The 115,343-nt window shown below is 63.3% G+C and carries 98 protein-coding genes and 1 pseudogene (1 of these 99 cut by a window edge); 41 read left to right on the top strand and 58 right to left on the bottom strand.

What is annotated here, in order from left to right; all coding sequences use genetic code 11:
* Positions 1-132 precede the first annotated feature (132 nt).
* Positions 133-1,815, top strand: a complete 1,683-nt coding sequence (locus CAG18_RS08385) for a ShlB/FhaC/HecB family hemolysin secretion/activation protein (RefSeq protein WP_085720729.1) — start codon at positions 133-135, stop codon at positions 1,813-1,815.
* Between the two features lie 27 nt (positions 1,816-1,842).
* Positions 1,843-6,369 (top strand): hemagglutinin repeat-containing protein, encoded by a 4,527-nt coding sequence (locus tag CAG18_RS08390; protein WP_085720730.1) that lies wholly within the window; start codon positions 1,843-1,845, stop codon positions 6,367-6,369.
* Between the two features lie 247 nt (positions 6,370-6,616).
* On the opposite strand, the gene CAG18_RS08395 is transcribed toward CAG18_RS08390, so the two are convergent.
* The 12 genes from CAG18_RS08395 to CAG18_RS08450 form a co-directional block, all read right to left on the bottom strand.
* Positions 6,617-7,276 (bottom strand): general secretion pathway protein GspN, encoded by a 660-nt coding sequence (locus tag CAG18_RS08395; RefSeq protein ID WP_085720731.1) that lies wholly within the window; start codon positions 7,274-7,276, stop codon positions 6,617-6,619.
* Positions 7,273-7,659 (bottom strand): type II secretion system protein GspM, encoded by a 387-nt coding sequence (gene gspM, locus CAG18_RS08400; RefSeq protein ID WP_085720732.1) that lies wholly within the window; start codon positions 7,657-7,659, stop codon positions 7,273-7,275. Before gspM ends, CAG18_RS08395 begins: the two co-directional genes overlap by 4 nt.
* Positions 7,656-8,732 (bottom strand): type II secretion system protein GspL, encoded by a 1,077-nt coding sequence (gene gspL / locus CAG18_RS08405; RefSeq protein WP_085720733.1) that lies wholly within the window; start codon positions 8,730-8,732, stop codon positions 7,656-7,658. Before gspL ends, gspM begins: the two co-directional genes overlap by 4 nt.
* A complete protein-coding gene (locus CAG18_RS08410) occupies positions 8,729-9,400 on the bottom strand; it encodes a prepilin-type N-terminal cleavage/methylation domain-containing protein (protein WP_082810542.1) in 672 nt (223 codons plus the stop codon). The genes gspL and CAG18_RS08410 overlap by 4 nt, the downstream gene beginning before the upstream one ends.
* A 71-nt stretch (positions 9,401-9,471) precedes the next feature.
* Positions 9,472-9,840: a type II secretion system protein GspI gene (locus CAG18_RS08415; protein WP_003257989.1), complete on the bottom strand. Its 369-nt coding sequence runs from the start codon at positions 9,838-9,840 to the stop codon at positions 9,472-9,474.
* A complete protein-coding gene (gene gspH, locus CAG18_RS08420) occupies positions 9,837-10,274 on the bottom strand; it encodes a type II secretion system minor pseudopilin GspH (RefSeq protein WP_085720734.1) in 438 nt (145 codons plus the stop codon). The genes CAG18_RS08415 and gspH overlap by 4 nt, the downstream gene beginning before the upstream one ends.
* Positions 10,275-10,277: 3 nt before the next feature.
* Positions 10,278-10,712, bottom strand: coding sequence for a type II secretion system major pseudopilin GspG (gene gspG / locus CAG18_RS08425; RefSeq protein ID WP_013971171.1), 435 nt, complete (start codon positions 10,710-10,712; stop codon positions 10,278-10,280).
* Between the two features lie 17 nt (positions 10,713-10,729).
* Entirely contained in the window at positions 10,730-11,932 is a 1,203-nt protein-coding gene (gspF, locus tag CAG18_RS08430; RefSeq protein ID WP_015269124.1) for a type II secretion system inner membrane protein GspF, read from the bottom strand.
* A gap of 3 nt (positions 11,933-11,935) precedes the next feature.
* Positions 11,936-13,384: a GspE/PulE family protein gene (locus tag CAG18_RS08435; protein WP_085720735.1), complete on the bottom strand. Its 1,449-nt coding sequence runs from the start codon at positions 13,382-13,384 to the stop codon at positions 11,936-11,938.
* Positions 13,384-15,147, bottom strand: coding sequence for a type II secretion system secretin GspD (gspD, locus tag CAG18_RS08440; RefSeq protein WP_178075696.1), 1,764 nt, complete (start codon positions 15,145-15,147; stop codon positions 13,384-13,386). The genes CAG18_RS08435 and gspD overlap by 1 nt, the downstream gene beginning before the upstream one ends.
* Before the next feature lie 3 nt (positions 15,148-15,150).
* Positions 15,151-15,585: a pilus assembly protein PilZ gene (locus tag CAG18_RS08445; protein WP_178075698.1), complete on the bottom strand. Its 435-nt coding sequence runs from the start codon at positions 15,583-15,585 to the stop codon at positions 15,151-15,153.
* Positions 15,582-17,222, bottom strand: coding sequence for a lipoprotein UxpA (locus CAG18_RS08450; protein ID WP_085720738.1), 1,641 nt, complete (start codon positions 17,220-17,222; stop codon positions 15,582-15,584). Before CAG18_RS08450 ends, CAG18_RS08445 begins: the two co-directional genes overlap by 4 nt.
* Before the next feature lie 223 nt (positions 17,223-17,445).
* Between CAG18_RS08450 and CAG18_RS08455 the strand changes: the two genes are divergently transcribed.
* Positions 17,446-19,506, top strand: coding sequence for a PhoX family phosphatase (locus CAG18_RS08455; RefSeq protein ID WP_085720739.1), 2,061 nt, complete (start codon positions 17,446-17,448; stop codon positions 19,504-19,506).
* A gap of 258 nt (positions 19,507-19,764) precedes the next feature.
* Positions 19,765-20,664, top strand: coding sequence for an RHS repeat-associated core domain-containing protein (locus CAG18_RS08460; RefSeq protein ID WP_139657443.1), 900 nt, complete (start codon positions 19,765-19,767; stop codon positions 20,662-20,664).
* Positions 20,665-20,922: 258 nt separating this feature from the next.
* On the opposite strand, the gene gspK is transcribed toward CAG18_RS08460, so the two are convergent.
* The gene (gene gspK / locus CAG18_RS08465; protein WP_015269118.1) at positions 20,923-21,888 is read right to left on the bottom strand and encodes a type II secretion system minor pseudopilin GspK; all 966 of its coding nucleotides are present in this window, start codon (positions 21,886-21,888) and stop codon (positions 20,923-20,925) included.
* A 145-nt stretch (positions 21,889-22,033) separates the two neighbouring features.
* On the opposite strand from gspK, the gene tatA reads away from it, so the two are divergent.
* From tatA to tatC, 3 genes are read left to right on the top strand one after another with little or no spacing between them, the layout of a single operon-like run.
* Positions 22,034-22,267 carry a twin-arginine translocase TatA/TatE family subunit gene (gene tatA / locus CAG18_RS08470; protein WP_015269117.1) on the top strand — a complete coding sequence of 78 codons (234 nt, stop codon included), beginning with the start codon at positions 22,034-22,036 and terminating at the stop codon, positions 22,265-22,267.
* Positions 22,267-22,572: a Sec-independent protein translocase protein TatB gene (gene tatB / locus CAG18_RS08475; RefSeq protein ID WP_085720740.1), complete on the top strand. Its 306-nt coding sequence runs from the start codon at positions 22,267-22,269 to the stop codon at positions 22,570-22,572. The genes tatA and tatB overlap by 1 nt, the downstream gene beginning before the upstream one ends.
* The gene (tatC, locus tag CAG18_RS08480) at positions 22,569-23,330 is read left to right on the top strand and encodes a twin-arginine translocase subunit TatC (RefSeq protein WP_085720741.1); all 762 of its coding nucleotides are present in this window, start codon (positions 22,569-22,571) and stop codon (positions 23,328-23,330) included. Before tatB ends, tatC begins: the two co-directional genes overlap by 4 nt.
* Positions 23,331-23,432: 102 nt before the next feature.
* Here the strand turns inward: tatC and CAG18_RS08485 are convergent, their stop codons facing one another.
* Entirely contained in the window at positions 23,433-23,744 is a 312-nt protein-coding gene (locus CAG18_RS08485; protein ID WP_015269114.1) for a hypothetical protein, read from the bottom strand.
* Positions 23,745-23,747: 3 nt separating this feature from the next.
* Positions 23,748-27,647 carry a phosphoribosylformylglycinamidine synthase gene (gene purL / locus CAG18_RS08490; protein WP_085720742.1) on the bottom strand — a complete coding sequence of 1,300 codons (3,900 nt, stop codon included), beginning with the start codon at positions 27,645-27,647 and terminating at the stop codon, positions 23,748-23,750.
* A 493-nt stretch (positions 27,648-28,140) separates the two neighbouring features.
* On the opposite strand from purL, the gene mltF reads away from it, so the two are divergent.
* The gene (gene mltF, locus CAG18_RS08495) at positions 28,141-29,598 is read left to right on the top strand and encodes a membrane-bound lytic murein transglycosylase MltF (protein ID WP_015269112.1); all 1,458 of its coding nucleotides are present in this window, start codon (positions 28,141-28,143) and stop codon (positions 29,596-29,598) included.
* A gap of 110 nt (positions 29,599-29,708) precedes the next feature.
* Here mltF and tadA read toward each other — a convergent pair whose 3' ends face one another.
* Positions 29,709-30,188 carry a tRNA adenosine(34) deaminase TadA gene (tadA, locus tag CAG18_RS08500; RefSeq protein WP_085720743.1) on the bottom strand — a complete coding sequence of 160 codons (480 nt, stop codon included), beginning with the start codon at positions 30,186-30,188 and terminating at the stop codon, positions 29,709-29,711.
* Complete coding sequence (locus CAG18_RS08505; protein WP_085720744.1) at positions 30,188-31,570, bottom strand: multicopper oxidase family protein; 1,383 nt, start codon at positions 31,568-31,570, stop codon at positions 30,188-30,190. Before CAG18_RS08505 ends, tadA begins: the two co-directional genes overlap by 1 nt.
* A 337-nt stretch (positions 31,571-31,907) precedes the next feature.
* Between CAG18_RS08505 and CAG18_RS08510 the strand changes: the two genes are divergently transcribed.
* Together CAG18_RS08510 and tri1 are read left to right on the top strand one after the other, a co-directional pair.
* Positions 31,908-33,383: a DUF6861 domain-containing protein gene (locus CAG18_RS08510; protein ID WP_015269109.1), complete on the top strand. Its 1,476-nt coding sequence runs from the start codon at positions 31,908-31,910 to the stop codon at positions 33,381-33,383.
* Positions 33,380-34,447 carry an ADP-ribosylarginine hydrolase Tri1 gene (gene tri1, locus CAG18_RS08515; protein WP_015269108.1) on the top strand — a complete coding sequence of 356 codons (1,068 nt, stop codon included), beginning with the start codon at positions 33,380-33,382 and terminating at the stop codon, positions 34,445-34,447. The genes CAG18_RS08510 and tri1 overlap by 4 nt, the downstream gene beginning before the upstream one ends.
* A 33-nt stretch (positions 34,448-34,480) precedes the next feature.
* Here tri1 and CAG18_RS08520 read toward each other — a convergent pair.
* Positions 34,481-34,672 (bottom strand): annotated as a pseudogene (locus tag CAG18_RS08520) (multicopper oxidase family protein); the annotation flags it as partial.
* A gap of 300 nt (positions 34,673-34,972) precedes the next feature.
* Between CAG18_RS08520 and CAG18_RS08525 the strand changes: the two are divergent.
* Positions 34,973-36,853, top strand: coding sequence for an LTA synthase family protein (locus CAG18_RS08525; RefSeq protein ID WP_085720745.1), 1,881 nt, complete (start codon positions 34,973-34,975; stop codon positions 36,851-36,853).
* 95 nt (positions 36,854-36,948) lie between these two features.
* Here CAG18_RS08525 and guaA read toward each other — a convergent pair whose 3' ends face one another.
* From guaA to CAG18_RS08545, 4 genes are all read right to left on the bottom strand, one after another.
* Positions 36,949-38,526 carry a glutamine-hydrolyzing GMP synthase gene (gene guaA, locus CAG18_RS08530; RefSeq protein WP_015269106.1) on the bottom strand — a complete coding sequence of 526 codons (1,578 nt, stop codon included), beginning with the start codon at positions 38,524-38,526 and terminating at the stop codon, positions 36,949-36,951.
* A gap of 78 nt (positions 38,527-38,604) precedes the next feature.
* On the bottom strand, positions 38,605-40,074 hold the full coding sequence (guaB, locus tag CAG18_RS08535) for an IMP dehydrogenase (protein WP_013971138.1): 1,470 nt from the start codon (positions 40,072-40,074) through the stop codon (positions 38,605-38,607).
* An 86-nt stretch (positions 40,075-40,160) separates the two neighbouring features.
* Complete coding sequence (locus CAG18_RS08540; protein ID WP_003257977.1) at positions 40,161-40,718, bottom strand: hypothetical protein; 558 nt, start codon at positions 40,716-40,718, stop codon at positions 40,161-40,163.
* 51 nt (positions 40,719-40,769) lie between these two features.
* Positions 40,770-41,525, bottom strand: coding sequence for a sulfite exporter TauE/SafE family protein (locus tag CAG18_RS08545; protein ID WP_013971137.1), 756 nt, complete (start codon positions 41,523-41,525; stop codon positions 40,770-40,772).
* A 97-nt stretch (positions 41,526-41,622) separates the two neighbouring features.
* On the opposite strand from CAG18_RS08545, the gene CAG18_RS08550 reads away from it, so the two are divergent.
* From CAG18_RS08550 to leuA, 4 genes are all read left to right on the top strand, one after another.
* On the top strand, positions 41,623-42,501 hold the full coding sequence (locus CAG18_RS08550; protein ID WP_085720746.1) for a LysR family transcriptional regulator: 879 nt from the start codon (positions 41,623-41,625) through the stop codon (positions 42,499-42,501).
* A gap of 136 nt (positions 42,502-42,637) precedes the next feature.
* Complete coding sequence (xseA, locus tag CAG18_RS08555; RefSeq protein ID WP_085720855.1) at positions 42,638-44,017, top strand: exodeoxyribonuclease VII large subunit; 1,380 nt, start codon at positions 42,638-42,640, stop codon at positions 44,015-44,017.
* Positions 44,018-44,020: 3 nt separating this feature from the next.
* Positions 44,021-44,848 carry a M23 family metallopeptidase gene (locus tag CAG18_RS08560; RefSeq protein WP_015269103.1) on the top strand — a complete coding sequence of 276 codons (828 nt, stop codon included), beginning with the start codon at positions 44,021-44,023 and terminating at the stop codon, positions 44,846-44,848.
* A gap of 423 nt (positions 44,849-45,271) precedes the next feature.
* Complete coding sequence (gene leuA / locus CAG18_RS08565) at positions 45,272-46,945, top strand: 2-isopropylmalate synthase (RefSeq protein WP_013971133.1); 1,674 nt, start codon at positions 45,272-45,274, stop codon at positions 46,943-46,945.
* 242 nt (positions 46,946-47,187) lie between these two features.
* Here the strand turns inward: leuA and CAG18_RS08570 are convergent, their stop codons facing one another.
* From CAG18_RS08570 to zwf, 3 genes are read right to left on the bottom strand one after another with little or no spacing between them, the layout of a single operon-like run.
* A complete protein-coding gene (locus tag CAG18_RS08570) occupies positions 47,188-47,868 on the bottom strand; it encodes a bifunctional 4-hydroxy-2-oxoglutarate aldolase/2-dehydro-3-deoxy-phosphogluconate aldolase (protein ID WP_015269102.1) in 681 nt (226 codons plus the stop codon).
* 17 nt (positions 47,869-47,885) lie between these two features.
* Entirely contained in the window at positions 47,886-48,599 is a 714-nt protein-coding gene (gene pgl / locus CAG18_RS08575) for a 6-phosphogluconolactonase (RefSeq protein WP_085720747.1), read from the bottom strand.
* Complete coding sequence (gene zwf / locus CAG18_RS08580; protein WP_085720748.1) at positions 48,586-50,055, bottom strand: glucose-6-phosphate dehydrogenase; 1,470 nt, start codon at positions 50,053-50,055, stop codon at positions 48,586-48,588. Before zwf ends, pgl begins: the two co-directional genes overlap by 14 nt.
* Before the next feature lie 211 nt (positions 50,056-50,266).
* Here zwf and hexR point away from each other — a divergent pair, with 211 nt between their 5' ends.
* Positions 50,267-51,130, top strand: a complete 864-nt coding sequence (gene hexR / locus CAG18_RS08585; protein WP_169774905.1) for a DNA-binding transcriptional regulator HexR — start codon at positions 50,267-50,269, stop codon at positions 51,128-51,130.
* Here hexR and CAG18_RS08590 read toward each other — a convergent pair.
* The 11 genes from CAG18_RS08590 to edd all read right to left on the bottom strand — a co-directional run bounded on the left by CAG18_RS08590 (position 51,123) and on the right by edd (position 64,469).
* Positions 51,123-51,977 (bottom strand): D-hexose-6-phosphate mutarotase, encoded by an 855-nt coding sequence (locus CAG18_RS08590; protein ID WP_013971129.1) that lies wholly within the window; start codon positions 51,975-51,977, stop codon positions 51,123-51,125. The two genes, hexR and CAG18_RS08590, sit on opposite strands and share 8 nt — an antisense overlap.
* Positions 51,978-52,093: 116 nt before the next feature.
* On the bottom strand, positions 52,094-53,386 hold the full coding sequence (locus tag CAG18_RS08595) for a carbohydrate porin (RefSeq protein ID WP_230397116.1): 1,293 nt from the start codon (positions 53,384-53,386) through the stop codon (positions 52,094-52,096).
* Between the two features lie 101 nt (positions 53,387-53,487).
* Positions 53,488-54,642 (bottom strand): ABC transporter ATP-binding protein, encoded by a 1,155-nt coding sequence (locus CAG18_RS08600; protein WP_013971127.1) that lies wholly within the window; start codon positions 54,640-54,642, stop codon positions 53,488-53,490.
* A 3-nt stretch (positions 54,643-54,645) separates the two neighbouring features.
* Complete coding sequence (locus CAG18_RS08605; RefSeq protein ID WP_085720749.1) at positions 54,646-55,491, bottom strand: carbohydrate ABC transporter permease; 846 nt, start codon at positions 55,489-55,491, stop codon at positions 54,646-54,648.
* Positions 55,484-56,392: a carbohydrate ABC transporter permease gene (locus CAG18_RS08610; RefSeq protein ID WP_013971125.1), complete on the bottom strand. Its 909-nt coding sequence runs from the start codon at positions 56,390-56,392 to the stop codon at positions 55,484-55,486. Before CAG18_RS08610 ends, CAG18_RS08605 begins: the two co-directional genes overlap by 8 nt.
* A gap of 181 nt (positions 56,393-56,573) precedes the next feature.
* Positions 56,574-57,860 (bottom strand): ABC transporter substrate-binding protein, encoded by a 1,287-nt coding sequence (locus CAG18_RS08615; RefSeq protein ID WP_085720750.1) that lies wholly within the window; start codon positions 57,858-57,860, stop codon positions 56,574-56,576.
* Between the two features lie 104 nt (positions 57,861-57,964).
* Positions 57,965-59,215: an AGE family epimerase/isomerase gene (locus CAG18_RS08620; protein ID WP_085720751.1), complete on the bottom strand. Its 1,251-nt coding sequence runs from the start codon at positions 59,213-59,215 to the stop codon at positions 57,965-57,967.
* Positions 59,216-59,455: 240 nt separating this feature from the next.
* Positions 59,456-60,910, bottom strand: a complete 1,455-nt coding sequence (locus CAG18_RS08625; protein WP_043935373.1) for an ATP-binding protein — start codon at positions 60,908-60,910, stop codon at positions 59,456-59,458.
* Entirely contained in the window at positions 60,891-61,616 is a 726-nt protein-coding gene (gltR, locus tag CAG18_RS08630; RefSeq protein WP_003257963.1) for a two-component system response regulator GltR, read from the bottom strand. Before gltR ends, CAG18_RS08625 begins: the two co-directional genes overlap by 20 nt.
* Before the next feature lie 70 nt (positions 61,617-61,686).
* The gene (locus CAG18_RS08635) at positions 61,687-62,646 is read right to left on the bottom strand and encodes a glucokinase (RefSeq protein WP_085720752.1); all 960 of its coding nucleotides are present in this window, start codon (positions 62,644-62,646) and stop codon (positions 61,687-61,689) included.
* Positions 62,643-64,469, bottom strand: a complete 1,827-nt coding sequence (gene edd / locus CAG18_RS08640) for a phosphogluconate dehydratase (protein WP_013971120.1) — start codon at positions 64,467-64,469, stop codon at positions 62,643-62,645. The genes CAG18_RS08635 and edd overlap by 4 nt, the downstream gene beginning before the upstream one ends.
* A 265-nt stretch (positions 64,470-64,734) precedes the next feature.
* On the opposite strand from edd, the gene gap reads away from it, so the two are divergent.
* The 6 genes from gap (at position 64,735) to CAG18_RS08670 (ending at position 72,025) form a co-directional block, all read left to right on the top strand.
* Complete coding sequence (gene gap, locus CAG18_RS08645; protein ID WP_003257961.1) at positions 64,735-65,736, top strand: type I glyceraldehyde-3-phosphate dehydrogenase; 1,002 nt, start codon at positions 64,735-64,737, stop codon at positions 65,734-65,736.
* A 389-nt stretch (positions 65,737-66,125) separates the two neighbouring features.
* Complete coding sequence (locus CAG18_RS08650; protein WP_085720753.1) at positions 66,126-66,638, top strand: RNA polymerase sigma factor; 513 nt, start codon at positions 66,126-66,128, stop codon at positions 66,636-66,638.
* 71 nt (positions 66,639-66,709) lie between these two features.
* The gene (locus CAG18_RS08655; RefSeq protein ID WP_085720754.1) at positions 66,710-67,672 is read left to right on the top strand and encodes a FecR domain-containing protein; all 963 of its coding nucleotides are present in this window, start codon (positions 66,710-66,712) and stop codon (positions 67,670-67,672) included.
* 461 nt (positions 67,673-68,133) lie between these two features.
* A complete protein-coding gene (locus CAG18_RS08660; protein ID WP_085720755.1) occupies positions 68,134-70,737 on the top strand; it encodes a TonB-dependent receptor in 2,604 nt (867 codons plus the stop codon).
* A 221-nt stretch (positions 70,738-70,958) separates the two neighbouring features.
* Positions 70,959-71,552, top strand: a complete 594-nt coding sequence (locus CAG18_RS08665) for a biliverdin-producing heme oxygenase (RefSeq protein ID WP_015269088.1) — start codon at positions 70,959-70,961, stop codon at positions 71,550-71,552.
* Positions 71,553-71,608: 56 nt separating this feature from the next.
* Positions 71,609-72,025, top strand: coding sequence for a YbaN family protein (locus CAG18_RS08670; RefSeq protein WP_013971115.1), 417 nt, complete (start codon positions 71,609-71,611; stop codon positions 72,023-72,025).
* On the opposite strand, the gene arcD (CAG18_RS08675) is transcribed toward CAG18_RS08670, so the two are convergent.
* Positions 72,005-73,432 (bottom strand): arginine-ornithine antiporter, encoded by a 1,428-nt coding sequence (arcD, locus tag CAG18_RS08675; RefSeq protein WP_013971114.1) that lies wholly within the window; start codon positions 73,430-73,432, stop codon positions 72,005-72,007. The two genes, CAG18_RS08670 and arcD (CAG18_RS08675), sit on opposite strands and share 21 nt — an antisense overlap.
* Positions 73,433-73,867: 435 nt before the next feature.
* Between arcD (CAG18_RS08675) and arcD (CAG18_RS08680) the strand changes: the two genes are divergently transcribed.
* From arcD (CAG18_RS08680) to gltS, 7 genes are all read left to right on the top strand, one after another.
* Entirely contained in the window at positions 73,868-75,295 is a 1,428-nt protein-coding gene (gene arcD / locus CAG18_RS08680; RefSeq protein ID WP_015269087.1) for an arginine-ornithine antiporter, read from the top strand.
* Between the two features lie 33 nt (positions 75,296-75,328).
* Positions 75,329-76,582 carry an arginine deiminase gene (arcA, locus tag CAG18_RS08685; protein ID WP_003257954.1) on the top strand — a complete coding sequence of 418 codons (1,254 nt, stop codon included), beginning with the start codon at positions 75,329-75,331 and terminating at the stop codon, positions 76,580-76,582.
* A 70-nt stretch (positions 76,583-76,652) separates the two neighbouring features.
* Positions 76,653-77,663 (top strand): ornithine carbamoyltransferase, encoded by a 1,011-nt coding sequence (locus tag CAG18_RS08690; RefSeq protein WP_013971112.1) that lies wholly within the window; start codon positions 76,653-76,655, stop codon positions 77,661-77,663.
* A 143-nt stretch (positions 77,664-77,806) separates the two neighbouring features.
* Entirely contained in the window at positions 77,807-78,736 is a 930-nt protein-coding gene (gene arcC, locus CAG18_RS08695; RefSeq protein WP_003257953.1) for a carbamate kinase, read from the top strand.
* A 55-nt stretch (positions 78,737-78,791) separates the two neighbouring features.
* Entirely contained in the window at positions 78,792-79,160 is a 369-nt protein-coding gene (locus tag CAG18_RS08700) for a DUF5064 family protein (protein WP_013971111.1), read from the top strand.
* A gap of 168 nt (positions 79,161-79,328) precedes the next feature.
* Complete coding sequence (locus tag CAG18_RS08705; RefSeq protein ID WP_015269086.1) at positions 79,329-80,837, top strand: sigma-54-dependent transcriptional regulator; 1,509 nt, start codon at positions 79,329-79,331, stop codon at positions 80,835-80,837.
* Positions 80,838-81,349: 512 nt separating this feature from the next.
* The gene (gene gltS / locus CAG18_RS08710; RefSeq protein ID WP_039612756.1) at positions 81,350-82,549 is read left to right on the top strand and encodes a sodium/glutamate symporter; all 1,200 of its coding nucleotides are present in this window, start codon (positions 81,350-81,352) and stop codon (positions 82,547-82,549) included.
* Here the strand turns inward: gltS and CAG18_RS08715 are convergent.
* The 4 genes from CAG18_RS08715 to CAG18_RS08730 all read right to left on the bottom strand — a co-directional run bounded on the left by CAG18_RS08715 (position 82,546) and on the right by CAG18_RS08730 (position 86,939).
* A complete protein-coding gene (locus CAG18_RS08715) occupies positions 82,546-83,178 on the bottom strand; it encodes a response regulator transcription factor (protein ID WP_024086354.1) in 633 nt (210 codons plus the stop codon). The two genes, gltS and CAG18_RS08715, sit on opposite strands and share 4 nt — an antisense overlap.
* A gap of 32 nt (positions 83,179-83,210) precedes the next feature.
* Positions 83,211-84,557: a cache domain-containing protein gene (locus tag CAG18_RS08720; RefSeq protein ID WP_024086353.1), complete on the bottom strand. Its 1,347-nt coding sequence runs from the start codon at positions 84,555-84,557 to the stop codon at positions 83,211-83,213.
* Positions 84,558-84,665: 108 nt separating this feature from the next.
* Complete coding sequence (locus CAG18_RS08725) at positions 84,666-84,869, bottom strand: YbdD/YjiX family protein (protein WP_003257949.1); 204 nt, start codon at positions 84,867-84,869, stop codon at positions 84,666-84,668.
* 12 nt (positions 84,870-84,881) lie between these two features.
* Positions 84,882-86,939, bottom strand: coding sequence for a carbon starvation CstA family protein (locus tag CAG18_RS08730; protein ID WP_085720756.1), 2,058 nt, complete (start codon positions 86,937-86,939; stop codon positions 84,882-84,884).
* 473 nt (positions 86,940-87,412) lie between these two features.
* On the opposite strand from CAG18_RS08730, the gene gcvH reads away from it, so the two are divergent.
* From gcvH to CAG18_RS08760, 6 genes are all read left to right on the top strand, one after another.
* Positions 87,413-87,796, top strand: coding sequence for a glycine cleavage system protein GcvH (gene gcvH, locus CAG18_RS08735; RefSeq protein ID WP_015269081.1), 384 nt, complete (start codon positions 87,413-87,415; stop codon positions 87,794-87,796).
* A gap of 11 nt (positions 87,797-87,807) precedes the next feature.
* Positions 87,808-90,663, top strand: coding sequence for an aminomethyl-transferring glycine dehydrogenase (gcvP, locus tag CAG18_RS08740; protein ID WP_015269080.1), 2,856 nt, complete (start codon positions 87,808-87,810; stop codon positions 90,661-90,663).
* 202 nt (positions 90,664-90,865) lie between these two features.
* Entirely contained in the window at positions 90,866-92,242 is a 1,377-nt protein-coding gene (locus tag CAG18_RS08745) for an L-serine ammonia-lyase (protein WP_015269079.1), read from the top strand.
* A gap of 27 nt (positions 92,243-92,269) precedes the next feature.
* Positions 92,270-93,391, top strand: coding sequence for a glycine cleavage system aminomethyltransferase GcvT (gcvT, locus tag CAG18_RS08750; RefSeq protein WP_015269078.1), 1,122 nt, complete (start codon positions 92,270-92,272; stop codon positions 93,389-93,391).
* A 356-nt stretch (positions 93,392-93,747) separates the two neighbouring features.
* Positions 93,748-93,960 (top strand): cold-shock protein, encoded by a 213-nt coding sequence (locus tag CAG18_RS08755; RefSeq protein ID WP_003257941.1) that lies wholly within the window; start codon positions 93,748-93,750, stop codon positions 93,958-93,960.
* A gap of 91 nt (positions 93,961-94,051) precedes the next feature.
* Positions 94,052-94,540: an RDD family protein gene (locus CAG18_RS08760; RefSeq protein WP_015269077.1), complete on the top strand. Its 489-nt coding sequence runs from the start codon at positions 94,052-94,054 to the stop codon at positions 94,538-94,540.
* Positions 94,541-94,742: 202 nt separating this feature from the next.
* On the opposite strand, the gene lptG is transcribed toward CAG18_RS08760, so the two are convergent.
* The 3 genes from lptG to CAG18_RS08775 are packed head-to-tail and all read right to left on the bottom strand — an operon-like array spanning position 94,743 to position 97,199.
* Entirely contained in the window at positions 94,743-95,804 is a 1,062-nt protein-coding gene (gene lptG / locus CAG18_RS08765; protein ID WP_015269076.1) for an LPS export ABC transporter permease LptG, read from the bottom strand.
* Complete coding sequence (lptF, locus tag CAG18_RS08770; RefSeq protein WP_015269075.1) at positions 95,797-96,912, bottom strand: LPS export ABC transporter permease LptF; 1,116 nt, start codon at positions 96,910-96,912, stop codon at positions 95,797-95,799. The genes lptG and lptF overlap by 8 nt, the downstream gene beginning before the upstream one ends.
* Positions 96,909-97,199, bottom strand: a complete 291-nt coding sequence (locus tag CAG18_RS08775; RefSeq protein ID WP_015269074.1) for a hypothetical protein — start codon at positions 97,197-97,199, stop codon at positions 96,909-96,911. The genes lptF and CAG18_RS08775 overlap by 4 nt, the downstream gene beginning before the upstream one ends.
* 14 nt (positions 97,200-97,213) lie before the next feature.
* Between CAG18_RS08775 and CAG18_RS08780 the strand changes: the two genes are divergently transcribed.
* From CAG18_RS08780 to rlmF, 5 genes are all read left to right on the top strand, one after another.
* The gene (locus tag CAG18_RS08780; RefSeq protein ID WP_015269073.1) at positions 97,214-98,707 is read left to right on the top strand and encodes a leucyl aminopeptidase; all 1,494 of its coding nucleotides are present in this window, start codon (positions 97,214-97,216) and stop codon (positions 98,705-98,707) included.
* A gap of 49 nt (positions 98,708-98,756) precedes the next feature.
* The gene (locus tag CAG18_RS08785) at positions 98,757-99,188 is read left to right on the top strand and encodes a DNA polymerase III subunit chi (RefSeq protein WP_015269072.1); all 432 of its coding nucleotides are present in this window, start codon (positions 98,757-98,759) and stop codon (positions 99,186-99,188) included.
* Between the two features lie 5 nt (positions 99,189-99,193).
* The gene (locus CAG18_RS08790) at positions 99,194-99,559 is read left to right on the top strand and encodes a hypothetical protein (protein WP_015269071.1); all 366 of its coding nucleotides are present in this window, start codon (positions 99,194-99,196) and stop codon (positions 99,557-99,559) included.
* Between the two features lie 147 nt (positions 99,560-99,706).
* Entirely contained in the window at positions 99,707-102,553 is a 2,847-nt protein-coding gene (locus CAG18_RS08795) for a valine--tRNA ligase (protein WP_013971095.1), read from the top strand.
* A gap of 178 nt (positions 102,554-102,731) precedes the next feature.
* Positions 102,732-103,685, top strand: a complete 954-nt coding sequence (rlmF, locus tag CAG18_RS08800) for a 23S rRNA (adenine(1618)-N(6))-methyltransferase RlmF (RefSeq protein WP_085720757.1) — start codon at positions 102,732-102,734, stop codon at positions 103,683-103,685.
* A 50-nt stretch (positions 103,686-103,735) separates the two neighbouring features.
* On the opposite strand, the gene CAG18_RS08805 is transcribed toward rlmF, so the two are convergent.
* Complete coding sequence (locus CAG18_RS08805; RefSeq protein ID WP_003257928.1) at positions 103,736-104,017, bottom strand: HU family DNA-binding protein; 282 nt, start codon at positions 104,015-104,017, stop codon at positions 103,736-103,738.
* A 370-nt stretch (positions 104,018-104,387) separates the two neighbouring features.
* Here CAG18_RS08805 and yejK point away from each other — a divergent pair, with 370 nt between their 5' ends.
* On the top strand, positions 104,388-105,395 hold the full coding sequence (yejK, locus tag CAG18_RS08810) for a nucleoid-associated protein YejK (protein ID WP_013971093.1): 1,008 nt from the start codon (positions 104,388-104,390) through the stop codon (positions 105,393-105,395).
* 121 nt (positions 105,396-105,516) lie between these two features.
* Here the strand turns inward: yejK and CAG18_RS08815 are convergent, their stop codons facing one another.
* From CAG18_RS08815 to mlaE, 13 genes are all read right to left on the bottom strand, one after another.
* Entirely contained in the window at positions 105,517-105,813 is a 297-nt protein-coding gene (locus CAG18_RS08815) for a GIY-YIG nuclease family protein (RefSeq protein ID WP_054573144.1), read from the bottom strand.
* Positions 105,806-106,282 carry a nuclear transport factor 2 family protein gene (locus tag CAG18_RS08820; protein WP_015269068.1) on the bottom strand — a complete coding sequence of 159 codons (477 nt, stop codon included), beginning with the start codon at positions 106,280-106,282 and terminating at the stop codon, positions 105,806-105,808. Before CAG18_RS08820 ends, CAG18_RS08815 begins: the two co-directional genes overlap by 8 nt.
* A gap of 179 nt (positions 106,283-106,461) precedes the next feature.
* Complete coding sequence (locus CAG18_RS08825) at positions 106,462-107,742, bottom strand: MFS transporter (protein WP_085720758.1); 1,281 nt, start codon at positions 107,740-107,742, stop codon at positions 106,462-106,464.
* 13 nt (positions 107,743-107,755) lie between these two features.
* The gene (locus CAG18_RS08830; RefSeq protein ID WP_013971088.1) at positions 107,756-108,406 is read right to left on the bottom strand and encodes a FadR/GntR family transcriptional regulator; all 651 of its coding nucleotides are present in this window, start codon (positions 108,404-108,406) and stop codon (positions 107,756-107,758) included.
* Positions 108,407-108,647: 241 nt separating this feature from the next.
* Entirely contained in the window at positions 108,648-109,694 is a 1,047-nt protein-coding gene (gene hisC, locus CAG18_RS08835; RefSeq protein ID WP_015269066.1) for a histidinol-phosphate transaminase, read from the bottom strand.
* Between the two features lie 2 nt (positions 109,695-109,696).
* A complete protein-coding gene (gene hisD, locus CAG18_RS08840; RefSeq protein ID WP_085720759.1) occupies positions 109,697-111,022 on the bottom strand; it encodes a histidinol dehydrogenase in 1,326 nt (441 codons plus the stop codon).
* A gap of 134 nt (positions 111,023-111,156) precedes the next feature.
* Positions 111,157-111,792 (bottom strand): ATP phosphoribosyltransferase, encoded by a 636-nt coding sequence (gene hisG / locus CAG18_RS08845; protein WP_003257924.1) that lies wholly within the window; start codon positions 111,790-111,792, stop codon positions 111,157-111,159.
* Between the two features lie 122 nt (positions 111,793-111,914).
* Positions 111,915-113,180 carry a UDP-N-acetylglucosamine 1-carboxyvinyltransferase gene (gene murA, locus CAG18_RS08850; RefSeq protein WP_013971085.1) on the bottom strand — a complete coding sequence of 422 codons (1,266 nt, stop codon included), beginning with the start codon at positions 113,178-113,180 and terminating at the stop codon, positions 111,915-111,917.
* Positions 113,181-113,203: 23 nt separating this feature from the next.
* Positions 113,204-113,443 (bottom strand): BolA family protein, encoded by a 240-nt coding sequence (locus CAG18_RS08855; RefSeq protein WP_003255121.1) that lies wholly within the window; start codon positions 113,441-113,443, stop codon positions 113,204-113,206.
* 117 nt (positions 113,444-113,560) lie between these two features.
* Complete coding sequence (locus CAG18_RS08860; RefSeq protein WP_015269065.1) at positions 113,561-113,863, bottom strand: lipid asymmetry maintenance protein MlaB; 303 nt, start codon at positions 113,861-113,863, stop codon at positions 113,561-113,563.
* Positions 113,860-114,507 carry a phospholipid-binding protein MlaC gene (locus CAG18_RS08865; RefSeq protein WP_003257922.1) on the bottom strand — a complete coding sequence of 216 codons (648 nt, stop codon included), beginning with the start codon at positions 114,505-114,507 and terminating at the stop codon, positions 113,860-113,862. The genes CAG18_RS08860 and CAG18_RS08865 overlap by 4 nt, the downstream gene beginning before the upstream one ends.
* A gap of 9 nt (positions 114,508-114,516) precedes the next feature.
* Positions 114,517-115,002, bottom strand: coding sequence for an outer membrane lipid asymmetry maintenance protein MlaD (gene mlaD / locus CAG18_RS08870; protein WP_003257921.1), 486 nt, complete (start codon positions 115,000-115,002; stop codon positions 114,517-114,519).
* Positions 115,002-115,343 carry the 3' end of a lipid asymmetry maintenance ABC transporter permease subunit MlaE gene (mlaE, locus tag CAG18_RS08875; RefSeq protein WP_013971083.1) on the bottom strand. The gene runs 456 nt beyond the window's last position, so the window shows 342 of its 798 coding nt (coding positions 457-798); its start codon lies beyond the right edge, outside the window — the gene reads right to left on this strand; the stop codon is at positions 115,002-115,004. The genes mlaD and mlaE overlap by 1 nt, the downstream gene beginning before the upstream one ends.

Here is a 115,343-nt window from a genome sequence, read left to right on the forward strand (position 1 = left end):
AAGCTTCCCACCATCAGGCAAGAACGCGCCCTACAAGCGCTTAGGCCGGGTACTGCATCCAGGCGAACCCCTTAATTTTTAGCATCCACGCAGACGAGTACGAAATCCGTACATCATTTGCGGGGTGCTTCAATGCCGTTCCACATTCATCGCGCCACCTGCTGGGCGCTCACCTGCTGCCTGTCAGGTTTGCTGGCCGCACCACAGGCGTTGGCAGACGACCCGGCCAGCCAGCAACTGCGCGATCAGCAGCGCGGGCTGCGGCAGCTGGAACAGCAACAGCGGCTGGAACGCTGGCAGCGCCAGCCCGCCCCTGCCGAAAGCCACAACGCCACCGCCCCCCTCCCCCACGACCAGCGCTGCTGGGCCATCACCGGCGTACGCGTGGCCGGCAACCGCGAGCTTTCCGACTCGGCGCTAACGCCAACCCTCCGCAGGTTCATTACCCCGTGCATGGGTATCGCGGAAATCAACGGGCTGCTGAAAGCCATCACCCAGCGCTATGTGCAAGCCGGATACCCGACCAGCCGGCCCTACCTGCAGCAACCTCCACAAGACGGCGCACCGCTGAACCTGGTCATCGTCGAGGGGTTCGTCGAGTCCATCGAAATGGCCGGCCCCGAGTTGCCTCTGTCGCTCCCCGGCGCCTTTCCCGGACTACTCGGGCAGCCACTGTTCCTGCCAGCCCTGGAGCAAGGCCTCGACCAGCTCAACCGGCTGCGCGCTTATGACCTGTCCGCAGAGTTGCTGCCCGGCGAACTGCAGGGCGGCACCCGGGTTGTCGTGCAGCCGCGCAAGGTGGCCTCGCGCGGGCACCTGGACAGCCGCTTCGACAACCGCGGCAGCGACCTGACCGGGCGTCATCGCCTGAACTTAGGCTTCGGCCTGGACAGCCCGCTGGGCCTCAATGATGACCTGCGCCTGTCGCTAAACGGCACGGTGCTCGATGCGCCCGGGCAAAGCCAAGGCATCTCGCTGTACTACAGCATCCCCTACGGCGCCTGGACCTTCGCGCTCAGCGCCAGCGAGCTGCGCTACGAGGCGCCGCTCCCCCACAGCCGCCAGGTAGCCGACGGCAGCAGCAGCTACCAGGGCCTGAGCGTCGAGCGGGTGCTGTGGCGCAACCAGCAAGGCATGCTCAGCGCCAGCACCCGGCTGGACCGCAAGCAAATGGTCAACCGCAGCGCGGGCGCGGTGATCGTCCAGCAGAGCCCCACCCTGGTCTCCTTGGAAGCGGGTATCAACCTGCTGTGGCTCCAGGGCGGCCTGTGGAATGGCTACCTCGGTGTCGCCCAGGGCGTCGATGCCTTCGGCGCCGACCGCTCACCGCTGGGAGCGGAACGCCTGCGCCCGGATTTTCACAAGTACCGCGCCAACCTGCTGCACCTGCGCCAGGGCCCGGCCAGCCACCCATGGCGCTGGCAGAGCGAACTGGCTCTGCAATACAGCAGTGACCCGCTACCCGCCGTCGAGCAGTTGCTGGCCAGCGACGATTCGGCCGTGCGCGGGTTTCGCCTGCGTACCTACTCCGGTGCCAGCAGCGCCGTCTGGCGCAACACCGTCAGCCAGCCGCTGCCGGGGGGCTGGGCCGCTCCCCTGCAAGTACGCCCCTACATCGGCCTGGACCTGGGCTGGACCCGCACTGCCGAAGGCAAACCTTCACAACGCCTTGCCGGGGCAACCGCCGGTGCCGAACTGAGCCTGCCCGGCAGCCACCTGCGCCTGGGTTACCAACGGGCGCTGTATGCCAGCGACCTGCCCCGCCCGCTGCTGGAACCCGGCTTCTGGGTAGTGGAACTGGCCCTGACCATCTGATTCACCCACAACAAAGAGAACGAGAACATGCAAACACTCTCGCAGTCACCGTATTCCCGCCCGGATATCTTGCGCTGGGCCATCTTCCTCGGCCTGCTCGGGCCCGGCGCCGCACTGGCCCAGGGCGGCCTGGCAGCAACCAGCGGCCCCGGCGGTACACCGGTCATCAACGACGGCCACGGCGTCCCGGTCATCGATATTGTCGCGCCAAACGCCAACGGGCTGTCACACAACCAGTTCCTCGACTACAACGTCGACCGTTCAGGGCTGGTGCTGAACAATGCCACCCAGGCCGGGCAGTCGGAACTGGCCGGTGCCCTGGCGGCCAACCCGCAATTTCAGGGCCAGGCCGCCTCGACCATCCTCAACGAGGTGGTCAGCCGCAACGCCTCGCTGATCGAAGGGCCACAGGAAATCTTCGGCCGCCCGGCCGACTACATACTGGCCAACCCCAATGGCATCACCCTCAACGGCGGCAGCTTCATCAACACCACGCGCGCCGGCTTCGTGGTGGGTACCCCCGAGTTCGAGGGCCAGCAACTGAAGTATCTCGACACGCTGAACGCCAGCGGTACCCTGCAAGTGCTCGAGGGCGGCCAGCGAAACCCCAACGGCGCCCTCGAGCTGATTGCCCCGCGCGTGGACAGCAAAGGGCTGCTGATGGCGCGCAACTCCATCGATATCACCGTGGGTCGCAACCGCATCGACAGTACCAGCGGCGAAATTGTCGAGCACCTGCCCGGTACCCCTTCCAGCATCGATGCCAGCCTGTTCGGTGCCATGCGCGCCGGGCGCATTCGCGTGGTGAGCACCGCAGAAGGTGCTGGTGTGCGTGTGGGGGCATCGCAACTGCTTGGCATCGACGGGGTCGACATCCAGTCGGCCGGCGCCCTGCAGGTCAGCGGCAAGGCCGACAGCCCCGTCGAACTGCACAGCGAACAGGGCGATCTGCGGCTGACCGCTGCCGATGACCTGACACTCGAAACCGTCGATGGGCAGGCTCGGCGAATCGAGGCCAAGGCGGGCAAGAAGCTCACGCTGGATGCCACAACCCGCGAGAACATCGAGCGCGACAGCGACAGTTGGAACAAGAAGTTCCTGTTCGTCACCCGCGAAACCTACAACCGCGAAACTACCACCACCCAGCAGCAGCAACAGGGCAGCCGCTTGCAAGGCAAGGACAGCGTGCTGCTGCAATCCGCTGACGACATTCGCCTGGTGGCTGCCAAGGTGGATGCTGGCAATGAGCTGACCCTCGACAGCGGCGCCAGCCTAGCCATCGCTGCCGGCATCGACAGCCAGCACACCGAAGAGCAGGTTCGCCACCGCAAGGACTTGTGGCGCGGTGACAGTGATACCGACCAGTACAAGGAAACCGCACAAGGCAGTGCGCTCCAGGCCCAGCGCATGACGCTCAAGGCCAAGAATACTGTCGATGTGAAGGGGAGCAGCCTGCACAGCCGCGGCGACATGGCGATAGAAGCCAAGGAGGCAAACATCGCTACCACCGCCCTGCAGCAGCGCGGTACCCGGCGCGACTATCGCGGCGACCTGGTATCCGGCACCTTCTTTGGCGACCGCAAGGGTAACGACAGCGAAGGCCAGGCCGTTGCCGGCAGCAGTGTCACGGCGGATGGCAAGCTTACCGTGACAGCTGACCAGGTAGCCATCAAGGGCAGTACCGTGTTCGGCAAGGAGGACTCGGTGCTCTACAGCACAAAAGGTGCACTGGCCATCGAAGCCGACCATGGTCGAACCACCTCTACCGACCGTACCAGCGACAGCAAGCTGTTCGGCCTGATTGGCAGCGACCGCGAGAACACCGAGCGTACGCAACAGGTGCTTACCAGCGACGTCAGCTCGGCCACCAATTTGCGCCTGGCCAGCGCCGAGGAAATGCGCATCCAGGGCGCCAAGGTCGTAGCGGGCGAGCACCTGCAGGTAGAGGCCAAGGGCGACCTGCTGATTACCAGCGCGCAAGCGGTTGACGAGCGCGAAACCCGTAACCAGCAACGTGGGTTCACTGCCAGCGCCAAGCAGACCCAGGAGGCCGAGGATGGCAAGCCCGAGTCCCGCCAGTATTCGGCCGGCATTGCCTATGACGTCGCCACCACCAGCAGCAGGCAGCGCACCACCAGCCAGGTCGCCAGTGAGCTCGAGGGCGCCTCGGTGAGCCTTGGCAGCAGGGCCCACCTGCAAGTCAACGGTTCCACGGTGAAAGCCGCCGCAGGCGACCTCGATGTGCAGGCCCAAAAGGTGACCCTGGGGGCAACCCGCAATGACCACGACACCACCACCAGCACCACCCAGAGTGGCGGCGGCTTGACGGTGACCGGCGGCATCGATCGGCTGGGCAGCTTGTTCGAAGGCCATCACAACCGCCAGGTGCAGACTGAACGCGACAGCAATGCGCAACGCAGCACATTGCAGGCCAGCGGCGACCTGAAGCTCAAAGGCGATGAACTGGTCACCGAGGCCGCACGCGTCAAGGCTGGCAACACTCTGCAGGTAACGGCCAAACGCATCGACAACCGCGCGGTGCAGGATATCGAGGAACGTGAACAAAGCCGTGACGACTGGTCGGGCAGCCTCGGCGCCAGTGTCGAGTATCGCGACCTTACCCGCCCCATCGAACGCCTGGTGCTGGGCGAAGAAGCCGCACGCTTCCAGCAAGCCTCCCCCGAAGACGCCATGGCGCCACCCAGCGTTGGCGCCGACATGACCGTGGAGCACATCAAGCGCCTGGAAAACCAGCGCCGCGGCTTTGCCCAGGTGAGCGAGTTGTCCGGGGCCAAGGTCGAAGTCAAGGCCGACAACATCACCGACCAGGGCACCGCCTGGCGCGCCAACGACGGCAAGCTGCAGATCGGGGCCCGACAACACCAGATGCAGGCGGCCGAGAACACCCAGGAAAATACCGTGCAACGCCTGGCCTACGGCGGCGATGTTCGCCTGGACACCAGCACCGGCGAAGACCTCAATGTACGCGCCGCCGGCAAAGGCGGCTCGCTGGACAAAAAGGACAGCACCAGCAGCGCCGTACCCGGCAGCCTGTATGGGCAACAGGGCATCCAGGTGCAACTGGGCAGCTCAGGGCATTATGAAGGGACGCGCATCGATGGCGGTGAAGGCAGCGTGGTCATGAGCAGTGCCGGTTCGCTGACATTGCCCCAGGCAACCGACCAGGTCGAACAGCAGTCACGCCAGCTCGACGGCAATGCCTGGGCCAAGGTCGGCAACCGCCCGGGCAGCACCGGCGTCGATGGCCGGGGCTACCTCGACCATGGCCAGAACCAGAGCACACAGCGCAAGGCCCAGGTGGCGCAGATCGACGCCAAGGGCCAGGTACAGCTGAGCAGTGGCGGCGACCTGTTGCTCGAAGGCACCCGCATTGGCAGCCGTGAGGCCAAGACTGGCGACATACAACTGCAAAGCGGCGGCCGGCTACAGGTCAAGGCAGCCAGCGATACCCAGAACGCTACCGGCGCCAAGTTGGGCGGGGGCGTGGAGCTGGCGGTCAAGGCTGGCAACACCAAGGGCGGCGCCATCGGCGGCCACTTCAGCCACGGCAAGCAGGACGAAGCGGCACGCCAGGCGGTGAATGCCCTGTTCGCAAGCAACGGCACAGTGACCTTGGGCAGCAGCGCCCGCGAGAATGTCGCCCTGCACCTTGAGGGCCTGCAGGCTTCGGCCGAACAAATAACCCTCGACGCATCGAATGGGGGCATGCTGGTGGAAGCGTCATCCAGCCAGGAGCGACGTGACAACCTCGACATCACCGCCGGTGCCGGCTTCGACATGGCCAAGGGCGCGCTCGATACTCGCGGCCTGCATGGCCGCGTCAAAGTGGAGCTCGACAAGCGCGACAACCTCACCTGGAATGCCAGCGACCTGCGCGCCGAGCGCATCGACTTGCAAAGCCGCGGCGATACCCGCCTCGAAGGCGCCACCGTGGAGGCTGGGCATATCAAGGGAATGATCGATGGCGACCTGCGTATCGCCAGCCGCAAGGACAGCGTCGATACCCTGAGCGTGAAAGGTGATGCCCGCCTGAGCCAGGAGAAAAACCCGCGGGGCTACGTCAACGCGGCCACTTCGGTGGCAGGGCCGCTGGGGAGCAAGGTGAATGAAAAAGCTGGCTCCGCCCTGAGCAAGGCAGACCCGGGGCTCTCGCCCACTTTCAGCCTCGACGTGTCGCACGCGCAGCGCGACAGCGTAGGCCAGCAGGCCACGCTCAAAGGTAGCGACGGCATCGACCTGCAGGTTGGTGGCAACGCTCACCTGGTGGGGGCACGCTTGCAGTCGGCCAAAGGCGATGTGGCACTCGACGCCAACTCGGTTAGCCGAGAAACACTGAGCGGTAACGACTATCGCCGGGATGTGTCGATCGATGCGTCCAACTCACCGGTGGACCTGGGCACGGCGGTGGCCGAGCTGGCCAAGGGCAAGGGTGCGGCGGATGGGGAAAATGCACTGGACCTTGGGTTGTTGAGGACCAGTGGGCACAATCGCAGTGAGCAGTGGGCTTCGAGTGTGCAGGGCAAGAAAAACTGAGGCAGGCGCCGCGCTGGAGGGCACGGGCTTCGCCCGTGTTCGCGGGTAAACCCGCTCTCATGGAACTCATTGGTTCAGTGAGTTTTTGTAGGAGCAGCCTTGTGCTGCGAAGAGGTTGGTACTGACAAAGCCTGATTATTGCTCGTACCGGCCTCTTCGCAGCACAAGGCTGCTCCTACAAAGGACGGGTCGGAGTCGATTGGATAAGTTGTAGGAGCCGAGCCAGCTTGCCGGCGATAACACCTGTCTACCAGCGCAAATCCCGCTGCCCTGCCAGCGCCTGCGGCCCAAGCCACTGCACGCCTCGCAGCAAAGGCGTCAGCGCCGCTTCTGGCTGCAACTCCACCACCACTTGCGCCCGTCGCGCTGGCAGGTCAGCATCCACGGCCAACAGATGCTGCCCCGGCTGCGCCAACTGCCCGCGCACGTGCCAGCCGCTGCGGCAGTCCATTTCCAGCCAGCCCTGCCCCAGGCCCAGTGACCAGGGCTCGCTCAAGGCAAGGTCGGTTATCGCGATGCGGCCTTCGCTGGCACGGCATTGCCGCCCTGCTCCCTGCACCCGCAACGCGCCTTGCCACTGGCCGGCCAAGCGGAAATCCGTCGTCACCGTCGCCTGGGCGCCCATGGCCGTCGCCCCCAACCGCCAGCGCCATGGCCAGCCTTCGGCGCGCAACTGCCAGGCCTGGCCTTGGAAGCCCAGCTGTGCATCCGCCTGCAAGCGCCAGGGCTGCACCGCCCAACGCAATGGCCCGACCGGCCCCAGTTGCTGCGCCTGGCCTTGCCACAGGCTGCCGCTGACCTCACGCGCTGGCAGGCCTATCCCGCGCACCACCCAGCTGGCCGGCAGTTCCACCAGCAATGTCACGGTGAATACCAACAGCACCCACACCACACTTCTTCGGCTCATGGCCGCACCACCAGGTCGAAGCGCAATCTCTTTTCATGCTGTTCCAGCCCCCACTGCAATGGCTGTACGCCTTCTGCACGCAGGGTCTGCAACCAGCCTTGCAGCACTCGCTCGTCGGCCACCTGCCCACGCAGTTGCCAGGTCTTGCCCTGCGCATCGACCTCGGCCAGTTCGATCTGCCGCGCCTGGGCCGACTGGCGTAGCCGCTCCAGGCTCAACCCCGGGCCGCCTTGAAGGCTGGCGGCCTGTTCGGCCAGCCCGCGCCACTGGCTGAGCTCGCGCCATTGCGCAAGGCCTGCGCGCAGGGCCAGGAAGGCCAACAACAGGGCAATCAGTGCCCAGGCGAACTTCAAACGATGACGCTGTATCCAGTCCCGGTTCATGAGGCTGCTCCCAGGTCGAACACCACTTGGCCGTCCTGCACTTGCACAGAGGCCCCGGCGGCTGTCGCCATGTCGCTCCATGGCGGCGCACCGCCCTCGCCTTTCAGCCGCAAGTGCCAGCGCTGGCCATCGAAGCGCACCGCTTGCAGGCGCCAGCCGGGGTGGTCACGCAGCCAGGTCTGCAACGCAGCCTGCAGGTCTTCGAGCTGGCGCGTGCGCAGCTGCTGTTGCAATTCACTTTCGCGCAGGCGTTTGAGGGCCTGCGCGGCGTGCCGGGGGCTGGCCTGCTCACCGGTCACGGCGATGACCTGGCTGCGCCAGAGTTGCGCCTGGGCCCACTGCTTGTTCAACCACAGCCCGCCCCAGACGGCAGCCAGTACCAGGCAGGCCGCGAGCAGCCGTTGCTGTGGCCGGGAAACCACCGGCAGCGAACGCACCTTGCGGGTACGCTCGAACAGGTCGGGCAATAAATCGAGCGGTGCCAGCGTACTGGGCCAGTCTCCGCTCAGCGAAACCTTTTGCAGCTCCGCCCACGGTTGCCGTGGCACCTCGCCCAGTGCATCCGGCCAGGCCAGCCAGTGCTCCTGCCTGTCTTCGGCCAGCCCTTTGTACAAATACATGCCGGGTGTGCGCTGCCATTGCCAGGCATGTCCCGCCTCGGGGGGCGGCAGCAGCTGTAGTTCTGCCCAGCAACGTGCCACCTGCAAGCCCCATTCGGCGCACTGCCCGCGCCAGTCCTCCAGTTGCTGACGAGCCACTACCAGTAACCGAAGATGGCCGGGCTCGCGGGCCAGGCAGGCGCATGTCACCTCGTCGACTGCCTGCAGCAAGCGGTCTTCGAGCAACAGCGGCCATTCTTCACGCTTGAGCCCCGGCGGTGCCGGCACGCGGAAGTAGCTGCAGGTCTCGGCAGGCAGGATCAACGCCACACGGGCTTGCAGGTTCGCCAGGGGCTCGCCCTGCCCATGGCGTTGCACAAGGCCGCCCTCGGCCAGCGCCCAGTGCCAGACAACGCCCGGTCGCAGCAACAGCCACGACTGGGCCGGGCTGCGCCGCCGCCATTCAAACTTCATGAGCGCCCCCAAGGGAGGGCGAAAGTGCAGACATAGGGTGCTCCGTCACGCTGCAGTTCCAGACGCACGCCACGGCCGGGGTGCGCAGGTTGGTCGGAAGGCCAGGCCAGCCAGCGGCCGCCCTGGTAATAAAGAACATTCATGGCGCTGACCCGGTCGAGCCGCTCGCGCTGGACCCAGCGTGGGGCGGCGGCGGCATAGAGATCGGCCGAGCTTTCCAGCAGCAGGCGCTGCTCACGCGCCTCGAAGCGCAGGCGCTGGCGCTGCAGGCGCGAGCCGCCTTCGGCTTCCGGCATGCCGGTGATGGCGACCCAGAGCAACTGGTTGCTTGCCGGTTGCCAGTCCAGCCAGCGGCTGGCCAAGGGCAGGCGCTGGTCGTAGACACGGCGCATTACCGGGCTGTCGAAGCGACGCTCCAGGGCCAGGCAGAAATCCAATACCGAGGTTTCCTGGTTGGTGACCTGCAGGCGTTCGCGAACCTTGAGCCAGCCGTTGACCAGGGCGGCGAGCATGATGCCGAGCACGGCGGTAAGTGCCAGGGCTACCATCAGCTCGATCAGGGTAAGGCCGGCCTGGCGGTGCCTCGTGGGTAGACATCTGCGCGGGGGGTTGAACTGGGCATCTGTGGGAGCGGGTTCACCCGCGAACACCGGCGAAGCCGGTGCCATGCACCGCGGTGCCTGCTTCGCGGGTAAACCCGCTCCTACAGGGACCGCGCACGCTTCACGATCTCTGTAACTCATGGCCGCTCCAGAAACACGGTGTACTGGCCTAGCGGCAGGCGCTGGTCGCGGTCGGCGAACAACAGCAGCTCGCCACGGCGCAGGTCGCGTACGCCGGTGCGGCGCAGTTGCAGTTGCCAGTGGCAGCGCTGGCCGCCTTGGCTCAGTTCACCGCCAACCTGGTTTTCCGCCGGCCAGTACTGCTCGACGGCAAAGCGGGTTTGCAGTTCTCGCACGCATAGCAGGCCAAGGCGGTGTTGCTGCAGGTTGTCCTGCACCGCCAGGCGCTGGCGCAAAACCTGGCTGGTGATCACCGCCAGCACCGCGGCAATCGCCAGGGCCACGGTCACCTCCAGCAGGGTGAAGCCACGCTGATGCCGCTTCATGGGGTGACCACCACCTGCAAGCGGCCATCGCGGCTCCAGGCCCATTGCTGGCTGCCATCGGCCCAACGCCAGCGCACCTTGCCTGGGTGCGCCCAGCCATGTGGGGTGAACAACAGGCGCGGCTGCGGGCTGGCCGGCCAGTCCGGGCGCAGCCCCTTGGGCCAGTCACCAAGGGCGACTGCCTCGACCACCCAGCCATTACCCTCGCGCCGGACGAACTCCGGACGCTGGCCATTCCAGCGCAGCCCGCGCAGCTGCCCGGCATGCCGGGCCAGCGCGGCCTGCGACCGGGCCTCGCTCGCCAGCCGTTGCAGCGCCTGGTCGACACTGGCCTGGCTGTTGCCGAACCCGGCCACCGCCAATCCGGTCATCAGCCCGGCGATGGCCAGCACCACCAGCAACTCGATCAGGCTGAAGCCCCGCTGACGACGCACCCGTTACAGTTCCCAGTTACCCAGGTCGGCATCCTGGCCTTCGCCGCCCGGCAGCCCGTCGGCACCCAGCGAGTACACGTCGACACGGCCATGTTCGCCGGGCATGCGGTACTGGTAAGGGGTGCCCCACGGGTCTTCCGGCAGGCGGCGCACGTAGCCGTCGCTGCGCCAGGCCCGTGGCAGCGGCTCCTGGGCCGGCTTTTTCACCAGCGCGGCCAGGCCCTGCTCGCTACTGGGGAAGCGCAGGTTGTCCAGGCGGTACATGTCCAGCGCTTGCTCCAGGGTGGCCAGGTCGGCCATCACCTTCTGCTTCATGGCCTTGTCCTGGTTGCCCAGCACGCTGGGCGCAACCACGGCGATGAGCAGGCCGATGATGAAGATCACCACCATGATTTCCATGAGGGTGAAACCGCGCTGGCGGTTACGTCGATGCTGCATGGCAGTACTCCTTGTCGTCACAGTTGCAGGCCCTGGTTGAGTTGCATGATCGGCAACAGCACCGCCAGCACGATGAACAGCACCACGGCGCCCATCACCAGGATCATCAGGGGTTCGAACAGCGCCATGGCGGTATCGACCTGGCGGGCGAAGCCGCGCTCCTGGTCATCGGCCACGCGCTCGAGCATGTCGGCCAGGGTGCCGCTGGCCTCGCCGCTGCCGACCATGTTCACCAGCAGCGGCGGGAACTGCTGGCAGGCATCCAGCGCGCGATGCAGGCTGGTGCCGCCCTGAACTTGCTGGCGCACCTGCTCCATGGCCAGGCGGATACGGCGGTTGCCGACGGTTTCGGTGGCCACTTGCAGGGCTTCGAGCAGGGCCACGCCACTGCCGCTGAGGATTGCCAGGCTGCGTGCCAGGCGCGCGCTTTCCAGCACCTGCAGCAGGTTGCCTATATGTGGCAGGCGTAGCAGCAGCTGGTCGCGGCGCAGGCACCAGTGCGGCTTGCGCAGCAACCAGCCGCCGAGCGCGCCAAGCAACAGGGCCAGCGCCAAAAGCCAGGGCCCGGCCTGCACCAGCCCTTGGCTCAGGCCGATCAGCAACGAGGTAATGAGCGGCAGGCTTTGCCCGGCATGGGCGAATTGTTCGGTGAGCTTGGGTACGACGAAGGTCATCAGGCCTACCACCACGGCAAGCGACACCCCCATCAACACGGTGGGGTAGATCAGCGCGGTACGTGCCTTGTGCTGCTGTCGTTGAACCTGCTCCAGGTGGTCAGCGAGGCGGGTCAGCACCTGGGCCAGGCGACCGGACCGCTCGCCGGCCTCGACCAGCGCGCAGTACAGGCCGGTAAACGGTGCCCCCTGACGTGCCAGGCTGCGAGCCAGGCCCAGGCCTTCGGCCAACGAGCCGCGCAAGGCCACCAGCACACTGTGCAAGGCGGGCTGGCGCAGTTGCCGTTCCAGGGTAGCCAGGGCGTCGACCAGAGGGATACCGGCACCGGTCAGGGTGGCCAGCTGACGAGTCAGTTCGCATAGCTGGGCGCGGCTCAGGCGCTGGCGCCGGGGTTGCCGGGTGCCGGCTTCGTGACGCTGCAAGCGGCGGGCGAACAGGCCCTGCTCACGCAACAACTGGCGGGCATGACGTTCGCTGTCGGCCTGCAAGCTGGCCTTGTGGGTCTTGCCGGCGAGGTCGACGGCCTGGTAGCGATAGGTCGGCATGGCTCAGCCCTGCACCACGCGTAGTACTTCGGCCAGGCTGGTCTCGCCACGGGCCAGGCAGTCACTGGCCATCGCCACCAGGCTCTGCCGGCGCTCGGCCAGGTAGTCCTGCATGGCCAGTTCGCTGGCGCCGTCGTACAACAGGCCGATCAGCCCGGCATCCAGCTCGATGAATTCATACAGGCCCAGGCGCCCGACATACCCGCTGCCCTGGCACTGCTCGCAGCCCACCGCGTGGTAGCTGCTGCCCAGCGCCGCCAGCTCGGGCCACAGGTCGCGTTCCGCCGGCTGCAGCGGGTGCGCCACGGCGCAACTGCACAAGCGCCGCACCAGGCGCTGGGCCAGTACGCCGCGCAGGCACGAGGCAATCAGGAACGGTTCGATGCCCATGTCGCGCAGGCGGGTCACCGCGCCCACCGCACTGTTGGTGTGCAGCGTGGACAACACCAGGTGGCCGGTGAGGCTGGCCTGCACGGCGATCTGCGCGGTCTCCTGGTCACGGATTTCGCCAAGCATGATCACGTCCGGGTCCTGGCGCAGGATGGCGCGCAGGCCGCTGGCAAAGGTCAGCCCGGCACGCGGGTTGATGGCGGTCTGGCCGATGCCTGCGATAGCGTATTCCACCGGGTCCTCGACCGTGAGGATGTTGCGGCTGCCGTCGTTGAGGCTGTTGAGGCTGGCATACAGGGTAGTGGTCTTGCCCGAACCGGTCGGCCCCGTGGACAGCACGATGCCGTTGGGCCGCGCCAGGCAACTGCGCAGGCCGTGCAATACCGCTGCCGGCATGCCCAGGTTGCCCAGCGCCAGCAGGCTGGCTTGCTTGTCGAGCACACGCATCACCACCCGTTCACCATGGATGCCGGGCAGGGTCGAGACCCGCACATCCACTTCGCGCCCCGCCGCACGCAGGGTGATACGGCCATCCTGGGGCTGGCGCTTTTCGGCGATGTCCAGACGGGCCATGACCTTGATCCGCGACACCAGCATGGCCGACAACGCACGCGGTGGGCGCAACACTTCGCGCAGGTGGCCATCGACGCGCAAGCGCACCACCAGGCTCTGCTCGAAGGTTTCTATGTGAATGTCCGAGGCACGCAGGCGCAGGGCCTGGCCGAACAGGCCGTTGATCAGGCGGATTACGGGGGCTTCGTCGTCGCTTTCCAGCAGGTCCTCGATGCGCGGCATTTCGCTCATCAGGCTGTCCAGGTCGACCTGGTCGCCGATGCCTTCGATCAGCGCCTCGGTGGCGGCATCGCCGGCCTGGTACAGCTGGCCGAGGCGTTCGTCGAACAGTGCAGGCTCCAGGTATTCGAGCAGGCTGGGCTGGCCGTGCACGCGCAGCAGCTCCTGCAATTGGGCGCTGTCGGCGTCATGCCGCAACCATAGCTGCCAGCCCTGCTCCGCAGGGGCCATGGCCACCCCGCTCTGCCGTGCCTGGCGATAAGGCAGCATCACCAGTCACCGCCTTCCAGCCGTGCGCGGCTGGAGGGGAACACCTGCAACAGCGGCGTAGCGTTTTGGGCATCCGCCAGGTCGGGCAACTGCAGCGGCGTGGTCTGCTGCAAGCTGCGGTACTTGTCTTCGCTGAGCCCGGCCAGGCTCGGCCCGTCACGCAGGATGCGCGGGCGGATGAACACCATCAGGTTCTGCTTGGTGTTCTTCGTGGCGTCGGAGCGGAACAGCCGGCCCAGGTAAGGGATATCGCCAAGCAGCGGCACACGCTGGTCGCTGGTGCTCAGTTCGTCGCTGATCAGGCCGCCGAGGATCACCAGGCCGTTGTCCTCGACCATGACCTTGGTCTTGATCTCGCGCTTGTTGGTGATCACGTCGCTGGCAGCCGTGGTGTCGGCAATCGACGACACTTCCTGGACGATGTCCAGGCGCACGCTGTTGTCGATGTTGATCTGCGGCTTGATGCGCAGCTTCACCCCGACTTCCTTGCGCTCGATGGTCTGGTACGGGTTGGCGTTGTTCTGCGTCACCGATCCGGTGACGAAGGGCACTTCCTGGCCGACCAGGATCGACGCCTCGGCGTTGTCCAGGGTCAGCAGGGTGGGCGTGGACAGCAGGTTGAAGCCGCTCTTGCCCTTCAGCGCGTTGACCAGCATGGCGAAGTTGAAGCCGCCGCCGAAATGGCCGATACCCGCCATGGCGCCGGTGGTGCTGGACAGCAAATCGCCAAGGGCCTCGTTGTCGCCGCTGGCAGCGGCCCCTGCGATGCTGGCGATGTTTACCCCGTTGCTACCGAAGTTGACGATGCCGGCACCGAACTTCTCGTCAGCGAACAGCCACTGCACGCCCAGTTCCTGGGCGCTGCTGTCGGACACCTCGGCGATGATCGCTTCCACCACTACCTGGGCACGGCGGATGTCCAGCTGCTCGACGATGGCGCGGTAAGCGGCCAGCTCGCTGTCGGGGCCGACCATGACCACGGCGTTGGTGCCTTCTTCGTATTCCAGGCGGATGCCCGCCCCCCCGGCGACAGGCACTACGGGCCTTTCCTTGCCCTCTGCTTCGCCCGCACCTTCAGAGGGCGCCATGCCTTCCTGGCTGAGCCCACGCAACACCTTGACCACTTCGCCAGCATTGGCATGGCGCAGGTAGATGACCTGGGTACTGCCGCTGCCTGGTGCGTCCTGGGGGCGGTCGAGCTGGCGCAGCAAGCTGGCGATACGTTCCAGGTTGCTGCGCCAGTCGGTAACTACCAACTGGTGCGCCGCCGGATAAGGTGTGATCACACCGACCCGTGGGTCGATCAGGGGCTTGAGAATGCCCAGCACCTGCTCGCTGGCGGCGTTACGCACATTGAATACCCGCGTAGCCACACTGTCGCTGCCTTCCCCCTGCTGCCCTCCCGCCTCCACCGGCACAGGCTCCAGGCGGGCGGCCTGGTCGGGAACGATCTTCACGCTGCCGTTGGGCAGGTCGACAGTGGCGTAGCCCTGGGCGCGCAGCTGGGCCAGAAAGATGTCGTAGATGGCATCGGCGTCGTGCAGGTCGACGGTGCGCACGGTGACCTTGCCCTTGACCCGGGGGTCGACGATGAAGGTGGTGCCGGTGATGCGCGACACGCTGTCGATGAACTCGCCCAGCTCGGTGTCGACGAAGTTCACCTCGTACATCGGCGTACCGTTGTCGTCGAACACCGGCTCTTCAGCACAAGCCATGGACAGGGCCAGGCTCAGTGCGGCCGCCACGCAATATCTAACAGGCATCGTTCATCCTTGCCGCTTGAAGCCGGTCACGACGGGGCGTGGCGGCCAGGGCAGGCGTTCACGCCGCCCCTGGTTGTTGAAAATCAGGCCATCGCTGTCGATGTCCTGCAGCACGATCCCTGGCGCCAGGCGCTGGCCGCGGGCCAAGGTGCGCACCTGCTCGCCATAGCGCAGCACCACCACACTGGAGGCCAGCGGCTGGGCCTTGAGGCCACCCAGGTATTGCAACGGCAGGCGGGTGATGGCGATGGCACCGTCGTCGACGGGTACCTTCCAATAGCCAACCATCAAGCCAGGCAGCGGCTTGTCGGGCGCGGCGGGCGCGGCGGGCGCAGTGGCCGGTTGCGGCTGGCGGCCCAGTTGCAGCACGCACTGGGCCGCCAGCCAGCCGACCAGGGTCAGGCCAGCGCCAGTCAGCAGGCGCGAGGCGAGCATCACGAGGCCAGTTGCCTTGGGTGCCAGCCCGGATGCCCCTGCACGTAGCGCACTTCGGGCAGTTGCAGCGGCGCCAGTTGCCAGTCGCTTGCCTGGCGGGCGAGCCAGGCTTCGACCCGTTGCCACAGCGGCTCGCCGGCCTGGGTTTCGAATTGCAGGCCAAAGGTGCGGCACAGGCCCTGCACCGGCTCCAGGCCACTGATGCGCTTGCCTTGCGGGCTGTAGCTGACACGCCAGGCCTGGCCCTGCCAGCGCGGCAGGTCCTGGCTGTTGTCCAGCAGCAGCGGGTCGCCGAACAGTTGCTCCGCGGCGTTTTCCAGAACTTGTTCGACCTGCCGGGCCGGCGCTTCGACCACCGGTGCCGGGTAGCCACCGGTGAGGCTGATCAGGTGTTCGCGGGTAATGGCCGCCCCGGCGGGCAGCGGATAGTCGTAACGCAGGCCCGGCAGCAACACCGGCATGCTGCTGTCGTCGGCCAGGGCCTGATGCAGCAGGCGGTCCCAGCTGCCGCCTCGGGTATCGCGGCGCCACAGCGCCTGGGGCGCGCGGGCTAGCGGTTGGTCGAGCCAGGCCGCGTGGCCGGCGCGCTGCTGGCGCAGTTCTGCCTGCAATGCCCCGATACGCTGCTGCGCGGCGGGTGCCAGCTGGTGCTCAAAGGCTGGGAAGAAACGCCCGTCGAACTGCCACAGCCCGGCCACGCGCTGGCAGCGCAGGCGGAAGGCGCCGCTGCCCCGGCAACCGGCGAACAGCACCGGCACGCGGCGGCCGCTGGCCTGGCTAACCTCGACCGGCGCCGGCCACAGGTCCTGGCCGCGGGCGCACAGCAGCACGTCGATCTGCGGCACTCGCTCGGCCAGCCACAGGCCCGGCCCGGTACCGACATCGGCCATGGCCACCACCAGGTCGGCCTCGCTCCGGGCTTGTTCGAACACCGGCTGCAATGACTGGTACCACTGTTTAAGAGAGGCTTTCTGGTCCTGGGCGTAGGGGTCGGTCACGCCGACCACAGCAATACGTGCACCGCCACGTTCAAAGACGTGCAAGGCTTCCAGGCCCAAAGCCCGGCGTTGTGTGTCTGCCAGCCCGGCGCCCAGGCTAACGGTGCCAGCCTGGCGATACAGCGCCGGGCTGCGCTGTGGCCACAGCACGCGCTCGTCGCTGCTGACCCGCGCTTCGCTGCCCAGCAGCTGGCTGCCCTGCAGGCCGCTTTCGCCCTGGGTCAGGTAGGCCAGGCCACTGCCATTCCAGCCCTGGCCGTTTTCCAGGGTCAGGCTGTTGCCCGCCCCAGCCTCGCCGCGCAGTTGCTCGAGCAACGCCGCCAGCACCGCATAGCCGCCCAGCTGGGCAGATGCAGCCTGGCTGGCATCGAGCAATGGCGCCAGTTGCGGGTAGGCGATGCTGGCACTGCTGCCGGTCATCCATGGTGCGCGGCCCAGGTGGCTGACCGGCCCCAGGCGGGTGGCCGGCACCACGGCCTGGCCAGGCTGGCGGGCATCGAGGGTGTCGGCCACGTACAGCAGGTCGAAGCTGGCATTGCCGCCCTGCTGCCCAGGAAGGGCGGAGCAGGCGCCGAGCAACGGTGCCAAGGCACCGATACCCATCCAGCTGATCACTTCGCGCCTGTGCACACTGCTTGCCATCGAACCCGCCATCCTTATCCATGTTCATTCAGGGCCCCGGATGTTGCGGCGTTGGCATTACAGTTTGATGGCAGAAATCCGACAGCCATTCCAAATTGATCTGTAGAGCACGCTTCTAAGAGCGAGTTGTTTTAAAACCCCTTTAACATTTCTGCCAATGAATCATCATATTTGCGCACTAAAGTCGCGGTTCCTCCAACTCAGCCAACATAAGGACACCCTGATGAGTCGAGATACCGGCGACAACCTGGACCGGAACCAAAGCGGCAACCTGCCGATGGCCAGCGTTATGGACGCCTACCTGAGCCGCCGCAGCGTGATGCGTGGCAGCCTGGGCGCCGCCATCGCCATGATTGCCGGTACCGGCCTGACAGGCTGCTTCGACGGTGGTGGTTCCGATCACGATGATCCGGTCACCGAGCCACCCGTGACTGAGCCGGAAGTGCCGAAACTGGCACTGGGCTTCCAGTCCATTCCGGGCTCGCGCACCGACGCCTGCGTGGTAGCCGCCGGTTACAGCGCCTATGTGCTGGCGCCCTGGGGCACGCCGATCAACAGCAACGGCAACCCGTGGAAATCCGACGGCAGCAACACCTCGACCGACCAGGCCAACGCCATGGGCATGCACCATGACGGCATGCACTTCTTCCCCATCAACGGCAGCTCCGAAGACGGCCTGCTGGCGATCAACTTCGAGTACATCGACACCGCCGCCCTGCACCCGGCCGGCCCGACCACCGATGTGAACGGCAAGCGCCCGGTCGAGGAAGTGCGCAAGGAAATCAACGCCCATGGTGCCGGCGTGGTGCGCCTGCAGAAAATCGGCGGCCGCTGGCAGGTGGTCGACAACGACCCGCTCAACCGCCGTTTCACTACCGCCTCGCGCATGGAAATAACCGGCCCCCTGCGCGGCACTGATCACGTGAAGACCAAGTATTCGCCGGACGGCACCCACTGCCGCGGCACCAACAACAACTGCGGCAACGGCTACACCCCCTGGGGTACCTACTTGACCTGTGAAGAGAACTGGCCAGGCATCTTCGTCAACAAAGGTACCCGCCCTGAAGACCAGCGCCGCATTGGCGTGGGCACCTCCAGCGGCCAGTACAAGTGGGAAACCGCAGCCGGTGACAGCAGCGAAGTGGCCGACGAATTCGCTCGTTTCGACGTCACCGTCAAAGGCGCCAGCGCCACCGACGACTACCGCAACGAAGCCAGCACCTACGGCTACATCGTCGAGATCGATCCGTACAACAGCGCCACACTGGCCACCAAGCGCACCGCGCTGGGCCGTTTCCGCCACGAAGGTTGCTGCCCGGGCCTGGCGGTCACGGGCAAACCGCTGGTGTGGTACATGGGCGACGATTCGAACAACGAGTACCTGTACAAGTGGGTGTCCACCGCTGTGTGGGACGCCGCCGACGCCAACCCCGCCGACCGCCTGGCCACCGGCACCAAGTACCTCGACCAGGGCAAGCTGTACGTGGCCCGCTTCAATGCCGACGGCACTGGCGTTTGGCTGCTGCTGGACGTGGGCACTGCGACCACTGGCGGCAGCACCTTGGGTGCGCTGTATGGCGACCTGCCGGGCATCATCCTCAACACCCGTGGTGCTGGCGATGCGGTGGGCGCAACGCCGATGGACCGCCCGGAATGGACCACGGTCAACCCGCTGAACGGCGACGTGTACCTGACCCTGACCAACAACAGCGCGCGCACCCCGGAGAAGGTCGATGCAGCCAACCCGCGCGGCCCGAACCGTCACGGCCACATCATCCGCTGGCACGACAGCGACGACCAGCTGAGCTTCACCTGGGACATCTTCGTGTTCGGCGCCAACGCTGCCGGTACGGCCGACATCAACCGCTCCGGCCTGACCGAACTGAACCAGTTCGCCAGCCCGGACGGCATGAGTTTCGATAGCCGTGGCGTGTTGTGGTTCGAGACCGACAACGGCGAGAGCACCGTGACCGACTACACCAACGACCAGCTGCTGGCAGTGATCCCCACCAATCTGGTGGATGCCAGTGGCAAGCAGGTGCCGGTGAACGCGCAGAACCAGGTGGACCTGCGCCGCTTCTTCGTCGGGCCGAATGGCTGCGAGGTGACCGGCATTACCTTTACCCCGGACAACAAGACGCTGTTCGTCAACATCCAGCACCCGGAGAACTGGCCGTATACCGACAAGGCCACCGATGCCACCCCGGCAGGTGCCACGGTAAGGCCGCGGGCTGCGACCGTGGTGATCCAGCGTATCGATGGCGGGGAGATCGGCACCGCCTGATTGATCTGCGCACGGGGGCCGCTTTTGCGGCCCTATCGCGACACAAGGCCGCTCCTACAAGGGATCGCATTCCCCTGTAGGAGCGGCCTTGTGTCGCGATGGGCTGCAAAGCAGCCCCGGAAAAATCATCCGTTACATTTCTACTCGGGACCGCATGCCCAGTAGCAGTGTATTCAAACCACCTGATAAATCTGCCAGTAGACATCCGCAAGCTTGTGAAAAATACTTTTACCACTTGTAACCCTTTGGAACACACACATGCGTTCAGCAACGCCCCAATCAAAACGGAAAAAATTCTTTTTCCAAGATAACCAATTGACTTGTGAAGCAAGTGACAGCCCACGTCGCCTATTGTGGGCCAATGGCATTACACTAGCGGAACTAGACATCTCGAAAAAAGCCAGCCAAATTCTGCAATCCGACAATGCAAACACTGCTTTGCGCAGTATTCCAGAAGGTTTGCCACAAAACTATTCGCCCTATGGATTTCTCCAAACAACTCCATTAGCACATCTTGTCGCATTCAGCGGGCAGCGACTCGATACAATGCTGCAATGTTATGCACTTGGCAATGGACGCCGATTCTATAGTCCCAGATCAAGACGATTTCTCCAGAGTGATAATCAATCTCCGTTCCGTAAAGGTGGACCTAATGGATACAGCTATTGCCAGAACGACCCCATCAATCGGCATGACCCAAATGGACAATGGTGGCAATGGTTGAAGCGGGGAGTAAATTGGCTGGCCGGTAAGCTTCCAACATATTCTGTAGATAGACCACAGTTACGCACCGGAAACCAAACCTTACAAAGCCCCAACGTTAATATAAGAATTCATACCACTGAACAAGCACCATCACCGGATTCATTTCACGTTTCACTAAATATCCGTGACATCGAGTTTGCCGCGAGAATAGGAAACAGAGTCATTAATAGTGCCACAGTACTAGAACCATTGTCTAATGCGGCCGTCAGACAGTTAAACCATGCAGCCGCTGGACTTGCAGTGGCCTATACTACCGACCGTGTAACGAATAGTATTTTTGGCGAACCCAATACGGCTCTCGCCGTAACCGCCGAGCTCGGAACTCTAGCTTATCTCGATAGACGCCTAATCAGTGATACTGCATCAGCCATTCGAAATGTATATTTCCGATAGCACCATAATGCTTCAACCGCCATTGAATTAGCTTTTGCAATCCAAGGGTGCTGTCGAGCAAATTGGAGCAGCGCCGTGGTCTTGTGACGCGCCTCTTCCAAGGATGTATTGCTCAGCGAAAAATAGTTCCGCGACATGGGCCACGGAAAGGCTTCAGGCTGTGACTGTGGTGATCCAGCGTACTGATGGCGGCGAGATTGGGACTGTCTGACCGTTCTGGGCATAGGGGCCGCAAAGCAGCCCCGGCAATCTCAAGCCCTACCACACCATCGGCTCGCGGCTGCGCACCCGCACCTGCTGCGCCGGTACCCGGGCATGCCATTGCACCACCCCCAGCGCCTCCACCTGGAACTCACTGCGTATCACCCGCCCCTCCTCCGCGAACGACAGCTGCAACAGGAAATACCCGCTGTTCAGCAGCAGCCCTTCGCTCAAGCGCTCGAAGGTTTCGTCATCCACCGCCCCCAGGGCCTGGCGTAGCGCAGTTGCATCCACATACCCCGACGCCGGCCGGCCGCTGATGATGCGGCTGAGCAACGAGCGTGGATAACGCCCTTCATACAGCGCCTCCAGCAACGGCAGATGCTCCAGCCCCAGGGCATTGGCATTCAGCCGCCAGCCGGTGGTCTGCGGCAAGGCGCACAGCATCGGGTAACGGCCCTGGCGGCTGGCGTCCGGCTCCAGTAGCAGATTCAGCTCGCTGGTATCGAGCATCGGCTGGTTGGCAGCCAGGCGTGGTGGTTGCTGGCGCAGGTACTGGGCGCTCTCGGCGCCCTGCAGACGGGCATCGCTGTCGGCATCCAGCCAGTCGGCCAGGGCATCGACCAGGCGCTCGGCAGCCATGTCGTCGCCCAGCAGGTAGCGCAACTGGCGCGCAGCACGCTCGCCGTCAGCACCGAGCAACGCATTGACGTTGAAACAGGTGTGCTGGTCGCGCACCCGCAACTGCGCCTGGCCGGCGCCAAAATCGTAGTTCAACGGCTGCCCGCGCAAGGCCTGCCAGAACAGTGGGCTAAGCCGCCAGCTGGGGTCACGCAGGGCCTGCTCGGCATAGGCCAGGCCGGCCTGCTCCATCGCGCGCGCCTGCACCCGCTGGTGCAACAGACGCACATCATCGACCTGGCGTCGGCCATCTTCCACCAGCCAGGCCATGCCCGCCGCCAGCATCGCCAGCACAACCATCACCATCAGCAGGGCCGCGCCCTGCTGTTGCCTGCCACCCATCCTTGCCTGCCCCTGTCGCCGAATAAAGACGCCAGTCAACACGCCCGGTGTTGCAGGTAGATGGCAGTGACCGTTCGTCATGTGTACGTCATCTGCGCGAGGCAGGATTGTCTTTCCTTTTCATGACCTTACAGGAGTGGTCGCAATGGGTGGCATTGGAATCTGGCAACTGGTGATCGTACTGCTGATCGTATTCCTGCTGTTTGGTACCAAGCGCCTCAAGGGCCTGGGCAGCGATATGGGCGAGGCGATCCAGGGTTTTCGCAAGTCCATGGGCGGTGACACTGACGCCACTCCCCCAGCGCAAACGCAGGTGCAGCAACAGTGCCCGTTGACCGGTCAGGGTACGCAGCAACCGCAAGCGGACCGTCAGCCCTGATGTTCGAGGTAGGCTTCAGCGAGTTGCTGCTGGTCGGCATCGTCGCGCTATTGGTTTTAGGCCCGGAGCGCCTGCCGGTGGCTGCACGCACCCTCGGGCGCGGCCTGGGCCAGGCGCGCAGGGCCATGCACACCTTGCGCAGGCAGGTGGAGCGGGAGATCGAACTGCCCGCTGTCGAGCTACCCACTCTCGACAGTGCGCCTTTGCAGCGCCTGGAACAGGAGATCCGCCAAGGCATCAGCCTGAAAGCGGAGCCGGCCAATGATGCGGCCACGGTCGCTCCCCCCAAGGAAAACCTTTCATGAGCATTGCCATGGACCCGGCGGCGAGCATGCCGCTGACCGAACACCTGCGCGACCTGCGCAAACGCCTGATGCGTTGCCTGGCGCTGGTGGCGCTGGTGTTCGCCGGCCTGTTCCCCTTCGCCCAGGCGCTGTACACGCTGATTTCCGAGCCGTTGCGGCGCTTCTTGCCGGAAGGCGCGAGCATGATCGCCACCAGCGTCACTTCGCCGTTCCTGACGCCGTTCAAGCTGACTGCGATGTGCGCAGTGTTTATCGCCATGCCACTACTGCTGCACCAGGCCTGGGGCTTTCTGGCGCCGGGGCTGTACCGCCGTGAACGGCGCATTGCCCTGCCGTTGCTGGTATCGAGCATCGTGCTGTTCTACGCCGGCATGGCCTTCGCCTTCTTCCTGGTGTTCCCGATGATGTTCGGCTTCTTTGCCAGCGTGACACCGGAGGGGGTGGCGATGATGACTGATATCAGCCAGTACCTGGACTTCATCCTTGCGCTGTTTCTGGCGTTCGGGCTGGCGTTCGAGATCCCGGTGGCGACGTTTATCGTGGTCTGGGTGGGGTTGGCCGATGTGGCTACATTGCGGCGCAGCAGGCCCTACGTGATCGTCGGCTGCTTTGTGGTGGGGATGATCCTGACGCCGCCGGATGTGTTTTCACAGACGATGCTGGCGGTGCCGATGTGGGTGCTGTTCGAGGTGGGTTTGCTGGCTTGTGGGTGGTTGAAGCGGCCTGGGCAGGGCAAGGAGATTGTGGCTGGATTGTAGGGCCCTATCGCCGGCAAGCCAGCTCCCACAGAGATATCACAGGTTCTGATGACTGCGATATTCCTGTGGGAACTGGCTTGCCGGCGATGGCCTTGATGCGGTCTAGAACTCGGCGAGCCGCCAGACTTCGTAGGCTGGCGTCTCGTACGGGTGGCTCTGCTTGAGTGCAGCGACGACCTGGGCAATCAGGTCGTCAGCCACCACCAGCTCCACCTTCCACTCTTCCACCACCTCGACCTGGCCGGTTTGCCCGAGGAACGGCTGGCTGCCGTCCAGCGGGCGGAACTGGCCCTGGCCCAGCGTCTGCCAGGCGCAGTGGTCATAGTCACCGATGCGCCCGCCACCAGCGGCGAACACAGCGGCCTTGACCACTTCGACGTGGCTGGCGGGGACGAAGAAGGCGAGCTTGTACACGCCTTAGTTCACCCACACCCGTGCGTTACGGAACATACGCATCAGCGCGGCATCTTCCTGCCACTCATCCGGGCGCCAGGAGTTCTGCACGGCACGGAACACACGCTCCGGGTGCGGCATCATGATGGTCACGCGGCCATCGCGGCTGGTGAGGCCGGTGATACCACGCGGCGAGCCGTTCGGGTTGGCCGGGTAGGCTTCGGTGACCTTGCCGTGGTTGTCGACGTAGCGCAAGGCCACGCAACCGGACAGGTCGGCTGCCAGCAGTGCTTCTTCGCTGGCGAACTCGGCATGGCCTTCACCGTGGGCGATGGCGATCGGCATGCGCGAACCGGCCATACCCTGCAGGAAGATCGAGTTGGACTTCTGCACTTCGACCATGGCCACACGCGCCTCGAACTGCTCCGAGCGGTTGCGCACGAAGTGCGGCCAGTGCTCGGTGCCCGGGATCAGTTCGTGCAGGTTGGACATCATCTGGCAACCGTTGCACACGCCCAGGGCGAAGCTGTCGGTGCGCTCGAAGAAGGCCTGGAAGGCGTCACGGGCGCGGCTGTTGAACAGCGCCGACTTGGCCCAGCCTTCACCGGCACCCAGCACGTCACCGTAGGAGAAGCCACCGCAGGCGACCAGGCCCTTGAAGGCTTCGAAGTCGACACGGCCGGCGAGGATGTCGCTCATGTGCACGTCGATGGCGGCGAAGCCGGCGCGGTCGAAGGCGGCTGCCATCTCGACCTGGCCGTTGACGCCCTGCTCGCGCAGGATGGCCACTTGCGGGCGCACGCCCTTCTTGATGTACGGCGCGGCGATGTCGTCGTTGACGTCGAAGCCCAGCTTGACCGACAGGCCCGGGTTGTCTTCCTCGAGCAGCAGGTCGAATTCCTGGTCGGCGCAGTCGGCGTTATCACGCAGGCGCTGGATCTGGTAGCTGGTCTCGGCCCACTGGCGCTGCAGCATGCGGCGGTCGTCGTCGAACAGCACTTCGCCGTTCAGGCTGATGGACACTTCACCGTTGTTGACCGGCTTGCCGATCACCGCGACGCAGCCTTCACCCAGGCCAGCGGCGCTGAACTGAGCCAGTACGTCCGGGGTGGCATCCTGGCGAACCTGGATGACCGCGCCCAGCTCTTCGTTGAAGAGGATGGCCGGCACGTCGCCTTTGCTGTCGGTCAGCGGGTCGAGGTGCAGGTCGAGGCCGCAGTGGCCGGCGAAGGCCATTTCCAGCACGGTGGTGACCAGGCCGCCGTCGGAACGGTCATGGTAGGCCAGCAGGTGACCATCTTCGTTCAGGCCCTGGATCACGGCGAAGAACGCCTTCAGGTCTTCGGCGTCGTCGACGTCCGGTGCCTGGGCAGCGATCTTGCCGTAGGTCTGTGCCAGGATCGAAGCGCCCATGCGGTTCTTGCCGCGGCCCAGGTCGATCAGGATCAGGTCGGTCTCGCCCTTGTCCATGCGCAGTTGCGGGGTCAGGGTCTTGCGGATGTCGGTGACCGGGGCGAAGCCGGTGATGATCAGCGACATTGGCGAGGTAACGCTCTTCTCTACGCCCTCGTCGCTCCACTTGGTCTTCATCGACATCGAGTCTTTGCCGACCGGAATGGTAATGCCCAGCTCCGGGCACAGCTCCATGCCGACAGCCTTGACGGTGTCGTACAGGCGGGCGTCTTCACCTGGGTGGCCGGCGGCAGACATCCAGTTGGCCGACAGTTTGATGTCGGACAGCTTCTCGATGCGCGAGGCAGCCAGGTTGGTCAGTGTCTCGCCAATTGCCATGCGGCCGGACGCCGGGGCATCCAGCAGCGCCAGCGGGGTACGCTCGCCCATGGCCATGGCTTCACCGGTGTAGACGTCGAAGCTGGTGGCGGTGACGGCGCAGTCGGCCACCGGTACCTGCCACGGGCCGACCATCTGGTCACGAGCTACCAGGCCGGTGATGGTGCGGTCGCCGATGGTGATCAGGAAGCTCTTGCTGGCCACGGCCGGGTGGCTGAGGACGCGCTGAACGGCGTTGTCCAGGTCCAGCTTGCTCGGGTCGAAGTCATCGCCCAGCTCGGCTTCGCGGGTAACCGAACGGTGCATGCGTGGCGGCTTGCCCAGCAGTACGTCGAGCGGCATGTCTACCGGCGTGTTGCCGAAATGGCTGTCGCTTACGGTCAGGTGCTTCTCTTCAGTCGCTTCACCCACTACCGCAAACGGGCAACGCTCACGCTCGCAGATTGCCTTGAAGCGCTCGAAGTCGACGGCGCTGACGGCCAGCACGTAACGCTCTTGCGATTCGTTGCTCCAGATTTCGTGCGGGGCCATGCCCGGCTCGTCGTTGGGCACGTTGCGCAGTTCGAAGCGGCCACCACGGCCACCGTCGTTGACCAGTTCTGGGAAGGCGTTGGAGATACCACCGGCGCCGACGTCGTGGATGAAGGCGATCGGGTTGTTGTCGCCCAGCTGCCAGCAGCGGTCGATGACCTCCTGGCAACGGCGCTCCATTTCCGGGTTTTCGCGCTGTACCGAAGCGAAGTCGAGGTCAGCCGAGCTGGCACCGGTCGCCACCGACGAAGCGGCGCCGCCGCCCAGACCGATCAGCATGGCCGGGCCGCCGAGCACGATCAGCTTGGCGCCGACAGTGATCTCGCCTTTCTGCACGTGGTCTTCACGGATGTTGCCCATGCCACCGGCCAGCATGATCGGCTTGTGGTAGCCGCGCACTTCTTCACCGTGCGGGGTGTTGATGGCCTGCTCGAAGGTACGGAAGTAGCCGGTCAGGGCCGGGCGACCGAATTCGTTGTTGAACGCAGCGCCACCCAGTGGGCCTTCGATCATGATGTCGAGGGCGTCGACGATACGCTCAGGCTTGCCGTAGGCCTGCTCCCACGGCTGCTCGAAGCCCGGGATACGCAGGTTGGACACGGTGAAGCCGGTCAGGCCAGCCTTGGGCTTGGCGCCACGGCCGGTCGCGCCTTCGTCGCGGATTTCGCCGCCGGAGCCGGTGGAGGCGCCGGAGAACGGGGCGATGGCGGTCGGGTGGTTGTGCGTCTCGACCTTCATCAGGATGTGCACCGGCTCCTGCACCGCGCCGTACTGGCGGGTTTCAGGGTTCGGGAAGAAACGGCCGGCAACGTTGCCGACGATCACCGAGGCGTTGTCCTTGTACGCAGACAGCACACCTTCGTTGTGCATCTGGTAGGTGTTCTTGATCATGCCGAACAGGCTCTTTTCCTGAGCCTGGCCGTCGATGTCCCAACTGGCGTTGAAGATCTTGTGGCGGCAGTGCTCGGAGTTGGCCTGGGCGAACATCATCAGTTCGATGTCGTTCGGGTTGCGCTTGAGGCCCTGGAAGGCGTTGACCAGGTAGTCGATCTCGTCTTCGGCCAGGGCCAGGCCCAGGTCGATGTTGGCCTTGGCCAGGGCATCACGGCCGCCGCCGAGGATGTCCACCGAGGTCATCGGCTTGGGCTGGGCATGGCTGAACAGGTCAGCGGCCTGCTCCAGCTGGCCGAGCACGCGCTGGGTCATGCGGTCGTGCAGCTCGGCCGCGATCAGTTCGGCGTCGGCTTCGCTCAGGCTGCCGGCAACGTAGTAGGCAATACCGCGCTCCAGGCGCTGGATCGACTGCAAGCCGCAGTTGTGAGCGATGTCGCTGGCCTTGCTGGCCCACGGCGAAATGGTGCCCAGGCGCGGCACGACCAGGAACAGGCGGCCGCTCGGCTCCTGTACCGGCACGCTCGGGCCGTACTTGAGCAGACGCCCCAGCACCTGCTGCTGGTCGGCGGTCAGCTCGCCGTCGACATCGGCGAAATGGGCAAATTCGGCATACAAACCAGTAACAGCGGGGACTTTCTGGCTCAGTTGCTCGAGTAATTTACCGTGGCGAAAGGCAGAAAGGGCAGGAGCGCCGCGCAGGATCAACATCGTCGGGACAGCCTCAGGAAGGGGTGTGCTTAGAGGCCGTGCATTCTAGCCTAATTCGAAGGGTTTCGGCACCCGCTCTAAGCCACGGCTGCCGGGCGGCGGAACCGGACTTGCGGGTCAGAATTCAGGGGGCCTACCTTTAGAGATTTAGCGCCTGTGAAATCGAGCGCCGCCCACGCGGCGCTTCGCAGCACAAGGCTGCTCCTACATCTGTTTCGGGCCAATTATTCCTGGGGGAGTGGCGCGCGGCCCCTTGGCGTCCACCTCGGCAGCGTGTCGGAAAATCAAGGCAGTCGCGCGCATTGGCGCAGGCGTTACTGGCCCGAAACAGATGTAGGAGCAGCCTTGTGCTGCGAAGCGCCGCGCGGGCGGCGCTCGACCTCCCAGGCGCTGAACCTCCAAAGGCAAGCCCCCAAAGCACAGAACCCGCTACCAGACAAGCTAACAGTTGTCGAGATATGGTTGGGCCAGTCCTTTGCGTATACTGCAACCTATGTTCGCCCACACTGCTTTGCGCCAGCGTTGCGCCAGATGGCTTTTCGCAACCGGACTCTTTCTGCTGCTCGGTGCCTGCGTTGAAAAACCCAGCACCCTCGAGCGCGTGAAGGAGGATGGCGTGCTGCGCGTGATCACCCGCAACAGCCCGGCCACCTACTTCCAGGACCGCAACGGCGAAACCGGCTTCGAATACGAGTTGGTCCAGCATTTCGCCGAAGATCTGGGCGTGAAGCTGCAGATCGAGACCGCCGACAACCTCGACGAGCTGTATGACAGCCTCGGCAAGCCCTCCGGCCCGGTGCTGGCAGCGGCCGGCCTGGTCACCAGCGAACGGCGCAAGGCCCAGGTCAGGTACTCCCACCCTTATCTGGAAGTGACCCCACAGGTCATCTACCGCAACGGTCGCACGCGCCCCACCAACGCCAAGGGCCTGGTCGGAAAGAAGATCATGGTGCTCAAGGGCAGCAGCCATGCCGACCAGCTGGCCGAGCTGAAAAAGCAGTACCCGGGCCTGGAATACGAGGAATCCGACGCCGTCGAGGTGGTCGACCTGCTGCGCATGGTCGATGAAGGCCAGATCGACCTGACCCTGGTCGACTCCAACGAGCTGGCGATGAACCAGGTGTACTTCCCCAACGTGCGGGTTGCCTTCGACCTGGGCGACACCCGCGACCAGCGCTGGGCGGTGGCGGCCGGTGAAGACAACAGCCTGCTCAACGAGGTCAACGAGTTCCTCGACAAGGCGCAGAAGAACGGCACCCTGCAACGCCTGAAGGACCGCTACTACGGCCATGTCGACGTCCTGGGCTATGTGGGTGCCTACACTTTCGCCCAGCACCTGCAGCAGCGCCTGCCCAAGTACGAGAAGCACTTCAAGAGCTACGCCAAGGTCGAGCAGGTGGACTGGCGCCTGCTGGCCGCCATCGGCTACCAGGAATCGATGTGGCAGCCCGAGGTCACCTCCAAGACCGGCGTGCGCGGCCTGATGATGCTGACCCAGCGCACCGCCCAGGCCATGGGCGTGTCCAACCGCCTGGACCCGAAGCAGAGCATCCAGGGCGGCGCCAAGTACTTCATGAAGATCAAGGAAGAGCTCGACGACAGCATCCAGGAACCGGACCGCACCTGGTTCGCCCTGGCTGCCTACAACGTCGGCAGCGGCCACCTGGAAGACGCCCGCACCCTGGCCAAGCGCGAGAAGCTCAACCCGAACAAGTGGCTGGACGTGAAGAAGATGCTGCCGCGGCTTTCGCAGAAGCAGTGGTATCGGCAGACCAAATACGGCTATGCACGTGGCGGCGAGCCGGTGCATTTCGTGGCCAACATCCGTCGCTACTACGACATCCTCACCTGGGTGACCCAGCCGCAGCTCGAAGGCCAGGTGGCCGAGGGCAGCCTGCATGTGCCCGGGGTGAACAAGGACAAGCCGGCGGAGCAGTCGCCGCCGATGTAGCCTGTCAGTGCCCTATCGCCGGCAAGCCAGCTCCCACAGGCTCACCACTGCCCCCAAGGCCTGCAGATATCCTGTGGGAGCTGGCTTGCCGGCGATAGGGCACTGACAGGCTACCCCTTTGCTCGGCGAGCCTTGAAGAAGTCAGTGAGGATCTGCCCGCACTCCTCCGCCAGCACCCCCCCCTCCACCATCACCCGGTGGTTCAGGAAACCCTGCCCGAAGAACTGCCCCTGGCTCTGCACGATCCCCGCCTTGGGCTCCAGCGCGCCGAATACCACCCGCATCACCCGCGAATGCACGATCAACCCCGCACACATGCTGCACGGTTCCAGGGTCACATACAGGGTGCTGCCGGGTAGCCGGTAGTTACTGGCGGATTTCGCCGCCGCGCGAATGGCCACCATCTCGGCGTGCGCACTGGGGTCACTGTCGATGATCGGACGGTTGAAGCCCTGCCCGATCACCTGCCCATGCTGCACCAGTACCGCGCCCACCGGCACCTCGCCCATGGCCGCACCTTCGGCGGCCAGGGCCAGGGCCAGACGCATGAATTCCTGATCGCGACTGCGATCGATGATCTGCGGGCGCATCAGACCACCGCGATCGCGGCCATCAGACCGGTTTCCATGTGGTCGATGACGTGGCAATGGAACATCCAGGTGCCCGGGTTATCCGCCACCAGCGCCACCTGGGCGCGCTCGTTCTTGCCCAGCAGGTAGGTATCGGTGAACCACGGCTCCTTGATGTCATGACGGTTGGAGCCGATCACCTTGAAGCTCATGCCGTGCAGGTGGATCGGGTGCTGGTACTGGGTCATGTTCTTCAGCTCGAAGATGTAGCTCTTGCCCTTCTGCAACGTGGCAATGGGGCGCTCGGCGCAGGTCTTGTCGGTGATGTCCCAGGCCTGGCCGTTGATCTGCCACATGCTCGACGGCTTATCCTGGTCCGTAGTGACCGAGACTTTCGCCGCCCACTCGAAATTGAAGTTGAGCTTTTCGGCATTCTCCAGGTCCGGCTCGGCGATCGGGTTGGGCGGTAGCGCCGGCGGCCAGTCACTTGGCGCGCCGTTGCTGGCAACCGAACGCAGGGTGCCCAGGCGCACGAAACCGTCGCGCAGGGAGATCTCCTCCCCCGCCTCAGGAATACGGATAGCGAGGCAGATACGCATGCCTGGGCCGAGCCAGTAGTCATCGTCCAAGGGGCGCGGGGTTACCGGGTTGCCGTCCAGAGCATAGATTTTTGCCTCGCAGTTACCCTTGAGGTTGATGCGGTAGGTCCAGGTGTTGTCCAGGTTAAGCAGACGCACCCGCACAACCTGGCCGGCTGGCAACTCGGTGACCGAATCGGCCTGGCCATTGATGGTGATCAGGCGCCCGGCGGTGCCGTTGCGCGCCGCCTCACGCGGGATGCTGAACGGCAACCAGGCGCCCTGCTCGTCCACGTGCCAGTTCTTCAGGCTGAGCGTGCGTTCATGCTGGAAGCCGGTCGGCTCGCGCTCCTCGACGATCAGCGGGCCGACCAGGCCACGGCCCAGCTCTTCGGAACTGCTGACATGCGGGTGATACCAGTAGCTGCCGGCGTCCGGCACACGGAATTTGTAGTCGAAGTACTCGCCCGGCTTGACTGGCAGCTGCGACACATAGGGCACGCCGTCCATTTCCAGCGGCAGGCGGATACCGTGCCAGTGGATGGTGGTTTCGACCGGCAGGTGGTTGATGAAGCGCACCCGCAGCCAGGTGCCCTGGCGCACACGCAACTCGGTGCCTGGCGCCGAAGGGCCGAAGGCCCAGGCCTCGGTCTTGAAGCCCGTCACCAGCTCGACGTCCAGGGGAGCAGCGATCAGCTCGTAGTCATGCCCGGCGTTGTCGTCCTCGACCTTGCCCAGCCAGTAACGTGCCGCGCCACCGGCGCCCAGGCCAACCACAACCAGGCCGGTCAGGCCCTTGAGCATTTGTCGACGGGTGAAGGACATCGGTGCGGGTACCTCGCGTTCTGCGCAATCAAGCTGCCAGCACGGCTGGCGATGAAGGGCGAATACGATACACCTGCAAATGGGAAATATTAAGTGAAGTATCCAGCCATCGTTTGCTTTGGCCACCCTATTGGCCATTCGGCAGACTTAACGGAACTGACCGACAAGCATGAGATCAAATTGACACCATTGCCAGAGGCACCTCAGATGAGAAAATGCCTCGCAATGCAATCGGCAGCTCGATTGGCGACTGGCTTGACCGTCAGCGTGGTGCATGGGAAAGAATCGCCTGCCGCCCGCACACTCACCTGCCTTCTCTAAAGGAATGCAATGGTAAATGGACTTATCAACTCACGTCCCTAGCTGGGGCGACATCGAACGCAACCTGGACCAAAAATTCAGCGCCCTCAATCAAAGCGTCAGCAGCGGCTTGCGCAATGTCCATGACAGCTGGGACGGCTTCACCCGTCGCGTAAGCGATGGCGCCAGCCAGGCTTATGGCGCTGTAGGCGGACACCGGATAGACAATGTCCGGCAGGCGATGGCTTTGTCCTATCCCATGATGCAGTCAAATCTGTCGCGCAAATGGGCGTCCATCAATATCGACCAGATTTTGCCCGTACTGCTCAAGCTCGTGCAGGAAGTGGTGATGATTCTCGGCGGCAGCGTCGCGCTAGGCGGCGCTATCGGCGGCGCCGTGGGTTCTCTAGCCTTTGGCGTCGGTGCGGCACCTGGGGTGGTCGCAGGCAGCGGTATCGGCCTGCAGGTCGGCAACCTGATCCTGATGGCGCTGGGCCTGGCCGCCATCGCGGAGTATTTCTATCAAGGGCTTCCCGCGTGCCTGGCCTCCATGCAAGAGGGGCTTGCTACCGCGTGGACTGCCGAAGACGGCTTGAAACCCTCCGGTCTCGACCCTTCGGGCGGCTCGGCGGCGCTGGTTCAAGAGCGTACCGAACACGCTGCAAGGCAACTGGCCCGTGGGCAAGAGCAGCTGGTGATGCTTTTGCTGATGGCAATTGTGACCTACCTGACCCGCGGGCAGATGAAAGCCGGCGTGATGAGCAGCGTGGAAAGCATCGCCAGCCGTAGTGCCAAGCTTCAGGCCGAAATCTCCAACAAACAGTTGGCCACCTGGCTGGCGAAGAACGAAAGCAGGCTGCTGGCTGAACCTGAGTTGCAGATGAAGGCCGCGACACCGCTGCAGAAAGCAGAGCCAGAGCTGCCGCCAGCAAAGCAAGCCACTGAAAAAAGCATTGCAGCGGCGCCCAAGAAGCTCATGAGCCTGCGAGAGGCAGTGGGCAAGGACATGGCAGAGCGATGGATTGCCGAAGGCCGCGCCCGGGCAGATTTTCGGGCCCCGGAGCTTTCGAAACTGCTCAGCGACGATCAAATAGGCGCACTTTACGGTTACTCTACCAACGATGTGTACAAGGCGTATAACCTGGCGATGCGCCAAGGCACAGCCACGCCTGAAATCATGGCTTTTGCCGAGCATGCAACCGAAGGTCTGGCACGCTTGCCTCGCTACGTTGGCGCTGAAACCTACCGTGGAACGGATCTGCCACTGGATGTGCTCAATCGGATGCAAATGGGCGCAGTGGAGACCGACATGGCATTCTTCAGCTCATCCGCGACAACACCATTCGCGGGCAATACCCAGATGGTCGTACGCGGCGTATCCGGCAAGGACATCAGTTTCCTGACGCAAATTCCCGAGGCGGAAGTACTGTACCCGCCGGGTACTTCTTTCAGGGTACTGAACCGGATTGAGCAAGGCCCCACGACTCATCTCTTATTAGAAGAAGTTCTATGATCGACCTGCACAGCCCTACCCTTGAAGTTACCGAGTATGCCTACCGGTACAACCACTTGCTACCAGCGCCCACCCCACGCGAGTCCGCAGGCCGTGCCTACGTGCACCCGCAATGGCAAGAATCGCGCGTTTGCACATTAACCCCCGAACAATCGCTCGACCGAGCCAAAGGTGCGTTGCTGGGTTTGGCCATTGGCGATGCCGTAGGCACCACCCTGGAGTTCCTGCCTCGCGATAAAGCACACGTCGATGACATGGTCGGCGGCGGGCCGTTCAGGCTCAAGCCAGGTGAGTGGACCGATGATACGAGCATGGCGCTTTGCCTGGCGGACTCGTACCTGGCTTGCATGCGATTCGACCATGCAGATTATCTCGAGCGACTGTGCAGGTGGTACAAGCGAGGGGAAAACAGCGCAAACGGTGTCTGTTTCGACATCGGCAATGCTACACGCCTTGCCTTGGAAGGGTGGCTACGCCATGGCCTGGACTGGATAGGCAACACAGAGCCGAATACGGCCGGCAATGGCTCCATCATCCGGCTCGCCCCCACCGCCATATTCAGGCGCCACATGCTGCCATCCACGTGGCGCGAAGCCCAAAGCCAGAGTCGGGCCACCCATCGGGCGCCCGAAGCAGTGAGTGGCTGCGAACTGCTGGGCGCGCAGCTGCACCTCGCCCTGAACGGCGCCGACAAGGATGAAATGTGCCGCCCGATGGTCCGCCCGCTGCAGCCCCGCGCCACCATCATCAACGCTGGCGAATACAAGGAAAAAAGCCGCGACCAGATCCGCTCCTCAGGGTATGTCATCGACACCTTGGAAGCTGCGCTATGGGCGGTTTGGAATACCGACAATTTCAGAGACGCAGTGCTACTGGCGGCAAACCTGGCAGACGACGCCGACAGCGTGGCAGCCGTGGCTGGGCAGCTGGCCGGAGCGTTGTACGGGGTATCCGGCATGCCCGAGGAATGGGTAAAGACAGTGGCGTGGTCTGAACACATCCAGGACCTCGCCCAAGCGTTGCACGACCAGGCGCCTGAAAACGATCCGTTCTATTCGCTGTGATGATGCGCCCGTCGGGGCAGACAGCTGAATGATAAAGGCCCAGGCCTCGGTCTTGAACCTCGGTACCAGCTCGACGTCAAGCGGCGCGGCGATCAGTTCGTAGTCATGCCCGGCGTTATCGTCCTCGACCTTGCCCAGCCAGTAACGCGCCGCGCCACCAGCGCCCAGGCCAACCACAACCAGGCCAGTGAGGCCTTTGAGCATTTGTCGTCGAGTAAAGGACATCGGTGCGGGTACCTCATTCTGCGCAATCAGTCTGCCAGCAGGGGCTGGCGATGAAGGGCGAATTTGATACACCTGCATTTGCGAAAGATTCAGTGAAGTCTTGTCGCACGACCGGTTATCTGCCCCGACCACCTGTGGCAACCTGCTCCCCCTCGGTACCAAACTAACGCCCAGAGGCTGACTTGCCCGATTCAGGGTGGGCTGCTTAAGTTCAACAGACGGGGTGCACAGGTGCTGGCCTTCTGCCCGCCTATCGCTTCAGACAAGACGCCTGCTCTGTGAATGCGAAGGTTTGACACCATGTGGCACAGGAATTCATTACTGTATTTTTCGCTGCTGCTCACTTCAGGCCTTCTTCTGGCACCGAAGATCATCCTGATCGAGTTTTTCTCCTATCGATGGGTGGAGACCGGTGTTCTCGATATTGCCCTGTACTTGCTTCAAGACGTGCTGCTGGTGGTCGCCTTCTTTGTGATTGCTGCCACCACCATTACCAGAAACAAATTCAATTTTTATCTGTTAAGCATCGCCTCAGGCGCCTTGCTGCTGTTCCTGCTGGTGGACATGCGAGTTCGGGAGCTATGGCTGAAGCCACTGGACTGGCAACTGATACGCTACAGCCTGCAGAACGCAAGCAACCTGACCTCCGGAGCCGAGGTGTTCCTCACCCAAGCCGCCGGGTTCGGGCACACATTCAGGTTCATTGTCTTTGTGCTTTTTCTTGCCTACCTGGTGACCTGGTCTTTCGCTGGGCTGGCAACCTACATCGCTTATAAAGAACAGCGCACGGTCACAATAAAGAAAAGACAACACCTCTGGGCGTCGCTGCTGGTGATAGGCGCCCTGCTCATCGGCTCCATCCATGCCAAAGACGCACGCTATCACCTGAACGAAAATATTGTCGTCAGTCCGCTGGTCACAACACTCAGAAGCACCACCTTCTTGAATGCAGCTCCGCATAGACCGCCGCTGCCATTCGAACAACCCGCCTACCCGCTAACCAGCGTCAACGACATCCGAAAACTTCAATCTCATGCCACACCAGACTTCAAGAACCTGGTCTTCATCATTCTGGAGTCGGTGCGCTGGAACAGCGTTTTTGCGCCCGACATCAAAACCGCCGAGAGGTATCCCACCTTCGATAAGCTCTCTCGGGAGGGCATGCTCTTCAAAACGTACGTATCAGTGCCTCACTCGTCCAAAGGCTACCACGCGATCCTGACGGGGCTGCACGCCTACCCAGATATTGAAATCAAAGAGGCCATGTACCTGCTACAACCCAGCGTCATCCATGAGCTGAAAAACAGGAAAAACATGGAAGCCGTCGCATTCAGCTCGCTGTACCTGCAATTCGAAAACATGGAGGGTTTCCTGAAGTCCATCGGCGTATCGAATGCCTATGCAGTTTCGGAGATCACCCATGCCGAAAATCGCTCACAACACGCCAGTAGCTTCGGAGAGAGTGATGAACAGCTGTTTTCATCCAGCATCTCTTACCTGGAGAAGATAAAAAAGAATGGCCAGGGTTTCATCGCACTCTACTTCCCAAGCGCAGCCCACTACCCCTACCAATGCAGCCAAGGGCCCCCATTACTGAGCGAGCTGGAAAAGTATGAAGACTGCATAGCCAGAACAGACAGCGTACTGGGTGAAATGCTGACATCATTCGACAAGCAAGGCCTTCTGGACTCGACATTATTCGTGCTCGTGGGTGACCACGGTGAGTCGTTTGGTGAGCACGGTCTCTTCATTCACAACGCTTCCATGCACGAAGAAGAAGTGACCGTACCCCTGATTTTCTGGGCCAAGGAAAAGTCACTGCCCAAACCCGCCACAACGACCAGTCACCAGATCGATGTTGCGCCCACGGTCGCCGACTTCTTTGGCGTGACCGAGTCGCCCCTGTCTGTCCAAGGCATCAGCTTGTTGAGGGAACATGGCAAACGCACATTCTTCATGTCCACGTTCTTTGACCAACTGGCGTCAGCCTTGGTGGAGCACCCTTACAAATACATATACGAATTCAGTTCGGACACCCTGACCAAATACAATATCGAGAATGACCCGCAGGAAAAGCACCCGCAGCGCGTGGAGGGCGATGAGTTCGTCGCGGTAAAGAGCAGGTTGCTTTCCTATAATGTCTACCAGAAAGCGCTATTTGCCAAAAAGCCAAAAGAATAAGCAAATCTGAATGAGCGAGAACCAGAAAGCCCGCAATTATGCGGGCTTTCTGGTGTATCCGTGCCTACGGGTACCAGCCTGAGCTGGCTACCCGATCATTCCCACTCGATAGTCGCTGGCGGCTTGCTCGACACGTCGTAGGTAACGCGCGAGATACCGTCGATTTCGTTGATGATACGGCCGCTGACGGTTTCCAGCAGCTCGTACGGCAGGTGCGCCCAGCGCGCGGTCATGAAGTCCACGGTCTCGACGGCACGCAGGGCCACGACCCAGGCGTAGCGACGGCCGTCGCCGACGACGCCTACCGACTTGACCGGCTGGAACACCACGAATGCCTGGCTGGTCTTGTGGTACCAGTCGGCCTTGCGCAGCTCTTCGATGAAGATGTGGTCGGCGCGACGCAGGATGTCGGCGTATTCCTTCTTCACTTCACCAAGGATACGCACGCCCAGGCCCGGGCCCGGGAACGGGTGGCGGTAGACCATGTCGTACGGCAGGCCCAGCTCCAGGCCGATCTTGCGCACTTCGTCCTTGAACAGTTCACGCAGCGGCTCGACCAGCTTGAGGTTCATTTCCTCCGGCAGGCCACCGACGTTGTGGTGCGACTTGATCACGTGGGCCTTGCCGCTCTTGGCGCCCGCCGACTCGATCACGTCCGGGTAGATGGTGCCCTGGGCGAGGAACTGGATGTTTTCCAGCTTGCTGGCTTCGGCATCGAACACGTCGATGAAGGTGCGGCCGATGATCTTGCGCTTCTTCTCCGGGTCGGCTTCGCCGGCCAGGTTGTCGAGGAACTGCTTTTCAGCGTCGGCGCGGATGACCTTGACGCCCATGTTCTCCTTGAACATGGCCATCACCTGGTCACCTTCGTGCAGGCGCAGCAGGCCGTTGTCCACGAATACGCAGGTCAGCTGGTCGCCGATGGCGCGGTGCAGCAGTGCGGCAACGACGGAGCTGTCGACGCCGCCGGACAGGCCCAGCAGGACGTTGGCCGAACCGACCTGCTCACGCACCTGGGCAATGGCGTCTTCGACGATGTTGGACGGAGTCCACAGGGCTTCACAGCCGCAGATGTCCTGCACGAAGCGGGACAGGATGCGACCGCCCTGCTTGGTGTGGGTCACTTCCGGGTGGAACTGCACGCCGTAGTAGCCGCGCGCGTCGTCGAACATGCCAGCGATCGGGCAGCTCGGGGTGCTGGCCAGCACGTGGAAGTTGCCCGGCATCTGGGTGACCTTGTCGCCGTGGCTCATCCACACGTCCAGGCCCAGCAAGCCGTCGGCGTCGATGTGGTCTTCGATGCCGTCGAGCAGGCGGCTCTTGCCAACCACGTCCACGCGGGCATAACCGAATTCACGCAGGTCGGAACCTTCGACCTTGCCGCCCATCTGCTCGGCCATGGTCTGCATGCCGTAGCAGATGCCCAGCACTGGTACGTTCAGGTCGAACACCGCCTGCGGGGCGCGCGGGCTGTTGGCTTCGTGGACCGACTCGGGGCCGCCGGCGAGGATGATGCCGCGCGGGTTGAATTCGCGGATCGCTTCATCGTCCATGTCGAACGGATGCAGCTCGCAGTACACGCCGATTTCGCGCACGCGGCGGGCGATCAGCTGGGTGTACTGGGAACCGAAATCGAGGATCAGGATGCGGTGAGCGTGAATGTCGAGGGCCATGACTCAATCTCGTCAGTGGAAATCGGAAACGACGCGGGGCTGTCATGACAGCCCCGCTTTCTGTTGTAGCTGGAAGCCTCAGCCTACGCGGTAGTTAGGGGCTTCTTTGGTGATCTGCACGTCATGCACGTGGGACTCGGCCATGCCGGCACCGGTGATGCGCACGAATTCCGGCTTGGTGCGCATCTCTTCGATGGTTGCGCTGCCGGTGTAGCCCATGGACGAACGCAGGCCGCCCATCAGCTGGTGGATGATCGCGGCCAGCGCGCCCTTGTAGGGAACACGGCCTTCGATGCCTTCCGGTACCAGCTTCTCGGCGCCGGCCGAGGAGTCCTGGAAGTAGCGGTCGGACGAGCCTTGCGCCTGTGCCATGGCACCCAGCGAGCCCATGCCGCGGTAGGCCTTGTAGGAACGGCCCTGGAACAGTTCGACTTCACCCGGAGCCTCTTCGGTACCGGCGAACATCGAACCCATCATCACGCAGGAAGCGCCGGCAACGATGGCCTTGGACAGGTCACCCGAGAAGCGGATGCCGCCGTCGGCGATCAGTGGCACGCCAGTGCCTTCCAGTGCAGCGGCAACGTTGGCGATGGCGCTGATTTGCGGCACGCCTACGCCAGCAACGATACGGGTGGTGCAGATCGAGCCTGGGCCGATACCGACCTTGACCGCGTCAGCGCCAGCTTCGGCCAGAGCCTTGGCGGCAGCGCCGGTGGCGATGTTGCCGCCGATCACCTGCACTTGCGGGTAGGTTTCCTTGACCCAGCGAACGCGATCGATCACACCTTTGGAGTGACCGTGGGCGGTATCGACCACAACCACGTCAACGCCAGCAGCCACCAGGGCGGCAACACGCTCGCCGGTGTCCTTGCCGGTGCCGACCGCGGCGCCGACGCGCAGGCGACCCTGGTCGTCCTTGCTGGCCAGCGGGTAGGCCTTGGCCTTTTCGATGTCCTTGACGGTCATCATGCCCTTGAGGTTGAACTTGTCGTCAACGATCAGGACTTTTTCCAGGCGGTGCTTGTGCAGCAGCTCGCGGACTTCGTTCTTGTCGGCGCCTTCGCGGACGGTGACCAGACGCTCTTTCGGGGTCATCACGTCGCGGACCTTGGCGTCCAGGCGGCTTTCGAAGCGCACGTCACGGGAGGTGACGATGCCGACCAGGTCGCCGTTCGCCAGCACCGGAACGCCGGAGATGTTGTTCAGGCGGGTCAGGTCGAACAGGTCGCGCACGGTGGCGTCGGCGTCGATGGTGATCGGGTCCTTGACCACGCCAGCCTCGAACTTCTTGACCTTGCGGACTTCGCTGGCCTGCTGTTCGATGGTCATGTTCTTGTGGATGATGCCGATGCCGCCTTCCTGGGCCATGGCAATGGCCAGGCGCGCTTCGGTCACGGTATCCATGGCAGCGGATACCAGCGGAATGTTCAGCTCGATGCCACGGGTCAAACGGGTCTTGAGACTGACTTCATTAGGCAGTACCTCGGAATAGCCAGGTACAAGGAGGATATCGTCGAAGGTCAGGGCTTCTTGGCTGATACGCAGCATCGCGGGGGCTCCCGGGCGGGAAAAATGGAAGCGCGCCATTATACTCATGCACGGCGCGCCGCTCAATGCAAAATAAGGGCCTTCGGTCAGCCTTGTGGCAGTTTTACCTGTACCACGGCCACCGGCTGGTCGAGCCAGTCGGCGAAGCTGTCGAGAAAGGCCTGGGTGAACCCGGCCTCGCCCCAGTTGTTGAAGATGAACCCCAGGTTGGAAAAGGCACATGGCTGCAGGTAAATGAAGCCATTGATGTCATCTTCGAAGCCGCACAACGGGCAGGTGAAGTTGTCGCTAACTGCCGGCATCCATTCTTCCAGGCTTTCGAACAGCGGCTCACCCACCTCGCGCCGGCACTCGGGGCAACCGGCCTCTTCGAGGAAACCTTCGGTAGGGGTATAGATGCAGCGCTTGAGCATCACCTCCAGGCCGTTGACCTGTTCGCCGAAGGGCAGTTTTTCCGGATGCAGGGCCACTTTGCGGGCACCTTCGGCCAGGGCATGGCCCATGCGGTTGCCGGTGCGGCCACAGGTGGTCAGCTGTTCCTCGACGACTTTCTCGCGCACCAGCCAGCGCAGGATGGCGCGGGCACGGGCTTCGTGCACCGGGACGGTAGAAAGCTTGGGAACGATGATGCTCTGGGTGTTCATGAACGGGGCAAGCCTGAAAAACTGCGGTGATAGCGCAATTCTACCGCCTGCTCAGGCGCTCAGGTAGCGACCGATCAGCGCCAGGCCGCTGGCCAGCACCAGCCAGGTGACCAGGCGCACGAAGGCTTCGCGAGACAGCCGATGGGTAAGCCTGCGCCCTGCCCAGAGGCCGACGAGCATGACCGGCAACAGGCAGGCGGCGAGCAACAGCAGGCTCTGGTCGGCATAGACGCCTGCGATAAGGAACAGCGTCAGCCGCACCACCGTACTGCAACTGATCAGCGCGCTCTGGGTAGCGCGCACCTGCTCCTTCACCTCCAGCCGCGCGCTCAGGTACAGCGCATAAAGGAAGCCGCCGCTGCCGAACAAGGCGCCGAACAGCCCGCCTGCCGTGCCCATCGGCATTGCCCAGAAACCCGACAGACTGGCCGGCCGTACCTTCACCGCCAGCCCGTACAGGGCATACGCCGTGACGAACAGCCCCATCAGCAGCAGCAACAAGTCTGACTTCAGCTGTAGCAGGAATACCACACCCAGCGCGCAGCCAATGGCCATGAACGGCAGCAGCCGCAGCAGTTCGCCGCGCACGACATCGCGGCGCGAGGGCAGCAGGTTGCCGAAGGCGGCGACGAAGTCCAGTAGCACCAGCAGCGGAATGATCCGCGACAGCGGCATGAAGTGGATCAGCACTGGGCCGGCCACCAGCGCGGTGCCGAAACCGGCGATGCCGAAGACGATGTAGGCAGCGCCGACACCAAGCAGGATAGGCAGCCAGTCGAGGCCGGAAAACGACAGTTGGGCGAGCATGGCAGCAGTTCCTGGGAAGACAGGCAAAGGTTAGCCAGCCATGAGCCATGCCGACTAATATGCCTTTGTCGCCTCACTCATCTCGAAAAGGCATGACATGACGTCAATCCGCCAACTGCGTTACTTCGTGGAAATCGCCGAATGCGGCAGCTTCAGCGCTGCCGCCGAGCGGCTGTACATCGCCCAGTCGGCGCTGAGCCGGCAGATCAAGGAACTGGAGCAGCAACTGGGCACGCCGCTGTTCGAACGCACCGCGCGCCTGCCGCGCCTGACACTGGCTGGCCAGGCCTTCCTGGAACGGGCGCGGCGCTTGCTGGCCGACCTGGCGCAGGCCGAGCGTTTAACCCGCGACATTGGCGAAGGGCTGCAGGGCAGTCTGCGCCTGAACCACTCCAGTACAGTGCCGCTGACCGGCCCGCTGCTGGCTCGCCTGGGCGGTTACTTGCGCGACAACCCAGGTGTTTCGCTGGAAATTGCCCAGCAGTCGTCGGAGGCGCAGTTGGAGGATATCGCTGCCGGGCGGTTGGATATCGGCCTGCTGCGCTTGCCTGTACTGCGCCAGTATGAAGGGGTGGTGCTGCATGAACTGTTCAGCGAACCCCTGCTGCTGGCGGTCGCCGCCGGGCATCTCTTGGCCCGCGCGCCCCAGGTGAGACTGGAACAACTGCGGGAAGAGCGCTTCATTTCGATTCCGCACCGGGACCGTGGCGGGCTGAGCTACCTGTCGGCCTCGATGTGCATGGAGGCAGGCTTTTTCCCGCGCGCAGCGCAGGTGCTGTCGCGCAAGACCACCCAGTTGCAGTTGATTCAGGCGGGGTTTGGGGTGGCGTTGTTGCCGGAATGCATGCGTGAGATTGCGCCAGCCTCAGTCAGCTTCGTGGCACTGGAAGGAGGGTGTGAGAGTACTGTGGCGATGGCTTGCAGGCGTGACGCAGGTTCGATGGTACGCCAGTTCGTGACGGCGATGCAGGCCTGAAAGGCCCCATCGCCGGCAAGCCGGCTCCCACAGGGACAGCATGAGGCCCAAGCCAGCGCGATACCTGTGGGAGCCGGCTTGCCGGCGATAGGGCCAGGACAGACAACCGGGGCCGATGTCCTTTATGATGCCCGCCATGATCAGAGACCCTTTCGAACGACTCGGCCTGGACCGCGAGGTCCTTACCGTCAGCCAACTCAACGGCCGCGCCCGCGTGCTGCTGGAAGACGTGTTCCGCAGCGTGTGGGTGGAAGGCGAGATTTCCAACCTCGCCCGCCCGGCGTCCGGCCACATGTACTTCACCCTCAAGGACAGCGGCGCACAGGTGCGCTGCGCGCTGTTCCGGCAGAACGCCACGCGGGTGCGCCAGGCCCTGCGCGACGGCCTGGCGGTGCGGGTACGCGGCAAGGTTTCGTTGTTTGAAGGGCGTGGCGACTATCAGCTGATTCTCGACACCGTCGAGCCGGCCGGCGATGGCGCCCTGCGCCTGGCCTTCGAGGCATTGAAAGAGAAGCTCGGTGCCGAGGGGCTGTTCAGCGCCGAACGCAAGCAGCCGCTGCCGGCCCACCCGCAGCGCATCGGCATCATTACGTCGCCCACCGGCGCAGTGATCCGCGACATCATCAGTGTGTTCGGTCGCCGCGCCCCGCAAGTGGAACTGAACCTGATCCCCACCGCAGTGCAGGGCCGCGAAGCCATTGCACAGATCGTGCGCGCGATCCGCCTGGCCGATAGCCTGGGGTTCGATGCGCTGATCCTGGCCCGGGGCGGCGGCTCGCTTGAAGACTTGTGGTGCTTCAACGAAGAAGCGGTGGCGCGGGCCGTGGCCGCCTGTGTCACGCCGATTGTCAGCGCCGTAGGCCATGAGACCGATGTCTCGATCAGCGACTTCGTCGCCGACGTGCGCGCGCCTACACCGTCTGCCGCCGCCGAGCTGCTGGCCCCCGACAACAGTGGCCTGCTGCAACGCCTGGATGGCCTGCAACGGCGCCTGCTGCTGCGCATGCAGAACCGCCTGACCCACGACCGCCTGCGCCTGGAGTCGCTGACCCGGCGTCTGCGCCACCCGGGCGAGCGCCTGCGCCAGCAGGCCCAGCGCCTGGACGACCTGGACATGCGCTTGCGCCGCGCGTTCATGCTCAACCTCAACCAGCGCCACGAGCGCCTGGCACGCCTGGATACCCGCCTCGCCGCGCAGCACCCGGGGCGTACCCTGAAACTGCTGGGCCAACGCCTGGACAGCCTGGCCGAGCGCCTGCCACGGGCCATGCGCGAGGTGCTCAAGGACCGCCGCCAGCGCTTCCAGGCCCAGTTGCAGACGCTGCAGGTGGTCAGCCCGCTGGCCACCCTCGCCCGCGGCTACAGCATCCTGCTGGACGAACAGGGCCAGGCCATCCGCAGCGCCGAACAGACCCGCAATGGCCAGCGTCTGACCGCCCGCCTGAACGAAGGCGAGCTGTTGGTGCGGGTCGAAGACAACCACCTGACCCCGGTCACCCTCTCACTTCTGGACTGACACATGCCCCGCCTGCTCGCGCCCCTGCTTGCCCTTTCCCTCCTGCTGCTGGCCGGCGGCGCCCAGGCCAGCTACATCACCCGCACGCTGAACAAGCCGGTACCCGGCGGCGTGGCGGTGGTCGACCTCGGCCCCGCCGCCAGCGCGCCCAGTGCCCGCTTCGACGGCAAACCGGTGCTGGTGGTGAAAGAGCAGGACAACTGGCTGGCCATCGTCGGCATCCCGCTGACCCAGAAGCCCGGCACCGCGATGCTGAGCCAGGGCGGCCGTACCCTGCCCTTCACGGTCGGTAGCAAGAAATACCCCGAGCAGCGCATCACCCTGAAGAACACCCGCCAGGTCAACCCGAACCCGGCCGACCTCAAGCGCATCGATCGTGAGCTGGCCGAGCAGATCAAGGCATACCGCAGCTTCAGCCCGACCCTGCCCAGCAACCTGATTCTCGACAAGCCAGTCAGTGGCCCGCTGTCGAGCAAGTTCGGCGTGCGCCGTTTCTTCAATGGCGAAGAACGCAACCCGCATGCCGGGCTGGACTTCGCGGTACCGGCCGGCACGCCGATCAAGACCCCGGCCAATGGCAAGGTGATCCTGGTGGGCGATTACTTCTTCAATGGCCGTACGGTGTTCGTCGACCACGGGCAGGGCTTTATCAGCATGTTCTGCCATATGTCGAAGATCGATGTGCAGGTGGGGCAGCAGCTGCGCCGGGGCGAGGTGGTGGGGCGCGTGGGCTCGACCGGGCGGGCTACCGGGCCACATATGCACTGGAACGTCAGCCTGAACGATGCGCGGGTGGATCCGGCGATTTTCATTGGTGCGTTCCAGCCCTGAGAGCGGTACTGCCTGTGCCGGCCTCTTCGCGGGTAAACCCGCTCCCACAGGGATGGCGCTGCACCTGTGGGAGCGGGTTCACCCGCGAAAGGGCCAGCACAGTCGACATCAGTTCAACTGTGTTGCGCCATCGAAAAATACTGCGCAACAATCAATAAGCCAGCTTTGCTTTCATGCCATAAAATCTCGCCTTTTAGCTTTTTTTAAGCATTCCTCTCAATTTTTTCTGAACGCTTGCCATCACCCACCCCACTGGTTAGGGTTGAAGGCATGAAAACCTTCAGCACCCTCATCCTGCTCCGACAACATCGCAGCCTCTGCCTGGTCAGCGCCCGACTACCAGGCTGAATCGCGTCGCCTCGCCTTTTATCTCGTTATCGCTCGGCAGGCCCGATCTCGGCCGCACACAAAAGGATTGCTTCCATGACCATGCTCAAAGACCCTTCGAAGAAATACCGCGCTTTCCCGACCATCGACCTGCCTGACCGTACCTGGCCGTCGAAGACCATCACCGCCGCGCCAATCTGGTGCAGCTCCGACCTGCGTGATGGCAACCAGTCGCTGATCGAGCCGATGGATTCGGAGAAGAAACTGCGCTTCTGGAAGACCCTGGTGCAGGTTGGCGTGAAGGAAATCGAAGCCTCGTTCCCATCCGCCTCGCAGACCGATTTCGACTTCGTGCGCATGCTGATCGAAGACGGCCACATCCCGGACGACACCACCATCCAGGTGCTCACCCAGGCCCGTGAAGACCTCATCGCCCGTACCTTCGAATCGCTGCGCGGGGCGAAGAAGGCCATCGTCCATCTGTACAACGCCACCAGCCCGTCGTTCCGCCGTATTGTCTTCAACCAGGACAAGCAAGGCGTGAAGGACATCGCGGTGAACGCGGCCAAGCTGTTCGTCAAGTATGCCGCCCAGCAGCCGGAAACCCAGTGGACCTTCCAGTACTCGCCGGAAACCTTCAGCGCCACCGAGATGGAGTTCGCCAAGGAAGTCTGCGACGCGGTCATCGAGGTGTGGAACCCGACCCCCGAGCACAAGATCATCCTCAACCTGCCGGCCACCGTGGAGGTGTCCACCCCGAACATCTACGCCGACCAGATCGAATGGTTCTGCCGTAATGTCAGCCGTCGCGACAGCGTGATCATCAGCCTGCACTGCCACAACGACCGTGGCACCGGCATTGCCGCCACCGAGCTGGGCCTGATGGCCGGCGCCGATCGTGCCGAAGGCTGCCTGTTCGGCAACGGCGAGCGTACCGGTAACGTCGACCTGGTGACCCTGGCGCTGAACCTCTACACCCAGGGCATCGACCCGCTGCTGGACTTCTCCGACATCGACGGCGTGCGCAAGGTGGTCGAAGAGTGCAACCAGCTGCCGGTACACCCACGCCACCCGTACGTGGGCGACCTGGTCCACACCGCGTTCTCCGGCTCGCACCAGGACGCCATCCGCAAGGGCTTCGCCAAGCAGCAGGAAGGCGAACTGTGGGAAGTACCTTACTTGCCGATCGACCCGGCCGACATCGGTCGCAGCTACGAGGCGGTAATCCGCGTCAACAGCCAGTCGGGCAAAGGCGGCATCACCTACCTGCTTGAGCAGGAATACGGCATCAGCCTGCCGCGCCGCATGCAGATCGAATTCAGCCAGGTAGTACAGGGCGAAACCGACCGCCTGGGCCTGGAAATGACCGCCCAGCAGATCTACAGCCTGCTGCACAAGGAATACCTGCAGGCCAACTCCCCGTATGCGCTGGTCAGCCACCGTCTGCAGGAAGAGAATGGCCACAGCGCCGTGGAAGTGGAAGTCGCCGGTGAAGGCGAAACCACCCTGCACTGGCGCGGCAAGGGCAACGGCGCACTGGAAGCACTGGTGGCCGGCCTGCCGATTGCCGTGGAGATCATGGACTACAACGAGCATGCCATTGGCGCCGGCACCAATGCCAAGGCCGCGGCCTATATCGAACTGCGCGTGGCCGGTGGCCGCCCGGTGCATGGTGTGGGTATCGATGAAAACATCACCACGGCCAGCTTCAAGGCATTGTTCAGCGCGCTGAACCGCTCGTTGAGCCAGCAGGAAGCCAAGGCGGCCTGAGCCGTACCGCAATGAATGAAAAAGCCCGCATCGTTTGATGCGGGCTTTTTTGCTGGCCTGTGCCGGCCTCTTCGCAGCACAAGGCTGCTCCTACATGGGGCAGCGCAAGGTCCGGATGCTATGCAGTTCCTTGTAGGAGCAGCCTTGTGCTGCGAAGAGGCCGGCACAGGCACTGCAAGAATTTCAGGCAAAAAAAGGGGCGCCGACCAAGCGCCCCACAAGCCGTAAAGCACACAACAAATTCAGTTGGCGTCCAGCAGCGCCATCGCCTCCGCGCTGCACGCTTCGATCCGCGCCCAGTCGCCGTTCTTGATCCAGCTGCTGTCGAGCATCCAGGTACCACCCACGCACATCACATTGGGCAGCGCCATGTAGTTGCGCACGTTGGCCGGGTTCACACCGCCCGTAGGGCAGAAACGAATATCGCCGAACGGGCCGCCAAAGGCCTTGATCGCCGCTACCCCGCCGCTGATCTCCGCCGGGAACAGCTTGAAGCGGCGGTAGCCCAGGGCGTAGCCCATCATGATTTCGGACGGCGTGCTGATGCCTGGCAGCAGCGGGATCTCGCTGTCCACACCAGCTTCGAGAATGTCTTGGGTAATGCCTGGCGTAACGACGAATTGCGCACCCGCAGCTTCAACCGCGGCGAACATGCCACGATCGAGCACGGTGCCGGCACCGACACAAAGCTCCGGGCGCTGCTCGCGCAACACCTGGATGGCCTTCAGGCCGTATTGCGAGCGCAAGGTCACTTCCAGGGTACGGATACCGCCGGCGGCCAGGGCGTCAGCCAGCGGCAGGATGTCTTCCTCACGGGCGATGGTGATCACCGGCAGGATGCGCGCCTCTTTGCAAATGGCGTCGATCCGTGCGGCTTTGTCGGCCATCGAGAGCTTGGGCTGTGGGCGTTCGAGGGTGGTCATGACTGTGGATCCTTGGCTCATGGGCACCAGTAGATGTCCAGGGGGGCGTGAAGAAAAGCGCGTATCGGCATTTCGGAAAGGTCGGTGCCAGCCAGCGCGGCGCGCAGGGTAGCGAGTTTGCCCTGCCCTTGTACGGACAGCGCGGTAAAGGCGGAACTGGCCAGCAGCGAGCGGGTCATCGAAAGGCGCTGGCGCGGCACGCTCGGTGCCAGCAAAGGCAGGCAGCGGCGTGGGTTGGCCAGCTCGAGGCCTGCTTCCAGGTTGGGGCTGGCGGGGAACAGCGAAGCTGTATGGCCATCATCCCCCATGCCCAGCACCAGTACGTCAATTGGCGGCAGCTCGGCCAAGGCCTGATCGGCCTTGCCTGCAGCGGCATCAAGGTTCTCCGCCTGCTGGTAAAGACCAACGAAGCGGGCCTTGGCCGCCGCGCCCTTGAACAGGTGGCGCGCCAGCAGGCCGGCGTTGCTGTCGGCATGCTCCACCGGCACCCAGCGCTCATCGGCCAGGCTGACGGTGACCTTGGCCCAGTCGAGGTTTTCGCTGGCCAGCTTCTCGAGGAACGGCACCGGGCTGCGGCCGCCGGATAGCACCACGCAGGCCTGGCCCTTGGCGGCAATGGCTGCGCGCAAGCGCTCGGCCACGTCATGGGCCTGGGCTGCGGCCAGAGCCTTGGCATCCGCCAGCTCATGTACCGTCACAGTCGCTGGCAGTTTCAGTTCAGATATCCCCATACCACGCCCTCCCATCGCGTGTGATCAGTGCAATCGAGCTCATCGGCCCCCAGGAGCCTGCGGCGTACGGCTTGGGCGCATCGCCTGCGTTACGCCAGCCAGCAATCAGCTGGTCGCACCACTTCCAGGCATACTCGATTTCATCCTTGCGCACGAACAGGTTCTGGTTACCGCGCATCACTTCGAGCAACAGCCGCTCGTAGGCATCCGGGATCCTTGCACTGCGCCAGGTATCGGAGAAATTCAGCTGCAACGGGCCGCTGCGCAGTTGCATGCCTTTGTCCAGGCCCTGCTCCTTGGTCATCACCCGTAAAGAAATGCCTTCGTCCGGTTGCAGGCGGATGATCAGCTTGTTACCGATCTGCAAACGCTGTTCCGGAGCGAAGATGTAGTGCGGCGTTTCCTTGAAGTGGATGACGATCTGCGACAGTTTCTGCGGCATGCGCTTGCCGGTACGCAGGTAGAACGGCACCCCCGACCAGCGCCAGTTGCGGATATCGGCACGCAGGGCGACGAAGGTTTCGGTGTCGCTCTGGGCGTTGGCGTTGTCTTCTTCCAGGTAACCGGGCACCGGCTTGCCATCGCTGTAGCCGGCGATGTACTGGCCGCGCACCACACGGGTGCTCAGCCCTTCACCGGTGATCGGTGCCAGGGCCTTGAGTACCTTGACCTTCTCGTCACGGATGGCGTCGGCCGACAGTTCGCTGGGCGGGTCCATGGCGATCAGGCACAGCAGCTGCAGCAGGTGGTTCTGGATCATGTCGCGCAGCTGGCCGGCCTTGTCGAAGTAGCCCCAGCGGCCTTCGATACCGACCTTCTCGGCGACGGTGATCTCCACATGGGAGATGGAATTCTGGTTCCACTGGGTTTCGAACAGGCTGTTGGCGAAACGCAGGGCGATCAGGTTCTGCACCGTTTCCTTGCCCAAGTAGTGGTCGATGCGGTAGACCCGGCTCTCTGGGAAGAACTGAGCCACAGCATCATTGACCCGGCGCGACGACTCCAGGTCGTGGCCAATGGGCTTCTCCAGCACCACTCGGGTGCGTGCGGCCAGCCCGGCCTTGTCGAGGTTTTCGCAGATGGCCCCGTACACCGCCGCAGCGGTGGCGAAGTAGGCAATCAGCGGCAGCTCGCCCGGCAACTGCTCGGCCAGGGCCTGATAGCCCTCGGGCTGGAGGAAATCCAGGTGCTGGTAGCTCAGCCTGGCGAGGAAACGGCCCAGCGCGGCGGGCTCGATATCGGCCTCGGGCACATGCCGGCGCAGGTGCGCCTCGATGCTGTCCAGGTGGCCCTGCGCGCTACCGGCCTCGCGGGCCAGCGCCAGCAGGCGGGTTTCCGGGTGCAGCAGGTTGGCCCGGTCGAGCTGATAGAGGGCAGGAAACAGCTTGCGCAATGCCAGGTCGCCTAGGGCGCCAAACAGGGCAAAGGTGCAAGGTTCGACACTGATCGCAGCCATGATGTTGGTTCTTTCCTAAAGTTGGTCTAGGAATACCGCTTTCACATACGGTTTTCAAGGGATAATGTAGTAAAAACCACAACATTACACACAAGTGTTACAGACAAGTGGTACGTCAACCGCGCCGACAGTACGATAGACGACCGTGCAAAAAGCCTGCTGCTCCAACAGCCGGCTGTCTTCCCGACCCAAGGACACACCCATGGACCGCGTGCGAAACCTCCTGGAACAGATCCAGGGCCGCCTCGACGAGCTGAACAAGGCCGAACGCAAAGTCGCCGAAGTCATCCTGCTCAATCCGCAACAAGCCACCCGTTTCAGCATCGCTGCGCTGGCCCAGGCGGCCAAGGTCAGCGAACCGACCGTCAACCGCTTCTGCCGCTCGTTCGGCGTCAGCGGCTACCCCGAGCTCAAGCTGCAGCTGGCGCAGAGCCTGGCCAGCGGCGCCGCCTACGTCAGCCGCGCGGTGGAGGCTGACGATGACCCGGCAGCCTACACCCAGAAGATCTTCGCCAGTGCCATCGCCTCGCTCGACAGCGCCTGCCAGCAGCTCGACCCGCAACAGGTCAGCCGTGCCGTGGACATGATGATCCAGGCCCGGCAGATCCACTTCTTCGGCCTGGGCGCCTCGGCCCCGGTGGCGCTGGACGCCCAGCACAAGTTCTTCCGCTTCAACCTGGCAGTATCGGCCCACGCCGACGTGCTGATGCAGCGCATGCTGGCCTCGGTGGCGCACACCGGCGACCTGTTCGTCATCATCTCCTACACCGGGCGCACCCGCGAACTGGTCGAGGTGGCCCGCCTGGCCCGGGAAAACGGCGCCTCGGTACTGGGCCTGACCGCTGCCGGTTCGCCACTGGCCAATGCCTGCAGCCTGAGCCTGCACATTCCGCTGCCCGAAGACACCGACATCTACATGCCGATGACCTCGCGGATCATCCAGCTGACCGTGCTCGATGTGCTGGCCACCGGCATGACCCTGCGGCGCGGCGTGGACTTCCAGCCGCACCTGCGCAAGATCAAGGAAAGCCTCAACGCCAGCCGCTACCCGATCGAGGACGACGAGCTCAACTGAGCCGGTGGGCCTGCAGGCGCAGGTGGGCACGCTGCCCCGGCGCCAGGCTCAGGCCCTCGCCACTGCCGCTGGCGGCCTCGACACAGACGAAGCGCTGGCATTCACGCCCGGTCACGCCCATCAGCGGGCGGTTGCCCGGGTGCCACACCACCGTGTCGTCGCTGTCACCGGTATCGATGCACAGCTCGCGCTGCCAGGCCGGGTCCTGCAATTGCACCCGCGGCGTGCCGGGGTAGACCTTCTGGCAACCGCCCTTGAGCTTCAGCGCGCCATCTTCACGGCAGGCCTGGCGGTTCAGGCGGTCGTAGCCTTCGATATCCTCCAACCCGGACAGCGCTATCTCGGACACGTCACTGATGCGCCAGTAGGCCAGCAGGGCATGGCTCAGCTGACAGGGTTCGCTGTCCTGGTGCTCGGTGCTCAGGCTCAGCTCCATGCGGCTACCCAGCCGGGCATGCAGGTCGACCTGCCAGTCGCACAGGTCCAGCCGCCATTTCAGGGTTACGCCCTCCTCGTCCTCGCGGCTGTCCACCAGCTTCCAGTCGAGCAGGCGCGCCCAGCCATGGGCGGGCCACAAGTCCTCGCTGGGGTGGCGTCCATACCATGGCCAGCACACCGGCACGCCACCGCGGATCGCCCCCACCTGCGGCCACTGCTCGGCGCACCACAGCCAGGGCCGTTCACCCGCTGGTTGAAAATGCAGCAGTTGCGCACCCTGGCGGCTGAACACCGCCTGGCAACGGGGATGGTCGATGATCAGCACATCGCGCTGCTGGTAACGCTCCCACTCGAATGTCGGCCGGGGCCGCTGCGAGGTGAAGAAGCGATGGAGCGGATGTTCGGGCATGGTTCAGAGCTCTTGTTGTTTGAGATAGCGCTGTCTCGGCCTATCCCCGACAACCACTGAAGACCAGTGGTTGCCGGGTACCGAAGTGGATTGGCGTAAATTTACAACAATTGCTCTCAGAATGACGACTGAATCTTCAAACCTGCGACCAGCGCGTTATCCACCTCATCCACGCCGCCGGGGCTCTTGATGTACTGCAGGTTGGGCCGCACGGTCAGCCAGTTGGTGACGTGGAAGCCGTAGTAGAGCTCGGCGTTGTACTCGGTACGCTGCAGCGGCACGAAGCCTGGGTTGTCGTAATCGCTGATGCCGCTCTGGGCGTTGAGCAGTTCCGCGCGCTTCTTCACGTCGTCATTCACATGAATGCGCGCCACGCCAAAGCCGATATCGTCCTTGGGCCGGGCGTCGAATGCGCCTTTGTAGACCAAGCCCAGTTGCTGATAGTTGTCGACGACGTTGGTGGCCTTGTCGTGCACGGTGAAGTTGGCGAACAGGCTCAGGCCACGGTTTACATCGCCGCCATGGGCAGTGACCTGCTGCTGTGCCACCACCCACCAGCCATGCTTGCTGGAGTGCGACTTGAAGGCCTCGCCCGTCAGCGCCTGCGGGTTGCCGTTGACGTCATCGAACACATCGTCGGCCTTGGCCGTGCTGTAGTAGTAACCCAGACGGTACTCGCCCGGCAGGCCATTGACCTTGGGTGACCACACCGCTTCCACCGGCAGGATCGCGCCTTTGGTGCCGCTGCCACTGAGCTTGAAGCCGTTGCCGGTTTCCAGGTTGGAAGGGTTCTGCTCGAAGGCACCGACCTGAACGAAGAATTCCGGAGTGATGTTGTATTTCACCCGCAGCGCCCACTGGCTGACCGGCCAGTTGTACCAGATGCCGCCAACCCAGTTGCCCACCTGCGAGCCGCAGAAGGCCAGGTTCTGGAAGTCGCAAGGGAAACTGTTGAAGTCCTCGCCCTCGCCGAAGCGGCCGAATTTCACGTCCAGCGCACCGTCGAAGTACTTCTGCTTGACCCACATCTGGGTCAGGCGCCAAGTCTGGCCGCGGCCCCACACTTCCTGCACCGAGCTGAACTGCCCGGCGCGCGGGTCGCTGATGCGGTCGTTGGACAGGTTGCGGCCGCTGCGCTCGGTGATCGCCAGCTTGAACTCGGCGTCGTGCCAGCCAAAGATTTTCTGCAGGTCCAGGTGCGCGCCGAGGGCGAACTGGTCGCTGTAGCGCGCAGTCTTGTCGTCGTTGTATCCACCGTGCAGGTTACCGGCAACCTCGCCGACGTAATCGAGGGTGAAGTCATAGCCCTTTTCCAGCAACTCGGTGCGGGTGCCGCCCCAGTCGCCGGTCATCCACTTCGATTCGCTGGAAAAAGCTTCGGCAGCCTGAACGCTGCTGCCAACAGCCATCGCCAGTGGCGCGAGCAAGGCCAGCGAGCCCAATGTCCTGATGCGTTTGCGCTGTTCCATCCCTTTGCGTCCTCTTTTTCTTATTTGATGGTGTAGACGAGTTATCGGCCCTTGAAGTGCGCCACGTTGTCTTTCATGGTTGCAGCAGTGGTGGCCAGGTGCAGGCGCTCGCCGCTGGCGGCGTCGAACAGCAGCACCCGGGCTGGGTCGAATTGCAGGTTCAGGTTATCGCCGACCCGGCACGCCACATCCGGCGCCAGGCGGCAGCAGACCTTGGTCTGGTTGAGGGTGACGAATACCAGCAGGTCTGGCCCGGTGGGCTCGGTCACCTGCACCTCGGCGCGAATGCCGGGCAGGCCATTGCCCTCGGCTGCGCCCAGGGCAATCTGCTCGGGGCGGATGCCGAGGATCACCTCGCGGCCATCCATCTCGTCCGCGGCCATTCCCAAGGGCAGCTCGCAACGCGCCTGGCCGCTGTCGAGCACGGCCAGCAGGCGCCCGTCCTGTTGCGTGAGGCGCACCGGGATGAAATTCATCGGCGGCGAGCCGATGAAGCTGGCGACGAACTGGTTGGCCGGATCGTTGTAGATTTGCTGCGGGGTGCCGAACTGCTGGATGATGCCGTCCTTCATCACCGCCACCTTGTCGCCCAGGGTCATGGCCTCGATCTGGTCATGGGTGACGTACACGGTGGTGGTCTTCAGGCGCTGGTGCATCAGTTTCATTTCGGTGCGCATCTCGACGCGCAACTTGGCATCGAGGTTGGACAACGGTTCATCGAACAGGTAGATCTTCGGCCGCCGTGCCAGCGCCCGGCCCATGGCCACGCGCTGTTGCTGGCCACCGGACAGCTGCGCCGGCTTGCGCGCCAGCAGGTGCTCGATCTGCAACAGCTTGGCCACCCGCGCCACTTCCTCGTCGATTGCAGCTTGCGGCAGCTTGCGGATCTTCAGGCCGAACTCGATGTTCTCGCGCACGCTCATGGTCGGGTACAGCGCGTAGGACTGAAACACCATGGCGATGTCGCGGTCCTTGGGGCTCATGCCGCTGACGTCCTGCTGGTCGATGAGTATCGCGCCGCCGGTGATCTGCTCCAGCCCGGCGATGCAGTTCATCAAGGTCGACTTGCCGCAGCCCGAGGGGCCGACCAGGATCAGGAACTCGCCATCCTTGATCGACAGCTGGATGTCCTTGAGGGTGTCCGGCAAACCGCTGCCGTAGGTCTTGTTCACATTGCGAAGTTCGAGCGTTGCCATGACTTACCCCTTTACCGCGCCAGCAGTCAGCCCGCGGACGAAATATTTGCCTGCCACCACGTAGACCAGCAGGGTTGGCAGGCCGGCGATCATCGCCGCCGCCATGTCGACGTTGTATTCCTTGGCCCCGGTGCTGGTATTGACCAGGTTGTTCAGGGCCACGGTAATCGGTTGCGAATCGCCGCTGGAGAACACCACGCCGAACAGGAAGTCGTTCCAGATCTGGGTGAACTGCCAGATCAGGCAGACCATGATGATCGGCGTGGACATCGGCAAGATGATGCGGCGGAAGATGGTGAAGAACCCGGCACCGTCCAGACGCGCGGCCTTGACCAGCGCATCGGGGATGCTCACGTAGAAGTTGCGGAAGAACAGCGTGGTGAAGGCCAGGCCGTAGACCACGTGTACCAGCACCAGGCCGGTCGTGGTGCTTGCCAGGCCGAGCTTGCCAAGGGTGAACGAGGCCGGCAGCAGTACAGTCTGGAACGGCAGGAAGCAGCCGAACAGCAGCAGGCCGAAGAACAGCTGCGAACCGCGGAAGCGCCACATCGACAGCACATAGCCGTTCAGCGCGCCGATGGCGGTGGAGATCAGCACCGCTGGCACGGTGATCATGATCGAATTCCAGAAGTAACCGCTGACCGTGCTCCAGGCCTTGATCCAACCGATGCCGGTAAATACTGCCGGCCAGCTCAGCAGGTTGCCGGTGCTGATGTCTTCCGGGGTCTTGAAGCTGGTCAGCAGCATCACCACCAGCGGTACCAGGTACAGCAGCACCGCCAGCAACAGCACGGCGTGGATGGCGATGCGGCTCGGGCTCAGCACCGCTTTGTCGAGAGGGCTATGCATGGCGTTTGCTCCGCAGCTCCGAGTACAGGTAAGGCACGAGGATCGCCAGGATCGCCCCGAGCATCAGGATGGCGCTGGCCGAGCCCATGCCCATCTGGCCGCGGCTGAAGGTGAACGAATACATGAACATTGCCGGCAGGTCGGACGAGTAGCCTGGGCCGCCGGCAGTCATGGCCGCCACCAGGTCGAAGCTCTTGATGGCAATGTGCGCGAGGATCATCAGCGAGCTGAAGAACACCGGGCGCAGACTGGGCAGTACCACGCGCCAGTAGATGCGCGGCAGGCTGGCGCCGTCGATCTGCGCGGCACGGATGATCGACGGGTCGACGCCACGCAGGCCGGCAAGGAACATTGCCATGATGAAACCCGAGGCCTGCCACACGGCGGCGATCACCAGGCAGTACACCACCCGGTCGGGATCAATCAGCCAGTCCAGGCGAAAGCCCTCCCAGCCCCAGTCACGCAGCAGCTTGTCCAGGCCCATGCCGGGGTTGAGCAGCCACTTCCAGGCAGTACCGGTGACGATCATCGACAGCGCCATGGGGTACAGGTAGATGGTGCGGATGAAACCTTCGCGACGGATGCGCTGGTCCAGCAAGACCGCCAGCACTACGCCGATGACCAGGCTGATGGCGATGAACAGGCCGCCGAACAGCAGCAGGTTCTTGCTTGCCACCCACCAGCGGTCGTTGTCGAACAGCCGGGCGTATTGCGCCAGGCCGGCCCATTTGTAGGTCGGCAGGAAGGTCGAGGTGGTGAAGGACAGAACGAAGGTCCAGAGGATGTAGCCGTAGAAGCCCACCAGGATGATGAACATGCTAGGCGCCAGCACCAGCTTGGGCAGCCAGCGCTGTAGCGCGTCCAGGGGTGAGGCCCGCAGTTGGGCGGTTGCTGTGGTCATGGTTCACCTCAAAGGCGCCGCACTCCCCTGTAGGAGCGGCCTTGTGTCGCGATGGGCTGCGCAGCAGCCCCAAAGGACTCAAGGTCGATTACCTACCTTAAAGATCGAGTGCGCAGGTTATGGGGCTGCTGCGCAGCCCATCGCGACACAAGGCCGCTCCTACAACGGAATCGCGTCAGCTTTACTGGGCAGCCTTGATCGCCGCCGCCAGCTTCTTCGCCGCATCGGCCGGGTCGGCCTTGGGGTCGTTGATGTAGTTGGTCACCACATCGAAGAACGCACCCTGCACGGCCAGCGTGGTGGCCATGTTGTGCGCCATGCTCGGCTGCAGGCCGCCATTTTTGGCATCGGCCAGGAAGTCCTTGGCAGAGGTCTGCGCGCAGGCGTCGAAACCATACTTGCCCATGTCGGCCAGCATGTCGTTGCGCACCGGGATCGAGCCCTTGTTGCTGCTGAAGACCTTCTGGAAGTCCTCACCCAGCACCTTGCGGGCGATATCCTGCTGGCCGGCAGACGTGCCGGCGTCGTTCTGCTTGAACACCACCAGCGAGTCGATGTTGTACAGGAAGGCCTTTTCGGTGCCGGGGAACGGCACGCACTGGTAGTCCTTGGCGGCGGTTTTCTTCGCCAGGGTCCATTCGCTCTTGGCCCAGTCGCCCATGATCTGCATGCCGGCCTTGCCGTTGATGACCTTGGCCGCTTCCAGGTTCCAGTCCTGGCCTTTGCCATCCGGGTCCATGTAGGTGGCGACCTTTTTCAGTTCGGTCAGCGCCTTGACCATCTGCGGGCCAGTCAAGGCCGTGCTGTCGAGGTCGACCAGGGCCTTCTTGTAGCCATCGGCCCCCATGACCGCCAGCACCACGCTTTCGAACACGGTGCTGTCCTGCCACGGCTGGCCGCCATGGGCGAGCGGGATGAAGCCGGCGGCCTTGAGCTTGTCGGCGGCGGCGTAGAATTCGTCGAGGGTGGCTGGCGCCTTGTCGATCCCGGCCTTCTTGAAGACCTCAGGATTGATCCACAGCCAGTTGATGCGGTGGATGTTCACCGGCACGGCGACATAGTCACCGTCGTACTTGACGGTATCCGCGACCTTCTTGTCGAGCAGTGAGTCCCACTTTTCTTCTTTGGCCACATCCTTGAGCACATCGGCGTCGAGCAGGCCGGTGGCAGCCCAGTCCTGGATGTCCGGGCCCTTGATCTGCGCGACACCCGGCGGGTTGCCGGCCACGGCGCGGCTCTTGAGTACGGTCATGGCGGTGGCACCACCACCACCGGCGACGGCGCCGTCCTTCCAGGTGAAGCCATCTTTTTCGACCTGGGCCTTGAGCACATCGACCGCCGCTTTTTCACCACCGGAGGTCCACCAGTGCACGACCTCGACACTGCCTTTGGCATCGGCAGCCAAGGCACTCAGCGGGAACAAGGAGGCCAGTGAGATTGCGGCAGCGAGACGGAGCGTGGAATTCATCGAAGCACCTTTCTTGTTGTTATGCCGTGCAAGTCGATCGCTTGCGTTGCATGAAGTCTAAACAGCGTGCTCGCCTCGCCAGGTAACGAAGCGATGCGTGAATGTCATCGTTTGGTTACATTGCCGGCAAAGCTGCAGGCCAGGCTGGGTGCCAGTGGCAAGCCCGGCAGCAGGAGCGCCTGGTAGGCATGGTAGAGGTCGGGTTTGCCTGGCCAGATGGTCGCGGCCGGCTGGTTGTGCGCATCGAGTTCGTGGTGCCAGCTGCCAGCGCCATGGTCGATGAAATGGTTGGCGATGAAGTCCCAGCAACGGCGGTACCACTGTTCGTAGTGCCTGTCGCCCGTGCGCTGCAACAGTGCTGCTGCGGCGGCGCAGGCTTCGGCATGTACCCAGTGCAGGCGTGCGCGCACCACCGGGCGATCGTCCCAGTCCAGGGTGTAGACGAAACCGGGCGCGCCATCGACGTTCCAGGCCTGCTGGCAGGCTGTGTCGAATAATGCGCGGGCGCAGTCTGGCAGCCACCGCGGGGCTTGCAGGCCGGACCGTTCCAGGCTGGCCTCCAGGTGCAGCAGCAACCGCGCCCACTCCAGGGCATGCCCGGGCGTGGAGCCATAAGGCCGGAAGTGGTCTGCCGGGTACGCCTGGTTGTAGTGCGGCAGCGGCTGCCAGAGGGCGTCGAAATGCTCGATGACCCGGTAGCCGTTGGCGGCGGCATGGGTATGGATGATGCGTTCGGCGATGCGCAAGGCACGTTGCAGCCACAGGTTGTCGCCAGTTACGTCTGCCAGGGCCAGGAAGGCCTCGACCGCATGCATGTTGCTGTTGGCACCACGGTACTGCTCGGGCAGCTGCCAGGCGCGGGAGAAGGCTTCCCGCAGGGCCCCCTCCTCTTCGCTCCAGAAATGCGCTTCGAGCACCTGCACCGCGTCTGCCAGCAGGACTGGTGCACCACTAGCGCCTGCCATCACCGCCGAGCTGGCGGCCAGGGCGACAAAGGCATGCAGGTAAGCCGCCTTGCCGCTGTCGTCATGGCCACCGGGGTGGGCGAACCAGCCGCCGTAGGTGGCATCCTGCAGCGCGCCACGCAGTGCGGCCACGCCATGTTCGGCATAGGCCAGGTAGCCCGGCACCCCCTGCAGGTGGGCCAGGGCAAAGCAGTGGGTCATGCGGGTGGTGATCAGGGTTTCGGCGCGGGCACTGGGGGCAAGCAGGCCTGCGGCGTCGAGGCTACCGAAGCCATCGGGCAGTTTCGAAGCCGTGGCGAAGGCCAGCAGGCGCTGCCCTTCGGCCATGCGCCACGCGGTGTGCGCCGGGGCGTCGAGCCAGCGGGTGAAAGGCAGGTTGGAGGTGTTCATGGGCCAGCTTGATCCTTGCCAGTCGTCTGCGAATTCTAGTGAGCGGGCCTGGATGGGAATGTCACCAAGGAAGGTGGATTTGTCACCAGTCAGTGACATTTGTGTTGTCTGTACCGGCCTCTTCGCGGGTAAACCCGCTCCCACAAGTTTTTGCATTAACCTCGGAGTCTGTATGGACCTGTGAGGTCTTTGTGGGAGCGGGTTTACCCGCGAAGGGGCCGGTACAGGCAATACAACCCTTCAGTCCATGCCCCGCGGCAGATACAAGGTCACCCGCAACCCGCCCTCACGCAGGTTCAGCAAGCTCACCTCCCCGCCATGGCTATGGGCAATGTTGCGCGCAATCCCCAACCCCAGCCCGTACCCCTGTTGCTGCCCGGCCAGACGGAAGTGCGGCTCGAACACCTGCTCCAGCTGCTGCTGCGGCACCCCCGGCCCCTGGTCATCCACCTGCAGGACAAACCCCTCGGCATTGTCGATGATGCGCAACCGTGCCCGCTCGCCGTACTTGATGGCGTTGTCGATCAGGTTGCCGATGCAGCGCCGCAACGCCAGCGGCTTGCCCGGGTACGGCGCCAGCGCCCGGCCTTCGAGCGTGATGCGGCCATCGCCCAAGTAAGGCTCGGCCAGGATTTCCAGCACCTGGTTGAGGTCGACCGGCTCGATGTTCTCGTGGATGTCGGTGTCCTTCACGCACTGCAACGCGCCTTTGACCAGCAGCTCCAGCTCGTCCAGGTCCTGGCTGAACTTGGCCTGCAGGCGCTCGTCCTCCAGCAGCTCGACGCGCAGGCGCAAGCGGGTGATCGGCGTGCGCAGGTCGTGGGAAATGGCACTGAACAGCTGGCTGCGCTCGGTCAGGTAGCGGCTGATGCGTTCGCGCATGCTGTTGAACGCACGCCCCACCTCGACCACCTCGCTGCCACCACCTTCGGCCACCGGCGCCACATCGGCGCCCAGCGACATTTCCCGCGCAGCCCGCGCCAGGCGCTTGAGCGGCCAGCTTTGCCAGTGCACCAGCAAGCCGATGAACAACAGCAGCAAGGCCGTGGTCAGCACGATGAAGCCGATCTGCTGACGCGGCAGGCGCTCGGCCTCCAGGCTGGTGTAGGGCTCGGGCAGCAGCGAGGCGATGTACAGCCACTCACCCTCGCCCAGGCGGATCTGGGTGACCAGCACCGGCGGGTTGAGTGGCTCCAGGGTCAGCGAGTAATGCGCCCAGGACCGTGGCAGTTCGTCGAGCTTCAGCCCGCTGTTGAAGATACGCAGGTCGTCCGGCCCGACGAACTCCACGGAAATTTCCATCTGCGAACCCAGGCGCTCATGCAGCACTTGCTGGAACACATCGATCACCGCCTGCTTGCGTGGGGTAACGGGCAGTAGCGGCATGTCCAGCGGCTTGGCGTTGAGGGACACGAAAAAGCGCGTACCGCCCATGCTGCGCAGCTGGTCGAGGACCATCGGCCGGTAGGCCACCGGCAACGAGCGGAAGTAGCTGACACTGGCACTCATCGAATGAGCCAGGCTGCTGGCGCTGGCACGCAGGCCCTGCAACTGGCTGGCGCGCAATTGGGCAACCCAGATGATGCTCGACAACCCCTGGGCCAGCAGCACTACGAGCAGAGTCAGCAGCAGCATGCGCCCCAGTAGCGAACGCGGCAGCAGACGCCAGCGCCGCTCAGGGCGCATTGCAGACATGGGCAGCCAACAGGTAACCGCTGCCGCGTACGGTGCGGATCAGCCGGGGTGGTTTGTCGGTATCGCGCAGGCGCTGGCGCAGGCGGCTGACCGCCATATCGACGATGCGGTCCAGCGGCATCGGCTCGCGACCACGGGTGGCGTTGCCGATGGTGTCGCGGTCGAGGATCTGCTGTGGGTGGTCGAGGAACAGCTTGAGCAGGGCGAAGTCGGCGCCGGAGAGAATCACTTCCTCACCGTCGCGATGGAACAGGCGGTGGCTGACCGTGTCCAGGCGCCAGTCGTCGAAGGCCAGCACCGCACTGCCCGGCGCCGCCTGGCCGAACTCGGCGCGGCGCAGCAGGGCCTTGATCCGCGCTTGCAGTTCGCGGGGGCTGAATGGCTTGCCCAGGTAGTCGTCGGCGCCCAGCTCCAGGCCGATGACCCGGTCGGTTTCGTCGGAGCTGGCGGTGAGCATGATGATCGGTACCCGTGCCTGTCGCGGGTGCTGGCGTACCCAGCGGCACAAGCTGAAGCCGTCTTCGTCGGGCAGCATGACATCGAGGATGACCAGGTCGCAGGGGGTGGTTTCCAGCGCGCGGCGAAAGCCCTTGCCGTCGGCTTCGGCATGCACCTGGAAGCCGGAGCGGCTCAGGTAGGTTTGCAGCAGTTCGCGGATTTCCTGGTCGTCGTCGACCATCAGGATTGATTTGCCGGCAGTGCTCAAGGTGGTCCGTCCTTTTGTTAGTTACAGGTCTTTGTTGCCTGTTTTTATTGGGGCCGCTTTGCAACCCCAGTCAGTGAACCTGCGCCTGTTGCAAAGCCACCCCGGCCCCCAGCAACCCGGAAAAATCCGCCGTCACCAGCCAAACCGGCACGCCAGCGAAATAGCCACTCATGCAGCCCTTGTCGGAAAAACTCGCGGCAAACCCGCTGCGCAGGAACAGCTCGGCAAAGCGCGGGATCACGCCGCCGACAATATAAACCCCACCCCGTGCGCCCAGCGTCAGAACATTGTTACCAGCGACTCGGCCGAGGAACCGGCAGAACTGCTCGATCACCGCCAGCGCCCGCGGCTCGCCGCCGAGCGCGGCATCGGTGATCTGTGCCGGGGTCTTGTGTCGGGGTGTGTCGCCGTCCAGCGCGCAAATTGCCTGGTACAGGCGCAGCAGGCCACCGCCACTGAGCACGGTCTCGGCGCTGACATGGCCGATCTGCCCGTGAATCTGTTGGTGAATCGCCGCTTCGCGGGCATTGCCCACCGGCAGGTCGACGTGCCCGCCCTCTCCCGGCAAGGCATGCCAGTGCTGTTCGCCCAGGCGCAATAGCGCGCCAACGCCCAGCCCGGTACCCGGGCCAATGACCAATGCCGGCCGCGACAGGTCCGCCTGGCCTGGGCATACTTCGCGGAATTCGCCGGGACGCAGGCGGGTCATGCCCAGCGCCATGGCGGTAAAATCGTTGATCAGCAGCAGCCGCTCGACCTGCAATGTCTGGCAGAAGGCCACGCGGCTGAGGCGCCAGTGGTTGTTGGTGAAGCGGAACTCATCGCCATCGACCGGCCCGGCCACCGCCAGGCAGGCAGCAGTCACGCCGCCGCGGGGAATGCCCAAGCCTTCAAGGTAAGCCTCGATGGCCTGTTCCGGGCTGGTGTAGTCCTCGGTGGCAAAGACCTTCACTTCATGCAGCTGGTTGTCACGCCACAACGCAAAACGGGCATTGGTGCCGCCGATGTCGCCAACCAGCAGGTCCTTCATTTGAGGTTCTCCAGGGCCGAGGTGAACGCACTAGCGCCCTGCTCTGCCGGGCTGAACGCCATGCGCATGAAGCCGAACAGCTCGCGCCCGCAGCCCAGGTCGTTGCCCTGTGGCGCTGGCGGCAGATCGCGGCTGGCCAATTCTTCAGCCGACACCATTACCCGCAGCGTGCCTTCGACACCATCGACCCGCACAATATCACCATCGCGCACCCGTGCCAGCGGGCCGCCGTCATAAGCCTCGGGGCAAACGTGAATGGCCGCCGGGATCTTGCCCGAGGCACCGGACATGCGACCGTCGGTGACCAGCGCCACCTTGAAGCCACGGTCCTGCAGCACACCGAGGAACGGTGTGAGCTTGTGCAGCTCCGGCATGCCGTTGCAGCGCGGGCCCTGGAAGCGCACCACGGCGACGAAGTCACGCTCCAACTCGCCGGCCTTGAACGCATCGGCCAGCGACTGCTGGTCGTGGAACACCCGCGCCGGGGCCTCGACCACCTGGTGCTCGGGGGCAACAGCGGACACCTTCATCACGCCGCGGCCGAGGTTGCCCTCCATCACCCGCAGGCCGCCTTCGGCCGAGAACGGCCGCGCCACCGGGCGCAGGATGCTTTCGTCCAGGCTGTGCTGCGGCCCTTCGCGCCACACCAGCTTGCCGTTGTCGAGGAACGGCTCCTGGGTGTAGCGGCGCAGGCCATGGCCGGCCACGGTGTTGACATCTTCGTGCAGCAGCCCGGCATCGAGCAGCTCGCGGATCAGGAAGGCCATGCCGCCAGCGGCCTGGAAGTGGTTGATGTCGGCCTTGCCGTTGGGGTAGACGTGGGACAGGGTCGGCACCACCTCGGACAGGTCGGCCATGTCCTGCCAGGTCAGCTGGATACCCGCAGCCTGGGCAATCGCCGGGATGTGCAGGGTATGGTTGGTCGAGCCGCCGGTGGCATGCAGGGCGACGATGGAGTTGACCAACGCCTTCTCGTCGACGATTTCACCCAGCGGCATGAAGCTGCCGCTGGCCTTGGTCATGCGCGTGACCTGCTGCGCGGCCTCGGCGGTGAGCGCGTCGCGCAGCGGTGTGTACGGGTTGACGAACGAGGCGCCCGGCAGGTGCAGGCCCATCACCTCCATCACCAACTGGTTGGTATTGGCAGTGCCGTAGAAGGTGCAGGTGCCAGGACTGTGGTAGGACTTCATCTCCGACTCCAGCAGCTCTTCGCGGCTGGCCTTGCCTTCGGCGTAGCGCTGGCGCACATCGGCCTTCTGCTTGTTGGAAATGCCGGAGACCATCGGCCCGCCCGGAACGAAGATGGTCGGCAGGTGGCCGAAGCGCAGCGCCCCCATCATCAGGCCGGGAACGATCTTGTCGCAGATGCCCAGCATCAGCGCGGCGTCGAACATGTTGTGCGACAGGGCCACGGCAGTGGACATGGCGATCACTTCACGGCTGGCGATGGCCAGCTCCATGCCCGGCTCGCCCTGAGTCACGCCATCGCACATGGCTGGCACGCCACCGGCGAACTGGCCGACCGAGCCGACTTCACGCAAGGCCTGCTTGATCTGCTCGGGGAAGTGCTGATACGGCTGGTGCGCCGAAAGCATGTCGTTGTAGGCCGAGACAATGGCCACGTTGGCCGCGTTCATCAGGCGCAGGGTCTGCTTGTCGTCGCTGCCGCAACCGGCCACGCCATGGGCGAAGTTGGCGCACTGCAGGCTGGCACGCATGGGGCCGTCACTGGCCGCGCCGCGAATCAGTTGCAGGTAGCGTTCGCGGGTGGCACGGCTACGTTCGACCAGCCGCTGGGTGACCTCAAGGATGCGCGGATGCATGTACTGGACTCCAGGCTAATTGTAAGGGCGGTTTGCCGGGCATTTCCCCTCCAAACGATTGCGGCCTAGGCTCAAGGTAGAGGAGGCCGCTGCATCGGTGGAGGCACGTCGCCCAACCACTCGTTGTATGTTTAAACAAAATACTGCCACTAAAAAGGCTTGTTTTCTATCGACAGGTGAATAATCTTGTAATTCCAACAACAAAACCGTTTCAGTGAAGCTCCTTTGTGCCACAGCTTTCACTCGGACTGCCAGAGGTACTGCCATGACCCTACGCATCGCCATCAATGGATTCGGCCGCATCGGGCGCAACGTCCTGCGCGCACTGTATACCCAAGGCTACCGCCAGGACCTGCAGGTCGTCGCCATCAACGACCTGGGCGACAGCGCCATGAATGCCCACCTGCTCAAGTACGACAGCGTGCACGGTACTTTCGACGCCAGCGTCGAGGCCGACCACGAAAGCCTCACGGTCAATGGTGACCGTATCGCGGTCAGTGCCATCCGCAACCCGGCCGAACTGCCCTGGAAGGCCGAGGCGATCGACGTGGTGTTCGAATGCACCGGGCTGTTCACCGAGCGTGCCAAGGCCGCCGCCCACCTGGCTGCGGGGGCTGGCAAGGTGATTGTCTCGGCACCGGCCAAAGGCGCCGATGCCACCGTGGTGTACGGGGTCAACCATGACATCCTGCGGGCCTCGCACCAGATCATCTCCAATGCCTCCTGCACTACCAACTGCCTGGCACCGATTGCCCAGGTGCTGCACCGCGAGTTCGGCATCGAACAGGGCCTGATGACCACCATCCATGCCTATACCAACGATCAGGTGCTGACCGATGTGTACCACGGCGACCCGTATCGTGCGCGTTCGGCAACCCAGTCGATGATCCCGAGCAAGACCGGCGCTGCCGAGGCCGTGGGCCTGGTATTACCGGAGCTGGCCGGCAAGCTGACCGGCATGGCGGTACGGGTGCCGGTGATCAACGTGTCGCTGGTGGACCTCACGGTAAATCTCAAGCGCGAGGCCACGGCCGAACAGGTCAACCAGCTGTTCCTCGAGGCCAGCAAGCATTCCAGGGTATTGGGCTACAACGCCTTGCCGCTGGTTTCCTGCGATTTCAACCACAACCCGCTGTCGTCGATCTTCGATGCCAACCATACCCGGGCCAACGGGCGCATGCTCAAGGTGCTGGCCTGGTATGACAACGAGTGGGGGTTCTCCAACCGCATGCTGGATAACTGCCTGGCGTTGTGCCGCGCCGGCTGAGCATGACATGGCATTTTTACCGCCTGTGAGATCGAGCGCCGCCCGCGCGGCGCTTCGCAGCACAAGGCTGCTCCTACATCTGTTTCGGGCCAATTATTCCTGAGGCCAAGGCGCGCGGCCCCTTGGCTTTCACCTCGATATCGTGACGGACAAACAAGGCGGTCGCGTGCGTTGGCACAGGCGTGACTGGCCTGAAACAGATGTAGGAGCAGCCTTGTGCTGCGAAGCGCCGCGCGGGCGGCGCTCGATCTCACAGGCGCTGATAATGCCGCGGCGAGCGCCTCTGCGCCCAATACTCACAATCTTTACCTTTTCCTAACATTTCCAGGCTTGACCTCTCAGGCGGATGATAAGCATTATCATTAACCTTTCGTCGGCCAGGTCCCCCTGTGAGTCAGTCCCGGTTCAACTCTGTCTTCCTCATCCAGCGTCTTACCCTGCTGCGCACCCTGCAGCGCATGGTGGGCAACCCCAACACTGCCGAAGACCTGTTGCAGGAAACCTACCTGCGGGTTTCCCGCGCGCTCGGTGAGCGGCCCATCGAACACATCGAGCCGTTCGTGTTCCAGACCGCGCGCAACCTGGCCCTCGACCACCTGCGCGCACGCCGGGTGCAATCGCGCATGCTGGTCGACGACGTGCCCGACGAGGTCCTGCACAGCGTGGCCGCACCGGCCACCAGCAGCGAGGATGCGGCCCATGCCGAGCAGTTGCTCAGGCACCTGAGCATCAGCCTCAACCAGTTGAGCGAACGCCAGCAGCGCATCTTCATCCTCAGCCGCCTGCATGGCGCCACCTACCTGGAAATCGCCGAACAACTGAATGTTTCGCCCAGCACGGTACAGAAGGAACTGAAACTGATCATGGCGATCTGCATGGGCGTCGCCGACCGCCTCAAGTGAGGCAACCCAAAGCCCTTGCCACACCCCGCCTCAGCCTTGATCATTCGAAAAAAACCATTCAAGGATTCACCGTGACCGACAGCCCTGCCCCTCGCCCGTCACCCGCCGGGCCCAGCGCCCGTGCTCGTGCCATGGACGAGGCGCTGGACTGGCTGGTACGCCTGCAATGCGCCGACGCCGAGGACACCCAGGCCTTCGAAGCCTGGCTGAGCGCAGCGCCGGAAAATGCCGAGGCCTATGTCGAGGCAGAAGCATTGTGGAACGGCGCACCGCTGCACCAGGTGGCCGTACAGATGCATCGGCAACAGCGCCGCTCGTGGCGCGGGCGCCTGCGCAGCCACTGGAAACCCCTGGCCACGGCAGCGCTGCTGCTGGTCGGGCTGTTCACCCTCGGCAACCTGCCCATGCGCCTGCAGGCCGACCACCTGACAGTGGTGGGAGAACGCCAGCGCCTGCAGCTAGAAGATGGGGCGAAAGTGCTGCTCAACACCAATTCGGCATTTGCCAGCGAGCAGCGTGATGGTCGCCAGGTCGCCCGCCTATTGCAGGGTGAGGCCTATTTTCAGGTCCCCGAGGGCGCGCTGCTGCCACTGGAAGTGCAGGCCGGGCCGTTGCGCGCGCAGGTGCGCGACACCGACTTTGCCGTGCGCTACCTCGACGGCGAGGCACAGGTGCGGGTGCAGCGCGGCGATGTCGACCTGCAGGGGGCCCGCGACCAGCGCATCCGCCTGAGCGCCGGCGACAGCATCAGCGTCGGCCCCCAGGGGTTCGGCCAGCGCCAGCGCCCCGACATGCACAAGGACCTGGCCTGGGTCGACGGCCGCCTGGTGTTCGAGAACTGCCCGCTGAGCCAGGTGCTGGCCGAGGTGCAGCGCTACTACCCGGGCTGGATCATCAACCGCAATGCGCAGCTGGAAGACATGGCGGTCACCGGCAACTACCGCCTCGACCAGCCGCTGGAAACCCTGCGTTCACTGGCCCACATCACCGCGGCACAGCTGCATGAGTACCCGGCGCTGGTTATCCTGAACTGATCTTTTGCCTGTCTCGGCCTCATCGCCGGCAAGCCAGCTCCCACCCCGACCGCATTGGCCTCAAGCAATGCGATGTCCCTGTGGGAGATTACCCAGCCCTTTTGGGCTGCGCTGTCGCGCAGAGAACAAATATCGCTCGTCTGACGCGGCCTTTGTAGGAGCAGCCTTGTGCTACGAAGAGGCCGGTACAAGCAACACAGGCTTTGTCAGTACCGGCCTCTTCGCAGCACAAGGCTGCTCCTACAGAACCTCGCCGAACCAATGAGTCATGTGTTGTTCTATGAGAGCTGGCTTGCCGGCGATGAGGCCCGTGCAGGCAGCACATGATCATGGCCCCCTGAATTTATTTTTACGCAGTCACGCTACCCCGCCCGTCTCGTTATAGCCAATGCAACTGATTCTCGTTTGAAAACGAGGACAGCCATCACCTATAACAGTCCGCGCGTCAGGGAGCGCTTCCGATGTCCACAGGTCCTACCCGCCCCTCCACCCTTCCTCGCCATGGAGGGCAACTGTCCCTCCTGAGCCTTTCCCTACTGAACCTGGCCCTGCTCGCCAGCGGAGCCATCAGCCTGCCGGCACTGGCCGCCGAGCCGGCACAGGCCAGCAGCCCGCGCATGGGCGACTACCGCTTCAGCATCGGCCAGCAGCCGCTGGTTACGGCCATCAATGCTTTCAGCCAGGTCACCGGCTGGCAGGTCGGCTTCAGCGCCGAACTGGCCGACGGCGTGGCATCGCCAGGGGTGCAGGGTTCGCTACCACCGGAAGCCGCGCTCAAGCGCCTGCTGCACGGCACCGGCCTGGGCTTTCGCAAGATCAGCAACGGCAATGTGGTGCTCGAACGCCAGGCCAGCGCCAATGTGATTGCCCTGCAGCAGGTGACCGTCAGCGCCACCCGCAGCGCCCAGGACGTCAGCCAGGTGCCGAGCACCGTCAGCGTGCAGACCCGCGAGCAACTGGACCGGCAGAACGTGAACAACATCCAGGACCTGGTGCGCTACGAACCAGGTGTGTCGGTAGCCGGCACCGGCCAGCGCAGCGGCCTGAACGGCTACAACATCCGTGGTATCGATGGCGAGCGCATCCTCACCCAGGTGGACGGCGTGTCGATCCCCGACAGCTTCTTCTTCGGCCCCTACGCCCAGACCCAGCGCAACTACGTTGACCCGGAGATCGTCAAGCGTGTGGAAATCCTCCGCGGCCCGGCCTCGGTGCTGTATGGCAGCAACGCCATCGGCGGGGCGGTGAGCTACTTCACCCTCGACCCGGACGACATCATCAAGCCTGGCAAGGACGCCGGTGCCCGCCTGAAAACCGGCTACAGCTCGGCCGACGAAAGCTGGCTGACCTCGGCCACCGTCGCCGGCCGCCAGGGCGACTTCGACGGCCTGTTGCACCTGAGCCAGCGCAACGGTCACGAAACCGAGACCCACGGCGGCCACAGCGGTGACGGCCTGGCGCGTACCGAAGCCAACCCGATGGACGTGCGCACCACAAACGTGCTGGCCAAGCTGGGCTGGAACTACGCCGACGAAGCGCGCCTGGGCTTCACCTACGAGCGCTACAAGGATGATCGCGACCAGAACATCCTCAGTGCGGTGGGCGGGCCTTTCATTCCTGGCTTTGGTGCCCCAGGTTACTACAAGGCGCGTAACGGCAACGACACCGTCACCCGCGAACGCCTTGGCATCAACCATGAGTTCGGCCTGGATTCGCTGGTCGCCGACCATGTGAAGTGGAGCCTGAACTACCAGATCGCCAAGACCGACCAGCACACCGAGGAAGTCTACGCACCGCCTGGCCGTCAGGTACTGCGTACCCGAGACACCCTGTACAAGGACCGCCAGTGGGTATTCGACGCCCAGCTGGACAAGGCCTTCAGCCTCGGCGCCACCGACCACCTGTTGACGTACGGCACCACCCTCAAGCACGAGAAGGTCACCGGTTCCCGCAGCGGCACCGGTACCTGCCTGGCCGTTGGTTCAGGCTGTTCTGCCGCTGGCGCCGAGCGCCCGGCAGACGGCCAGGCCCTGGTCAGCGACTTCCCGGACCCGACCGTGAACACCTACAGCCTGTTCGTGCAGGATGAAATCCGCTGGAACAACTGGACCTTCATGCCTGGTGCTCGTTACGACTACACGCGCATGGAGCCCAGGTTCACCGAGGAATTCCTGCGTGGCCTGGAGTCCAGCGGTACCGCACCAACCTCCCAGAACGACTCGGACAAGAAGTGGCACCGCGTCTCGCCCAAATTCGGCCTGACCTACGCCTTCAACGACAACTACACCTGGTATGGCCAGTACGCCGAAGGTTTCCGCACCCCGACTGCCAAATCCATGTACGGGAAGTTTGAGAACATCGAGCAAGGCTACCGCGTCGAAGGCAACCCGGGTCTCGAACCCGAAAAGAGCAAAAGCTATGAAACCGGTCTGCGTGGCAACTTCGACGCCGGTAATTTCGACGTGGCGGTGTTCTACAACAAGTACCGCGACTTCATCGACGAAGATGCCGTACAAAGCGCCAACCTGGAGCAGACCTTCAAGGCCAACAACATCAAGCACGCCACCATCAAGGGTACCGAGGTCAAGGGCCGCCTGAACCTCGACCACTTCGGTGCGCCGCAGGGCCTGTATACCCAGGGCTCGATCGCCTACACCTATGGCCGCAACGATGACACCGGCGAGCCACTGAACAGCGTCAACCCGCTCAAGGGCGTGTTCGGCCTGGGTTACGAACAACAACACTACGGCGGCCTGCTGAGCTGGACATTGGTCAAGCGCAAGACCCGCGTCGACGACAGTACCTTCTACTCGCCCGACGGCTCGAGCTCCAAGTTCCGCACCCCGGGCTACGGGGTGCTGGACCTGACCGGTTACTACAAGGTCACCGACGACGTGACCATCAACGCCGGCCTGTACAACCTCACCGACAAGAAGTACTGGCAGTGGGATTCGGTACGCAGCTACGACGGCCAGGGTGAAGCGGCCGTGACCCAGCCGGCCAACATCGACCGCCTGACCATGCCGGGGCGCAACTTCGGCATCAATGTGGTTTGGGATATCTGACCTGGATTATCGCTGACAGGTTTGTTTCGTCAGTGCCGGCCTCTTCGCGGGTAAACCCGCTCCCACAGGTATCGCGCAGACCTCGGGCCTATGATGTCCCTGTGGGAGCGGGTTTACCCGCGAAGAGGCCAGCACTACCAGCACAAATACCAGCTTTTTTTACTGTCCCGCCCCCGCTGTTTCGTCTTGTCTCTAGACCCCCCTCTTCCAAGGACTGCCCCATGACCGACCGCCCAGCCCTGCGCTCCCAGCGCCTCAACCAGATCACCCACGCCCCCCACGCCGAACTGGATGCTCTGGTCAAAGCCCACGCGCCCTTCGACAGCCGCGAAAGCTTCGCCCGCTTCGTGGTCGCCCAGTACCTGTTCCAGGCCGAGCTGCAGGCCCTGTACAACGACCCGCAACTGATCGCCATCATCCCCGACCTGGCCGAGCGCTGCCGTGCCGAACAGGCCCGCCTGGACCTCGCCGACCTCGACACCGAAGTACCGCCAGCCGTACCGGGGGCCCTGCGCAACCCGAGCCTGGGCGAGGCAATGGGCTGGATCTTCGTCTCCGAAGGCTCCAAACTGGGCGCTGCGTTTCTGATCAAGCGTGCCGTGGCCCTGGAACTGTCCGAAACTTTCGGTGCCCGACACCTGGGCGAACCGGCCGGTGGCCGTGCCGAAGGCTGGAAACAGTTCACCCGCATTCTTGATGGCCTGGCCCTGTCGGCCGAAGAGGAAGCCGCTGCCGAACGCGGCGCAGTTGCTGCCTTCGAGCGCTTCACCAAGCTGCTCAAGCATGCCTATGCTGCAGATGCCGCGCTGGTTTGACACGCCATACCCCGGCCACCCTACCGGTGGCCGAACCGCTTCCATGCAGTGAGACCATGACCCGACCCGCCCGTTCGAAACTCGCCCGCCTGCTGTATGCGACCTTGGCTTACGTGAGCCTGGGCGTGGGCCTGGTCGCGATCGTCATTCCCGGCCTGCCGACCACCGAATTCATCCTGCTGGCTGCCTGGGCAGCCACACGCAGTTCGCCGCGCCTGTCTGCCTGGCTGGAAAACCACCGGTTGTTCGGGCCGATCCTGCACAACTGGCGCAATGGCAAGGTGATCCAGCGCCGGGCCAAGGTCAGCGCGACCCTCAGCATGCTGCTGTGCGCGGGCCTGATGCTGACGTTCCTGGAACACCGCTGGCCGGTGTTCCTGGCCATTGCCGGCATGACCCTGGGCAACCTGTGGATCTGGTCCCGCCCCGAGCACGCCCCCTGCCCTGCCCCGTCACAAGCTCAGCAGCCCTGAGTACAGGGCATAGGCCGCCAGCGCGGCACCTGCCAGCACGGCAGCGAAAATCAGCTTTTCCCAAGTGGTGAACAAGGTTTTACCCTGCTCATGCTTGGCCCTGGCGAACAGGATCACGCCCGGCGCGTACAGCAGCGCCGACAGCAGCAGGTACTTCAGCCCGCCGGCGTACAACAGCCACACGGCATATACCAGGGCAACCAGCGCCACCAGCAGGTCCTTGCGGCGCAGGGCCGGCTGCTCGTCGTAGGTTTCTGCACGTACCGCCAGCAGCACGGCGTAGGCCGCCGACCACAGGTAGGGCACAAGAATCATCGACGAGGCCAGGTAGATCAGGCTGGTATAGGTACCGGCGGAAAACAGCGTGATCAGCAGGAAGCCCTGGATCATGCAGTTGGTCAGCCACAGGGCGTTGGCCGGTACATGGTTGGCGTTTTCCTTGGCCAGGAAACGCGGCATGGTCTTGTCCCGCGCCGTGGCGTAGAGGATCTCGGCACACAGCAACGCCCACGACAGCAGCGCGCCAAGCAGCGAAACCGCCAGGCCGATACTGATCAGCAAGGCACCCCATGGCCCGACGATATGCTCCAGCACCGAAGCCAGTGACGGGTTCTGCAGCCCGGCCAGTTGCGGCTGGGTCATCACCCCCAGCGACAGCACGTTGACCAGCACCAGCAGCGCCAGCACTCCCAGGAAACCGATCACCGTGGCCTTGCCCACATCCGAGCGGCGCTGGGCGCGCCCGGAATACACGCTGGCGCCCTCGATACCGATGAACACGAACACGGTGACCAGCATCATGTTGCGCACCTGCTCCAGCACGCTGCCGAACTGCGGGTTGCTCAGGCCCCAGATGTCACGTGTGAAGATATCGGCGCGGAAGGCGAACGCCGCGATCACCACGAAAATCAGCAACGGTACCACCTTGGCCACGGTGGTCACCTGGTTGATGAACGCCGCTTCCTTGATGCCGCGCAGCACCAGGAAATGCACCGCCCACAGCAGCAGCGAGGCGCAACCGATGGCAATTGGCGTGTTGCCCTCGCCGAACACCGGGAAGTAGAAGCCCAGGGTGCTGAACAGCAGCACGAAGTAGCCGACGTTGCCCAGCCAGGCACTGATCCAGTAGCCCCAGGCCGAGGAAAAACCCATGTATTCGCCAAAGCCGGCCTTGGCGTAGGCGTACACTCCTGAGTCCAGCTCCGGCTTGCGGTTGGCCAGGGTCTGGAATACGAAAGCCAGGGCCAACATGCCGACTGCGGTGATACCCCAACCGATCAGCACAGCCCCCACATCGGCACGCGCCGCCATGTTCTGCGGCAACGAGAAGATCCCGCCTCCAATCATCGAGCCGACCACCAATGCGATCAGCGCGCCCAGGCGCAGCTTCTGTCCCGGTTCGCTCATGAGCCTTCCTTTTTTTGCGCACTGTCATGGGCTTGAAACAGCCATGCGGTCCATATAAGTGTTGCTACTTATAATGATCCTGACCAATGAAGCTATAGCACTAATAACTGCTTTGTCTATGCCAGCTTTTGAGTAAAACCTAGCAGCTCCGGAGCAACTAGAAAAGAATCCGATAAAACTCGAAATTCTTGTGAAAAATTTGCGAAAGCGGCAAAAACGGCTAGCGTCAAGCATCGCAGGCTGAACAGAGCGTTTGCTCTAGATGGACATGGAGGTGCCAGCATGCAAGGCCTGCGGCATAAGTTGTCGGCACTCTCCAGGAGCTTCGTGAAGGAATTTTCCTACTTCACGTCGCCATGAACTGACCCAAGTCAGCGAATGGCAGCGGCGTCGGATTTACTCTGTCGTCAACTTTCTCCTGGCAGGAGTTGTTAAATGTCTGATTCATCCGGAAAACTAAAGCTCGGCGCGTTAGTTGCACTTGTCGTCGGTTCGATGATTGGTGGCGGGATCTTCTCGCTGCCGCAAAACATGGCTGCCAGCGCAGGGGTTGGTGCTGTACTGATCGGCTGGGCGATCACCGCGGTCGGCATGCTGACCCTGGCGTTCGTGTTCCAGACCCTGGCCAACCGCAAGCCTGACCTGGATGGCGGGGTGTATGCCTACGCCAAGGCCGGTTTTGGCGACTACATGGGCTTCTCCTCGGCCTGGGGCTACTGGATCAGTGCCTGGCTGGGCAACGTCGGCTACTTCGTGCTGCTGTTCAGTACCCTGGGCTACTTCTTCCCGATCTTCGGCGAAGGCAACACCCCGGCCGCCATCATCGGCGCATCAGTGCTGCTGTGGGCCGTGCATTTCCTGGTGCTGCGCGGCATCAAGGAAGCAGCATTCATCAACCTGATCACCACCGTGGCCAAGGTGGTACCGCTGCTGCTGTTCGCCCTGATCTGCCTGTTCGCCTTCAAGCTCGACATCTTCACCGCCGACATCTGGGCGGTAGGTACGCCAGAGCTGGGCAGCGTGATGAACCAGGTGCGCAACATGATGCTGGTCACCGTGTGGGTGTTCATCGGCATCGAGGGTGCGAGCATCTTCTCGTCGCGGGCGGAAAAACGCTCTGACGTGGGCAAGGCCACGGTCATCGGCTTCGTCACCGTGCTGCTGTTCCTGGTGCTGGTCAACGTGCTGTCGCTGGGCATCATGACCCAACCAGAACTGGCCAAGCTGCAGAACCCGTCGATGGCTGCCGTACTGGAGCATGTGGTCGGCCACTGGGGCGCGGTACTGATCAGCGTCGGCCTGATCATCTCGCTGCTCGGGGCCCTGCTGTCGTGGGTGCTGCTGTGCGCCGAGATCATGTTCGCCGCCGCCAAGGACCATACCATGCCGGAGTTCCTGCGCCGCGAGAACGCCAACCAGGTACCGGCCAACGCCCTGTGGCTGACCAACGCCATGGTGCAGATCTTCCTGGTGATCACGCTGTTCTCCAGCAGTACCTACCTGTCGCTGATCTACCTGGCCACCTCGATGATCCTGGTGCCCTACCTGTGGTCGGCCGCCTATGCCTTCCTGCTGGCTCTGCGTAGCGAAACCTACGAGCAGGCCCTGGCCGAACGGCAGAAGGACCTGGTGATCGGTGGTATCGCCCTGTTGTACGCCGTCTGGCTGCTGTACGCCGGTGGCGTGAAATACCTGCTGCTCTCGGCCCTGCTCTACGCACCTGGCGCAATCCTGTTCGCCAAGGCCAAGCGTGAGGTTGGCCAACCTGTCTTCACCAACGTGGAAAAACTGATCTTCGCAGCCGTGGTCATCGGTGCCCTGGTGGCAGCCTTTGGCCTGTACGACGGCTTCCTGACCCTTTGACCCACGTCTTCGTTCAACTGGAGGAATGAAATCATGTCCGCTGAAAAACAGAAGTACGGTGTCCACTCCGAAGCCGGCAAACTGCGCAAAGTGATGGTTTGCTCGCCGGGCCTCGCGCACAAGCGCCTGACGCCGAGCAACTGTGACGAGCTGCTGTTCGACGACGTGATCTGGGTCGACCAGGCCAAGCGTGACCATTTCGACTTTGTCACCAAGATGCGCGAGCGTGGCGTGGATGTGCTGGAGATGCACAACCTGCTGACCGACATCGTCCAGCAACCCGAAGCACTGAAGTGGATCCTCGATCGCAAGATCACCTCCGACACTGTCGGCGTCGGCCTGACCAACGAAGTGAGAAGCTGGCTCGAAGGCCTCGAGCCACGCCATCTGGCCGAGTTCCTGATTGGCGGCGTGGCAGGCCAGGACTTGCCGGAAAGCGAAGGCGCCAGCGTGGTCAAGATGTACAACGACTACCTGGGCCACTCCAGCTTCATCCTGCCACCGTTGCCCAACACCCAGTTCACCCGCGACACCACCTGCTGGATCTATGGCGGCGTCACGCTCAACCCGATGTACTGGCCGGCGCGCCGCCAGGAAACCCTGTTGACCACAGCCATCTACAAGTTCCACAAGGAGTTCACCGGCGCCGACTTCCAGGTGTGGTACGGCGACCCGGACAAGGACCACGGCAACGCCACCCTCGAGGGTGGTGACGTGATGCCGATCGGCAAAGGCATCGTGCTGATCGGCATGGGCGAGCGCACCTCGCGCCAGGCCATCGGCCAGTTGGCGCAAAACCTGTTCGCCAAGGGCGCGGTGGAAAAAGTCATCGTCGCCGGCCTGCCGAAATCCCGTGCTGCCATGCACCTGGACACCGTGTTCAGCTTCTGCGACCGCGACCTGGTCACGGTCTTCCCGGAAGTGGTGAAAGAGATCGTGCCGTTCATCATCCGCCCGGACGAAAGCAAGCCTTACGGCATGGACGTGCGCCGCGAGAACAAGTCGTTCATCGAGGTGGTGGGCGAGCAGCTTGGGGTCAAGCTGCGCGTGGTCGAAACCGGTGGCAACAGCTTTGCCGCCGAGCGCGAACAGTGGGATGACGGCAACAACGTGGTGGCCATGGAACCGGGCGTGGTCATTGGCTACGACCGCAACACCTACACCAATACCCTGCTACGCAAGGCCGGGATCGAGGTCATCACCATCAGTGCCGGCGAACTGGGCCGGGGCCGGGGCGGCGGCCACTGCATGACCTGCCCGATCGTGCGCGACCCGATCGACTACTAACGACCATTACCCCCCGGCCGCCCTCACCAAGCGGCGGCCGGTGCGTTCACCAAACTCAAGGAGAAAAGTCATGGCGTTCAATATTCACAACCGCAACCTGCTCAGCCTGGAACACCACACCACCCGCGAGCTGCGCTACCTGCTGGACCTGTCCCGCGACCTCAAGCGCGCCAAGTACACCGGTACCGAGCAGCAGCACCTGAAAGGCAACAACATCGCGCTGATCTTCGAAAAAACCTCTACCCGTACCCGCTGCGCCTTCGAAGTGGCCGCCTATGACCAGGGGGCCAATGTCACCTACATCGACCCGACCTCCTCGCAGATCGGCCACAAGGAAAGCATGAAGGACACTGCCCGCGTGCTCGGGCGCATGTACGACGCCATCGAGTACCGGGGCTTCAAGCAGGAAATCGTCGAAGAGCTGGCCAAGTTCGCCGGCGTTCCGGTGTTCAACGGCCTGACCGACGAATACCACCCAACCCAGATGATTGCCGACGTGCTGACCATGCGCGAGCACAGCGACAAGCCGCTGCACGACATCAGCTACGCCTACCTGGGCGACGCCCGCAACAACATGGGCAACTCGCTGCTGCTGATCGGCGCCAAGCTTGGCATGGACGTACGCATCGCCGCGCCCAAGGCGCTGTGGCCGCATGACGACCTGGTCGAACGTTGCCACAAGTACGCCGAGGAAAGCGGCGCACGCATCACCCTCACCGAAGACCCGGTTGCCGCGGTCAAGGGTGTGGACTTCGTGCACACCGACGTGTGGGTATCGATGGGTGAGCCGATCGAAGCCTGGGGTGAGCGCATCAAGCTGCTCAAGCCGTATCAGGTGAATGCACAGCTGATGAAGTCCACCGGCAACCCGCGGACCAAGTTCATGCACTGCCTGCCGGCGTTCCACAACTCCGAAACCAAGGTAGGCAAGCAGATCGCCGAACAGTACCCGGACCTGGCCAACGGTATCGAAGTGACCGACGACGTCTTCGAGTCGCCGGCCTGCATCGCCTTCGAGCAGGCGGAAAACCGCATGCACACGATCAAGGCGATCCTGGTGTCGACACTGGCTGACCTCTGACAACCACCTCGATCCTGTGGGAGCTGGCTTGCCGGCGATACAGGCAACTCGGTGCATGGCACCGGCTTCGCCGGTGATCGCCGGCAAGCCAGCTCCCACAATGGATCGAGGCGCTCACCCTATATCCGCAAAGGACATTCCCCATGCGTATCGTTGTTGCATTGGGCGGCAACGCCCTGCTGCGTCGCGGCGAGCCCATGACCGCTGACAACCAGCGCGCCAATATTCGCACCGCCACCGAACAGATCGCCAAGATCCACCCAGGCAACGAACTGGTCATTGCCCACGGCAACGGCCCGCAAGTTGGCCTGCTGTCGCTGCAGGGCCTGTCCTACAAGCCCGACGAGGCCTACCCGCTGGACGTGCTTGGGGCCGAGACCGAGGGCATGATCGGCTACATGATCGAACAGGAACTGGGCAACTTGCTGGCCTTCGAAGTGCCGTTCGCCACCCTGCTGACCCAGGTCGAAGTGGACGCCAACGACCCCGCCTTCAAGGACCCGACCAAGTTCATCGGCCCGGTCTATGGCAAGGAAGAGGCCGAGCGCCTGGCCAAGGAAAAGGGTTGGGTGGTCAAGGCCGACGGCGACAAGTACCGCCGAGTGGTGGCCAGCCCGAAACCCAAACGCATCTTCGAGATCCGCCCGATCAAGTGGCTGCTGGAAAAGAGCAGCATCGTGATTTGCGCCGGCGGCGGCGGCATCCCCACCATGTACGATGAGAACCGCAAGCTCAAGGGCATCGAGGCGGTGATCGACAAGGACCTGTGCTCGGCCCTGCTGGCAGAGCAGCTGGACGCCGACCTACTGATCATTGCCACCGACGTCGATGCGGCCTATGTTGACTGGGGCAAGCCCACACAAAAGGCCATTGCCCAGGCCCACCCCGACGAACTCGAACGCCTTGGCTTCGCCGCCGGCTCCATGGGGCCGAAGGTGCAGGCCGCCTGCGACTTTGCCCGCAACACCGGCAAAGTGGCAGTGATCAGTTCGCTGGAGAACATCGAGGACATCGTCAAAGGCACCGCCGGCACGCGCGTTTCCACCGCGAAGCCGGGGATCAGCTACCGTTGAATGCAGTAGGCGGGCGCCAGCGTCCGCCATTTTCGACCTTCCAAAGGAGCTTGCCATGGCCCAGTACCAACCCGGTCATGTACACATCGAGCGCACCGCGCTGAACCAGAATGACCACAGCTATGACCTGAACATCGAATACGAGGCAGTGTCGGACCCCAAGGAAGGTAGAGGCATCCAGTTCAAGATGCATGGCAGCATCGAAGGCAAGCCAGTGGAAGAAAAGTTCTTCCTGGCCAAGGACCAGGTATTGCCCAGCTTCCTCATGCAGTTGAGCCGAAGGGCGCAGTCGTACCTGAAGCCACCGAAGAAGTTCGAGAGCCTGAGCTCGCCGCACAAGCTTTATGACCATATGTTCGCGGACATTCGCGAAAAGCTGGATGTGAAATCGGGCGACCCGATCAAGCCTGAACATCTGGAGTGATTTCAGGATCCGGGGGCTGCTTTGCAGCCCATCGCGACACAAGGCCGCTCCTACAGGGTGTGGCGCTGTACCTGTAGGAGCGGCCTTGGGTCGCGATGGGCCGCAAAGCGGCCCCGACAATGTTGAGGCATACTACCGCCCTCCCCCAGCCACAACCGCACCCTCCCCATGCGCATCCACGTCAGCTTCATCGACCGCGTCGGCATCACCCAGGAAGTCCTCGCCCTGCTCGGTGCCCGCAACCTCAACCTGGACGCCGTGGAGATGGTCCCGCCGAACGTCTACATCGACGCCCCTACCCTCAGCCCCGCCGTGCTCGAAGAACTGCACGACGCGCTGTTCGAGGTACATGGCGTGCAATCGGTGGACGTGGTCGACATCCTCCCTGGCCAACGCCGGCACCTGCAGCTCGATGCCCTGCTGGCTGCGATGAGCGACCCGGTGCTGGCCGTGGACAGTGCCGGCAAGGTGCTGCTGGCCAACCCGGCGCTGATCGAACTGTGCGGCCGCGAATCGGCCGGGCGCTCGGTGGGTGAGCTGTTCGGCGACCCGGCGCTGCTGCAGGCCCTGCTGGACAACAACTTCCACCTGCCCATGCGCGAGATGCAGCTCAACGGCCAGAGCCTGTTGCTGGACGCCATGCCGATCACCAACGCCGGTGGCCTGCTGACGCTGTACCCGCCTACGCGCATGGGCGAACGCCTGTCGGCCCTGCACCACGACCATGCCGAAGGCTTCGATGCCTTGCTCGGCGAGTCACCGGCCATCCGCACCCTCAAGGCCCGCGCCCTGCGCGTGGCGGCGCTCGATGCACCGCTGCTGGTGCATGGCGAAACCGGCACCGGCAAAGAACTGGTAGCCCGCGCCTGCCACGCCATCAGCAGCCGCCACGCGGCACCATTCCTGGCGCTGAACTGTGCTGCGCTGCCCGAGAGCCTGGCCGAAAGCGAACTGTTCGGCTACGCCCCCGGGGCCTTCACCGGCGCACAACGGGGCGGCAAGCCCGGGCTGATGGAGCTGGCCAACCAGGGCACGGTATTCCTCGATGAAATCGGCGAGATGTCGCCATACCTGCAGGCCAAGCTGCTGCGCTTTCTCAGCGATGGCAGCTTCCGCCGGGTGGGTGGCGACCGCGAAGTGAAGGTGGATGTACGCATCATCAGCGCCACCCACCGCGACCTGGAGCGCATGGTCGCCGAAGGCAGCTTCCGCGAAGACCTGTTCTACCGCCTGAACGTGCTCAATCTGCAAGTGCCACCGCTGCGCGACCGCGGCCAGGACATCCTGATGCTGGCGCATTTCTTCATGCAGCAGGCCTGCACGCAGATCCAGCGCCCACCCTGCAGGCTGACCCCGGCTACCCATTCGGCACTGCTGGCCAACCCTTGGCCGGGCAATGTGCGCCAGCTGCAGAACGTGATATTCCGCGCCGCAGCCATCTGCGAGGGCAACCTGGTGGATATTGGTGACCTGGACATCGCTGGCACCTCGGTGGCCCGTGGTCAGGACGGCGAAGTGGCCAGCCTGGAACAGGCCGTGAGTGATTTCGAGCGCGAACTGCTGCAACGCCTGTACGCCAGCTACCCATCCACGCGGCAACTGGCCGGGCGCTTGCAAACTTCACATACCGCCATTGCGCAGCGCCTGCGCAAATATGGAATACCGAGCAAAGCCTGATACCTGTCAGATAGCGTCAACGGGGCTGCTACGCAGCCCATCGCAGGCAAGCCAGCTCCCACAGGTATCGCACACGTGCTGAATTCTGCGCGATACCTGTGGGAGATTGCCCAGCCCTTTTGGGCTGCGCTGTCGCGCAGAGAACAAATATCGCTCGTCTGACGCGTCCTTTGTAGGAGCAGCCTTGTGCTGCGAAGAGGCCGGTACTGACAAAGCCTGTCTGTTGCTTGTACCGGCCTCTTCGCAGCACAAGGCTGCTCCTACAGAACCTCGCTGAACCAATGAGTCATGTGTTGTGCCATGTGAGAGCTGGCTTGCCTGCGATGGGCCGCAAAGCTGCCCCTGATAGTTATTGCAATAATCCGGTTGTTATTCAGGCTTTTCCTACGCCAGTGAAAGATACTCTCCCACGTATGCCTCGTAGAATGGTGACAGTGTATTCCCACCTGTCACCCCACTTGCCCGCCCCATAGCGGGAAGTGGTCCGCTACTGGATATAACGAGAGCACCTGATGTTTGAACTCGATTTTTACGGGACGCTTGTAGCCGCCTCTTTGGTACTGTTATTGGGGCGCGGCCTGGTCGCGCGTATTGGTTTCCTGCGCACTTACAATATTCCGGAACCTGTCGCTGGCGGGCTGGTAGTGGCCTTGGCGTTCCTGGTGTTGCGCAGTTTCGATATCCACGTGCAATTCGATACTTCACTGCAAACTCCTCTGATGCTGGCATTCTTCGCCACCATCGGTTTGAGTGCAGACTTCGCCAGCCTGAAAAAAGGTGGCCGCGTGGTTACCGTGTTCCTGCTGGTGGTAACCGGCTTGCTGCTGGTCCAGAACGCCATGGGTATCGGCCTGGCAACGGCACTTGGCCTCGACCCGCTGATGGGCCTGCTGGCCGGCTCTATTACCTTGTCCGGCGGCCACGGTACAGGCGCCGCGTGGGGGGCCACTTTCACCGAAAAGTTCGGTCTGGCGTCGGCCTCCGAACTCGCAATGGCATCAGCTACCTTCGGCCTGGTACTGGGTGGCCTTATTGGTGGCCCGGTCGCCCGGTTGCTGATCAGACGGGTAACGACACCTGGTATCGAAGAACCAGCACCACGACTGCCCAAGGGTTTCGAACAACCAGACAAAGAACGCTTGATCACGCCGTTTTCATTTATCGAAACATTGGCGCTGATCGCTGTCAGTTTACTCGCAGGCTCGTTACTTAACGGTATGCTGAAAGGCACTGCGTTTGAACTGCCAACGTTCGTTTGCGTACTGTTCGTGGGCGTGGTGTTGCGAAACGGCCTTTCGGCGCTCGGCTTTTATCAAGTATTCGAACGGGAAGTCTCGGTATTGGGCAATGTGAGCTTGTCGTTATTCCTGGCCATTGCCTTGATGTCGCTCAAGTTGTGGGACCTTTCAGCGCTGGCATTACCATTCTTTGCATTGCTCGCCGCACAGACATTGGTCATGGCACTGTTCGCGATATTCGTCACGTTCCGGGTAATGGGCCGCAACTATGATGCAGCGGTACTGGCTGCCGGGCACTGTGGTTTCGGCCTGGGTGCAACGCCAACGGCAATCGCCAACATGCAAGCGGTGACCCAGCGCTACGGAGCCTCGCGCATTGCCTTCCTGGTGGTGCCGATGGTGGGGGCATTCTTCATCGACATCATCAATGTCATCGTCATCAAGCTGTATCTGGCGTTGCCCTGGATTGCCTAGATCGAGGTCAGGCCATGCTCCAGGGCGTATTTCACGAGTGCCGCAGGGGTATCGATATTGAGCTTGCGCCTGATGCTCAGCCGATAGGTTTCCACTGTACGGACACTGATATCCAGCTCTTGGGCCATTTTCTTGTTGTTGTGCCCCTTGGCGATCATTGACAGCACTTGCAACTCACGGGGCGTCAGCTCGTGCTCGTCCCGGTTGCTCACGGCGAGCTTGCGAGTGATTTCCGAGCTGTAGAAGCTTCCTCCCGCAGCGATGGCCTCGATGGCCGCGATGAGCTCTGCGGAAGGCGCATTCTTCAGCACATAACCTAGCGCTCCGGAACTGATGGAGGTGCGGACGTACTCCTGGTTGTCGTACATGCTCAGCATGAGGATCCTGATATCCGGGTAGCGTTCGCGCAGCTTGCGCGTGAGCTCCAACCCGTTCATGTCCTGAAGCCCTACGTCGACCAGGAGAATGTCCAGTTCAGTAGTCGCTACCAACTCGATTGCCTGGGCTCCTGACTCGGCCTGGCCGACAACCTCGAAGTGCGGGATCGCGCACAGCAGCGCCTTTACGCCGTCACGCACAAGGACGTGGTCGTCGACCAGGGCGATTCTGACCGGATGGGTTACGCTCATGGAGTCCTCGAGGGTTGGCGTGGCAAGGCTGCTCAGCTGATCGTAACCGGTATCTGCACCTGTAGCTCGGTACGGCCGTAAGAGGATGCGATGTTGACGCTACCCGAGTGGTGGTCCACTCGTTCGCGAATGTTCCTCAGGCCGATACCGTGGCACTCGTCTGCTGCGCGGGTGTCGAACCCTACCCCGTTGTCCTCCACACGCAATACGATCATGCCCTGCTGTTGCGTGACGGAAACGATCGCGGCAGTGGCTTTGGCATGACGCTCCACGTTCGCGAGGGCCTCTTGAATGATGCGGAACAGCGTCAACCTGAGGCTGGTATCGATGTCCGCCGCATCCATTCCACATTCGTACTGGGTGTGAATCGAGGTACGTTGCTCGAACTCACGGACATGTTGCTCGATGGCAGGCGACAACCCCAACGTGTCCAGAAGCGAGGGGCGCAGATCATGGGAAATGCGGCGTATCTCACCGATCGCCGCGCCAAGTCTGCAAGTACCTTTGCGCAGGTTTTCCAGGCCCTCGCTCCGGCCGTTGGCCAGTTCGATGGCGGCCAGCTCATACTGGAACTTGATCGACACCAGCTCCTGACTGATCCCGTCATGCAGTTCACGCGAAACCCGCGAGCGCTCCTCCTCCTGCAGGTTCACGATCCGCTGGTTGAGCGTGGAAAGCTTACGGTCCGCCAGGCGATGCTCACTGACGTTCAGCATCAGGCCACCGGTAAAAATCACCAGTACGGCAATCAACGAGAACGAGGCGATCGCCAGAACCGTGGTCAGTACCCCGGTAGCGACCTCTTGCCGGGACTTGCGGGTCGCCACCTCCACATCGTCGATATATATGCCTGTGCCAAGCATCCAGCCCCAACGGTCCAGCATCACGACATATGACAGTTTCCCGGTAATCTGCCCGGAAGAAGGCTTCTGCCAGTCGTACAACTGGAATCCATCGCCCTCCCTGGCGCTCTTGAGCAGCGCCTGGATGACCGGTAGCCCGTTCTTGTCGGTCAGCGTAATGAGTTGCTTGCCAACCAGCTCGGACTGCCTCGGGTGCATCAGGTTCTTGCCCTGCTGGTCATACACGAAGAAGTAGCCGTCGAGGCCGAAGTTGGCTTGGGACAGGATCTCCAGTGCACGCTGCCGAGTTGCTTCATTATCGGTGCTGCCTTCATACAACGGCGCGATGAGGCTCATCGCCAGGCTTAGGTAGTTTTTCAACTCGGCCTTCTTTGCTGCCATGATGCTGCTTTCAACCAGGCGTGCCTGTTCCTCCTCCAGCTTGCGACTCTGGGCAAACACGAGGACACAGATGAACAGGACCGAAAGGACGAGTGGAAGCACACTGAGAGTGACGATCTTGTGCTTGAGTTGCATGGTCATTTCCAATGCAGGAGCGGGCCGGCAACAGCACTATGCCTGCTGCCGGCCTTCCAATGCGAGAGCACCATGATGAACGTTGCGCCTGCCTGGGCTAGTCAGCGCTCAGCAGCAACGAACTGGGCGTCCCTTCCCGCCACCGTAACGTGCCTCCTGGCGCTCCCGGAAAAACGCCTCGTAGGACATCAGCGGTTTTTCCGGGTGCTTGAGCTGCATGTGCTCCACATAGGCGTCGTAGTCTGGCATGCCGACCAGCATCCGGGCGGCTTGCCCCAGGTACTTACCCATCTTGCTCAGGTCATTGAACATTCCGGGCGCCCCTCAGACGTCCGGCTGTGGCTGGAACGGTGATTCCTTGTCGGTGCGCTCGGGCATGACCCAGGCACGGCGCCCGACCTTCACGGCAAAGCAAAGAATGCTAAGGACCACCAACAGGAACAATGCTGTCAGCGTCGCGTTGGTATAGGCATTGAACACAACGTGCTGCATTTGCATCAGATCCTTCGCAGGCGCCAGCACCTGGCCTGCAACGGCAGCATCACTGTACTTCTTGGCAAGCGCCAGGAAGCCCATCGAGGGGTCCTTGTCCAGCAGCTTTATAAGACCGGCCGTAGTGGTGCAGATCAGCAGCCAGACGGCTGGAATCAAGGTAACCCAGACGTATCGCTGACGCTTCATGCGGATAAGCACCACACAGCCGAGCATGAGCGCGATCCCGGCCAGCATCTGGTTGGAGATGCCGAACAGCGGCCACAGGGTGTTGATGCCACCCAGCGGGTCGATCACCCCTTGGTACAGCAGCCAGCCCCACATGGCCACGCAACCTGCGGTAGCGATCAGGTTCGCCGCCCAGGAGTCGGTCTTCTTCAGTGCCGGCACGAAATTGCCGAGCAGATCCTGCAGCATGAAGCGCCCTGCACGGGTGCCGGCATCGACGGCGGTGAGGATGAACAGTGCCTCGAAGAGAATTGCAAAGTGGTACCAGAACGCCATGGTGTTCTCGCCTGGCAGCGCCTGGTGGAGGATCTGGGCAATCCCCACGGCCAAGGTCGGCGCTCCGCCGGCGCGAGCCAGGATGGTGTGCTCGCCAATGTCGGCGGCAGTCTGTTGCAGGATTTCCGGTGTTATGGTGAAACCCCAGCTGCTCACGGTAGCCGCCACGGTCGCGACATCGCCACCCACCACAGCGGCCGGGCTGTTCATGGCGAAGTAGATCCCAGGTTCGATGACCGATGCCGCGACAATGGCCATGATCGCGACGAAGGACTCCATCAGCATCGCGCCGTAGCCGATGTAACGGGCATGACTTTCATTGGCCAACAGCTTGGGTGTGGTACCCGAACTGATCAACGCGTGGAAGCCAGACACCGCGCCGCATGCCACGGTGATGAACAGGAAGGGGAACAGGGCGCCCTTCCAGACCGGGCCCGTACCATCGATGAAGTGGGTAACGGCTGGCATTTTCAGGTCGGGGGCGATGACCAGGATGCCGATTGCCAGGGCGACGATGGTCCCGATCTTGAGGAAGGTCGAAAGGTAGTCCCGTGGCGCCAGGATCAGCCAGACGGGCAGTACCGCGGCAACGAAGCCATAGCCGATGAGCATCCAGGTAATCTGCAACCCGGTGAAGGTGAACGCAGGCCCCCAGACTGGATCGGCGGCGACCAGTCCACCGCACCAGATGGACGCCAGCAGCAGGACCACGCCGATCACAGAGATCTCACCGATACGCCCTGGGCGCAGGTAGCGCATGTAGACGCCCATGAACACTGCAATCGGCAACGTGGCCATTACCGTGAACATGCCCCAGGGGCTCTCCGCCAGCGCCTTGACCACGATCAGAGACAACACCGCGAGGATGATGATCATGATCAGGAAGGCACCGAACAAGGCAATGGTACCGGGAATGGAACCCATTTCTTCGCGTACCAGTTCGCCCAGGGAGCGACCATTGCGACGGGTGGAGATGAACAGCACCATGAAGTCCTGGACAGCGCCCGCCAGGACCACACCGGCGATCAGCCAGAGTGTTCCGGGCAGGTAGCCCATTTGCGCGGCAAGCACCGGGCCAACCAGAGGGCCCGCGCCGGCAATGGCAGCAAAGTGGTGCCCGAAGAGAATGTGCTTGTTGGTCGGTACGTAGTCCAGGCCGTCGTTGTTGAGTACGGCGGGCGTGGCGCGTGTGGCGTCCAGTTGCATCACCTTGTTGGCGATGAACAGGCTGTAGTAACGGTAGGCAATGAGGTAGATGGCGACTGCTGCCGTCACGATCCAGAGGGCGTTGATGGCTTCGCCTCTGCGTAGTGCAAGGGTGCCCAGCGCGAACGCACCAAGCAAGGCAACGGCAAACCAGGCAATTCGGGTAGCCAGTGTGGTCATCGAATTTTCTCCTGTCGCGGGTGGTAAACCTGCGACGGCTTTTGTTGTTGTATGTGTCCGGATAAGGACGGCGACACTTTCGCCATGCCGGGTCCATAAGAAAATTCGCAGTACTACGGGCGCGATCTACGTAGAACTACGTAGAACGGGCATCGCAAGAAGGGCCGCCTGAAGAACTGACGGCTGAAACTCGCGCCCTGCAGGCAGGATTGTATTGATTTCAGTACATCGTATTGAAATCAATACACACCCATACAGATACGGCAGTGCAAGGGTTTGATCCCCAAACCCTTTTCCATCCCCCTCCCGCTGTAGCGTTTTCATTCCACAAGAATGACAAATTGAATACGTAAAACAATTAACATATTGATTTAAAAGGTTTTTTAACGATTGGCCGCATTTTTGCTAAGGGAATCCCAACCCCAAGAGCGCGGAGCCACCGCGCCTAACGCCCTGCTTCCCGAGGATTCCCCATGAGCGAGTTGCGTTTCACTGAAGATCACGAATGGCTGCGCGTCGAAGCCGATGGCAGCGTTACCGTGGGCATCACCGCCTACGCCCAGAACGCCCTTGGCGATGTGGTCTACGTGCAACTGCCAGAGCTGCAGCAGTACGACAAAGGCGCCGAAGCCTCCACCGTGGAATCGGTGAAAGCCGCCAGCGGCGTGTACATGCCCCTGGCCGGTGAAGTGGTCGCCGTCAACGAAGCCCTCAACGACAGCCCCGAGCTGGTCAACGAAGACCCGCTGGGAGACGGCTGGTTCTTCCGCTTCAACCCGGCCGACATGAGCGAAGTCACCGCCCTGCTCGACCAAGACGCCTACGACCGCCTGATCAAAGCCAACGACGACGCCTGAGGAACCCCGCCATGACCATCAACCTCGGCACCGCCAACGAATTCATCGCCCGCCACATCGGCCCGCGCGCCGCTGACGAGCAGGCCATGCTGGCCGCCCTCGGCTTCGACTCGCTGGAAGCCATGACCGCAGCGGTCATCCCTGACAGCATCAAGGGCACCAGCGTGCTCGGCTCGCACGACGGGCAGAGCGAAGCCGACGCGCTTGCCGCGCTCAAGGCCATCGCCGGCAAGAACCAGCTGTTCAAGAGCTACATCGGCCAGGGCTACTACAACACCCACACCCCGGCGCCGATCCTGCGCAACCTGCTGGAAAACCCGGCCTGGTACACCGCCTATACCCCGTACCAGCCAGAAATTTCCCAGGGCCGCCTGGAAGCGCTGCTGAACTTCCAGACCCTGATCAGCGACCTGACCGGCCTGCCGATCGCCAACGCCTCCCTGCTCGACGAAGCCACAGCTGCGGCCGAGGCCATGACCTTCTGCAAGCGCCTGTCGAAGAACAAGGCCAGCCACGCCTTCTTCGCCTCCGTGCACTGCCACCCGCAAACCCTCGACGTGCTGCGCACCCGTGCCGAGCCGCTGGGTATCGAGATCGTGGTCGGCGACGAACGCGAGCTGGGCGATGTCAGCGCCTTCTTCGGCGCCCTGCTGCAGTACCCGGCCAGCAACGGTGAAGTGTTCGACTACCGCGAAGTGGTCGAGCGCTTCCACGCCGCCAACGCCCTGGTCGCCGTGGCCGCCGACCTGCTGGCCCTGACCCTGCTGACCCCGCCGGGCGAGTTCGGTGCCGACGTGGCCATCGGCAGCGCCCAGCGCTTCGGTGTGCCGCTGGGCTTTGGTGGCCCGCACGCGGCCTACTTCTCCACCCGTGACGCATTCAAGCGCGACATGCCAGGCCGCCTGGTCGGCGTGTCGATCGACCGCTTCGGCAAGACCGCCCTGCGCCTGGCCATGCAGACCCGCGAACAGCACATCCGCCGCGAAAAGGCCACCAGCAACATCTGCACCGCCCAGGTGCTGCTGGCCAACATCGCCAGCATGTTCGCCGTGTACCACGGCCCGGCCGGCCTCAAGCGCATCGCCGAACGTACCCATGCCCTGACCGCGATCCTGGCCGCCGGCCTGAAGACGCTGGGCGTGCAGGTAGTGGGCGCCAGCGCCTTCGACACCCTGACCCTGGCCACCGGCAGCGCCACTGCCAGCCTGCATGACAAGGCCCGCGCCCAGGGCATCAACCTGCGCCAGATCGACGCCGCCCACGTGGGCCTGTCGCTGGACGAAACCACTAGCCAGGCCGATGTCGAGACCCTGTGGCAACTGATCGGTGGCGACCAGGCCCAGCCGGACTTCAACGCGCTGGCCGCCAGCACCGGCTCGCTGCTGCCTGCCGCCCTGCTGCGCCAGTCGGCCATCCTCTCGCACCCGGTATTCAACCGCTACCACAGCGAAACCGAGCTGATGCGCTACCTGCGCCGCCTTGCCGACAAGGACCTGGCGCTGGATCGCAGCATGATCCCGCTGGGCTCGTGCACCATGAAGCTGAACGCCGCCAGCGAAATGATCCCGGTCACCTGGGCCGAGTTCGGCAACCTGCACCCGTTCGCCCCCGCCGAGCAGAGCCAGGGCTACCTGCAGATGACCACCGAGCTGGAAGCCATGCTCTGCGCCGCCACCGGCTACGACGCCGTGTCGCTGCAGCCCAACGCCGGTTCCCAAGGTGAGTATGCAGGCCTGCTGGCCATTCGCGCCTACCACCGCAGCCGTGGCGAAGGCCACCGCGACATCTGCCTGATCCCGTCGTCGGCCCATGGCACCAACCCGGCAACCGCGCACATGGCCGGCATGCGCGTGGTGGTCACCGCCTGTGATGCCCGCGGCAACGTCGATGTCGAGGACCTGCGCGCCAAGGCCATCGAGCACCGCGAGCGCCTGGCCGCGATCATGATCACCTACCCGTCGACCCACGGCGTGTTCGAGGAAGCGATCGGCGAAATCTGCGCGATCATCCACGACAACGGTGGCCAGGTGTACATCGACGGCGCCAACATGAACGCCATGGTCGGCCTGTGCGCCCCAGGCAAGTTCGGCGGCGACGTTTCCCACCTGAACCTGCACAAGACCTTCTGCATCCCGCACGGCGGTGGCGGCCCGGGCGTCGGCCCGATCGGCGTCAAGTCGCACCTGGCGCCGTTCCTGCCCGGCCACGCGCAGCTGGAAAACACCGAGGGCGCGGTTTGTGCCGCGCCGTTCGGCAGCGCCAGCATCCTGCCGATCACCTGGATGTATATCCGCATGATGGGCGGTGCCGGCCTCAAGCGTGCCTCGCAGATGGCAATCCTCAACGCCAACTACATCGCCCGTCGCCTGGAAGAGCACTATCCTGTTCTCTATACCGGCGGCAACGGCCTGGTGGCGCACGAGTGCATCCTCGACCTGCGCCCGCTGAAGGACACCAGCGGTATCAGCGTCGACGACGTGGCCAAGCGCCTGATCGACTTTGGCTTCCACGCCCCGACCATGTCCTTCCCGGTGGCGGGCACGCTGATGATCGAACCGACCGAAAGCGAGTCCAAGGAAGAACTGGACCGCTTCTGCGACGCGATGATCCAGATCCGAGAAGAAATTCGCGCGGTCGAGAACGGTAGCCTGGACAAGGACGACAACCCGCTGAAGAACGCCCCGCACACTGCGGCCGAACTGGTTGGCGAATGGGCCCATGGCTACAGCCGCGAGCAGGCGGTGTACCCGCTGCCAAGCCTGGTGGAAGGCAAGTACTGGCCGCCGGTCGGCCGGGTCGACAACGTGTTCGGCGACCGCAACCTGGTGTGCGCCTGCCCGTCGATCGAGAGCTATCAGGACGCCTGACCCGGCGCTCTGGCCTCATCGCCGGCAAGCCAGCTCCCACAGGGGCCTCACCGCACCCAAGGCTGGTGCAATACCTGTGAGAGCTGGCTTGCCAGCCCTAAAGGGCTCACCTGTTTTCCAAGGCTGGTGCAGTACCTGTGGGAGCTGGCTTGCCGGCGATCGAGTGCGCAGCACTCGCCTTACCTTTCGGAGGGAATGAGCAATGTCTTTGAGCGTCTTCGACCTGTTCAAGATCGGCATCGGCCCCTCCAGCTCGCACACGGTCGGCCCGATGCGCGCCGCCGCGCGTTTCGCCGAAGGGCTGCGTCGTGATGGCCTGCTCGCCCGCACGGTTAGCGTCAAGGCCGAGCTGTACGGCTCGCTCGGCGCCACCGGCAAGGGCCACGGCAGCGACAAGGCCGTGCTGCTGGGCCTTGAAGGCGAACACCCCGATGTCATCGACACCGACACCATCCCTGCCCGCCTGCAGGCCATCCGCGACAGCGGTCGGCTGAACCTGCTCGGCGAGCACAGCATCGCGTTCATCGAAAAGCAGCACCTGGCGATGATCCGCAAGCCACTGGACTACCACCCCAACGGCATGATCTTCCGCGCCTTCGACGAGGCCGGCTTGCAAATCCGCAGCCGCGAGTACTACTCGGTGGGCGGCGGTTTCGTGGTCGACCAGGACGCTGCCGGCCACGACCGCATCGTCGAGGACAGCACACCGCTGACCTACCCGTTCAAGACCGCCAAGGAGCTGCTCGGCCATTGCACCGGGCAAAACCTGTCGATCAGCCAGGTAATGCTGGCCAACGAGGCGGCTTGGCGCCCCGAGGCGGAAACCCGTGCCGGGCTGCTGCGCATCTGGCAGGTGATGCAGGACTGCGTCGAAGCCGGTTGCCAGCATGAAGGCATCCTGCCGGGCGGGCTCAAGGTCAAGCGCCGGGCGCCGGCGTTGTACCGCCAACTGAGCCGCAATCCCGAGGCCAGCCTGCGCGATGCCCTGTCGGTGCTCGACTGGGTCAACCTCTATGCCCTGGCAGTGAACGAGGAAAACGCCTACGGCGGGCGTGTGGTCACTGCGCCGACCAACGGCGCGGCGGGCATTGTCCCGGCGGTGCTGCATTACTACATGCGCTTCGTACCGGGAGCCAACGAGGACGGGGTGGTGCGGTTTCTGCTCACCGCCGCGGCCATCGGCATCCTGTACAAGGAAAACGCCTCCATTTCCGGTGCCGAAGTAGGCTGCCAGGGCGAGGTTGGCGTGGCCTGTTCGATGGCCGCCGGCGCGCTGTGCGAGGTGATGGGCGGCACCGTGCAACAGGTGGAAAACGCTGCCGAAATCGGCATGGAACACAACCTGGGCCTGACCTGCGACCCGATTGGCGGGCTGGTCCAGGTGCCTTGCATCGAGCGCAACGCCATGGGCTCGGTGAAGGCGATCAACGCGGTGCGCATGGCCTTGCGCGGCGACGGGCAGCACTACGTGTCGCTCGACAAGGTCATCCGCACCATGCGCCAGACCGGCGCCGACATGAAAAGCAAATACAAAGAGACCGCCCGTGGCGGCCTGGCCGTCAACATCATCGAATGTTGACCCGACAACAACAGCAAGGAGTCACCGATGTCCGAAACACTGCTCAAGACCCCACTGCACGCCCTGCACCTGGAACTGGGTGCGCGCATGGTGCCGTTCGCCGGCTATGACATGCCGGTGCAGTACCCGTTGGGCGTGCTCAAGGAACACTTGCACACACGCGAGCAGGCCGGCCTGTTCGATGTCTCGCACATGGGCCAGATCACCCTGCGCGGCAGCGATGCCGCCAAGGCACTGGAAAGCCTGGTGCCGGTGGATATCATCGACCTGCCGGTGGGCATGCAGCGCTATGCCATGTTCACCAATGAGCAAGGCGGCATCCTCGACGACCTGATGGTCGCCAACCTGGGCGACGACACGCTGTTCCTGGTGGTCAACGCCGCCTGCAAGGACCAGGACCTGGCCCACCTGCAAGCGCACATCGGCAGCCGTTGCGAGGTGCAGCCGCTGTTCGAGCAGCGCGCCCTGCTGGCCTTGCAAGGCCCGGCGGCAGTCAAGGTGCTGGAACGCCTGGCCCCGGAAGTGGCCGGCATGACCTTCATGCAGTTCCGCCCGGTGAAACTGCTGGGTGAAGACTGCTTCGTCAGCCGCTCGGGCTACACCGGCGAAGACGGCTACGAAATTTCGGTACCGGTGCATGCCGCCGAAGCCCTGGCCCGCCGCCTGCTGGCAGAGCCCGAAGTACAACCGATCGGCCTGGGTGCGCGTGACTCGCTGCGCCTGGAAGCCGGCCTGTGCCTGTATGGCCACGACATGAACACCGAGACCACGCCGGTGGAAGCCAGCCTGCTGTGGGCCATTTCCAAGGTTCGCCGTGCCGATGGCGCGCGTGCCGCCGGCTTCCCGGGTGCCGAGGCCATATTCGCCCATCAGCGCGAGGGCGTGCCGAGCAAACGTGTGGGCCTGTTGCCGCAGGAACGTACGCCAGTACGCGAAGGCGCGGATATTGTCGATGCAAACGATAAACCTGTAGGCAAAGTTTGCAGCGGCGGCTTTGGCCCGACACTCGGTGCACCTGTAGCAATGGGTTATATCGATAGTGAACATACCGCTATCGACACCCCACTGTTTGCCTTGGTGCGTGGCAAGAAGGTTGCCTTGAAAGTCAGCAAAATGCCTTTCGTGGCACAACGTTACTACCGGGGCTGAAGCCGCTTTGTGAAGGTTGCGGGCAGGTTCGACATATTCGTTTTCGAACCTGTCCAATAACTTTTGAACATGGCGCCAGGCCAGGCGCCATGCCGTTTCCGACAAATCGGTCGGTTATCGGCAAACGGCCGATTTTCCATACGACCAAGGGCTTGTTTTTCGCTCGGGAGTTGGCGTAGAGTCACTGCACTGTGTTTGCATGGGTCGCAACAGTTCGTGACCTGGGCCAGTAGCCGCAATCTGCTACAACCCGTTCGACGTCTCTTACTTTCCTGCAACCCAGCCCAGTAATCTTTTGCTTCCTTTATTGCAAAAGAAACTGTCATCAAAATTCAAGCTTCATAGGAAATAAGACAATGGCTGAGCGTCAGAACGGTACCGTCAAGTGGTTCAATGACGAAAAAGGTTACGGCTTCATCACCCCAGAAAGCGGTCCGGATCTGTTCGTGCACTTCCGCGCTATCGAAGGTAACGGCTTCAAGAGCCTGAAAGAAGGCCAGAAGGTCACCTTCGAAGCAGTCCAGGGCCAGAAAGGCATGCAGGCTGACAAAGTTCAGGTCGCCGGCTAAGCCGAACCCGACTTCGAGAAAAGCCCCTGCCAAGTGCAGGGGCTTTTTTTTGCCCGTAGAATAGCGGCTTCGTCTTCTGGAGCCGTTTTGCATGTCCAAGCCTCTGCTCACACCCCAGGGTGATTTTCCTCCGGTCGGCCTGGGCCGGCGCCTGGCGGCGATGTTCTACGACTTCCTGCTGTGCACGGCGTTGCTGATCGTGACCGCAGGTGCCTACAAGATGATCCAGATGGCGATCATCGGCGAAGCCCGCATGCGTGAATTGACCGAGGCTGGCGCACTGGACGGCGACCCGCTGCTGTCGACGGTGCTGCTGTTCGTCCTGTTCGGTTTCTTTGCCAAGTTCTGGACCCATGGCGGGCAGACCCTGGGCATGCAGGTGTGGGGCGTGCGGGTGCAGAACGCCGATGGCACGGCCATCAGCCTGTGGCAGGCGCTGCTGCGCTTCGTGGTGTCGATTGCTTCGTGGCTGTGCCTGGGGCTGGGTTTTTTCTGGGCGTTGATCGACAAGCGCCAGCGGGGCTGGCATGACATCTATTCGGAAAGCCAGCTGGTGCGGGTGCCTAAGCAGAAGAGATAAGTACAAGCTTCAGGGCAACCAATGTACCTGTAGGAGCAGCCTTGTGCTGCGAAGAGGCCATCACTGGCAACGAGAGTGTTTTGCCAGACCGGCCCTTTCGCAGCAGAAGGCTGCTCCTACAAGTTCGCCGCAAGCCTACAGCTATTGGTCAAGCAGCAAAAAGCCGACCCTGAGGTCGGCTTTTTTTGTACAGCTCAGGCCATCAACCTGCCCGGCGCAACAACCACACGCCGGCCAGCGCACAGATGCCTGCCGGGATCACCACCGCCAGTAGCGGCGGGAAGCCGAACACCTGGCTCGAAGGCCCCAGCAGGTCCTGGGCGATGCGGAACACAAAGCCCACCAGTACACCGGTGAACACGCGCTGGCCAAGGGTTACCGAACGCAGCGGGCCGAAGATGAAGGAAATGGCCATCAGCACCAGCGCCGCGGTCACCATCGGCTGCAATACCTTGGTCCAGAACGCCAGCCAGTAACGGGCATTGTTCAGGCCCTGGTCGGACAGGTAGTGGATGTAGTCCCACAGCCCGGTGATGGACAGCGACTCCGGCGCGAGGATCACAGTATTGAGCAGTTGCGGCGTGAGCGAAACGTCCCAGCGCTCCTGTGGCGCGGTCACCACTTCGGTGTGGTCGCCACGGAAGAAGGTGGTACGCACGTCGCTGAGCATCCAGTGGTCGTCCTGGTACTGTGCACGGCGGGCGAAGCTCGAGGTGACGATCTTGCGCTCGCTGTCGAAGCGGTAACGGGTCACACCCAGCAGCAGGCCGTTAGGCTGCACGGCGTTGATGTGCACGTACTCCTCGCCCTGGCGGTGCCACATGCCGCGCTTGGAGCTTTGCGCCTCACCACCGCCCTGGGCCAGGGAACGGTCGGCCTGGGCCTTGTTCTCGGTCACCGGCGCCACGTACTCGCCGATCAGCAGGCCCACCAGCATCAGTACCAGCATCGGCTTCATCACCGCCCAGACGATGCGCCCGATGGAAACCCCGGCAGCACGCATGATGGTCAGTTCGCTGCTGCTGGCCAGGCTGCCCAGGCCGATCAGGCAGCCGATCAAGGCGGCCATCGGCAGCATTTCGTACAGCCGCCGCGGTGCGGTCAGCAGGACGAAGTTGCCCGCCTCCATCACCGTGTAGGTGTCACTCAGGTCGCTCATCTCGTCGATGAAGGCAAACAGCGAAGCCAGGCCGAGGATGATCCCCAGCACGGCGAGGATGGCCAGCAGCACGCTCTGGCCGATGTAGCGGTCGAGCTTACCCATGGGCCACCTCCGCACGACGGGCGGCGCGCTTGAGGCGCAGCGGCTCCCAGTACATCAGGCCCAGGCCGATCAGCAGGAACAGGCCGTGGACCCACCACATGCCCAGGGCGATCGGCAGTTTGCCCTTCTCGAGGGCGCCGCGTACGGAAATCAGCATTGTCAGGTAGGCCATGTACAGAAGAATTGCCGGCAGCAGCTTGAGGAAGCGGCCCTGGCGCGGGTTGACCCGGGACAGCGGCACCGCCAGCATGGTGACGATGAACACCAGGATCGGCAGCGACAGCCGCCATTGCAGCTCGGCGCGCTCACGCAGGCCCTTCTTGCCGATCAGCTCGGAAGTGGGGATGGCTTCGCGATCGGTCACTTCCTCGGCGACTTCCGGCTTGGGCAGCAGCACGCCGTAGGTGTCGTACTTGATTGCACGGTAATCGGCCTGGCCCGGGTTGCCATCGTAACGGTAGCCGTTTTCCAGCACCAGGTAGCGGTTGCCGTCGGCCTGGATTTCCTGGTGGCCTTTTTCGGCAACCAGCACCGACGGGGCGCGGTCCTTGGTCTTGTCCTGGTTGAAGCGCTTCTCGGAAATGAACACCCCGGCCAGGTTGATGCGGTCGTCCGACAGCTCTTCGGTGTAAGTCACCCGCGAGCCGTCGCGCAGGGTCTGGAAGCGGCCCGGCACCAGGGTGTCGAACTCGGTCAGGGCATCCTGCTGGGCGATGATCTGCTGCACCTGGGCCACGCCCAGCGGTGCCAGGCTCAGACTAAGCCAGGCCACCAGCAGGGCGACCAGGGCGGCCGGCGCCATGGTCAGGCCCAGCAGGCGCTGCTGGCTCATGCCGGTGGCCGACAGCACGGTCATCTCGCTTTCCAGGTACAGGCGCCCGTATGCCAGGAGAATGCCGAGGAACAGCCCCAGAGGCAGGATCAGCTGCAGGAAGCCCGGCAGACGGAAGCCCATGATCAGGAACAGCACGCTCGGGTCGAGCACACCCTGGGCAGCCTGGGCCAGGTACTTGATGAAGCGCCCGCTCATGATGATCACCAGCAGCACGGCGCTGACGGCGCTCAAGGTCACCAGGACCTCGCGGGACAGATAACGAAAGACGATCAAACCAGACACTCCTGGGTTGTCAGGGCGGACTGCCAATCAATGGCGCCAGACAATGACTTAGTACAGCCAAGACCAATGCCGGTTCGCCAAAGGCGAACCTCCATGTAAAGTGCGCGCATTATCCTGTGATTGACCGCCCCTGTCACTTCGCCGCGCATGAAGGCGCATAACGGGGTTGTCAGCACGCTTCCCGCAGGCTCAAACTGGCAGCTTTTCCGCTGGCGCGCGACGACGCGGCCAGGCCCGTCCAGAGCGCTGGAATACACAGCGCCGACTGTATCGATCATTCGGGGATCCTGACATGGAACTGGTTGTAAAAAGCGTAGCTGCTGCATCCGTAAAAACCGCCACCCTGGTCCTCCCGGTAGGTGAAAACCGCAAGCTCGGCGCCGTGGCCAAGGCCGTCGACCAGGCCAGCGAAGGCGCCATCAGTGCCGTGCTCAAGCGTGGCGACCTGGCCGGCAAGCCGGGCCAGACCCTGCTCCTGCAGAACCTCGCGGGCCTGAAGGCCGAGCGCGTGCTGCTGGTGGGCAGCGGCAAGGACGAAGCCCTGGGCGACCGCGCCTGGCGCAAACTGGTCGCCAGCGTCGCCGGCGTGCTCAAGGGCCTGAACGGCGCTGACGCAGTGCTGGCCCTGGACGACATCGCGGTCAGCAACCGTGATGCCCACTATGGCAAGTACCGCCTGCTGGCCGAAACCCTGCTCGACGGCGAGTACGTGTTCGATCGTTTCAAGAGCCAGAAGGCCGAGCCGCGCGCACTGAAGAAGGTCACCCTGCTGGCCGACAAGGCCGGCCAGGCCGAGGTCGAACGTGCCGTCAAGCATGCCAGTGCCATCGCCACCGGCATGGCCTTCACGCGCGACCTGGGCAACCTGCCGCCCAACCTTTGCCACCCAAGCTTCCTGGCCGAACAGGCCAAGGACCTGGCCAAGGCGCACAAGGCGCTGAAGGTCGAAGTGCTGGACGAGAAGAAGATCAAGGACCTGGGCATGGGCGCGTTCTACGCCGTCGGCCAGGGCAGCGACCAGCCGCCACGCCTGATCGTGCTCAACTACCAGGGCGGCAAGAAGGCGGACAAGCCGTTCGTGCTGGTGGGCAAGGGCATTACCTTCGACACCGGCGGCATCAGCCTGAAGCCTGGTGCCGGCATGGACGAAATGAAGTACGACATGTGCGGTGCCGCCAGCGTGCTCGGCACCCTGCGTGCGGTGCTCGAGCTGCAGCTGCCGGTCAACCTGGTGTGCCTGCTGGCCTGCGCCGAGAACATGCCGAGCGGCGGCGCCACCCGTCCGGGTGACATCGTCACCACCATGAGCGGGCAGACCGTGGAAATCCTCAACACCGACGCCGAAGGCCGCCTGGTGCTGTGCGACACCCTGACCTACGCCGAGCGCTTCAAACCGCAGGCAGTCATCGACATCGCTACCCTGACCGGTGCCTGCATCGTCGCCCTGGGCAGCCACACCACTGGCCTGATGGGCAACAACGACGACCTGGTCGGCCAGTTGCTCGACGCCGGCAAGCGCGCCGACGACCGTGCCTGGCAGCTGCCGCTGTTCGATGAGTACCAGGAGCAGCTGGACAGCCCGTTCGCCGACATGGGCAACATCGGCGGGCCGAAGGCCGGCACCATCACCGCCGGCTGCTTCCTGTCGCGCTTTGCCAAGGCCTACGACTGGGCGCACATGGACATCGCCGGCACCGCCTGGGTCAGCGGCGGCAAGGACAAGGGCGCCACTGGCCGCCCTGTACCCCTGCTGACCCAGTACCTGCTGGACCGCGCCGGCGCCTGACGCCATTGAGCCGGTGGCGCCCCGCGCGCCACCGGCCGGCGATACCACCATGAGCAAAGTCGATTTCTACATCCTGCCCACCGACTCGCTGTCGGCGCGGCTCGATTTCGCCTGCAAGCTGTGCGAAAAGGCCTGGCGCCTTGGCCACCGGGTCTACCTGCATTGCCAGGACGCCGAGCAGCGCAGCGAGCTGGACCAACGCCTGTGGCGCTTCAAGGGCGAGGCCTTCGTGCCCCACGACCTCGCGGAGGTACATGCCGATGCCAGCGTGGCATTGGGCCTGGCCGCCGACAGTGCGGGCGACCACCACGACCTGTTGATCAACCTGGGCACCGGCGTACCGGCCTTCGTCGGCCAGTTCGAGCGAGTGGCCGAAATCGTCGTTGAAGAGCCTGGCATCCGCCAATCGGCCCGTGAACGATTCCGTTTCTACCGTGAACAGGGCTATGCTCTGCAAGACCACCGCTTACAGCGACTTTGACGACGATGGACAAGCCCTCCCCCCTGCCCGATTCCGCCCATCTGCTCGATGACCTCGAGTCGATACGCCAGCTGCTTGGCGACGCCGACCTGCAACCGCCGCTGCTGACCGAGACGGTTGAGCAGATCCCGTTGCTGCTGGAAGAAGCGCCCGGCAACCATGTGCCTGCGGCCGAACCGATAGCTGCCGAACCCGAAGACGACCCGCAGACCCGCCGCCAGGACACCCTCCTGCACCTGGAAAGCGAACTGCGTGCGGCGGCGCAGATGATCATGCAGGACGTGATCAACGACTTTACCCCCCACATCGAGAACGAGATCAAGCGCCGGCTGGATGCGCGGATCGAGCGGTTGATCAAGCGTTCCGAGTAAAACCGAAATTCGGCGGTGCCTTCTTCGCGGGTTTACCCGCGAATAGGCCGTCCCTGCCTGCCAGATAGCAGCAGCTTGTCGCCTGCGGCCCCTAGCTTGGTTATACTTCCCGGCTTTCCCGAATAAATGCACAGGGTCCCGCCGCGCATGGATAAGACCTACCAGCCGCACGCCATCGAAACTTCCTGGTACAACACCTGGGAGTCCGAGAACTATTTCGCCCCACAAGGTGCAGGCGAGTCCTACACCATCATGATCCCGCCGCCGAACGTGACCGGCAGCCTGCACATGGGCCACGGGTTCAACAACGCGATCATGGACGCCCTGATCCGTTTCCGCCGCATGCAAGGCCGCGACACCCTGTGGCAGCCAGGCACCGACCATGCCGGTATCGCCACCCAGATGCTGGTCGAGCGCCAGCTTGAGGCCAAGGGCCAGAACCGGCATGACCTGGGCCGCGAGAAGTTCCTGGAAAAGGTCTGGGAATGGAAGGACCAGTCCGGTGGCAACATCAGCCGTCAGATCCGCCGCCTGGGCTCGTCGGTCGACTGGAGCCGCGAGCGGTTCACCATGGACGACGGCCTGTCCGAAGCGGTCAAGGAAGCCTTCGTGCGCCTGCATGAAGACGGCCTGATCTACCGTGGCAAGCGCCTGGTCAACTGGGACACCAAGCTGCACACGGCCATCTCCGACCTCGAAGTGGAAAACCACGACGAGAAGGGCCACCTGTGGAACCTGCGCTACCCACTGGCCGATGGCGCCAAGACCGCCGAAGGCAAGGACTACTTGGTCGTCGCCACCACCCGTCCGGAAACCCTGCTGGGTGACGCGGCCGTGGCGGTCAACCCGAACGACGAGCGCTACCAGGCACTGATCGGCAAGTTCGTCGAACTGCCGCTGGTCGGCCGCCGCATCCCGATCATCGCCGACGACTACTGCGACCCAGAGTTCGGTACCGGCTGCGTGAAGATCACCCCGGCCCACGACTTCAACGACTACGAAGTCGGCAAACGCCACAACCTGCCGCTGCTGAACATCTTCGACAAGAATGCCTTCGTGCTGGCCAGCGCGCAGGCATTCAACCTCGACGGCAGCGTCAACGAGCAGGTGGACACCCGCCTGCCGGCCCAGTACGCCAACCTCGACCGCTTCGTCGCACGCAAGCAGATCGTCGCCGACCTGGATGCCCAGGGCTTGCTGGTCAGCATCGACGACCACGCGCTGAAAGTGCCGAAGGGCGACCGTTCGGGCACGGTCATCGAGCCGTGGCTGACCGACCAGTGGTACGTTTCCACCAAGCCGCTGGCAGAACCTGCCATCGCCGCAGTGGAAGATGGCCGCATCCAGTTCGTGCCCAAGCAGTACGAGAACATGTACTTCTCCTGGATGCGTGACATCCAGGACTGGTGCATCAGCCGCCAGCTGTGGTGGGGCCACCGCATCCCGGCATGGTACGACGAGGCCGGCCAGGTCTATGTCGGCCGCAACGAGGAAGAAGTGCGCGCCAAGCACAACCTGGGCGCCGACGTGGTCCTGCGCCAGGACGACGACGTACTCGACACCTGGTTCAGTTCGGGCCTGTGGACCTTCTCTACCTTGGGCTGGCCGGAACAGACCGAGTTCCTCAAGAAATTCCACTCCACCGACGTGCTGGTGACCGGCTTCGACATCATCTTCTTCTGGGTTGCGCGCATGATCATGCTGACCATGCACCTGATCAAGAACGAGGATGGCACCCCGCAGGTACCGTTCAAGACCGTGTACGTGCACGGCCTGGTACGTGACGGCCAGGGCCAGAAGATGTCCAAGTCCAAGGGCAACGTGCTGGACCCGCTGGACATCGTCGACGGCATCACCCTCGACGCCCTGCTGGAAAAACGCACCAGCGGCATGATGCAGCCCAAGCTTGCCGAGAAGATCGCCAAGCAGACCAAGGCCGAGTTCCCCGAAGGTATCGCCAGCTACGGCACCGACGCCCTGCGCTTCACCTTCTGCTCGTTGGCCTCCACCGGCCGCGACATCAAGTTCGACATGGGCCGCGTCGAAGGCTACCGCAACTTCTGCAACAAGATCTGGAACGCCGCCCGCTACGTGCTGGACAAGGGCGAGGACTGCGGCCAGAACGGCGAGGCCTACGAGCTGTCGCTGGCCGACCGCTGGATCATCTCGCAGCTGCAGCGTACCGAAGCCGAAGTGACCCGCCAGTTGGAGCAATTCCGCTTCGACCTGGCCAGCCAGGCGCTGTACGAGTTCATCTGGAACCAGTACTGCGACTGGTACCTGGAGCTGTCCAAGCCGGTGCTGTGGGACGAGAACGCCCCGGTCGAGCGCGCCCGTGGCACCCGCCGCACCCTGGTGCGCGTGCTGGAAGTGGCGCTGCGCCTGGCGCACCCGTTCATGCCGTTCATCACCGAAGAAATCTGGCAGCGCATCGCGCCGCTGGCCGGCATCGAAGGCAAGACCATCATGCTGCAGCCATGGCCGGTGGCCAATGAAAGCCGCATCGATGCTGCCGCCGAAGGCGATATCGAGTGGCTCAAGGAGCTGATGGTCGGCCTGCGCAACATCCGCGCCGAAATGAACATCGGCCCGGGCAAGCCGCTGCCGCTGTTCCTGAAGAACGCCAACGCCGACGACCAGCGTCGCCTGCAGGAAAACGAAGCCCTGCTGAAGAAGCTGGCCAAGGTCGAATCGTTCACCGTACTGGGCGATGCCGACGAAGCGCCGCTGTCGGCCACCGCCCTGGTCGGTGACCTGCAAGTGCTGGTGCCAATGGCCGGCCTGATCGACAAGGACGCCGAGCTGGCGCGCCTGAACAAGGAAATCCAGCGCCTGCAGGGTGAAGTGGCACGCGTGGGTGGCAAGCTGTCCAACGCCGCCTTCGTCGACAAGGCACCACCTGCCGTGATCGAGAAGGAACGCGCCAAGCTGGCCGAGTCCGAACAGGCCCTGGCCAACTTCACCGAGCAGCATGCGCGGATTGCAGCGCTTTAATCACTAGAGAAAAGCTGGGGCCGCTTTGCGGCCCTTTCGCGACACAAGGCCGCTCCTACAGGGACGGCGCCGGTCTGAAGGGCGCCGCTATCCTGTAGGAGCGGCCTTGTGTCGCGAAAGGGCTGCAAAGCAGCCCCAGGCTCTATCAGCCACCGCTCGTATAGGGCTGGACACTGCCATGACCCCGAACAAACCCACCCTGCACCCGCGCAACCGCCACCAGGGCCGCTACGACTTCCCCAGCCTGATCAAGGCCCACCCTGACCTGGCGCGCTTCACCATCACCAACCCCCACGGCAAACCCAGCATCGACTTCGCCAACCCCGAGGCCGTACGGGTGTTCAACCGTGCTCTGCTGAAGGCCCAGTACGGCATCCAGCACTGGGATATCCCCGCCGACTATCTGTGCCCGCCAATTCCTGGCCGCGCCGACTACATCCACGTCGCCGCCGACCTGCTGGCCGATGACAATGCCGGCGAGATCCCCAAGGGCGCCCAGGTGCGTGCGCTGGACATCGGCGTGGGGGCCAACTGCATCTACCCGCTGCTGGGCCACAGCGACTACCGCTGGCGCTTTCTTGGCTCGGACATCGACCCCGTGGCCCTGGCTTCGGCCAAGGCCATCGTCCAGGCCAACGGCCTGGGCAAGGCCATCACCCTGCGCCAACAGGCCAACCGTGCGCACATCCTCAGCGGCCTGCTGCAGGAGGGCGAACGCTTCGACCTGACCCTGTGCAACCCACCCTTCCATGCCTCACGCGACGAAGCCACCCGTGGTAGCCAGCGCAAGTGGAAGAACCTCGGCAAGCAGGACCCCAAGCGCAAGCTGCCGGTGCTCAACTTCGGTGGCCAGAACAACGAACTGTGGTGCGAGGGCGGCGAGATCCGCTTTGTCAGCCAACTGGTCAGTGAAAGCGTGCAGTACGCCGAACGGGTACTGTGGTTCACCAGCCTGGTGTCCAAGGCCGGCAACCTGCCGGGGATAGAGGCTGCACTCAGGAAAGCGGGCGCCAAGGCCGTGCGCATCAGTGAAATGGGCCAGGGGCAGAAGCAAAGCCGCATGGTCGCCTGGAGCTTCCACGACGACGAGGCGCGCCAGGCCTGGCACGCCGGGCGTAAAACCCAGGCATGAAAAAACCGCGTCCGGGCAAGCCGGGCGCGGTTTCGTCAAAGCTTCAACAATTACTTGTTGATGGCGTCGGTCAGCACTTTGGCCGGAACGAACTTGACGACTTTCTTGGCAGCGATTTCGATGGCAGCGCCAGTCGAAGGGTTGCGGCCGGTACGGGCAGGACGCTCAGCGACTTTCAGTTTGCCGATGCCTGGCAGAGTGATTTCAGCGCCGTTTTCCAGCTGGTCGGCAACGATCTGGCCCAGTTGCTCCAGAGCGTTCTTGGCGGTGGCTTTTGGCGCGGCGATCGATTCGGCGATGTCGGCAATCAGTTGGTCTTTGGTCAATGCCATGGTGGTGTTCCTTCCCTATCAAATTCGATGGTTATGCAGCGGACTACGACGTTATCGGGCCAGCCCCTGAAAGTGGAGGGCCGCGCCAATCGCGTATGTAGATACGCAAATCGACGTTTGGTTCGACACGACGACAACACGCTGCCAGCAATGCGCCACACAAGGGGCGCAAGACCGCGCAAAGCTACCACAGGAGCAGATAAATATCCGCTGCACGCTTCGATTTAATGCAGGTTTTTCGGGGGTTTTAGCCTAAAACGCACAAAATTGAACAAAAAACGAACAACCGGCATTTCTGCCAACATCCGGCCACTGCATCACCTGGTGTCTAGGGTAAACTGGACAACTTTTGCAGCTCGCCGAGAATTCCATGCCAATCCGTCATTGCATCGTTCACCTGATCGACAAAAAGCCCGATGGCAGCCCCGCCGTGCTGCATGCCCGCGATTCCGAACTGGCTGCCTCCGACGCCATCGAAAACCTGCTGGCCGACCTCAATGACAGCTACAACGCCAAGCAAGGCAAGGCCTGGGGCTTTTTCCACGGCGAGTCCGGCGCCTACCCGCTGAGCGGCTGGCTGAAGCAGTACCTGGACGAAGAAAAGGACTTTACCTCCTTCAGCCGTGTGGCCGTGGAGCACCTGCAAAAGCTGATGGAAGAGTCCAACCTGTCCACCGGCGGCCACATCCTGTTTGCCCACTACCAGCAAGGCATGACCGAATACCTGGCGATCGCCCTTCTGCACCACAGCGAAGGTGTGGCAGTGAACGCCGAGCTTGATGTGACGCCTTCGCGGCACCTCGACCTTGGCCAGCTGCACCTGGCGGCGCGCATCAACCTGTCGGAGTGGAAGAACAACCAGAACTCCAAACAGTACATTTCGTTCATCAAGGGCAAGAATGGCAAGAAGGTCTCGGACTACTTCCGTGACTTCATCGGCTGCCAGGAGGGCGTCGACGGCCCGGGCGAAACCCGCACCCTGCTCAAGGCCTTCAGCGACTTCGTCGAGAGCGAAGACCTGCCGGAAGAGTCCGCCCGCGAAAAAACCCAGACCCTGGTCGAGTACGCCACTACCCAGACCAAGCTGGGCGAGCCGGTCACGCTGGAGGAGCTGTCCAGCCTGATCGACGAGGATCGGCCCAAGGCGTTCTACGACCACATCCGCAACAAGGACTACGGTCTGTCGCCGGAAATCCCTGCGGACAAGCGCACCCTCAACCAGTTCCGCCGTTTCACCGGGCGGGCCGAGGGGTTGTCGATCAGCTTCGAAGCGCACCTGCTGGGGGACAAGGTCGAGTATGACGAAGCGGCAGGGACCTTGATCATCAAGGGGCTACCGACCACGCTGGTGGACCAGTTGAAGCGGCGCAAGGACTGATGACCCCGGGGATGCTGCGCAGCCCATCGCCGGCAAGCCAGCTCCCACAGGTACTGCACAGGCCTGAGGTCTATGCAGTCGAAGTGGGAGCTGGCTTGCCGGCGATGGGCGCGAAGCGGCCCTAATTAGCAGCCACTACTGCGCCATAGGAGGCCACCAAGGCCTCCTTCGCCGACTTGCGCAGCCGCTTCACCAGCCGTTCCTGGCGCAACGCCTCGCCCTTGTCCGGCCATTGCTCCACATACACCAGCGCCTGGGCCGGGCTGGTCTTGAAGTAACGCGCGCCCTGCCCTTTCTGGTGCGCCAGAAAGCGCCGCTGCGGGTCATCGCTGATACCGCAATACAGCGATCCATTGGCAGCCCTTACCAAGTAGACATACCAGGGTTTGCTGGCGGCAATTTCAACGGGGTCACTCACCCTGGGCCTGCTGGAATGCTCGCAATCCTTTGAACGCCTGCTGGCGTACCTTGTTCTGCACCAGCGGCGACCAGCCCAGCAGCATGCCAGGCACACCCAGCGCCTGCCGCGACCAACGCCACAAGTCGAAGTGGTCATCGTGCTGGCAGATCAAACCGTCACGAATCACGAAACGCGCCTGGATATCGTTGACCACGATGCGGCCGGTCTGGCTGAACAGGTAGGTGGCCACCCAATGTGCGGCGCCAGTGCGTTCATCGGCGCGGACGTTGTCGAAGGTCAGGGTGAAGTCCTTGGCCCGGCTGGTAAGCATTCGCCACATGTCGCCTGCATCCTTGCCACGCAAGGTGCCGAAGACCGGGTCGCTGAAGACGATATCATCGCTGTAGCAGGCGACCATGGCCTCGGCATCCAGGCGCTGGAAGGCTTGGTAGAAGCGGGTGATCAGGTCGCGGTTGGCGTCGCTCATGTGGGCTGGTCCGTCCTGGGAGTCGAAAGCAGCACGATAATCTTCCCCGATTGGTTATGCCAGTACCGGCCCTTTCGCGGGTAAACCCGCTCCCACAGGTACAACATGACGTCCAGATCTGTGCAATCCCTGTGGGAGCGGGTTTACCCGCGAAGAGGCCGGCAATGCCACATGCCCCTTCAGACTTTCTCGCTGCTCACCTGCACATGCAAAGCCCGACCGGCCCCCAGGCCGAAAACGATGGCACCCACCCCCAGCACGGCAAAAATCCACCCCACTGCCGCCCAGCCCCCGGTCAGGTCATGCACCAGCCCCACCGCAAGCGGCCCCATCGACGCCAGGGTATAACCCACCCCCTGCGCCATGCTCGACAGGTTCGCCGCGACATGGGCATCCTTCGAGCGCAGCACGATCAAGGTCAGCGCCAGGGCAAAGGTACCGCCCTGCCCCAGGCCCAGCACAACCGCCCAGCCCCACAGCCCGGAAAGCGGCGCATACAGGCAACCGAACAGGCCGGTCAGGGTAATCAGCATGACCAGCACGATGGCCAGGCGCTGGTCCTTGCCGCGAGTGGCCAGCCAGGGCGCACTGAGCGAACTGACCAGCTGCACGATTACCGACCCCGACAGCACCAGCCCCGCCTCGGTCGGGCTCAGGCCGCGACCGATCAGGATCGATGGCAACCAGCCAAAGACGATATAGGCCAGTGACGACTGCAGGCCCATGTACAGGGTCACCTGCCAGGCCAGCGCGTCCCGCCATAGCCCACGCACGCGATAAGCCACCTTGTGCAGGCCATGACCCTGGCGGGCCTGCGGCAGCCATACCAGCATGGCCAGCAGGGCCGGCAGCATCCAGAAGCCAAGCCCCAGCGCCCATCTGTCATTGAAGTGCTGGGCCAGAGGCACCGTGGCGCCTGCAGCCATGGCGGCGCCCAGGCACAGCGCCATGGTGTATACGCCGGTCAAGGTGCCAGCGTGTTGCGGGAAATCGCGCTTGACGATGCCCGGCAACAGCACGCCAATGATGCCGATACTGGCCCCGGCCATCAGGCTGCCGAGAAACACCCCGGTGGCCCCCAGGCTACTGCGCACGACGATGCCAAGCGCCAGGGTGGCGAGGATGCCGAGGATCACCCGCTCGCTGCCAAAACGCCTCGCCAGCACCGGCGCCAAGGGCGCGAACAGGCCCAGGCACAGCACTGGCAAGGTGGTCAGCAAACCGGCCTGCGAGGCATTCAGCCCCAAGCCTTCGGACACCTGGCCCAGCACCGGCGCCATGCTCGACAATGCCGGGCGCAGGTTCAATGCCACCAGCACCAGACCGAGCAACAACAGCCAAGGCCGCTGTATCTGTACCGGCTGCTGTTGGACCTGCTCGTCGTCAGCCTCGGCGTCGATCAGCAACTCATCGAAGTCCCGCTCGCTCGGTGGGGTGTTACGGGTGATGGAATCAGCCATGGCCTTCTCGGAGTCAGGATTCGATAAGGGTACGGCTCAGGCGCTTGGCCTGCTCCGCATCGCGTTGCTCGATTGCGGCAAGGATCTGCCCATGCAGGTCGAACGTGGCCTGGCAGCGCGGCACGGTTGCCATGTTGTGCTGCAGCGCGGCAGCCACCACCCCGGAAAAGTATCGGTACAGCTCACTCAAGGCCGGGTTATGGGCGGCATCGACCAGCCGCTGGTGAAACACCAGGTCGCAGGCCACATAGGCATCGATATCACCGTGAAAATGCCCGGCACTGTTGGCCAGGGCATCACGAAGCGCCTGAAGATCGGCGTCGGTTCGGCGCAGCGCGGCCAGGCCGATGGCCTCGGCTTCAAGGATGTGCCGGGTCTCACGGGCCTGCTCGGGCGTGCAGCGTGACATCGCCTGCACCGCCTGTAGCGGGTCCTGGGCCGTGCGCAGGTAGCTGCCATCCCCCTGGCGAATCTCCACCAGGCCACTGAACGCCAGCACACGCATGGCCTCGCGTACGGTGTTGCGGCTTATGCCCAACTGCAGGGCCAGTTCCGGCTCGGTCGGCAAACGCTGGCCAACCTGCCAGTCGCCCAGCAGGATGCGTTCTCGCATGCGCTCGACGGCAAGTTCGACCAGGGAGCGCTTGGTCAATTCGGTACTCATGAAGCTCAACCAATCATCCGATGAATTGGCGCAGCATACCGGTGGGCAAAGTGTTTGTCATTGGAGAGAGCAGCGATTAAAAACCTGCCGCGATTTTTTGTAGGAGCGGCCTTGTGTCGCGAAAGGGCCGCAAAGCGGCCCCTGGATTTCAGCGCAGATGCAAAAACTGCTGGGGCCGCTTTGCGGCCCTTTCGCGACACAAGGCCGCTCCTACAAGGACCGCGCAGGGCAGTGGATGGCGTCAAGTCAACGCATCGAGCAGCGCCTGGTTCATCTCTGGCGTACCGATGGTGATGCGCAGGAACTGGGCAATACGCGGCTGCTTGAAGTGGCGCACGATCACCCCCTGCTCGCGCAGGCGTGCAGCCAACTCACCGGCATCGTGCTGCGGGTGGCGGGCGAAGATGAAGTTGGCCGCCGACGGCAGCACTTCGAAGCCCTTGGCCCGCAGTTGCCCGACCAATACCTCGCGGCTGTCGATCACCTTGCGGCAGGTTTCTTCGAAGTACTCGCGGTCCTCGAACGCCACCGCTGCGCCGACGATCGCGGCACGGTCCAGCGGGTAGGAGTTGAAGCTGTTCTTGATCCGCTCCAGCGCTTCGATCAGGTCCGGGTGGCCAACCGCCAGGCCAACCCGCAGCCCCGCCAGCGAGCGCGACTTCGACAGGGTCTGGGTGACCAGCAGATTGTCGTAGCGGTCCACCAGGCTGATCGCCGTTTCGCCACCGAAGTCGATGTAGGCTTCATCCACCACCACCACCGAATCACGGTTGGCTTGCAGCAACTGCTCCACCGCCTGCAGCGGCATCAGGCAGCCGGTCGGCGCATTGGGGTTGGGGAAGATGATGCCGGCGTTGGGCTTGTTGTAGTCCTCGATGCGGATCTGGAACTGCTCGTCCAAAGCCACCTGCTCGAAGGCGATACCGTAAAGACCGCAGTAGACCGGGTAGAAGCTGTAGCTGATGTCCGGGAACAGCAGCGGTGCGTCGTGCTGGAACAGCCCGTGGAAGATGTGCGCCAGTACCTCGTCCGAGCCGTTGCCGACGAACACTTGTGCCGGGGTCACGCCGTAGTACTCGGCCACCGCCTGCTTCAACCGGTCACCATTCGGGTCCGGGTACAGGCGCAGGTTGTCGTTCAGCTCGCCGCGCATGGCCTCCAGCGCCTTGGGCGACGGGCCGTAGGGGTTTTCGTTGGTGTTCAGCTTGACCAGGCGGGCCAGCTTGGGCTGTTCGCCCGGCACGTAAGGCACCAGGTCCTTGACGAAGGGGCTCCAGAATCGACTCATGCTCAGTTCCCCTTCTCTTGGGTCAGAATGCGGTATTCAGCGCTACGGGCGTGGGCGGTAAGCGACTCGCCACGGGCCAGGACCGAGGCGGTGTGGCCCAGCTCGGACGCGCCCTGCTCGGAGCAGAAAATGATCGACGAACGCTTCTGGAAGTCATACACCCCCAGCGGCGACGAGAAACGCGCGGTACCGGAGGTCGGCAGCACGTGGTTGGGCCCTGCGCAGTAGTCGCCCAGCGCTTCGCTGGTGTGGCGGCCCATGAAGATCGCGCCAGCGTGGCGGATGTGCGGCAGCCAGGCCTGCGGGTCGGCGACCGACAGCTCCAGGTGCTCCGGGGCAATGCGGTTGGCCACTTCCATGGCCTGTTGCATGTCACGCACCTGGATCAGCGCGCCACGGCCATTGATCGACTTCTCGATGATCTCGGCACGTTCCATGGTCGGCAGCAACTTGTCGATGCTGGCGGCAACGCGGTCGAGGAAGGCGGCGTCCGGGCTGACCAGGATGGCCTGGGCATCTTCATCGTGCTCGGCCTGGGAGAACAGGTCCATGGCGATCCAGTCCGGGTCGGTCTGGCCGTCGCATACCACGAGGATTTCCGACGGGCCGGCGATCATGTCGATACCCACCTGGCCAAACACGTGGCGCTTGGCGGTGGCGACGTAGATGTTGCCCGGGCCGACGATCTTGTCCACCTGCGGCACGCTTTCGGTACCGTAGGCCAGCGCGGCGACAGCCTGGGCGCCGCCGACGGTGAACACACGGTCGACACCGGCGATGCAGGCAGCCGCCAGCACCAGTTCGTTGACCTCGCCACGCGGGGTCGGCACCACCATCACCACTTCGGCCACGCCGGCGACCTTGGCCGGGATGGCGTTCATCAGCACCGACGACGGGTACGACGCCTTGCCACCCGGCACATACAGGCCGGCGCGGTCCAGCGGGGTGACCTTCTGGCCGAGCACGGTGCCGTCGGCCTCAGTGTACTGCCAGGAGTCCTGCTTCTGCCGCTCGTGGTACATGCGCACACGGTTGGCAGCCTTTTCCAGGGCTTCGCGCTGGGCCGGGGTAATGCGGGTCAGCGCCAGTTCCAGGCGCTCGCGACCGAGGATCAGGTCATCGATGGACTTGGCATCGATACCATCGAAACGCTGGGTGAATTCCACCAGTGCCGCATCGCCGCGCTCGCGCACGGCCTTGATGATGTCGAGCACGCGCTGGTTGACCGCGTCATCGGACACACTTTCCCAGCTCAGCAGATGATCCAGATGTCGGGCGAAATCCGGATCAGCAGCGTTGAGACGGGCAATTGCAGTGGACACGGTCATGGCGAGGGCCTCGATTATTGGCGAATGCTCAGGCGCCCTAGGCTACCAGTCCATCCGCGCGGGCACCCGAGAAAAATGGCTATGACGCGGATAGACGGGCGCGGCAGCGAAGGCCGCGCGCAGTCGGTAGAGAGTCAGCCGCGGTGTCGCGATTCGACCGCTCCGCGCAGCGTGTCGATCAGGCTCTGGATACGGGCGTGCTGCATTTTCATGGAGGCCTTGTTGACCACCAGGCGCGAGCTGATCGTGGCGATCAGTTCCTGGGGCTCCAGGCCGTTGGCACGCAGGGTGTTGCCGGTGTCGACCACGTCGATAATCTTGTCGGCGAGGTTGATCAGCGGTGCCAGTTCCATCGAGCCGTACAGCTTGATGATGTCGACCTGGCGGCCCTGTTCGGCGTAGTAGCGCTTGGCTACGTTGACGAACTTGGTAGCCACGCGCAGACGGCCCTTGGGCTCGGGTGCGCCGACCACGCCAGCGGTCATCAGCTTGCAACGGGCAATCTGCAGGTCCAGGGGCTCGTAAAGGCCCTGGCCGCCGTACTCCATCAGCACATCCTTGCCGGCCACACCCAGGTCGGCGGCACCATGCTCGACATAGGTCGGCACGTCGGTCGCACGCACGATCAGCAGGCGCACATCGTCCTGCGTGGTGGGGATGATCAGTTTGCGGCTCTTGTCCGGGTTCTCGGTCGGCACGATACCGGCCTCGGCCAGCAACGGCAGGGTATCGTCGAGAATACGGCCTTTGGAAAGCGCGATGGTCAACATTGGAACGTCGGTCCTTAAGCGGCTACTGCCGGCCGGGCGTCGAGCCCGACCGCATTCAATTCGTTAGGCACATCCTGCGAAAGCGGGCAAATCCACCCCCACAGGATGCACCAGGCAGACGACTAGCCCGGTACGCGACGGATCTTCGCGCCCAGCATCTGCAGTTTTTCTTCGATGCACTCGTAACCACGGTCGATGTGGTAGATGCGATCGATCAGGGTATCGCCTTCGGCTACCAGCGCCGACAGCACCAGGCTGGCGGAAGCACGCAGGTCGGTGGCCATTACCGGGGCACCCTTCAGCGCCTTGACGCCAGTGACGATGGCAGTGTTGCCTTCGACCTGGATCTGCGCGCCCATGCGGTGCATTTCGTAGACGTGCATGAAGCGGTTTTCGAAGATCGTCTCGATCACTGCACCGGTGCCTTCGGCAATGGCGTTGAGCGAGATGAACTGCGCCTGCATGTCGGTCGGGAACGCCGGGTACGGGGCGGTACGCAGGTTGACGGCTTTCGGCCGTTTGCCGTGCATGTCCAGCTCGATCCAGTCTTCGCCAGTGTTGATGTCGGCGCCGGCTTCCTTGAGTTTTTCCAGTACGGCTTCAAGGATGGTCGGGTCGGTGTCCTTGACCTTGACGCGGCCGCCGGTCACGGCAGCGGCAACCAGGTAGGTACCGGTCTCGATACGGTCCGGCATCACGCGGTAGTTGGCCGAGTGCAGGCGCTCGACGCCATCGATGACGATGGTGTCGGTACCAGCGCCCTGGACCTTGCCGCCCATGGCGTTGATGAAGTTGGCCAGGTCGACCACTTCCGGCTCGCGCGCGGCGTTCTGCAGTACGCTGCGGCCCTTGGCCAGGGCAGCGGCCATCATGATGTTCTCGGTACCGGTCACGCTGACGGTGTCGAAGAAGAAGTGCGCACCGCGCAGGCCACCCTCAGGTGCCTTGGCCTTGATGTAGCCGCCTTCGACTTCGATCTTCGCGCCCATGGCCTCGAGGCCACGGATGTGCAGGTCGACCGGGCGCGAACCAATGGCGCAACCGCCAGGCAGGGCCACTTCGGCCTCGCCGAAACGGGCAACCATCGGGCCCAGCACCAGGATCGAGGCGCGCATGGTCTTGACCAGCTCGTAAGGCGCAACCAGTGTCTTGATGGTGCGAGGGTCGATCTCGACAGCCAGCTTTTCGTCGATCACCGGCTCGATGCCCATGCGGCCGAAGAGCTCGATCATGGTGGTGATGTCGTGCAGGTGCGGCAGGTTGCCCACGGTGACCGGGCCGTCGGCCAGCAGGGTCGCCGCCAGAATTGGCAAGGCTGCGTTCTTCGCGCCCGAAATGCGGATCTCGCCATCAAGGCAAGCGCCGCCAGTAATAATCAGTTTGTCCATTGGAATCTCGCCGCCACGTTGGCTCAGGTGCGCTCAGCCCAGGCTGCGCTGCTGAAAAATTTCATGGTTACCGCATGGATGCTGCCATTGGCGATCCACGGATTCAGGTGAGCATAGATCGCCTGCTGGCGTTTGACCGGGCTCAGGCCAGCCAACTCGTCGCTGATCACGTTCAACTGGAAGTTGCAGCCTTCGCCTTCAACTTCGACCCGGGAACCCGGCAATTTCTCTTCAAGGAAGCTTTTAACTTCTACGGCCTGCATGCTCAACCTCAATCGGCGCCCGATGCGCACGGGTCGGCCATCATACAAAAAAGCCCCTCGCCTGCGAAGCCCAACGAGGGCTTCACTGACCGAGGGGCCATCATCCGTGCCGGGCCATCAGGTTGCCAGCACTTCATCGAGGTCATAGACCTCGGCAATTTCCCGCATGTCGTCCGGCATGCTGCGCACCTGACAACCCTTGCCGGCGGCCTGGGCATCGCGCATGAAGGCCAGCAGCAACGACAGGCCGACACTGGTGGAACGCTGCACTGCCGAACAATCGAGCACCAGCTGCGCCTCGCGGCATGCCGCGATCAGCGCCTTGCCCTGCTTGCGCAGGACCGGCCCGCTGCGGTAGTCCAGCACGCCGGCCAGGCGCAGCACGCCCGGCTCGGCCATGCTTACACCGGCCTCACTCATTTGACGGTCTTCTCCGGCGAGTTGTCGGCGGCCTGCTTGGCCTTCGCCACTTCGCCGGCCCAGCCGTCGATGGTCTTGTCCAGGTCGTTGCCATTGCGCTGCATGGCGTCGGCGAACTGGTCGCGGAACAGCTTGCCGATGTTGATGCCGTTGACGATCACGTTACGCACCTTCCACTCGCCACCGATGTTCTCCAGCGTGTACTGCACGGGATACACGGCACCGTTGTTGCCGGTGACCTTCATGCCAACGCTGGCGCGCTTGCCGTCATCAGCCTTGGCCGGGTCGACGGTGATGCCCTGGTTGTTGTACTCGAGCAGGGCATTGCCATAGAACTGCATCAGGCTGCGCTTGAAGTTTTCCTGGAAGCGCTGCATCTGCTCGGGGGTGGCCTTGCGCGAGTACTTGACGGTCATGATGCTCTTGGAAATACCGTCAGCGTCCACCACCGGGCCGAGGATGCGGTTCAGCGCATCGTAGAAGGCATTGGGGTTGGACTTGTACTGTTCCTTGTTGGCCTTGAGGTCGCCCAGCAGTTCAGTGGTGGTGCCCTGAACCACATCGTGTGGCGTCTGCGCAGCCACGGTCAGCAGGGGGAAGGCTGCCAGCAGGACCAGCAGGCCACGTCGCAGGATGGAAATCATGGAAACTCCTTAATTAGCCGGTTGCGCTTCTTTCGGTTCCTTGCCAACGGAGTTGAGCAGGAACTTGCCAATCAGATCTTCCAGCACCAGTGCCGACTGGGTGTCGTGGATGGTCCCGCCGTCCTTGAGCACCTGGTCCTCACCGCCCACGCTGATGCCGATGTACTTCTCGCCAAGCAACCCGGCGGTCAGGATCGAGGCAGTGGAGTCGGTCGGCAGGTTGTCCACCGACTTGTCCAGCTGCAGCGTCACCCGACCGGTGTAGGAGTCGCGGTCCAGATCGATGGCGGTAACCTTGCCGATGGTCACACCGGCCATGGTCACTTTAGCTCTGACCGTCAAACCGGCGATATTGTCGAAGTAGGCATAAACTTTATAGGTATCGCTGCTCGGGCTGGCCGACAGCCCGCTGACACGCAGGGCCAGCAGCAGCAGCGCCAGGATCCCGGCCAGGAGGAACAGGCCGACACCGATTTCCAGGGTGCGGTTTTGCATCAGAAATCTCCAAACATCAAGGCGGTCAGAATAAAGTCCAGACCCAGCACTGCCAACGAGGCATAGACCACGGTCTTGGTGGTGGCACGGCTGATCCCTTCTGAGGTGGGCTCACAGTCGTACCCCTGGAATACGGCGATCCAGGTCGTGACGAAGGCAAATACCAGGCTCTTGATCAGCCCGTTGAGCACGTCGTCGGTGAACGAAACACTGTTCTGCATGTTGGCCCAGAACGAGCCCTCGTAGACGCCCAGCCAGTCCACCGCCACCCACGATCCACCCCAGATGCCGACCACGCTGAAAATCAGCGCCAGCAACGGCAGCGAGATGAAACCGGCCCA

Source organism: Pseudomonas sp. B22(2017), from assembly GCF_002113105.1.
Classification (GTDB): domain Bacteria; phylum Pseudomonadota; class Gammaproteobacteria; order Pseudomonadales; family Pseudomonadaceae; genus Aquipseudomonas; species Aquipseudomonas asiatica.

Excerpts from the sequence above, each read along its gene's own strand:
- CAG18_RS08780 (WP_015269073.1), top strand. The coding sequence starts at position 97,214 with ATGGAACTGGTTGTAAAAAGCGTAGCTGCTGCATCCGTAAAAACCGCC.
- CAG18_RS08775 (WP_015269074.1), bottom strand. The coding sequence starts at position 97,199 with ATGATCGATACAGTCGGCGCTGTGTATTCCAGCGCTCTGGACGGGCCT.
- CAG18_RS08595 (WP_230397116.1), bottom strand. The coding sequence starts at position 53,386 with ATGGCTGTTGGCAGCAGCGTTCAGGCTGCCGAAGCTTTTTCCAGCGAA.
- arcD (WP_013971114.1), bottom strand. The coding sequence starts at position 73,432 with ATGAGCGAACCGGGACAGAAGCTGCGCCTGGGCGCGCTGATCGCATTG.
- CAG18_RS08785 (WP_015269072.1), top strand. The coding sequence starts at position 98,757 with ATGAGCAAAGTCGATTTCTACATCCTGCCCACCGACTCGCTGTCGGCG.
- guaB (WP_013971138.1), bottom strand. The coding sequence starts at position 40,074 with ATGCTGCGTATCAGCCAAGAAGCCCTGACCTTCGACGATATCCTCCTT.
- CAG18_RS08395 (WP_085720731.1), bottom strand. The coding sequence starts at position 7,276 with ATGAGCCGAAGAAGTGTGGTGTGGGTGCTGTTGGTATTCACCGTGACA.
- leuA (WP_013971133.1), top strand. The coding sequence starts at position 45,272 with ATGACCATGCTCAAAGACCCTTCGAAGAAATACCGCGCTTTCCCGACC.
- CAG18_RS08700 (WP_013971111.1), top strand. The coding sequence starts at position 78,792 with ATGGCCCAGTACCAACCCGGTCATGTACACATCGAGCGCACCGCGCTG.
- murA (WP_013971085.1), bottom strand. The coding sequence starts at position 113,180 with ATGGACAAACTGATTATTACTGGCGGCGCTTGCCTTGATGGCGAGATC.
- zwf (WP_085720748.1), bottom strand. The coding sequence starts at position 50,055 with ATGGCTGCGATCAGTGTCGAACCTTGCACCTTTGCCCTGTTTGGCGCC.
- CAG18_RS08660 (WP_085720755.1), top strand. The coding sequence starts at position 68,134 with ATGTCCACAGGTCCTACCCGCCCCTCCACCCTTCCTCGCCATGGAGGG.
- lptG (WP_015269076.1), bottom strand. The coding sequence starts at position 95,804 with ATGGGTAAGCTCGACCGCTACATCGGCCAGAGCGTGCTGCTGGCCATC.
- CAG18_RS08855 (WP_003255121.1), bottom strand. The coding sequence starts at position 113,443 with ATGCAGGCCGTAGAAGTTAAAAGCTTCCTTGAAGAGAAATTGCCGGGT.
- CAG18_RS08865 (WP_003257922.1), bottom strand. The coding sequence starts at position 114,507 with ATGATTTCCATCCTGCGACGTGGCCTGCTGGTCCTGCTGGCAGCCTTC.
- CAG18_RS08690 (WP_013971112.1), top strand. The coding sequence starts at position 76,653 with ATGGCGTTCAATATTCACAACCGCAACCTGCTCAGCCTGGAACACCAC.
- gspD (WP_178075696.1), bottom strand. The coding sequence starts at position 15,147 with ATGCCTGTTAGATATTGCGTGGCGGCCGCACTGAGCCTGGCCCTGTCC.
- CAG18_RS08795 (WP_013971095.1), top strand. The coding sequence starts at position 99,707 with ATGGATAAGACCTACCAGCCGCACGCCATCGAAACTTCCTGGTACAAC.
- CAG18_RS08805 (WP_003257928.1), bottom strand. The coding sequence starts at position 104,017 with ATGGCATTGACCAAAGACCAACTGATTGCCGACATCGCCGAATCGATC.
- CAG18_RS08410 (WP_082810542.1), bottom strand. The coding sequence starts at position 9,400 with ATGGCACCGGCTTCGCCGGTGTTCGCGGGTGAACCCGCTCCCACAGAT.
- hisC (WP_015269066.1), bottom strand. The coding sequence starts at position 109,694 with ATGAGTCGATTCTGGAGCCCCTTCGTCAAGGACCTGGTGCCTTACGTG.
- gcvP (WP_015269080.1), top strand. The coding sequence starts at position 87,808 with ATGACCATCAACCTCGGCACCGCCAACGAATTCATCGCCCGCCACATC.
- CAG18_RS08715 (WP_024086354.1), bottom strand. The coding sequence starts at position 83,178 with ATGAGCGTAACCCATCCGGTCAGAATCGCCCTGGTCGACGACCACGTC.
- CAG18_RS08825 (WP_085720758.1), bottom strand. The coding sequence starts at position 107,742 with ATGGCTGATTCCATCACCCGTAACACCCCACCGAGCGAGCGGGACTTC.
- rlmF (WP_085720757.1), top strand. The coding sequence starts at position 102,732 with ATGACCCCGAACAAACCCACCCTGCACCCGCGCAACCGCCACCAGGGC.
- hisD (WP_085720759.1), bottom strand. The coding sequence starts at position 111,022 with ATGACCGTGTCCACTGCAATTGCCCGTCTCAACGCTGCTGATCCGGAT.
- CAG18_RS08705 (WP_015269086.1), top strand. The coding sequence starts at position 79,329 with ATGCGCATCCACGTCAGCTTCATCGACCGCGTCGGCATCACCCAGGAA.
- purL (WP_085720742.1), bottom strand. The coding sequence starts at position 27,647 with ATGTTGATCCTGCGCGGCGCTCCTGCCCTTTCTGCCTTTCGCCACGGT.
- CAG18_RS08460 (WP_139657443.1), top strand. The coding sequence starts at position 19,765 with ATGCGTTCAGCAACGCCCCAATCAAAACGGAAAAAATTCTTTTTCCAA.
- CAG18_RS08605 (WP_085720749.1), bottom strand. The coding sequence starts at position 55,491 with ATGCATAGCCCTCTCGACAAAGCGGTGCTGAGCCCGAGCCGCATCGCC.
- edd (WP_013971120.1), bottom strand. The coding sequence starts at position 64,469 with ATGCATCCGCGCATCCTTGAGGTCACCCAGCGGCTGGTCGAACGTAGC.
- CAG18_RS08525 (WP_085720745.1), top strand. The coding sequence starts at position 34,973 with ATGTGGCACAGGAATTCATTACTGTATTTTTCGCTGCTGCTCACTTCA.
- CAG18_RS08755 (WP_003257941.1), top strand. The coding sequence starts at position 93,748 with ATGGCTGAGCGTCAGAACGGTACCGTCAAGTGGTTCAATGACGAAAAA.
- arcA (WP_003257954.1), top strand. The coding sequence starts at position 75,329 with ATGTCCGCTGAAAAACAGAAGTACGGTGTCCACTCCGAAGCCGGCAAA.
- tatC (WP_085720741.1), top strand. The coding sequence starts at position 22,569 with ATGAGCATTGCCATGGACCCGGCGGCGAGCATGCCGCTGACCGAACAC.
- pgl (WP_085720747.1), bottom strand. The coding sequence starts at position 48,599 with ATGGGGATATCTGAACTGAAACTGCCAGCGACTGTGACGGTACATGAG.
- CAG18_RS08830 (WP_013971088.1), bottom strand. The coding sequence starts at position 108,406 with ATGAGTACCGAATTGACCAAGCGCTCCCTGGTCGAACTTGCCGTCGAG.
- CAG18_RS08540 (WP_003257977.1), bottom strand. The coding sequence starts at position 40,718 with ATGAACACCCAGAGCATCATCGTTCCCAAGCTTTCTACCGTCCCGGTG.
- CAG18_RS08790 (WP_015269071.1), top strand. The coding sequence starts at position 99,194 with ATGGACAAGCCCTCCCCCCTGCCCGATTCCGCCCATCTGCTCGATGAC.
- CAG18_RS08455 (WP_085720739.1), top strand. The coding sequence starts at position 17,446 with ATGAGTCGAGATACCGGCGACAACCTGGACCGGAACCAAAGCGGCAAC.
- CAG18_RS08570 (WP_015269102.1), bottom strand. The coding sequence starts at position 47,868 with ATGACCACCCTCGAACGCCCACAGCCCAAGCTCTCGATGGCCGACAAA.
- CAG18_RS08635 (WP_085720752.1), bottom strand. The coding sequence starts at position 62,646 with ATGAAGGACCTGCTGGTTGGCGACATCGGCGGCACCAATGCCCGTTTT.
- arcD (WP_015269087.1), top strand. The coding sequence starts at position 73,868 with ATGTCTGATTCATCCGGAAAACTAAAGCTCGGCGCGTTAGTTGCACTT.
- tadA (WP_085720743.1), bottom strand. The coding sequence starts at position 30,188 with ATGCGCCCGCAGATCATCGATCGCAGTCGCGATCAGGAATTCATGCGT.
- CAG18_RS08390 (WP_085720730.1), top strand. The coding sequence starts at position 1,843 with ATGCAAACACTCTCGCAGTCACCGTATTCCCGCCCGGATATCTTGCGC.
- hisG (WP_003257924.1), bottom strand. The coding sequence starts at position 111,792 with ATGTTGACCATCGCGCTTTCCAAAGGCCGTATTCTCGACGATACCCTG.
- CAG18_RS08860 (WP_015269065.1), bottom strand. The coding sequence starts at position 113,863 with ATGAGTGAGGCCGGTGTAAGCATGGCCGAGCCGGGCGTGCTGCGCCTG.
- CAG18_RS08720 (WP_024086353.1), bottom strand. The coding sequence starts at position 84,557 with ATGCAACTCAAGCACAAGATCGTCACTCTCAGTGTGCTTCCACTCGTC.
- CAG18_RS08745 (WP_015269079.1), top strand. The coding sequence starts at position 90,866 with ATGTCTTTGAGCGTCTTCGACCTGTTCAAGATCGGCATCGGCCCCTCC.
- CAG18_RS08560 (WP_015269103.1), top strand. The coding sequence starts at position 44,021 with ATGCCCCGCCTGCTCGCGCCCCTGCTTGCCCTTTCCCTCCTGCTGCTG.
- CAG18_RS08670 (WP_013971115.1), top strand. The coding sequence starts at position 71,609 with ATGACCCGACCCGCCCGTTCGAAACTCGCCCGCCTGCTGTATGCGACC.
- CAG18_RS08625 (WP_043935373.1), bottom strand. The coding sequence starts at position 60,910 with ATGTCTGCAATGCGCCCTGAGCGGCGCTGGCGTCTGCTGCCGCGTTCG.
- CAG18_RS08510 (WP_015269109.1), top strand. The coding sequence starts at position 31,908 with ATGGACTTATCAACTCACGTCCCTAGCTGGGGCGACATCGAACGCAAC.
- gap (WP_003257961.1), top strand. The coding sequence starts at position 64,735 with ATGACCCTACGCATCGCCATCAATGGATTCGGCCGCATCGGGCGCAAC.
- gspG (WP_013971171.1), bottom strand. The coding sequence starts at position 10,712 with ATGCAGCATCGACGTAACCGCCAGCGCGGTTTCACCCTCATGGAAATC.
- arcC (WP_003257953.1), top strand. The coding sequence starts at position 77,807 with ATGCGTATCGTTGTTGCATTGGGCGGCAACGCCCTGCTGCGTCGCGGC.
- CAG18_RS08760 (WP_015269077.1), top strand. The coding sequence starts at position 94,052 with ATGTCCAAGCCTCTGCTCACACCCCAGGGTGATTTTCCTCCGGTCGGC.
- gspK (WP_015269118.1), bottom strand. The coding sequence starts at position 21,888 with ATGGGTGGCAGGCAACAGCAGGGCGCGGCCCTGCTGATGGTGATGGTT.
- tatA (WP_015269117.1), top strand. The coding sequence starts at position 22,034 with ATGGGTGGCATTGGAATCTGGCAACTGGTGATCGTACTGCTGATCGTA.
- CAG18_RS08620 (WP_085720751.1), bottom strand. The coding sequence starts at position 59,215 with ATGAACACCTCCAACCTGCCTTTCACCCGCTGGCTCGACGCCCCGGCG.
- CAG18_RS08590 (WP_013971129.1), bottom strand. The coding sequence starts at position 51,977 with ATGCCCGAACATCCGCTCCATCGCTTCTTCACCTCGCAGCGGCCCCGG.
- CAG18_RS08615 (WP_085720750.1), bottom strand. The coding sequence starts at position 57,860 with ATGAATTCCACGCTCCGTCTCGCTGCCGCAATCTCACTGGCCTCCTTG.
- tri1 (WP_015269108.1), top strand. The coding sequence starts at position 33,380 with ATGATCGACCTGCACAGCCCTACCCTTGAAGTTACCGAGTATGCCTAC.
- CAG18_RS08450 (WP_085720738.1), bottom strand. The coding sequence starts at position 17,222 with ATGGCAAGCAGTGTGCACAGGCGCGAAGTGATCAGCTGGATGGGTATC.
- CAG18_RS08820 (WP_015269068.1), bottom strand. The coding sequence starts at position 106,282 with ATGAGCGACGCCAACCGCGACCTGATCACCCGCTTCTACCAAGCCTTC.
- CAG18_RS08435 (WP_085720735.1), bottom strand. The coding sequence starts at position 13,384 with ATGCTGCCTTATCGCCAGGCACGGCAGAGCGGGGTGGCCATGGCCCCT.
- gltS (WP_039612756.1), top strand. The coding sequence starts at position 81,350 with ATGTTTGAACTCGATTTTTACGGGACGCTTGTAGCCGCCTCTTTGGTA.
- CAG18_RS08600 (WP_013971127.1), bottom strand. The coding sequence starts at position 54,642 with ATGGCAACGCTCGAACTTCGCAATGTGAACAAGACCTACGGCAGCGGT.
- xseA (WP_085720855.1), top strand. The coding sequence starts at position 42,638 with ATGATCAGAGACCCTTTCGAACGACTCGGCCTGGACCGCGAGGTCCTT.
- gcvH (WP_015269081.1), top strand. The coding sequence starts at position 87,413 with ATGAGCGAGTTGCGTTTCACTGAAGATCACGAATGGCTGCGCGTCGAA.
- CAG18_RS08505 (WP_085720744.1), bottom strand. The coding sequence starts at position 31,570 with ATGTCCTTCACCCGTCGACAAATGCTCAAGGGCCTGACCGGCCTGGTT.
- gspL (WP_085720733.1), bottom strand. The coding sequence starts at position 8,732 with ATGAAGTTTGAATGGCGGCGGCGCAGCCCGGCCCAGTCGTGGCTGTTG.
- yejK (WP_013971093.1), top strand. The coding sequence starts at position 104,388 with ATGCCAATCCGTCATTGCATCGTTCACCTGATCGACAAAAAGCCCGAT.
- CAG18_RS08730 (WP_085720756.1), bottom strand. The coding sequence starts at position 86,939 with ATGACCACACTGGCTACCCGAATTGCCTGGTTTGCCGTTGCCTTGCTT.
- CAG18_RS08385 (WP_085720729.1), top strand. The coding sequence starts at position 133 with ATGCCGTTCCACATTCATCGCGCCACCTGCTGGGCGCTCACCTGCTGC.
- CAG18_RS08725 (WP_003257949.1), bottom strand. The coding sequence starts at position 84,869 with ATGTTCAATGACCTGAGCAAGATGGGTAAGTACCTGGGGCAAGCCGCC.
- gspM (WP_085720732.1), bottom strand. The coding sequence starts at position 7,659 with ATGAACCGGGACTGGATACAGCGTCATCGTTTGAAGTTCGCCTGGGCA.
- mlaD (WP_003257921.1), bottom strand. The coding sequence starts at position 115,002 with ATGCAAAACCGCACCCTGGAAATCGGTGTCGGCCTGTTCCTCCTGGCC.
- CAG18_RS08545 (WP_013971137.1), bottom strand. The coding sequence starts at position 41,525 with ATGCTCGCCCAACTGTCGTTTTCCGGCCTCGACTGGCTGCCTATCCTG.
- tatB (WP_085720740.1), top strand. The coding sequence starts at position 22,267 with ATGTTCGAGGTAGGCTTCAGCGAGTTGCTGCTGGTCGGCATCGTCGCG.
- guaA (WP_015269106.1), bottom strand. The coding sequence starts at position 38,526 with ATGGCCCTCGACATTCACGCTCACCGCATCCTGATCCTCGATTTCGGT.
- mltF (WP_015269112.1), top strand. The coding sequence starts at position 28,141 with ATGTTCGCCCACACTGCTTTGCGCCAGCGTTGCGCCAGATGGCTTTTC.
- gcvT (WP_015269078.1), top strand. The coding sequence starts at position 92,270 with ATGTCCGAAACACTGCTCAAGACCCCACTGCACGCCCTGCACCTGGAA.
- CAG18_RS08610 (WP_013971125.1), bottom strand. The coding sequence starts at position 56,392 with ATGACCACAGCAACCGCCCAACTGCGGGCCTCACCCCTGGACGCGCTA.
- CAG18_RS08665 (WP_015269088.1), top strand. The coding sequence starts at position 70,959 with ATGACCGACCGCCCAGCCCTGCGCTCCCAGCGCCTCAACCAGATCACC.
- gspF (WP_015269124.1), bottom strand. The coding sequence starts at position 11,932 with ATGCCGACCTATCGCTACCAGGCCGTCGACCTCGCCGGCAAGACCCAC.
- CAG18_RS08415 (WP_003257989.1), bottom strand. The coding sequence starts at position 9,840 with ATGAAGCGGCATCAGCGTGGCTTCACCCTGCTGGAGGTGACCGTGGCC.
- CAG18_RS08550 (WP_085720746.1), top strand. The coding sequence starts at position 41,623 with ATGACGTCAATCCGCCAACTGCGTTACTTCGTGGAAATCGCCGAATGC.